Annotated in this window: 109 protein-coding genes, 1 other RNA gene, 1 pseudogene and 3 other annotated features (2 of these 114 cut by a window edge); of the genes and pseudogenes, 20 read left to right on the forward strand and 91 right to left on the reverse strand. The window is 37.5% G+C overall.

Translation table 11 applies throughout. The features are described 5' to 3' along the window. The 8 genes from dnaK to gpr form a co-directional block, all read right to left on the reverse strand. On the reverse strand, positions 1 to 496 hold the beginning of the coding sequence (dnaK, locus tag D1839_RS03650; RefSeq protein ID WP_120378629.1) for a molecular chaperone DnaK. It extends 1,343 nt beyond the left edge of the window; only the first 496 of its 1,839 coding nucleotides appear in the window; the start codon lies at positions 494 to 496; the stop codon falls past the left edge of the window. Between the two features lie 31 nt (positions 497 to 527). Beyond that, the gene (grpE, locus tag D1839_RS03655) at positions 528 to 1,130 is read right to left on the reverse strand and encodes a nucleotide exchange factor GrpE (RefSeq protein WP_120378628.1); all 603 of its coding nucleotides are present in this window, start codon (positions 1,128 to 1,130) and stop codon (positions 528 to 530) included. 112 nt (positions 1,131 to 1,242) lie between these two features. Beyond that, positions 1,243 to 2,274, reverse strand: coding sequence for a heat-inducible transcriptional repressor HrcA (gene hrcA / locus D1839_RS03660; protein ID WP_120378627.1), 1,032 nt, complete (start codon positions 2,272 to 2,274; stop codon positions 1,243 to 1,245). Positions 2,275 to 2,556: 282 nt separating this feature from the next. Beyond that, positions 2,557 to 3,711, reverse strand: a complete 1,155-nt coding sequence (gene hemW / locus D1839_RS03665; protein WP_120378626.1) for a radical SAM family heme chaperone HemW — start codon at positions 3,709 to 3,711, stop codon at positions 2,557 to 2,559. Positions 3,712 to 4,203: 492 nt separating this feature from the next. After that, positions 4,204 to 6,012: a translation elongation factor 4 gene (lepA, locus tag D1839_RS03670; protein WP_120378625.1), complete on the reverse strand. Its 1,809-nt coding sequence runs from the start codon at positions 6,010 to 6,012 to the stop codon at positions 4,204 to 4,206. A 215-nt stretch (positions 6,013 to 6,227) separates the two neighbouring features. Further along, on the reverse strand, positions 6,228 to 6,527 hold the full coding sequence (locus tag D1839_RS03675; RefSeq protein WP_120378624.1) for a hypothetical protein: 300 nt from the start codon (positions 6,525 to 6,527) through the stop codon (positions 6,228 to 6,230). A gap of 11 nt (positions 6,528 to 6,538) precedes the next feature. Further along, on the reverse strand, positions 6,539 to 7,702 hold the full coding sequence (gene spoIIP / locus D1839_RS03680; protein WP_120378686.1) for a stage II sporulation protein P: 1,164 nt from the start codon (positions 7,700 to 7,702) through the stop codon (positions 6,539 to 6,541). Positions 7,703 to 8,184: 482 nt separating this feature from the next. Then, a complete protein-coding gene (gene gpr / locus D1839_RS03685; protein WP_120378623.1) occupies positions 8,185 to 9,291 on the reverse strand; it encodes a GPR endopeptidase in 1,107 nt (368 codons plus the stop codon). 364 nt (positions 9,292 to 9,655) lie between these two features. On the opposite strand from gpr, the gene rpsT reads away from it, so the two are divergent. Then, the gene (rpsT, locus tag D1839_RS03690; protein ID WP_120378622.1) at positions 9,656 to 9,922 is read left to right on the forward strand and encodes a 30S ribosomal protein S20; all 267 of its coding nucleotides are present in this window, start codon (positions 9,656 to 9,658) and stop codon (positions 9,920 to 9,922) included. Between the two features lie 182 nt (positions 9,923 to 10,104). Here rpsT and holA read toward each other — a convergent pair whose 3' ends face one another. Further along, positions 10,105 to 11,139, reverse strand: coding sequence for a DNA polymerase III subunit delta (holA, locus tag D1839_RS03695; RefSeq protein ID WP_120378621.1), 1,035 nt, complete (start codon positions 11,137 to 11,139; stop codon positions 10,105 to 10,107). A gap of 349 nt (positions 11,140 to 11,488) precedes the next feature. On the opposite strand from holA, the gene D1839_RS03700 reads away from it, so the two are divergent. Continuing rightward, on the forward strand, positions 11,489 to 11,623 hold the full coding sequence (locus D1839_RS03700) for a YqzM family protein (RefSeq protein WP_120378620.1): 135 nt from the start codon (positions 11,489 to 11,491) through the stop codon (positions 11,621 to 11,623). Positions 11,624 to 12,381: 758 nt separating this feature from the next. On the opposite strand, the gene D1839_RS03705 is transcribed toward D1839_RS03700, so the two are convergent. From D1839_RS03705 to D1839_RS03755, 11 genes are all read right to left on the reverse strand, one after another. Beyond that, positions 12,382 to 14,655: a DNA internalization-related competence protein ComEC/Rec2 gene (locus tag D1839_RS03705; protein ID WP_120378618.1), complete on the reverse strand. Its 2,274-nt coding sequence runs from the start codon at positions 14,653 to 14,655 to the stop codon at positions 12,382 to 12,384. 5 nt (positions 14,656 to 14,660) lie between these two features. Beyond that, positions 14,661 to 15,233, reverse strand: coding sequence for a ComE operon protein 2 (locus D1839_RS03710; protein ID WP_120378617.1), 573 nt, complete (start codon positions 15,231 to 15,233; stop codon positions 14,661 to 14,663). Positions 15,234 to 15,430: 197 nt separating this feature from the next. After that, a complete protein-coding gene (locus D1839_RS03715) occupies positions 15,431 to 16,036 on the reverse strand; it encodes a helix-hairpin-helix domain-containing protein (protein WP_199689936.1) in 606 nt (201 codons plus the stop codon). 128 nt (positions 16,037 to 16,164) lie between these two features. Continuing rightward, positions 16,165 to 16,914 carry a class I SAM-dependent DNA methyltransferase gene (locus tag D1839_RS03720; RefSeq protein WP_120378616.1) on the reverse strand — a complete coding sequence of 250 codons (750 nt, stop codon included), beginning with the start codon at positions 16,912 to 16,914 and terminating at the stop codon, positions 16,165 to 16,167. Between the two features lie 2 nt (positions 16,915 to 16,916). Beyond that, positions 16,917 to 17,273, reverse strand: coding sequence for a ribosome silencing factor (gene rsfS, locus D1839_RS03725; protein WP_120378615.1), 357 nt, complete (start codon positions 17,271 to 17,273; stop codon positions 16,917 to 16,919). Further along, positions 17,273 to 17,851 carry a bis(5'-nucleosyl)-tetraphosphatase (symmetrical) YqeK gene (gene yqeK, locus D1839_RS03730; protein ID WP_120378614.1) on the reverse strand — a complete coding sequence of 193 codons (579 nt, stop codon included), beginning with the start codon at positions 17,849 to 17,851 and terminating at the stop codon, positions 17,273 to 17,275. Before yqeK ends, rsfS begins: the two co-directional genes overlap by 1 nt. Continuing rightward, the gene (locus D1839_RS03735; RefSeq protein ID WP_120378613.1) at positions 17,841 to 18,407 is read right to left on the reverse strand and encodes a nicotinate-nucleotide adenylyltransferase; all 567 of its coding nucleotides are present in this window, start codon (positions 18,405 to 18,407) and stop codon (positions 17,841 to 17,843) included. The genes yqeK and D1839_RS03735 overlap by 11 nt, the downstream gene beginning before the upstream one ends. Before the next feature lie 11 nt (positions 18,408 to 18,418). Further along, positions 18,419 to 18,709: a ribosome assembly RNA-binding protein YhbY gene (yhbY, locus tag D1839_RS03740; protein ID WP_120378612.1), complete on the reverse strand. Its 291-nt coding sequence runs from the start codon at positions 18,707 to 18,709 to the stop codon at positions 18,419 to 18,421. 1 nt (position 18,710) lies between these two features. Then, on the reverse strand, positions 18,711 to 19,550 hold the full coding sequence (aroE, locus tag D1839_RS03745; RefSeq protein WP_120378611.1) for a shikimate dehydrogenase: 840 nt from the start codon (positions 19,548 to 19,550) through the stop codon (positions 18,711 to 18,713). A 12-nt stretch (positions 19,551 to 19,562) separates the two neighbouring features. Further along, positions 19,563 to 20,669, reverse strand: a complete 1,107-nt coding sequence (gene yqeH / locus D1839_RS03750; protein ID WP_120378610.1) for a ribosome biogenesis GTPase YqeH — start codon at positions 20,667 to 20,669, stop codon at positions 19,563 to 19,565. A 3-nt stretch (positions 20,670 to 20,672) separates the two neighbouring features. Further along, positions 20,673 to 21,191, reverse strand: a complete 519-nt coding sequence (locus D1839_RS03755) for a YqeG family HAD IIIA-type phosphatase (RefSeq protein WP_120378609.1) — start codon at positions 21,189 to 21,191, stop codon at positions 20,673 to 20,675. Between the two features lie 855 nt (positions 21,192 to 22,046). On the opposite strand from D1839_RS03755, the gene D1839_RS03760 reads away from it, so the two are divergent. From D1839_RS03760 to mnhG, 7 genes are all read left to right on the forward strand, one after another. After that, the gene (locus D1839_RS03760; RefSeq protein ID WP_050353135.1) at positions 22,047 to 22,193 is read left to right on the forward strand and encodes a sporulation histidine kinase inhibitor Sda; all 147 of its coding nucleotides are present in this window, start codon (positions 22,047 to 22,049) and stop codon (positions 22,191 to 22,193) included. Between the two features lie 415 nt (positions 22,194 to 22,608). Continuing rightward, on the forward strand, positions 22,609 to 24,924 hold the full coding sequence (locus D1839_RS03765; protein WP_120378608.1) for a Na+/H+ antiporter subunit A: 2,316 nt from the start codon (positions 22,609 to 22,611) through the stop codon (positions 24,922 to 24,924). A gap of 2 nt (positions 24,925 to 24,926) precedes the next feature. Continuing rightward, positions 24,927 to 25,265, forward strand: a complete 339-nt coding sequence (locus D1839_RS03770; RefSeq protein ID WP_120378607.1) for a Na(+)/H(+) antiporter subunit C — start codon at positions 24,927 to 24,929, stop codon at positions 25,263 to 25,265. Next, positions 25,258 to 26,739 (forward strand): Na+/H+ antiporter subunit D, encoded by a 1,482-nt coding sequence (locus D1839_RS03775; protein WP_120378606.1) that lies wholly within the window; start codon positions 25,258 to 25,260, stop codon positions 26,737 to 26,739. Before D1839_RS03770 ends, D1839_RS03775 begins: the two co-directional genes overlap by 8 nt. A gap of 6 nt (positions 26,740 to 26,745) precedes the next feature. Continuing rightward, on the forward strand, positions 26,746 to 27,222 hold the full coding sequence (locus D1839_RS03780) for a Na+/H+ antiporter subunit E (protein ID WP_120378605.1): 477 nt from the start codon (positions 26,746 to 26,748) through the stop codon (positions 27,220 to 27,222). Next, a complete protein-coding gene (locus tag D1839_RS03785; RefSeq protein WP_050353140.1) occupies positions 27,219 to 27,530 on the forward strand; it encodes a Na(+)/H(+) antiporter subunit F1 in 312 nt (103 codons plus the stop codon). The genes D1839_RS03780 and D1839_RS03785 overlap by 4 nt, the downstream gene beginning before the upstream one ends. Continuing rightward, entirely contained in the window at positions 27,511 to 27,888 is a 378-nt protein-coding gene (mnhG, locus tag D1839_RS03790) for a monovalent cation/H(+) antiporter subunit G (protein WP_050353141.1), read from the forward strand. The genes D1839_RS03785 and mnhG overlap by 20 nt, the downstream gene beginning before the upstream one ends. 106 nt (positions 27,889 to 27,994) lie before the next feature. Here mnhG and D1839_RS03795 read toward each other — a convergent pair whose 3' ends face one another. From D1839_RS03795 to murQ, 3 genes are all read right to left on the reverse strand, one after another. Then, positions 27,995 to 29,071 carry a DUF871 domain-containing protein gene (locus tag D1839_RS03795; protein WP_120378604.1) on the reverse strand — a complete coding sequence of 359 codons (1,077 nt, stop codon included), beginning with the start codon at positions 29,069 to 29,071 and terminating at the stop codon, positions 27,995 to 27,997. 88 nt (positions 29,072 to 29,159) lie between these two features. Beyond that, positions 29,160 to 30,539 (reverse strand): PTS transporter subunit EIIC, encoded by a 1,380-nt coding sequence (locus tag D1839_RS03800; RefSeq protein ID WP_120378603.1) that lies wholly within the window; start codon positions 30,537 to 30,539, stop codon positions 29,160 to 29,162. Continuing rightward, a complete protein-coding gene (murQ, locus tag D1839_RS03805; protein ID WP_120378602.1) occupies positions 30,536 to 31,441 on the reverse strand; it encodes an N-acetylmuramic acid 6-phosphate etherase in 906 nt (301 codons plus the stop codon). The genes D1839_RS03800 and murQ overlap by 4 nt, the downstream gene beginning before the upstream one ends. Before the next feature lie 642 nt (positions 31,442 to 32,083). On the opposite strand from murQ, the gene sigK reads away from it, so the two are divergent. Next, positions 32,084 to 32,788: an RNA polymerase sporulation sigma factor SigK gene (sigK, locus tag D1839_RS03810; RefSeq protein ID WP_072740894.1), complete on the forward strand. Its 705-nt coding sequence runs from the start codon at positions 32,084 to 32,086 to the stop codon at positions 32,786 to 32,788. Positions 32,789 to 32,846: 58 nt separating this feature from the next. Here the strand turns inward: sigK and D1839_RS03815 are convergent, their stop codons facing one another. Continuing rightward, entirely contained in the window at positions 32,847 to 33,131 is a 285-nt protein-coding gene (locus D1839_RS03815) for an ATP-binding protein (RefSeq protein WP_442970604.1), read from the reverse strand. 202 nt (positions 33,132 to 33,333) lie between these two features. Then, entirely contained in the window at positions 33,334 to 33,480 is a 147-nt protein-coding gene (locus D1839_RS03820) for a hypothetical protein (RefSeq protein ID WP_166554435.1), read from the reverse strand. Between the two features lie 168 nt (positions 33,481 to 33,648). On the opposite strand from D1839_RS03820, the gene D1839_RS03825 reads away from it, so the two are divergent. Beyond that, positions 33,649 to 33,912 carry a hypothetical protein gene (locus D1839_RS03825; protein WP_120378601.1) on the forward strand — a complete coding sequence of 88 codons (264 nt, stop codon included), beginning with the start codon at positions 33,649 to 33,651 and terminating at the stop codon, positions 33,910 to 33,912. Between the two features lie 340 nt (positions 33,913 to 34,252). On the opposite strand, the gene D1839_RS03830 is transcribed toward D1839_RS03825, so the two are convergent. Beyond that, positions 34,253 to 35,488: a peptidoglycan recognition protein family protein gene (locus D1839_RS03830; protein ID WP_199689933.1), complete on the reverse strand. Its 1,236-nt coding sequence runs from the start codon at positions 35,486 to 35,488 to the stop codon at positions 34,253 to 34,255. A 1-nt stretch (position 35,489) separates the two neighbouring features. Further along, positions 35,490 to 35,717, reverse strand: coding sequence for a phage holin (locus D1839_RS03835; RefSeq protein WP_120378600.1), 228 nt, complete (start codon positions 35,715 to 35,717; stop codon positions 35,490 to 35,492). A gap of 476 nt (positions 35,718 to 36,193) precedes the next feature. Between D1839_RS03835 and D1839_RS03840 the strand changes: the two genes are divergently transcribed. Beyond that, positions 36,194 to 36,598: a hypothetical protein gene (locus D1839_RS03840; RefSeq protein ID WP_120378599.1), complete on the forward strand. Its 405-nt coding sequence runs from the start codon at positions 36,194 to 36,196 to the stop codon at positions 36,596 to 36,598. A 394-nt stretch (positions 36,599 to 36,992) separates the two neighbouring features. Here the strand turns inward: D1839_RS03840 and D1839_RS03845 are convergent, their stop codons facing one another. The 18 genes from D1839_RS03845 to cymR all read right to left on the reverse strand — a co-directional run bounded on the left by D1839_RS03845 (position 36,993) and on the right by cymR (position 54,715). Beyond that, positions 36,993 to 37,223 (reverse strand): YrhC family protein, encoded by a 231-nt coding sequence (locus D1839_RS03845; protein ID WP_120378598.1) that lies wholly within the window; start codon positions 37,221 to 37,223, stop codon positions 36,993 to 36,995. A gap of 468 nt (positions 37,224 to 37,691) precedes the next feature. Further along, the gene (mtnN, locus tag D1839_RS03850) at positions 37,692 to 38,381 is read right to left on the reverse strand and encodes a 5'-methylthioadenosine/S-adenosylhomocysteine nucleosidase (protein ID WP_120378597.1); all 690 of its coding nucleotides are present in this window, start codon (positions 38,379 to 38,381) and stop codon (positions 37,692 to 37,694) included. A 24-nt stretch (positions 38,382 to 38,405) separates the two neighbouring features. After that, the gene (locus D1839_RS03855) at positions 38,406 to 39,098 is read right to left on the reverse strand and encodes a YrrS family protein (protein WP_120378596.1); all 693 of its coding nucleotides are present in this window, start codon (positions 39,096 to 39,098) and stop codon (positions 38,406 to 38,408) included. A 628-nt stretch (positions 39,099 to 39,726) separates the two neighbouring features. Continuing rightward, on the reverse strand, positions 39,727 to 40,203 hold the full coding sequence (gene greA, locus D1839_RS03860) for a transcription elongation factor GreA (protein ID WP_120378595.1): 477 nt from the start codon (positions 40,201 to 40,203) through the stop codon (positions 39,727 to 39,729). A 274-nt stretch (positions 40,204 to 40,477) separates the two neighbouring features. After that, positions 40,478 to 41,110 (reverse strand): uridine kinase, encoded by a 633-nt coding sequence (gene udk, locus D1839_RS03865; RefSeq protein WP_120378594.1) that lies wholly within the window; start codon positions 41,108 to 41,110, stop codon positions 40,478 to 40,480. A 17-nt stretch (positions 41,111 to 41,127) separates the two neighbouring features. Beyond that, positions 41,128 to 41,766, reverse strand: a complete 639-nt coding sequence (locus tag D1839_RS03870) for an O-methyltransferase (RefSeq protein WP_120378593.1) — start codon at positions 41,764 to 41,766, stop codon at positions 41,128 to 41,130. A gap of 74 nt (positions 41,767 to 41,840) precedes the next feature. Next, positions 41,841 to 42,956 carry an endolytic transglycosylase MltG gene (mltG, locus tag D1839_RS03875; RefSeq protein ID WP_120378592.1) on the reverse strand — a complete coding sequence of 372 codons (1,116 nt, stop codon included), beginning with the start codon at positions 42,954 to 42,956 and terminating at the stop codon, positions 41,841 to 41,843. Positions 42,957 to 43,079: 123 nt separating this feature from the next. Beyond that, positions 43,080 to 43,361: a DUF1292 domain-containing protein gene (locus tag D1839_RS03880; RefSeq protein ID WP_120378591.1), complete on the reverse strand. Its 282-nt coding sequence runs from the start codon at positions 43,359 to 43,361 to the stop codon at positions 43,080 to 43,082. A 12-nt stretch (positions 43,362 to 43,373) separates the two neighbouring features. Continuing rightward, the gene (gene ruvX, locus D1839_RS03885) at positions 43,374 to 43,787 is read right to left on the reverse strand and encodes a Holliday junction resolvase RuvX (RefSeq protein WP_120378590.1); all 414 of its coding nucleotides are present in this window, start codon (positions 43,785 to 43,787) and stop codon (positions 43,374 to 43,376) included. Further along, the gene (locus tag D1839_RS03890) at positions 43,784 to 44,053 is read right to left on the reverse strand and encodes an IreB family regulatory phosphoprotein (protein ID WP_120378589.1); all 270 of its coding nucleotides are present in this window, start codon (positions 44,051 to 44,053) and stop codon (positions 43,784 to 43,786) included. Before D1839_RS03890 ends, ruvX begins: the two co-directional genes overlap by 4 nt. 119 nt (positions 44,054 to 44,172) lie before the next feature. Further along, the gene (gene alaS / locus D1839_RS03895; protein WP_120378588.1) at positions 44,173 to 46,815 is read right to left on the reverse strand and encodes an alanine--tRNA ligase; all 2,643 of its coding nucleotides are present in this window, start codon (positions 46,813 to 46,815) and stop codon (positions 44,173 to 44,175) included. 423 nt (positions 46,816 to 47,238) lie between these two features. Then, positions 47,239 to 48,345, reverse strand: coding sequence for an AI-2E family transporter (locus D1839_RS03900; RefSeq protein ID WP_120378587.1), 1,107 nt, complete (start codon positions 48,343 to 48,345; stop codon positions 47,239 to 47,241). 38 nt (positions 48,346 to 48,383) lie between these two features. Continuing rightward, a complete protein-coding gene (locus D1839_RS03905; protein ID WP_183030201.1) occupies positions 48,384 to 48,578 on the reverse strand; it encodes a hypothetical protein in 195 nt (64 codons plus the stop codon). 79 nt (positions 48,579 to 48,657) lie between these two features. Next, the gene (recD2, locus tag D1839_RS03910) at positions 48,658 to 50,985 is read right to left on the reverse strand and encodes an SF1B family DNA helicase RecD2 (protein ID WP_120378586.1); all 2,328 of its coding nucleotides are present in this window, start codon (positions 50,983 to 50,985) and stop codon (positions 48,658 to 48,660) included. A 19-nt stretch (positions 50,986 to 51,004) separates the two neighbouring features. After that, positions 51,005 to 51,679 carry a tetratricopeptide repeat protein gene (locus tag D1839_RS03915; RefSeq protein WP_120378585.1) on the reverse strand — a complete coding sequence of 225 codons (675 nt, stop codon included), beginning with the start codon at positions 51,677 to 51,679 and terminating at the stop codon, positions 51,005 to 51,007. Positions 51,680 to 51,693: 14 nt separating this feature from the next. After that, positions 51,694 to 52,800: a tRNA 2-thiouridine(34) synthase MnmA gene (mnmA, locus tag D1839_RS03920; RefSeq protein WP_330585419.1), complete on the reverse strand. Its 1,107-nt coding sequence runs from the start codon at positions 52,798 to 52,800 to the stop codon at positions 51,694 to 51,696. Positions 52,801 to 53,127: 327 nt separating this feature from the next. Then, on the reverse strand, positions 53,128 to 54,273 hold the full coding sequence (locus D1839_RS03925; RefSeq protein WP_120378584.1) for a cysteine desulfurase family protein: 1,146 nt from the start codon (positions 54,271 to 54,273) through the stop codon (positions 53,128 to 53,130). 22 nt (positions 54,274 to 54,295) lie between these two features. Next, the gene (cymR, locus tag D1839_RS03930; protein WP_050353165.1) at positions 54,296 to 54,715 is read right to left on the reverse strand and encodes a cysteine metabolism transcriptional regulator CymR; all 420 of its coding nucleotides are present in this window, start codon (positions 54,713 to 54,715) and stop codon (positions 54,296 to 54,298) included. 156 nt (positions 54,716 to 54,871) lie between these two features. Between cymR and D1839_RS03935 the strand changes: the two genes are divergently transcribed. Together D1839_RS03935 and D1839_RS03940 are read left to right on the forward strand one after the other, a co-directional pair. Beyond that, positions 54,872 to 56,149 (forward strand): replication-associated recombination protein A, encoded by a 1,278-nt coding sequence (locus D1839_RS03935; RefSeq protein ID WP_120378583.1) that lies wholly within the window; start codon positions 54,872 to 54,874, stop codon positions 56,147 to 56,149. Between the two features lie 324 nt (positions 56,150 to 56,473). Next, on the forward strand, positions 56,474 to 57,142 hold the full coding sequence (locus D1839_RS03940; RefSeq protein WP_120378582.1) for an RsfA family transcriptional regulator: 669 nt from the start codon (positions 56,474 to 56,476) through the stop codon (positions 57,140 to 57,142). A 66-nt stretch (positions 57,143 to 57,208) separates the two neighbouring features. On the opposite strand, the gene ssrS is transcribed toward D1839_RS03940, so the two are convergent. The 4 genes from ssrS to D1839_RS03960 form a co-directional block, all read right to left on the reverse strand. Further along, positions 57,209 to 57,393: non-coding RNA, 6S RNA (gene ssrS, locus D1839_RS03945), on the reverse strand. A 349-nt stretch (positions 57,394 to 57,742) separates the two neighbouring features. Then, the gene (aspS, locus tag D1839_RS03950) at positions 57,743 to 59,536 is read right to left on the reverse strand and encodes an aspartate--tRNA ligase (RefSeq protein WP_120378581.1); all 1,794 of its coding nucleotides are present in this window, start codon (positions 59,534 to 59,536) and stop codon (positions 57,743 to 57,745) included. Next, the gene (hisS, locus tag D1839_RS03955) at positions 59,529 to 60,818 is read right to left on the reverse strand and encodes a histidine--tRNA ligase (RefSeq protein WP_120378580.1); all 1,290 of its coding nucleotides are present in this window, start codon (positions 60,816 to 60,818) and stop codon (positions 59,529 to 59,531) included. Before hisS ends, aspS begins: the two co-directional genes overlap by 8 nt. Before the next feature lie 696 nt (positions 60,819 to 61,514). Next, positions 61,515 to 61,734 (reverse strand) — a binding site (T-box leader). Between the two features lie 228 nt (positions 61,735 to 61,962). After that, the gene (locus D1839_RS03960; RefSeq protein ID WP_166554436.1) at positions 61,963 to 62,139 is read right to left on the reverse strand and encodes a hypothetical protein; all 177 of its coding nucleotides are present in this window, start codon (positions 62,137 to 62,139) and stop codon (positions 61,963 to 61,965) included. Between the two features lie 178 nt (positions 62,140 to 62,317). Here D1839_RS03960 and D1839_RS03965 point away from each other — a divergent pair, with 178 nt between their 5' ends. Next, positions 62,318 to 63,346 carry an N-acetylmuramoyl-L-alanine amidase gene (locus D1839_RS03965; protein WP_120378578.1) on the forward strand — a complete coding sequence of 343 codons (1,029 nt, stop codon included), beginning with the start codon at positions 62,318 to 62,320 and terminating at the stop codon, positions 63,344 to 63,346. Between the two features lie 30 nt (positions 63,347 to 63,376). Here the strand turns inward: D1839_RS03965 and dtd are convergent, their stop codons facing one another. The 7 genes from dtd to D1839_RS04000 form a co-directional block, all read right to left on the reverse strand. Beyond that, the gene (gene dtd / locus D1839_RS03970) at positions 63,377 to 63,823 is read right to left on the reverse strand and encodes a D-aminoacyl-tRNA deacylase (RefSeq protein ID WP_120378577.1); all 447 of its coding nucleotides are present in this window, start codon (positions 63,821 to 63,823) and stop codon (positions 63,377 to 63,379) included. Between the two features lie 48 nt (positions 63,824 to 63,871). After that, a complete protein-coding gene (locus D1839_RS03975) occupies positions 63,872 to 66,073 on the reverse strand; it encodes a RelA/SpoT family protein (RefSeq protein ID WP_120378576.1) in 2,202 nt (733 codons plus the stop codon). Positions 66,074 to 66,764: 691 nt separating this feature from the next. Beyond that, on the reverse strand, positions 66,765 to 67,277 hold the full coding sequence (locus D1839_RS03980) for an adenine phosphoribosyltransferase (RefSeq protein ID WP_120378575.1): 513 nt from the start codon (positions 67,275 to 67,277) through the stop codon (positions 66,765 to 66,767). Continuing rightward, positions 67,267 to 69,588, reverse strand: coding sequence for a single-stranded-DNA-specific exonuclease RecJ (gene recJ / locus D1839_RS03985; protein WP_120378574.1), 2,322 nt, complete (start codon positions 69,586 to 69,588; stop codon positions 67,267 to 67,269). The genes D1839_RS03980 and recJ overlap by 11 nt, the downstream gene beginning before the upstream one ends. Positions 69,589 to 69,703: 115 nt before the next feature. After that, complete coding sequence (locus D1839_RS03990; protein ID WP_120378573.1) at positions 69,704 to 70,030, reverse strand: LapA family protein; 327 nt, start codon at positions 70,028 to 70,030, stop codon at positions 69,704 to 69,706. A 249-nt stretch (positions 70,031 to 70,279) separates the two neighbouring features. Beyond that, positions 70,280 to 72,550 (reverse strand): protein translocase subunit SecDF, encoded by a 2,271-nt coding sequence (secDF, locus tag D1839_RS03995; protein WP_120378572.1) that lies wholly within the window; start codon positions 72,548 to 72,550, stop codon positions 70,280 to 70,282. Positions 72,551 to 72,607: 57 nt separating this feature from the next. Then, entirely contained in the window at positions 72,608 to 72,898 is a 291-nt protein-coding gene (locus D1839_RS04000; RefSeq protein WP_199689932.1) for a post-transcriptional regulator, read from the reverse strand. 118 nt (positions 72,899 to 73,016) lie between these two features. Here D1839_RS04000 and spoVB point away from each other — a divergent pair, with 118 nt between their 5' ends. Next, a complete protein-coding gene (gene spoVB, locus D1839_RS04005; protein ID WP_120378571.1) occupies positions 73,017 to 74,567 on the forward strand; it encodes a stage V sporulation protein B in 1,551 nt (516 codons plus the stop codon). Between the two features lie 573 nt (positions 74,568 to 75,140). On the opposite strand, the gene D1839_RS04010 is transcribed toward spoVB, so the two are convergent. Next, entirely contained in the window at positions 75,141 to 76,433 is a 1,293-nt protein-coding gene (locus tag D1839_RS04010; protein ID WP_120378570.1) for an ArsB/NhaD family transporter, read from the reverse strand. Between the two features lie 144 nt (positions 76,434 to 76,577). Between D1839_RS04010 and D1839_RS04015 the strand changes: the two genes are divergently transcribed. After that, positions 76,578 to 76,964: a TIGR04086 family membrane protein gene (locus D1839_RS04015; protein ID WP_120378569.1), complete on the forward strand. Its 387-nt coding sequence runs from the start codon at positions 76,578 to 76,580 to the stop codon at positions 76,962 to 76,964. Between the two features lie 664 nt (positions 76,965 to 77,628). On the opposite strand, the gene yajC is transcribed toward D1839_RS04015, so the two are convergent. The 28 genes and pseudogenes from yajC to D1839_RS04155 all read right to left on the reverse strand — a co-directional run bounded on the left by yajC (position 77,629) and on the right by D1839_RS04155 (position 103,818). Next, the gene (gene yajC, locus D1839_RS04020; RefSeq protein WP_050353181.1) at positions 77,629 to 77,889 is read right to left on the reverse strand and encodes a preprotein translocase subunit YajC; all 261 of its coding nucleotides are present in this window, start codon (positions 77,887 to 77,889) and stop codon (positions 77,629 to 77,631) included. Between the two features lie 25 nt (positions 77,890 to 77,914). After that, positions 77,915 to 79,054, reverse strand: a complete 1,140-nt coding sequence (gene tgt, locus D1839_RS04025; protein ID WP_120378568.1) for a tRNA guanosine(34) transglycosylase Tgt — start codon at positions 79,052 to 79,054, stop codon at positions 77,915 to 77,917. Positions 79,055 to 79,252: 198 nt separating this feature from the next. Continuing rightward, positions 79,253 to 80,284, reverse strand: a complete 1,032-nt coding sequence (gene queA, locus D1839_RS04030) for a tRNA preQ1(34) S-adenosylmethionine ribosyltransferase-isomerase QueA (protein WP_120378567.1) — start codon at positions 80,282 to 80,284, stop codon at positions 79,253 to 79,255. A 17-nt stretch (positions 80,285 to 80,301) separates the two neighbouring features. Further along, positions 80,302 to 80,502, reverse strand: a complete 201-nt coding sequence (locus D1839_RS04035) for a DUF2905 domain-containing protein (protein WP_166554437.1) — start codon at positions 80,500 to 80,502, stop codon at positions 80,302 to 80,304. After that, positions 80,486 to 81,499, reverse strand: coding sequence for a Holliday junction branch migration DNA helicase RuvB (ruvB, locus tag D1839_RS04040; RefSeq protein WP_120378566.1), 1,014 nt, complete (start codon positions 81,497 to 81,499; stop codon positions 80,486 to 80,488). The genes D1839_RS04035 and ruvB overlap by 17 nt, the downstream gene beginning before the upstream one ends. Positions 81,500 to 81,525: 26 nt before the next feature. Continuing rightward, entirely contained in the window at positions 81,526 to 82,152 is a 627-nt protein-coding gene (gene ruvA / locus D1839_RS04045) for a Holliday junction branch migration protein RuvA (protein WP_286164713.1), read from the reverse strand. Between the two features lie 76 nt (positions 82,153 to 82,228). Next, a complete protein-coding gene (locus D1839_RS04050) occupies positions 82,229 to 82,960 on the reverse strand; it encodes a YebC/PmpR family DNA-binding transcriptional regulator (protein ID WP_120378564.1) in 732 nt (243 codons plus the stop codon). Between the two features lie 538 nt (positions 82,961 to 83,498). After that, positions 83,499 to 84,056, reverse strand: a complete 558-nt coding sequence (locus tag D1839_RS04055) for a YhcN/YlaJ family sporulation lipoprotein (protein ID WP_158589597.1) — start codon at positions 84,054 to 84,056, stop codon at positions 83,499 to 83,501. A gap of 70 nt (positions 84,057 to 84,126) precedes the next feature. Next, a complete protein-coding gene (nadE, locus tag D1839_RS04060) occupies positions 84,127 to 84,873 on the reverse strand; it encodes an NAD(+) synthase (protein WP_207710020.1) in 747 nt (248 codons plus the stop codon). Positions 84,874 to 85,260: 387 nt separating this feature from the next. Continuing rightward, positions 85,261 to 86,214, reverse strand: coding sequence for a SafA/ExsA family spore coat assembly protein (safA, locus tag D1839_RS04065; protein ID WP_120378562.1), 954 nt, complete (start codon positions 86,212 to 86,214; stop codon positions 85,261 to 85,263). A gap of 288 nt (positions 86,215 to 86,502) precedes the next feature. Continuing rightward, positions 86,503 to 87,360 (reverse strand): prephenate dehydratase, encoded by an 858-nt coding sequence (gene pheA, locus D1839_RS04070; protein ID WP_120378561.1) that lies wholly within the window; start codon positions 87,358 to 87,360, stop codon positions 86,503 to 86,505. A gap of 556 nt (positions 87,361 to 87,916) precedes the next feature. Then, entirely contained in the window at positions 87,917 to 89,209 is a 1,293-nt protein-coding gene (obgE, locus tag D1839_RS04075) for a GTPase ObgE (protein WP_120378560.1), read from the reverse strand. Positions 89,210 to 89,223: 14 nt separating this feature from the next. After that, the gene (locus tag D1839_RS04080) at positions 89,224 to 89,754 is read right to left on the reverse strand and encodes a Spo0B domain-containing protein (RefSeq protein WP_120378559.1); all 531 of its coding nucleotides are present in this window, start codon (positions 89,752 to 89,754) and stop codon (positions 89,224 to 89,226) included. A gap of 315 nt (positions 89,755 to 90,069) precedes the next feature. Next, the gene (gene rpmA / locus D1839_RS04085) at positions 90,070 to 90,360 is read right to left on the reverse strand and encodes a 50S ribosomal protein L27 (protein ID WP_050353193.1); all 291 of its coding nucleotides are present in this window, start codon (positions 90,358 to 90,360) and stop codon (positions 90,070 to 90,072) included. Positions 90,361 to 90,373: 13 nt separating this feature from the next. Continuing rightward, complete coding sequence (locus D1839_RS04090; protein WP_120378558.1) at positions 90,374 to 90,703, reverse strand: ribosomal-processing cysteine protease Prp; 330 nt, start codon at positions 90,701 to 90,703, stop codon at positions 90,374 to 90,376. Between the two features lie 11 nt (positions 90,704 to 90,714). After that, positions 90,715 to 91,023, reverse strand: a complete 309-nt coding sequence (gene rplU / locus D1839_RS04095; protein ID WP_050353195.1) for a 50S ribosomal protein L21 — start codon at positions 91,021 to 91,023, stop codon at positions 90,715 to 90,717. Positions 91,024 to 91,037: 14 nt separating this feature from the next. Next, positions 91,038 to 91,111, reverse strand: a sequence feature (ribosomal protein L21 leader region). A 294-nt stretch (positions 91,112 to 91,405) separates the two neighbouring features. Then, positions 91,406 to 92,266: a M50 family metallopeptidase gene (locus tag D1839_RS04100; RefSeq protein ID WP_120378557.1), complete on the reverse strand. Its 861-nt coding sequence runs from the start codon at positions 92,264 to 92,266 to the stop codon at positions 91,406 to 91,408. Then, entirely contained in the window at positions 92,253 to 93,026 is a 774-nt protein-coding gene (locus tag D1839_RS04105) for a M23 family metallopeptidase (RefSeq protein WP_120378556.1), read from the reverse strand. Before D1839_RS04105 ends, D1839_RS04100 begins: the two co-directional genes overlap by 14 nt. Before the next feature lie 596 nt (positions 93,027 to 93,622). Beyond that, entirely contained in the window at positions 93,623 to 93,925 is a 303-nt protein-coding gene (locus D1839_RS04110; RefSeq protein ID WP_120378555.1) for a PH domain-containing protein, read from the reverse strand. A gap of 641 nt (positions 93,926 to 94,566) precedes the next feature. Further along, a pseudogene (tnpA, locus tag D1839_RS04115) lies at positions 94,567 to 94,899 on the reverse strand (IS200/IS605 family transposase); the annotation flags it as partial. Between the two features lie 147 nt (positions 94,900 to 95,046). Further along, a complete protein-coding gene (minD, locus tag D1839_RS04120) occupies positions 95,047 to 95,847 on the reverse strand; it encodes a septum site-determining protein MinD (protein WP_120378554.1) in 801 nt (266 codons plus the stop codon). Further along, on the reverse strand, positions 95,840 to 96,529 hold the full coding sequence (minC, locus tag D1839_RS04125; protein ID WP_199689931.1) for a septum site-determining protein MinC: 690 nt from the start codon (positions 96,527 to 96,529) through the stop codon (positions 95,840 to 95,842). Before minC ends, minD begins: the two co-directional genes overlap by 8 nt. A 187-nt stretch (positions 96,530 to 96,716) precedes the next feature. Then, positions 96,717 to 97,256 carry a rod shape-determining protein MreD gene (gene mreD / locus D1839_RS04130; protein ID WP_120378553.1) on the reverse strand — a complete coding sequence of 180 codons (540 nt, stop codon included), beginning with the start codon at positions 97,254 to 97,256 and terminating at the stop codon, positions 96,717 to 96,719. Beyond that, positions 97,256 to 98,140: a rod shape-determining protein MreC gene (gene mreC / locus D1839_RS04135; RefSeq protein ID WP_120378552.1), complete on the reverse strand. Its 885-nt coding sequence runs from the start codon at positions 98,138 to 98,140 to the stop codon at positions 97,256 to 97,258. The genes mreD and mreC overlap by 1 nt, the downstream gene beginning before the upstream one ends. Before the next feature lie 12 nt (positions 98,141 to 98,152). Further along, on the reverse strand, positions 98,153 to 99,193 hold the full coding sequence (locus D1839_RS04140; protein WP_120378551.1) for a rod shape-determining protein: 1,041 nt from the start codon (positions 99,191 to 99,193) through the stop codon (positions 98,153 to 98,155). A 726-nt stretch (positions 99,194 to 99,919) separates the two neighbouring features. Beyond that, positions 99,920 to 100,591: a RadC family protein gene (gene radC / locus D1839_RS04145; protein ID WP_120378550.1), complete on the reverse strand. Its 672-nt coding sequence runs from the start codon at positions 100,589 to 100,591 to the stop codon at positions 99,920 to 99,922. 556 nt (positions 100,592 to 101,147) lie between these two features. Continuing rightward, positions 101,148 to 102,044 (reverse strand): SPOR domain-containing protein, encoded by an 897-nt coding sequence (locus tag D1839_RS04150; RefSeq protein WP_120378549.1) that lies wholly within the window; start codon positions 102,042 to 102,044, stop codon positions 101,148 to 101,150. A gap of 529 nt (positions 102,045 to 102,573) precedes the next feature. Continuing rightward, positions 102,574 to 103,818 (reverse strand): bifunctional folylpolyglutamate synthase/dihydrofolate synthase, encoded by a 1,245-nt coding sequence (locus D1839_RS04155; protein ID WP_199689930.1) that lies wholly within the window; start codon positions 103,816 to 103,818, stop codon positions 102,574 to 102,576. Between the two features lie 242 nt (positions 103,819 to 104,060). Here D1839_RS04155 and D1839_RS04160 point away from each other — a divergent pair, with 242 nt between their 5' ends. Continuing rightward, positions 104,061 to 104,969: an ATP-grasp domain-containing protein gene (locus D1839_RS04160; RefSeq protein ID WP_120378548.1), complete on the forward strand. Its 909-nt coding sequence runs from the start codon at positions 104,061 to 104,063 to the stop codon at positions 104,967 to 104,969. Next, a complete protein-coding gene (locus D1839_RS04165) occupies positions 104,962 to 105,831 on the forward strand; it encodes an ATP-grasp domain-containing protein (protein ID WP_120378547.1) in 870 nt (289 codons plus the stop codon). The genes D1839_RS04160 and D1839_RS04165 overlap by 8 nt, the downstream gene beginning before the upstream one ends. A 354-nt stretch (positions 105,832 to 106,185) precedes the next feature. On the opposite strand, the gene D1839_RS04170 is transcribed toward D1839_RS04165, so the two are convergent. Continuing rightward, positions 106,186 to 108,831, reverse strand: coding sequence for a valine--tRNA ligase (locus D1839_RS04170; protein ID WP_183030197.1), 2,646 nt, complete (start codon positions 108,829 to 108,831; stop codon positions 106,186 to 106,188). 64 nt (positions 108,832 to 108,895) lie between these two features. After that, positions 108,896 to 109,203 (reverse strand) — a binding site (T-box leader). 221 nt (positions 109,204 to 109,424) lie between these two features. Here D1839_RS04170 and D1839_RS04175 point away from each other — a divergent pair. Beyond that, positions 109,425 to 109,613 carry a hypothetical protein gene (locus D1839_RS04175; protein WP_120378545.1) on the forward strand — a complete coding sequence of 63 codons (189 nt, stop codon included), beginning with the start codon at positions 109,425 to 109,427 and terminating at the stop codon, positions 109,611 to 109,613. Here the strand turns inward: D1839_RS04175 and D1839_RS04180 are convergent. The 5 genes from D1839_RS04180 to D1839_RS04200 all read right to left on the reverse strand — a co-directional run. After that, positions 109,610 to 110,626, reverse strand: a complete 1,017-nt coding sequence (locus D1839_RS04180; protein ID WP_120378544.1) for a hypothetical protein — start codon at positions 110,624 to 110,626, stop codon at positions 109,610 to 109,612. The genes D1839_RS04175 and D1839_RS04180 overlap by 4 nt on opposite strands. 261 nt (positions 110,627 to 110,887) lie before the next feature. Next, a complete protein-coding gene (spoVID, locus tag D1839_RS04185) occupies positions 110,888 to 112,138 on the reverse strand; it encodes a stage VI sporulation protein D (protein ID WP_158589596.1) in 1,251 nt (416 codons plus the stop codon). Positions 112,139 to 112,757: 619 nt separating this feature from the next. Continuing rightward, entirely contained in the window at positions 112,758 to 114,044 is a 1,287-nt protein-coding gene (gene hemL / locus D1839_RS04190) for a glutamate-1-semialdehyde 2,1-aminomutase (RefSeq protein ID WP_120378542.1), read from the reverse strand. A 15-nt stretch (positions 114,045 to 114,059) separates the two neighbouring features. Beyond that, the gene (hemB, locus tag D1839_RS04195) at positions 114,060 to 115,046 is read right to left on the reverse strand and encodes a porphobilinogen synthase (protein ID WP_120378541.1); all 987 of its coding nucleotides are present in this window, start codon (positions 115,044 to 115,046) and stop codon (positions 114,060 to 114,062) included. Continuing rightward, on the reverse strand, positions 115,043 to 115,343 hold the 3' end of the coding sequence (locus tag D1839_RS04200; RefSeq protein WP_120378540.1) for a uroporphyrinogen-III synthase. The gene runs 479 nt beyond the window's last position; the window shows 301 of its 780 coding nt (coding positions 480–780); its start codon lies beyond the right edge, outside the window — the gene reads right to left on this strand; it ends in the stop codon at positions 115,043 to 115,045. Before D1839_RS04200 ends, hemB begins: the two co-directional genes overlap by 4 nt.

The following is a 115,343-nucleotide window of genomic DNA, read 5'->3' on the forward strand; positions in this document are numbered from 1 at the left end:
CTAAAATCGTTTGATCTTCATCTTCTTTATCGATTCCGTAAGCCAATGCAGCAGCTGTTGGTTCGTTAATGATACGCTCTACTTCCAAACCAGCTATCTTACCAGCATCTTTCGTTGCTTGACGCTCAGCATCGTTGAAGTAAGCAGGGACTGTAATAACAGCTTTTTCAACCTTCTCCCCTATATAGTCTTCAGCATAAGATTTAAGATGCTGAAGTACAATAGCTGAAACCTCTTGTGGTGTATATTCTTTATCTTCAATTTTCACTTTATAATCTGTTCCCATATGACGCTTAATAGATTGGATCGTGTTGGGATTTGTAATTGCTTGGCGCTTTGCAACTTCACCCACTTGTCTTTCTCCATTCTTAAACGCTACAACAGAAGGAGTTGTACGGTTACCTTCAGGGTTTGGAATTACGACAGATTCGCCACCTTCCATTACTGCGACACAAGAGTTTGTTGTACCTAAGTCAATACCGATTATTTTACTCATAGTTATTTCCTCCCTTAACTAGCAAAAACGATTATTTTGTTACTTTTACCATTGCTGGACGAATTACACGATCTTTTAATATATAGCCTTTCTGCAACTCTTCTACAACAGTGTTCGATGGCTGATCCTCATCTTCTACTTGCATAACAGCATGATGTATGTTTGGGTCAAATTCTTTCCCAACTGCTGGAATCTCTTCTGCTCCTTGTGAAGCTAGCGCCTCTTTTAATTGGTTATAAACCATAGAGATACCATCAATAATACTTGCAGTGGCTTCTGTTTTTTCGACTTGCAAAGCACGCTCAAAGTTATCTAAAGCAGGTAACAATTCTTGAATTAAATCCTGTGATTGATATTTACGAGCTGCTTCACGCTCTTTAATCGTACGCTTTTTAAAATTGTCATATTCAGCTTGAACTCGAAGTAATTGTTGATACATTTCCTCTTTTTCTGCTTGTAATGCATTCAATTTTGATTGTAATTGTGAAATATCCTCTTCACTGTCATTCGCTTCTTCTGTTTCCTCTTTATCTAAAACTTCTACAGATTCAACTGTTTCATCCTCCACTATCTCTTCGTTAACGTTATTCTCTTCATCAGTAGTCGTGTTTGTCTGTTTTTCCTGTTCCTCCACGCCTGACACCTCCTATTTAAACTAACCATCATACACTATAACACGTTGAGCCTCAGAACGAAACAGTGGGGTTTTATGAGCTGCTCATCCTAGACGCGTCTAGCTTTATGAATTAATTTTCATCTTTGTACCTCATATACAATACGTCTGTCATTTCATGAGAAAGAATACTTAATAATGAAATCACTTTACGATATTCCATTCTTGTTGGACCAAGCAACGCGATCGTTCCCATTTGCCCCTCACCTAAATGGTAAGCAGCAGTAATTAAGCTTAAATCCTTAATGGCATCAACATCATTTTCCCTACCAATGGAAACTTTAATGCCATCATTGGATTGCTTTAATAAATTCACTATTTCTTCTTCATTTTCAATCATCGTGTAAAAAGCTCGAATCTTATTCACATCATTGAATTCAGGTTGCATAAGCATGTTAGATTTTCCGCCGATATATAATTTGACTGGGTGATCTTGTAGAAATGCACCTTTTAGGTGTTGATATGACTTATCTAAATCAGAAACATACTTCTGCATCATCGCATCAATTTCTGCATTAAATTTTTCAGCCAACTGCAATATCGGAACGCCATGTAGCTGATCATTTAAAATGTTGACCATTTTCTCCAAGTCAGAGCTATTTATTTCCTCAGGAATTGAAAATGAACGATGCTCAACATGCCCCGTATTTGTAACAAGTATAGCAACAGCAGTATTGGCTGATAATGGTATGATTTGAATTTGCTTTAATTTTGTCTCAAAGATTTCAGGTCCCAATATAATAGATGTATAATTGGTCAACTCTGATAATACCTCTGCAGACATTTGTACAATTTGCTCAAACTCAAAAAAACCATCTTGAATCATGTGCTTTATCACATTGCCTTCTTTCTGTAAAATACTTGGCGAAATAAGATGGTCCACATAATAGCGGTACCCCTTTTCAGAAGGAATACGACCAGACGATGAATGAGTTTTCTCAAGAAACCCCATATCTTCTAAGTCAGCCATTTCATTGCGGATGGTTGCAGCACTATATGGAATCACTTCCTTCTTTGCAATAGCACGTGAGCCAACTGGATGTGCCGACTCGATGAAATCATCAATTATGACTTGTAAAATTAATAACTGCCTTTCTGTTAACATGATGATCACCTCTGTTAGCACTCATTCCTTTCGAGTGCTAATGCTAATATTAAATTATCAAATCCACTTTTTTTTGTCAATAAAATGGCATGCGTGAATACAATCTTTTTATGGAGATAAAAAACTAATCCAGTATAGAATGGGATGGGAGGGTTAATGATGCTGTTTATAACACGAGAAGCTATACAATTGTTCCGTCTCATTAACTGCAAATAACATATTAGTCATAATAAAATAGCCTGTATGTATAAGGCTACACACAGACTATTTGGTTATTCTTCCCTAGTGGATTACCGTATCTTCGAGTAAAAACCTTTCAAATACCTCATTAGCTAATATTTTTCCTTCTTCTGTTAATGCGACCTTATCTTCTTCTTCCATCAGCCAGCCGCGACGTACCAGTTCTTTTATCGAGGAACGATATAGCTGATCCATGGAGAGACCGAATTTATCTGCAAATTGGTGTTTGCTCACGCCCGCCATTCTGCGTAAACCAAGAAACATCTCTTCTTCGATTTGCTCTTTTTTGCCAATAACATCCACATGTAAAACAGGTTTACCGTCCTTTTTTGCTTGTTTCATATACGCAGGTAATGGTCGGATATTGCCATAGCGCTTCCCAGGTAAGTATCCATAAGCACCAGCTCCAAACCCGTAATAGAAATCATTATTCCAGTAGGCTAAATTATGTTTACTTTCAAAACCTTGTTTAGCAAAATTACTAATTTCATATTGGTGTAACCCATTTTTTTCTGCCGTTGCTTTTAATATGTCATACATTTTCACTTCATCCTCTTGCGGAGGTCGAGGTAGTTGTCCTTTTTTATAACGCTGATAAAAGACCGTCTTCGGTTCAATTTGTAACGCATATGTTGAAAGATGTGGCAGATTTAAATTCATTGCCCTAGCTAATGAATCTTGAAAGTGCTCAACGGTTTGGTTGGGGAGAGAATAGATTAAATCTGTGCTAATATTACGAATGCCGTAATTTTGCAATAATGACACGGTATTGTACACATCTTTAACAGTATGGATCCTACCTAGCGTTTTTAGCATCGCATTATCAAACACTTGTACACCTAAGGATACTCGATTAACCCCATAAGCTTGTAATAGTTCAACCTTCTCTTTACTAAAGTCACCAGGGTTTGCCTCAATCGTAAACTCTTCACATGCGTCAAGATTAAATTTTCGTGTGATATGACTTAGCACAGCTTCCAATTGCTGAACGGTTAAAGCAGTAGGTGTTCCTCCTCCAATAAATATCGTCCTCACGTTCATTTGTTCTTCCTGTACATAAGTAGATATTTCTTGTTTTAACGCTTCAATATAATCGTTTGCTAGCTGTTCATTATAAAAGAATTTCGTAAAGTCACAGTAATGACAAATTTGCTGACAAAACGGAATGTGGATATAGACAGATTGAATAGATGTCATAAAATACTCCTTCATGGAAAACAAACTTTATTTAGAGAGATGACATGTACTTCGAATAAGTTAAGTCAATCCGACTAGTAAAGTCATCATTTTTATATATCGTTTATTAATGGCTTTAATACCTCAAATACAAGATATACTAGCCACCAATACCGATGTGATACAAATACATATAAAATGTAAACTTCATGGAGTAGGAGTTTTCCTTCCCCTACTCATAAAAATAGTACAACGACTAACCTCTATCGTTCACTGGAAAAAGCAGCACACCTTTTCTGTGTGTCCCACCTTGTTTGATCGACATTTTGTCAAATCGAGCGAATCGGAAATTTAGCTGCGGTTATTTCTCGCTTTTACTTCTTCATATCGCTACGACTCTTAATTCGGGGTTCTCGTATTCGAGAAATAATAAATTTTAAAAACGTTCTACCGCCAAAGCCGATTATGACGGCATTACGGCAGCAGAACGCTCTATATAGTTTTAATCAAACTTTAATTATCATCCATTTCCAAAACAGCCATAAACGCTTCTTGAGGAACTTCAACGGAACCAACCATCTTCATCCGTTTTTTTCCTTCTTTTTGTTTCTCTAGTAGTTTCCTTTTTCTGGAAATGTCACCACCATAGCATTTGGATAGAACATTTTTTCGCATCGCTTTAATGGTGGATCTAGCAATAATTTTGTTGCCAATTGCCGCTTGTACTGGAACTTCAAATTGCTGTCTCGGAATAAGTTCTTTTAATTTATCAACAATATGCTTACCACGTTCGTAAGCAAAATCTCGGTGAACAATAAACGATAATGCATCAATCGTGTCACCATTTAACAAAATATCCATTTTCACTAACTTAGAAGCTCTGTAGCCAATTAAATCATAGTCAAACGAAGCATATCCCTTTGTTTGTGATTTTAACTGATCAAAGAAATCATACACAATCTCTGACAACGGAATATGGTAAATTACATTAACACGAATATCGTCTAAATATTCCATGTCTATAAACTGACCACGCTTCTTTTGCGCAATTTCCATCACTGCACCAACATATTCATTCGGAACCATAATGGTAGCTTTTACGTATGGTTCTCTCACTTCTTTAATCTGCTGTGAATCAGGCATGAACGATGGATTATCAATTGTTATCGTTGTTCCATCTGTTTGTTCTACTTCATAAATAACACTTGGGGCTGTGGTGATTAGGTTGATATTAAACTCTCTTTCAATTCGCTCTTGAATGATTTCCATATGCAATAAGCCTAAAAATCCGCAACGAAAACCAAAACCTAAAGCTTGCGATGTTTCAGCCTCATATTGTAAAGAAGAATCGTTTAATTCTAAACGCTCTAATGCTTCACGTAAATCATTATAGTTTTTTGAATCGACCGGATACAACCCGCAAAAGACCATTGGATTTAAACGCTTATAACCAGGTAACGGCTCTACGGCTGGACGTTCGACTAATGTAATCGTATCTCCAACTCGGGAATCACCTACATTTTTAATCGATGCTGTTAAATAACCAACATCCCCAACAATCAATTCATCCTTCGTTACTGGTTTTGGTCGAAACACTCCTAATTCATTTACTTCGAATTCTTTACCGGTAGCCATCATCTTTATTTTATCGCCAACCTTTAAAGAACCTTCTTTAATACAAACATAAGCTACAACACCACGATACGGATCATACATGGAATCAAATATTAAAGCTTTTAATGGTTCTTCAGGATCTCCAGCAGGGGCAGGTATCGCTTCAATGACTCGCTCCAGAATTTCATTAATCCCGATATTCGCCTTCGCAGAAGCTAAAATAACATCATCTTTATCAATACCGATAACATCTTCAAGCTCCTGTTTCACGCGTTCTGGATCTGCGCTAGGTAAATCAATTTTATTAATTACCGGTATAATTTCCAGATCATTATCTAATGCCAAATAAACATTGGCTAGCGTTTGTGCTTCAATTCCCTGTGCTGCATCCACTACTAAAATGGCGCCTTCACAGGCGGCAAGACTCCTTGATACTTCATATGTAAAATCAACATGCCCAGGTGTGTCGATTAAATGAAATAGATAATCTTCGCCAGCGTTACTTCGGTAATTTAGCTGCACTGCATTTAATTTGATGGTTATACCTCGTTCTCTTTCCAAATCCATTGCATCAAGCAGCTGATCTTTCCTTTCTCTTTCCGTAATGGCTTTCGTATGCTCTAAAATACGGTCAGCCAATGTAGACTTCCCGTGATCAATGTGAGCGATAATCGAAAAATTACGCACATTTCTTTGAATTTCTGTCATTAATGATGTTCACTCCTACTTTTTCTACCAATATCTTTTAGTAGAAAACCTAAATTATCGACGACAATGACTAGGTTAGATTATAGCAATAGAATCAATGATATTCAAGAACAATGATACAGCTAATTCATCGTGGCGCCACTGGTGCACGAGCTAGACGAAGATCGTTTTAAAAATCCTGTATTAAACAACAAATTTGTTTTTTACCATGCTGGCTAAAAAAACAGCTCGGCGATTTGATGTAAAATCGTCACTACAGCTTCAAAAAAACTAGTAATACCAGCTTCTAATACGGAAGCTGTTTTTTCAGTTGCCGGTGCAGGCATCTCAGGTTGTGTGGACAATGCCTCATGCTGCCCATCGGGAGCCGGTTGTACCTCTTTTTCAATCGCATGCTCATCTGTTTCCGTTAAAGTTGTCGGGACAATGCCCTCCTCTCCACCATTATTACCGTAAACAACCCCAGCTAAAAAACAAACCGCTAATAATAGTAATACAATAACAGCACGAGTCATTTCTACACCTCCTAAGATGACGCATCCACTTTCTCTGCGTCCCAATACATTTCGCTAAATACATCCGCAAGTGCATCAGCAGAACGATATAGTTCGTCTAAATGATTTTCAACTCCACCAAATTCAAATAACAATGCATTTTCGGATAAATCCTGATTGAAAATACCATTCGTACCTGCGCCTTTTTTGGTATATACTCCTCTACTCAAGCCTGGATATTTTTCTTCTAGTAAATAATGTAAGTTTGTTGCCAACTTTTGGTTTTCTTCATAATCCGCGTGTTCTGCACCAACAACAATCATAAGCCTAGCATAAGATTTACCATTAACTTTTGTGGTCGTCTTATCTCTACTAATGGAATCACGGTGTAAATCAAACGCATATCGCATATGTTTATTAGCTGCAAACGCTTCTTCCACAACCTGCCTAGAGGCTTGATAGGATTTGCCATAGTCCCAATCCTTTTTATTCAATTCATGCATGATATCGGTATCTTCTACTATCGTTCCAATACCATTATCTTGCAGCGATTCTGCTAAACGGTCACTTACCTTTGTTATATTCACTTCTTTATGATGTGCCTGATTAGGGTCTGTTACCTCTGGTAAATGAGGTAGAAAAGATTCCCGATTATGGGAATTGTATATATAAACAACTTGTTTATCACCAGTTGTCGGTGTAGCTTGTTGCTGTTTTTTAGCTTTTTTATCTTTTTCTGTTCGTTCTTCTTCACTTTCCTCTAGAACAGCTTTTCTTTCTTTTAAAACGTCTTCCAATGGAGGGGATGACTCTACTGGAAAATTCGTAAAATCAGTACCTTGCCCTGCTACAATCATTTGATTATCGAAATTAGAAAATCCAGGTATTTCATTTCTTAACAAGCTACGCGGATCATTTGGCTTTAAATTAGTTGTTATTTGAAATAAAGTCTTCGTTACGTCAGGCTTTGCTTTATCCGCTAGAAACCCTTCATGAAACGCACGATTTTCTAAACGAAGCAGATAGTAAAAAAAGGAACTATCTATATCGCTTGTCCACTCACTAATCATCTCTGATGACAGCCGGTATGCTGGTTTTATAGCTGTCATAGTTGCTATGAACAAAAAAAGTAATATAAAGCCAATGATATACATACTGCTTCTTGGTAAGAGAAACCATAGCGTTTTTGTTTTCATTCTTTCACCCCTTCTTAAATCACCACTATCGTTCGAAACGTATTCGTATAAAAGCATGAATGAAGCATCCTTTTTTATATTTTTTATTCATGGTGATAAGCTGTTTTACAAAAGTCTACTTGCTTGGAAAAGCGTGAAGACTGTATCCAATTGCTACGCCTATACACTTTCTTTTGGCAGAACGCCCACAATAGTAAGCATATGAAACTAAGGTAGGCTTTCATTAATTTAAGGTATGTTATATTAAAATGTAGACCTTTATCCTCCGTTTAATGTACTACGATCGTTACTAAGCTTTTTGAGTATTCTCTGTAAACTATTAACGCTTCTAGTTTACTCTATGTTTTAGATTCAAAAGCTAGAACCAATGATGTTATATATTAGGATTTTTATTCCTGAAATGATAGAGTGAAAGTTCTCATGGCACGCTATAAAAAAAGCACCCTCCATGAAGAGAATGCCTTTTCCACATTATTTGTCGCTTATCTGCTATAAGCGCTAAAGTTATCCACGTCGACTTTTTCATGAAGTGCCGCATTTACTCCGTTAGCTAGAACCGTAGCCATATCCTTCATAAATGCATCCACTTCTTTTGGTGTTACCATTAAATTATGCCCAAGAGGTGTTAGGACTTCTGTAATGAGCTTCCTTTTTTCTTCATCGTCCAACCCGCCTACGATCCCAAGAAAAGTTTCACGCTTTTCTTTATCTGGCATATCTTCTTTACTTAAACTTCGATCACCAAATGAAAGACCAGCAGGAGTTAAAGCTTTTGATGGTGCATCTTTTTCCCGCCACTCTCTGCCAAAATGTTTTAAGATAAAATCGATTGTATCGCTGGCAATCGTTACTGCATCAACAACGGTAGGGACACCGATTGCAATAACTGGTATTCCTAATGTTTCTTGGCTAATTTCTTTACGCTTATTCCCAACTCCAGATCCAGGGTGTATACCTGTATCAGACAATTGAATCGTTTCGTTCACTCTTTCAATCGAGCGTGAAGCAAGTGCATCAATACAAATAACAAAATCAGGCTCGAACTTCTCTACAATCCCAAAAATAATATTACTTGTTTCAATTCCCGTTACCCCCATAACGCCTGGCGTTACTGCTGCTGTTGAACGATATCCATTTGCAACTGTTTCATGCTCTAATCGAAATAGATGGCTTGTTACTAACACCTTCTCTACCGTCATTGGTCCGAGCGCATCAGGGGTTACATTCCAATTGCCAAGGCCAACAATTAACCCTTTTGCATCCTTAGGGATTTGATTAGAAGCTAATAATTCCTCTAACTCTTTTGCTAATACTTGGGCTGCCGAATACTGTCTATCTGTATCTTGGCGTTTTACGCCATCTGCATAAATCGTAATATATGTTCCTGCTTTTTTTTGCAGTAGTTTAGCACCTGTTTGATCGATATCTACGTAGGAAATTTTAATGCCATCCTTCTCTTTTTCTTTAATAGTTACACCTTTTATTGATTGTTCCGATTGATCTTGCTTCTCTACATACATATCTTTAGCTTCAACTGCAAGATCTGTCCTCACCTGGTAAGGAACAAATTGTTCATTTTGTTGCTCCATTGGTTATCACCCTTTATCCATTTTATTTTTAGTTTGAACAATGATACTTAACTCATACATGTAAGTAAATCATCCTTAAGGTAAAGCAATCGATAATAAGCAATTTTGGATATCTTTTTTGTATAGGCTTTCTTCCCTCCTGCCCTTGAATAATAAGGTATAGATTAGTGTCTACATTATCTCTTTCACTCAATTAAACAATAAAAGTTCACTTAAGTATGTTGTAGCTACTTGAAAACACATGCTTCCTTTGGTAAAATGACCTTTGTCGATAGACAAAAAAATTGGAGTCTCATAACGATTTGTTTTGGATCATAAACCGAGATACAATCGATGATGGTGTTAGTTTTAGGAGGTGAAGTCAATGGCAAATATTAAATCTGCAATTAAACGTGTTGATACAAATAGAAAGAAACGTTCTAATAATATTACACAAAAATCAACCATGCGTTCACACATCAAACATGTCGAAAAGCTAATTGAAGCAAAGGACAAAGAAAATGCGAGCATCGCTTATAATGCTGCTAAAAAAGCAATCGATAAAGCTGTTCAAAAAGGCGTTGTCCATCAGAATTTTGGAAATCGTCAAAAATCCCGTCTAGCTAACAAAATCAACCAGCTTGGCGCATAAAAAAACGATCCATTAAGGATCGTTTTTTTACTTCCAGACATTAACATATTACCTAGATATGCTATTTATGTTATTAGAGCATTACTACTTTCAAGCAGCGCCAGCGCGTACACTTCTTTGTATATATTGTAGTAAACCCTCGAGCGTTTTTTAGAACCATTTTAATGATACTTCTGTTACCTTTATGGTCGTACAACATTATTTCCTTGCACTAATTGATAAAGTAGCATTTCAAACGCCAAATCCTTTTCCATGCCTCCTTGCTTCATCACACTATCTGCTTCGGTAAGCTGATTCATGAAATATTGCAAAGCCTCTACTGAAAATTGTCCTTCTCGTTTTAAAGCTAATTTAATAACATATGGGTGGGCACCAAGCTGTTTTACCATTTGCCCCTGCGTATAGCCTTTTTGTTTCAATAGCTTCACTCTTAACAACATACGAAATTGAAATGCAAGTAAACCAACTAAAGCAATCGGTTCTTCTTTCTGCTTTTCTAAATCCCTATAGATTTCGATAGCTTGATGCAAATTGCGATTCATAACAGCATCTGCTAATCGAAGGGAAGAGCTTGTGGCAGTACGGGACATTAAGTTGTCTGCAATTTCTTTTGTCACCTGTCCATTTTCACCAACGTATAGGGAAAATTTATGTAATTCACTTTCTAAAAGGTGAAGATTCGTCGAAATTTCAGATTCAAGCATATCGTAAACTTCATCCGTTACGTGAATTTTCAATTGATCAGTGAGTTGCTCCATCCATTTCCTTAGTTCATATTCTTTAACTTCCCTGCAATTTGCTACAATCGCATGTTTTTTTAATTGTTTCGTTATTTTCTTTCGCTCATCTAATTTTTCATAAGGTGCAACCACTAATAAAATGGAATAATCTACCGGATTAGTTAAATAATTTTCCAATACTTCTAACTGATGGTCAACAGCATTTTTTTCCGGCTTTGCTTTTAGAAATGAAGCATTATTAGCAATAATTAATTTGCGATCTCCAAAAAAAGGAAACGTTTCAACATCTGCAATCACATCTTCAATAGGCGTTTCCTCTAAATCGTATACATTCAAGTTATCTTTATTGCCATCAATAGTTACTTGCTCTATTTTATTCTTTAGCTGTTGTATAAAAAAGGATTCATTTCCGTAAACTAAATATATAGGTGCTACTTGCTTTTTATTTAGCTGTTTGATTACCTCGATATAATCCATCATATCACTCCATATTTAAAACCTGTCTTATTTATGGTAAAGCGTATTGGAGAGAATGGCAAGGTAAAAAAATATGAGCTTCGACCGCAAAATAAAAAATCAGAGAGAGGGAAAATCCGGGTAAGAAAAGAACAATCCCTCTCTAATCTATATAAACGCTTAGTGAAAGGCCCTAGGAACCATGCACTAAACGATATTTGTTTTATTTCTATCATTTCCTTTCCGTTTGAAATTATCGATGTTAAGTCTTTCTAGTTTTGGTATGAAAACGTTTATATGTTACAATAAAGGTATACTGGATTTTTTTAATAAGTTAGCTTATACTATTGGTGATATGGGAGGGGTTAACATGAACGAATTTGAAAAGGATATTCAATCAAAAACAAATGACGTCGTCGATAACATTAAAGGCTTTACATTTTCGTTTGTTTTCTTTTTGTTAATTTTTGCAATTGGGGTAACGGTTAGTGTGCTGGGATCTTAATAAAACAGACATGAATAAGTAGCGTACATAAAGAGAGACTGATTTCAGTCTCTTTTTTTATTGTATAGGAAACTCTAAAATTAGATAATTGCGGATAATGAAATAACGGACTAGTCACGTCCGGCGCATGAGCCCAGCAACGATGCAACTTTAGAAATGCGCCCTCCGCTAAGACCTCATTGGTTTGTCGCTAAGAGAAAGGTCAACTAAAACAGGCTTTCCTCCAGATGTCGGCCTACCTTTATTTTCGTGGCATATTTCCTTTATCCCGTAAAAAGGCGTTGTAAATTCCTACGGTCTAAGGATGGAAGATGTGAGCGGAACAAGTCGAAGCGGGAGGTAACAGCACCTAAATCCCCTATTTCGTAAGGGCCTTTAGGTCATACCCTTGGGCTACTAACCAACAGGGGGGATAAAGAAAACCACGCTGTACCATTCACTACGTTGCTAAACGGGTGCTCTGCGCCTTTGTTCTTGGTGTATCATTGCTCATCATATAAATGTTATTTATACCAGAGATATCTTTATCTTTTGCAACCATCCAAAACCAAAAATGGTACAGTTTTACACATCTAATAAAGTATATGTTTTTAAGCGCTGTTACGTTCATGACAGTTTTACTAATTGTTTGGATAGTTATGGATTTCGAAGCCGAACAACGCACTGCTTCAAGCATTAAAACATCAGCTGAAATGATACGTAAGCTTTTAGTAGAAACTCCCATAGCACATATATTACATGATTATTTAAATATGTCTTTACCATTTTATAGGTGTAAATATCCCTGCCTTGTCTTGAAAATGATATTGAACAGCTCCATGTTGATCCGTTCGTAAGATAGTCACCCCTTTGTCTGCTAGCCTTTGTATCACATCATCAGCAGGATGCCCGTACCGATTATCTCTTCCCACAGGTATTAATGCGATTTCCGGTGAAAACTCTTGCAGGAGAGCTTCATCCGTTGACGTGTCACTTCCGTGGTGGGCCACTTTCAACACGTCTATCCTCAAGTTTGGATATTTGCTAATCACACCTTTTTCTTCCTCTTTTGTTATGTCGCCTGTAAACAGCCAATTTCTTCCTCCTAAATTTGTAAACAGCACCATGGAGTTTTGATTAGAGTCGTGGTTATCTTGCATCGGAGCAAGAATTTGCAACAAATGACCACCAACGTTTATTTCTGAATACCCCCTTGCTGTGATCAAGTTAACATCCTCTGGAAAACGGTTAAATTTAAGCTTTGCGGTATCAAAAAACGGGCTAACAATAATCGTATTTACTGCAAGCTCTTGAAATAAATACGGAACACTTCCAATGTGGTCCATATCTTCATGGGTTAAAATGACCGCATCTAATTGCTGAATCCCGCGCGAAAATAAATACGGCTTTATAACTTGCTCATATATACGCCTTGATGGAGCATGATCTGTAAATGAAAACGTTGCTCCAGCGTCAATAAGGATAACTCCTTTACGATAAGGTAATTCAATAACAAAAGCATCCCCTTGCCCAATATCTAACATGGTAACAGTACCACTTGGGGAAAAATAAGGACGTAAAGTATTTCCAATTAACAAGAGCACAATGAGGCATCCATAATAAAAAGCATACCGTAGCTTTTCTTTTTCCCAACATTGCATAAAAAGGATAAACAGGATGTAATAGAATAGGACAACAAACCAAGGTAACGGGCCGCTAACTAATGGAAAATGCAAATGTTCATCAAACCAATGAACAACTTGCATTGCTATATGGTGAATATTTATAAACCAATTATCCAGTAGAGAAACCCATGGCAGTGGGGTAAAGAGAAGTAATAAAAACATTGCTGGAATAACAAAAGTGGAGTAATAAGGCACCATTAATAAATTAACTACAATGGATGCAGGTTGAAATAACGAAAAGTAGTAAAATTGAATTGGCAAAATCGCTATCTGGGCAATAAAGCTAATATATAAAACTTGAAACAAGCGATTTTTCGTCTGAGAAAGAATTCTTTTTGATAAAAGTAAAGCAAACGTTACTGCAAACGAAAGCTGAAAACTAACTTGATACATAATAAATTTATCAGTAGCAAGCAAGAATAAAAATACAAGACTTAAAACATCTGTAACATTCCATTTCCAGCCTGTTTTATGAAGAGTGATCAAGATACATACCATTAAGCTAGCTCGCCACACAGAAGGTTCTCCGCCAGCTAAAACAGCATATATAGGGAGAAAGATAAGAATTGCCCATTCTGCCCATTCCTTGGTGAGTAAATTTAACTTAATAAGTACAAAGTATAATAAGCCTGTAATAATACCGACATGCAAACCTGAAATAGCGAGTAAATGACTCATTCCCCACCGTTGAAACAATTCAACTGTTTCTTCGTTTACGGATGAATCATCTCCGAAAACTAGCGCGCGCACCCAAGAAGAGGTTTCTTTACTTAATCGTTTATCCGTATAGTCCAATACAGAATGTCTAATTTGATCGAGGCTTTGCAATATTCCTCCATTCTTTACACATTGCAATAATTGCAAATTGGATAGAACAGCTTCATACCGGATTTCTTTCGTTAAAAGATATCTGCGATAATCAAATTGTCCGGGGTTGGTTGCAGTGTCAGGGATGCTAATTTCCGCCGTGAATGAACAAGTAGAACCATAGCGTATAGACTCATCGTATTTGTCCTCCTGTTTCGGAAAATACGTAACTGCAATTTTTTCATTTATCTGTTCGTCTTGGATAACAAAAGAAACCCGAGAAGTAGATTTTTCAACTGGACTGACAATTGATCCTGAAATAGTTATTGGATGCTTAAACGGATCCAACTGGTTGTTGCTAGATAGATGTGGAAGATAAAAGTAGAAAAAGAGAAGGGATAAAAAGGATAGCACCAATGGAAGGGTAGCTATCCGCTTGATGTAAAATAAATAACTAATCCATATAAGAAACATTCCAAAAAGCAATGTGCTGAATGAGATTAATATTGCCAGCATACTTATAAAAGCAGCACATGCGACAAAATGCCAATTACCATTCACACTATTCACCTTTCATCTAATTGAAATAGACGTACCGCTTCTTCTTTTAAATGCATTAATTCATCAGGATCGAGAGGTTTCTGATCCATTATTCGAACAAGCTCCTTCATAAATCGATGTTTCTCTGCATAGTTGGTATCAACCATAACATAATCAAGTACGACCTTCTTCGTTTCTACGCCAACCTCAGCAAATAAAGAAATCGCGTAAGGATGATTATGATAATCCTCAGCATAATAGACGGTCTGAATACCTGCTTGAATTAATTGCTTACAGCATTGCAAGCAAGGAAAATGAGTGACATAAATATCTGCCCCTTCTGTAGGGACACCGAATTTAGCACACTGTAATAGTGCGTTTGCTTCAGCGTGAATCGTACGAACACAGTGACCATCAATTACATAACAACCATCATCAATACAATGCACACTTCCAGAAACACTCCCATTATATCCACCAGCAATAATACGTTTATCTCGTACAATCGTAGCACCGACCATTAATCTAGTACATGTACTACGTAAAGCTAACAAGTGACTTTGTGCCATAAAATATTGATCCCATGAAATACGTTCCATTCGTACTCCCCTTTCAAACTCAACTATCCTATAGTTTCTTCCTTTTTCTGCTACTTTTAGATGGAGTATTCATTAAAAATAAAATACTATTCTCTGGGGAAACGCTATTTACAATAATGTCGAATTAAAAGCGTATCCAAAAGCTAAACAATGTTAACATCCCTATTAGAGACATAACTAGCCGCATTCAGAGCCACTCAAGGAACTTGAATTTCATCCTCTAGAGCTTCCAATGTTTTTTCGCCAATACCCGAAACATTCAACAAATCTTCCGGTTTTTGAAAAAGACCATGTTCCTCTCGATATTGAACAATTGCTGCTGCTTTTGCAGGTCCAATACCATTTAACGCTTCAATCTCTTCCGCAGTAGCTTGATTGATTTTGACTTTTACTGTTCCATTGCTTTGTTCATTAACTACCGATGATCCATTCTCTCCAACTGCTATTACATCAATAACCATCTCATCCTGAACTTTTAGCGCCAAATTCACCTGAGATTGATCCGCATTAGTCGTGAACCCGCCTGCTGTTTCAATAGCATCAACGACCCGTGCTTCTGATTCCATCTCATACACCCCCGGATGTTTCACTTCTCCCTTAATATCCACATATATCGATTGAGTTGCAGAAGTTTCTTCTTCCTGATCAGAAGAAGGATCAGTAGGATCTAGCGGCTCATCTTTCACCATCACTTTCGCATCTGTTCCGTGATCATCCTTCTCACTTGCCAATAATAAAACAACAATGATAGCGAGAGGGATTGCAACTATGAACAATATACGTTTCATTTTACTTGTGTACAAGGGATTCAACTCCTTTTCCTGAACCCATATTTTTCTTATAACCGGAGCAGCTTTTAGAGTCGGTTAACTGCTCCCTATAGGTTACTTCCACAAGAAGTATGAAAACTCCTTTTCGATTTAAAAAAGCATTATCTATCGCCTTTTTCAGCAGAAAAGAAAATCCTGGCTGTGTTTTCAGTTACACTATTTGCTTCTATCGAAAAATCCCCGTACATATTTATATTTCGAAAGCCTGTTTGCTGTAATAATTTTTTATAAAAATCAACAGAAAAAGTGCGTTGATGATGAACTTCGTCAAATCGAACGTAATCGCCCACTTCATTTTTTGAAAAAAATGTAAGCTCATGGAACATCTCACCTGTATGATCACCAGGCAGACAAAACCATATGTAACTCGCTTCTTCTGTAACATCAGCAAAGGTTTCATGTATATAATGATCCGTTACAAACGGCAATGCATGCACATCAAATAAAAAAACGCCTTTTGAGTTAAGTGCGTCATAAATGTTCTGAAATGTACGAAGCAACTCCTCCTCTGTAGTTATATAATTGATCACATCACAAAAACTAACAGCTGCGTCAAGGCCCATAATACCTTTTAACGCTCTTAAGTCTTGACAAATCCACTGAATAGATCCACTTGTAGCTCTACTTTTTTGCTCGGCGTTAGCTAACATATCCGTTGCATAATCAACGCCAATTACATGGGGATATAATTGAGCCAAGCGTAATGTAATCTCACCTGTTCCACAACCTAAGTCTGCAATATATTGTATATTTCTTGTTTGCAAAATTTGTTCCGTATAGTGCAACCACTTATCATATGGCGTGTTTCTCATTAGGCTGTCATAAATATCCGCCAATCGTTCATAGGCCATATTTACTGATCCTGCCCTATTTCAATCGGATAAGTTGCAGCATCTCCCCAAAGACGTTCTAAATTGTAGTAGCTCCTCTCCTCTTTGTGAAAAACATGGCAAACTACATCACCAACATCCACAAGAATCCATCTTGCTTGTTCAAATCCTTCTAATCGATGGACAGGAATATCGTTTTCTTCCATTTTTTCCTTGATACCTCTAGCAATCGCTTGCACTTGTCGTTCATTACTGCCATGACAAATTAAAAAATAATCTGCAACTAAAGAAACGCCATTCATTTCTAGGGCAATAATATTTTCTGCACGTTTATCGTCACATGCATCTGCTGCTAATTGTACTATTTGTTCATTTTTCATTACACACTACCTCCATAACCCAATCTCGTTAAATCATTATACGCATAAAGTGTATCTGGATAGACAGTAGCTTGTTTACCAATTAAAAAACAAATCGTGTTCGCCAAGGCTATCCAACAAGCTTTATGTAAATCATTCTGTGCTATTTTCCTCACTTCATCCACTCCGGGGAATTTCCTCCCAGGTTCAATATAATCTGCTAGGAAGATAATCATCTCTAACTTGCTCATATTTGCCTTTCCGGTAGTGTGGTAGCGAATTGCCCCATGAATTGCTTTATCCTTAAGTCCAAGTTCGCTTTCGATTAGGAGTGCACCTACTGGACCATGCCAAAGCTCATGATGGTAATGGAGCAGATCTTTTGGTAATACGGATGAGGTTTTAATCCAACGTGACAACTCTTCTTTAGGACGATATTTCGCATAATCATGCAGTACACCTGCTAACTCAGCCTTAGATACATCTTCTCCAAACCGATGAGCTAACGTTTTTGCCGTTTCAGCAACTCGTATTGAGTGAGCGTAACGTTCTTTTGTCAGTTGTGGTTTTACTTTTTCCATAGCAAATTCAATGTTCATATAACTGATGCTCCTTTATATATTGATAAACAGGAGCGGGTAACCAATATTGGACAGAAACGCCATTCATACACCGTTCTCGTAACACTGTTGACGAAATTTCAATCAAAGGAATGTCGACGATTAAAATCGAATATCGACTTTCCAATTGATAATTCGCACGTTTCACGCCAACGAATGTCACAAATTCTGTCAGCTCGTCAATGCGATACCAATGTGGTAAGTATTCCACCATATCTGCGCCAATAATAAAATAAAATTCATTATCAGGATGGCGTCTCTTTAGCTCCACGATGGTATCAATCGTATAAGACTTCCCGCTTCGTTCTATCTCAATCGTATCAACCTTAAAATAAGGATTACTTTTCGTAGCTAGACGAACCATCTTTAACCGCTGTTCTGGCCCCGTCTTTGCGTTGTCCTTATGAGGTGGAGTATAAGAAGGGATAAACCAAACTTCAGCTAAATCTAAAGCAAGCCGTACCTCTTCAGCAATGATTAAATGACCAATATGAGGTGGATCAAATGTTCCACCCAATATTCCTATTCGTTTCATAATCTCATCCTTTATGGTAGAACGATGTGCTTATTATCTTTGGATTCCTTATAAAGGACAATATTATTCCCTATTATTTGGACAACTTCCGCACCTGTTCCTTCTGCTAACTGCTCAGCAACTACTGTTTTATCCTCTAAACAATTTTGTAAAATGTTCACCTTTAATAGTTCTCGCTTTTCTAGAGCATCTGCGATTTGTTGAATCATATTTTCGTTAACACCCATTTTCCCTACTTGAAAAATAGGCTTCAATTGGTTTGCTTTTGCTCTTAAAAATCGTTTTTGTTTTCCTGTTAACATGTTATCTTCCTTTCAACATCTGTTCTAATTCTTCCTCCATTTGTCCAATATTGGGTTTACACCCTGTCCATATCTCAAAAGCATATTGAGCTTGATAAAGTAACATGGTATGCCCATAATGAACTTGTGCACCACTTTGTTTTGCTAGCTGTAAAAACTTTGTTTTGATGGGCTGATAAATGATATCACTATAAATAGGGATAGGTGAAAAATCAGCCTTTGTAAAAATAGATCGGTTTACATTTGGCTTCATTCCTACAGAAGTTGTCTGAATGACAATATCATAATCACCCAAGCAATCCTCAGCTGTTCCAAAAGAAAGTACTTGTGAGTCATGTTCACGATGCTGACAAATCGCAATAGCATGCTCTTTCGTACGATTAGCCAAATCAATTTGCTTAAATCCAGCCTCTTCAAGGGCTGTAAAGATTCCTCTAGCTGCTCCACCTGCACCAAGGATTAGTGCGCTACGGTCCGCTTCATGGAATAATTCCGGGAACTTCGACTGTAATGCACGAACATACCCAATGCCATCTGTATTGTAACCTATCCATTTATTATTACTATTTACAACGGTATTAACAGCTCCAATCTTAACAGCCCTCTCATCCATTTCATCCAAATAAGGGATAATTTTCTCTTTATAAGGAACCGTTACATTAAAACCATGCAATTCTAGTGATCGGAGTTGTTCTATAATTGTAGCAAAAGAACGTTCCGGATTCATTTCATAAATGCGATAACTCCCATTCGTACCCGTCGTTTCCATAAATCTTTCATGGATCCATGGCGATAGGGAGTTAGCGATAGGGTAGCCGATTAAACCAAGACGAAATAGCACCAAATATTCCTCCTAATTGAATGATTGACGAATAGAAACAGCTACACCTTTTGGACGATGTGCAGCTACTGTTGCCCCTTCACCTAAAATACTAACCCATCCTAAACCTGGAAAAACGATGTCATACTTACCTTCTTTGATGCGAAACGTATCTGAAATCATAGGCGGGATCTGATCTATCGACGCTTCAGTCGGTGGTATCAGCAATTCCCCGCTGTGATTTGCAAATAAATCGTCCGCTTTTTCCAGTTTTGTACGATGTATCGGTAATTGATTGGAAAAATAGCAAACAAACGACTGTTTATCCCCGTTTATAAAATCCAGCCGCGCTAACCCACCAAAAAACAGGGTTTGTCCAGCATTCAGCTGATAAATCCTTGGCTTTATCTCTTTATTTGGTGTGATGAGTTTCAAGTCTTTACCACTAATATAATGTGCCATCTGCTGTTTATTAACAACTCCTGGTGAATCAATCAGGGATGACGTATCATCTAAGGGGATCTCGATAAAACCAAGTGTCGTACCAGGAAAGTAAGAAGTTGTAATTACCTCACTAAATCCTGTAGATTGTTTGATTAATCGATTGATGAACGTTGACTTTCCGACATTGGTTGTTCCTACAATATAAACATTATCTCCCTGTCTATATTGTTCTATTTTCTCCGAAAGTTCAGCAATGCCATGTCCTTTTGCTGAAGAAATCAAGCAAGCATCTGCTACTTTTAAGCCCGCTTGTTTTGCTTGCGACCGCAACCATTGTAATAACTTCCTTGTATTAACAGACTTAGGAAGCAAGTCCATTTTATTTCCAACTAATAAAATAGATTTTTCTCCAACTAATCGTGGCAACCCATGAATTAAACTGCCGCCTACATCAAAAATATCCACGATATGGACAACCAAGCCAGACGTATCTCTAATGGAACTTACCATCTTCAAGAAGTCGTCATCGGTTATTGATACATCCTGAATTTCGTTATAATGTTTTAAACGAAAGCATCTTTGACATAGAACCACTTCCTTTTTCAGAGAAGAAACAGGTGTGTACCCTGGCTGATCTTTGTCTGTTGTTTGAATACGTACTCCACAGCCCTGACAATCTATCGTTTCTGTTTCCATCGGTTATTTTTCCTCCCAGTTTATTTTTCCTTTTTTTCGCATATAAGCAAGTATGCGCCGTTCAATTTTACGGTTAATCTTGGTTATTTTTCCATCCGTCTCTACGATTGGAACGACCAAAATAGTATAAAATCCTGCCGTATTACCACCAAGCACATCGGTTAAAATTTGGTCACCAATCACAACAATTTCTTCTTTCTTTAAATTCATTTGTTTTGCAGTTGTTTTAAATGCTTTGATCAGCGGTTTACGTGCACTGAATACAAACGGTGTATCCAATGGCTCTGAGAACACACTTACTCGCTCTCTATTATTGTTTGATATTATGGTAACTTTGATGCCATGCTCTTTCATGGATTTAAACCATTGCACCACTTCCGAAGTAGCTTCCTTTACATCCCAGGCGACCAAAGTATTATCCAAATCGGTGATAATACCTTTTATGCCTTTTTCCTTCAATGCCTCAGGGTGTATTTCAAATATACTTTTTACTTGCTCGTCTGGCAAAAATCTCTTTAACACACTTCCACCTCATTATTCTTTTGTTCAATTGTATCAAGTGAATCTTCCACCGCGGGTTTTTCATTCATCCCCACCGATCGTTCGTAGCCCAAGGGTATGACCTAAAGGTCGCTTACGAAGTAGGGCATTTAGGTACTGTTATCTCCACTTAGACTTGTTGCATATAGATTATTATCCAACTCCTGAAGTGGGAGTCTTACAGCACCTTATATTGGGATAAAAAGATAACTTAAATGCGTATCGTATCATATCTCACAATAAATTAATTTGTAATTCTACATCACCTTTTCCGCTTATACAGTACAGTATGGAAAAACGTCTCTTTTGCATTATTCTCGTTTAACCTGTCAATACAAGAATACAATTATAACCTAATCCTATAACAACTTGCTATATTAATAAAGGAAATTTTATTCATCCCTACGAATCCCTACCAACTAACGGAAAGCAATTTTGTTAACTAGTTTAGATTTGTCATATTCATCCACTTTTTGTTATTTTACCAATAAGTCTATTAGTTTAAAGCGGTCAATAGGTTACTGCTGATTCGACACATTTTAAGTCGTCTATCAGCAATTTTCTGCATCCATGATTTAAGTCTAGGAGAACTATGTAGATTTACCTAGTATTATTATATAAATCGTTCGACAAATAGTTTCATTTTTTTCATTGTGGATAACTTTATTAACAATTTTCGAGTTGATTTAACCGAGTTTATAGCACTTTTATATCATTTGTACACAAGTTATCTACAATGCACTGTAGATAACTTGCGCCTTGTCCTACTCCTAGGTTCATGGTAAATTATTAGTAACTTTATTACAGAAGATTTCCACTTTTAGGGGGGCTGTATTTATGGAACATTTGTCCGACGAATTATTACTCGAATCATACATTACAGCAAATGAATTAAATTTAAGCCCTGATTTTCTCTCCTTAATTGAAGAAGAAATTCATAGAAGACAATTGTCACATAAAATAAAAGATACAAAATCAGGTTGATGAATCACCCATTATATTAAATATGAAGAAACTCAAAAACCCTTTACGAATTTATGATATCTAAGGGTTTTTTATTTTTATTGGTCATGTATTGTGTTAGAATATTCTTGGGTAAAGCTTCACATACTTTTGTGTGAAAGCTGGTTGCAGATATGATTTTTCTTTTTTGCTAATACCATTTGTTGACCCTAAGAAGAAGTTATTTCCCCCGAAGGATATTGTACCACAATGAACCGTTCTCTTAATTCATTGCTATGAAATCATAAATCACGCATAAAAATAACAACAAATGATTATTTATCCTAGCTATGACGGGACGTCTACATCAACAGTCGTAGTACCTGTCTAGATTCACGCAATAAAAAACATTATAATAGTAAACCGTTTCAGTTGGTGAAGGAGGAATTCCAATCAAATGATATTCGCAGTACTCATTCCACTGCTTATTGCATGTTTTATTCCTGCATTAAGTAAATTGAAAGAAAAACTACATACAGGGATCTTTGTTTTTTTTATACCTTTTTTGATTTTCTTATACTTCGTTTCTTTTATTGGCAACGATTTTACACCAATCAAGGAAAAATACAGTTGGATCCCATCCTTAGGAATTAACTTTGATTTGTACCTGGATGGTTTAAGTTTGTTATTTGTGTTGTTAATTAGCGGAATTGGTTCATTGGTAGTACTCTACTCCATCTATTATCTTGACAAATCAGAGCGTCTTGGACATTTTTATGTTTATCTGCTCATGTTTATGAGTGCGATGCTTGGTGTAGTATTATCGGATAATATTTTTGTGCTATACACTTTTTGGGAATTAACATCGATATCTTCGTTTTTATTAATAGGTTATTGGCATTTCAAAGAGCGCTCACGCTACGGCGCTTTAAAATCAATGCTCATTACTGTATTTGGCGGACTTAGCATGTTAGGTGGCTTTATCTTATTGTATGTAGTCACAGGTACAACGAGCATACAACAAATGATTGGCCAAGTAGATCTTATCTTAAACAGCACTTATTTGCCTCTCATATTAGGCTTTATTTTACTAGGTGCGTTCACAAAATCTGCTCAATTTCCATTTCATATTTGGTTACCGGACGCAATGGAAGCTCCAACACCTGTCAGTGCCTATCTGCATTCTGCTACGATGGTAAAGGCTGGGCTCTTCCTTGTAGCACGCTTTTCGCCAATTTTTTCAGGATATGAAGGTTTCTTTATCGTCGTAAGCGTGTTTGGTATTGTAACATTATGTTGGGGAGCTTATATGTCAGTAAGGCAAACAGACTTAAAGGCTATTTTAGCTTTTTCTACCATTAGTCAGCTTGGGATGATTATGGCAATGCTAGGATTCGGCACAAAAGCCGCTGTCTTTGCAGCTGTCTTTCACATTTTAAACCATGCTACTTTCAAGGGTAGCCTGTTCATGGTAGCTGGTATCGTCGATCATGAAACAGGTACACGAGACATTCGTAAGCTTGGTGGACTTGCTACATTAATGCCAATTACAGCTACATTAGCCATTTTCGGAACCTTTTCTATGGCTGGAGTTCCATTTCCATTTCTTAATGGCTACTACAGTAAAGAATTGTTTTTCGATTCAACACTAGGGTTAGGCTCTGACTTTTGGAGTCAAGCAATCCCATATCTAGCTGTACTCGGAAGTATTTTTACGTTTGTTTATTCCATGTATCTATTTTTCGGTACTTTTACTGGCAAGAAACAGTTGGATCAACTGCCAAAAAAACCACATGAAGCTCCAATTGGAATGCTCATATCTCCCATGATTTTAGTGGTTGGAGTCGTCATTTTTGGGCTGTTCCCAAATATCGTCAATGCCTCCTTTTTACAACATGCAGCTACTGCGATTAACAGTACTGTAGTGTATAAAGAAATTACTTTCTGGCATGGGTTTATTACACCATTCAAAATGTCTTTAGCGGTCGTTGGATTTGGAACAGTATTGTTTTTAACGCGAAAAAAATGGCAGTCCGTTTATCAAGTCTTGCCTGGTAAAGTAAGCTTTAATCATGTTTACGATGCGATCGTAAACAAAATTGGCACTGTCGCAAATCGAATTACGAACTACTACATGACCGGTTCGTTAAAAACATATATGTCGTTAATTCTTGGAACAACGCTTATTGTTTCATTGCTATTTATGTACCTAACAAATGGATTTGCGTTTAATACAGACCAACTTGCTGAGGTGACATTTATAGAGGTTGCAGTTGTTCTCATTATGATTGTTGCGGCAATTGCTACTATTTACATGAACCATAATGTAGCAGCTATTTTAGTAGTTGGGGTCGTTGGTTTCGGTGTAGCTATTCTATTTGTCATTTACCGTGCTCCAGATATTGCTTTAACTCAATTGGTTATTGAAACAATCACTGTCGCACTTTTCTTACTCTGTTTTTACCATTTACCTAAATTGCGTAAATCGACGGATTCAGCTAAAACCAAAGTTATGAATGCAACCATCTCGATTGGATTCGGTGCTTTAGTTACTTTAGTAGCAATCTCGGCACATAGCAGTAGGTGGTTTGAATCGATAGCGGATTATTTTGTAGAAAATTCAAAAGAAATGGGCGGCGGTTATAATATCGTAAACGTTATTTTAGTTGATTTCCGTGGCTTAGATACATTGTTTGAAATCTCTGTTTTAGGTATTGCAGCTTTAGCCATTGTTGGCCTCATTAAATACAGAAAGAATAAGGAGGCAGAGTAAACATGGAAATAATCACAGCTATATTAGCGGGTATATTGTTTGCTACTGCAATTTACAATATGTTGCAAAAACAATTACTACGAATTGTTATAGGTACTGCTTTACTTTCACATGGTGCACACATTTTCATTTTTACAATGGGAAGATTAAAAACTGGTCAGCCACCTATCTTGATTGACGGAATCGAAAGCTATACGGATCCATTGCCTCAGGCTTTAATTCTGACGTCTATTGTGATTAGTTTTGGTGTAACCAGTTTACTCTTAGTATTAGCTTACAGATCCACGCAAGAAAATGGAACGGACAATATGGAACAATTGAGGGGTAACGAAAATGAGTAATTTAGCAATACTGCCAATCATCATCCCATTAATAGCAGCTATCGTGCTTATTTTTTTCAATAAGCGTGTTCACATTTCCAGAGTGTTGGCGAAGCTGTTTTCCATTATTAGCTTAGGAACAGCGGGCTACATCACCTGGTATGTACTTGAACACGGTTCCGTGATCTTGGAAACAGGAGACTGGATTGCTCCTTACGGGATCGTTTTAGTCATGGATGGCTTAGCTGCAATATTAGTATTAACAACAAATGTTATTACAACTGCATGTGCCTTTTACGCACCACACGCCGGCTTAGAAAGAAGAGAACGTTTTTACTTCTATCCATTTTTCTTTTTCCTTATCACTGGAGTTTCCGGTGCATTTATAACAGGTGATTTGTTTAACCTGTTTGTATTCTTTGAGGTACTATTAATGGCTTCCTACGGTCTAATTGTATTAGGCGGCGAAAAGGTTCAGTTAAGAGAATCACTTAAATACTTGTTAATTAACCTATTTTCATCCATGCTATTTGTTACGACCGTCGCCTTTTTATATGCGGTTGTTGGTACCGTCAATATGGCGCAAATTGCTGAGCGGGTTCAAGAAGTGGAACAGCAAGGTATTATTACAACAATTGGGATTTTACTGTTTTTTGTTTTTGCGACAAAGGCAGCACTATTTCCGCTCTACTACTGGTTACCGAAGTCATATATCGTCCCTAACCCTGTTATTTCTGCTTTGTTCGGTGCTCTATTGACAAAAGTAGGGATTTACTCTATTTTACGAGTGTTTTCACTCATATTTGTCCATCGAACAGATTTAACCCATGAAATGTTTATCTGGATAGCAGGCTTGTCCATGATATTCGGAGTAATTGGAGCGTTGTCTACGTCAAATATTAAACTAATCATCGCTTATAACATCATTCCAGCCATTGGATTTATCCTATTAGGAATTGGTGTTTTGAATGACTCTGGAATTAGCGGCTCTATTTATTATCTTGTTAACGATATGATTATTAAAACAGCGCTATTTTTATTAGTTGGCATTATCTCCTATGTGGCCGGAACCTCTGATTTACGCAAAATGGGCGGACTTATTCATTACTATCCATCATTAGGGTGGCTGTTGTTTTTATCAGCTGCCGTGTTAGCTGGACTTCCTCCCTTCAGTGGATTTATAGGCAAATTGTTATTGCTTAAGGGAGCTTTTGAGCAAGGGGAAATAGCCATCGTTATTATTGGCTTATTAACCAGTCTGCTCATCCTTTATTCGATTGTTAAAATATTTATAAACGGCTTCTGGGGCGATAAAGAAACCATGGGGAATATAGAAAAGAAGCCGATCAAAGGCTTGTTGACACCGGTTTTTGCTCTATTAGCTCTAGCTGTTTTGCTAGGAGTTGGGGCAGAATTATTTTATCCAAGTATCGAGTCTATAGCAGCTTATTTACTTGACCCGGAAATCTATATCGATTCTGTGCTAAAGGAGTAATGAATAATGGCTTTTCAGATCGTAATTAATTTAATTATCGCCTTTATGTGGATGTTCTTAGGAGAGTCCTATTCTGTTTCCAGCTTCATTGCTGGATATATATTGGGTATATTACTTTTGTTTCTATTACGCAGGTTTGTACCTGACACGTTTTATTTACAGCGGGTTATAAAAATTATCAGCTTGATTTTACTATTTATTAAAGAGCTGATTTCTTCTAATATTGAAATTGTCAAGCTCGTTTACACACCAAAACCCGATTTTGAACCAGGTATATTTACGTTTCCAACCGAACTTAAGAGTAATTGGGAAATTACGCTGCTGGCAAATTTAATTACCTTGACTCCAGGAACATTATCCGTTGCAGTCTCTCGTGATAACACAAAATTGTTCATTCATGCAATGGATATTAATGACAGTGGTGAGTCCATTCAGTCTATTAAAAATACGTTTGAAAAAGCGATCATGGAGGTGACAAGATGACGAATATATTAACAGCAACTGACAATATATTACAGATAACCCTCATGATCTCATTTATCGGCATAGCACTATCCCTAGCCCTCTTGCTATACCGTGTCATTACCGGGCCTACACAACCGGAGCGAGCTGTTGCACTTGATGCAATTGGCATTAATTTAATGGGGCTTGCTGGCCTTATGTCTATCTATTTGGTAACTACAAAACTAAATGACGTCATTTTGCTCATTGGAATTCTTGCATTTCTCTCAACGCTTGCAATTGCAAAATACCTAGAAAAGGGTGTTATCATTGATAGAGACGTGGATTAACATTGTTTTAAATCTTTTAGTTGCGTTATTTGTTTTAGCTGGTACATTCTTTATATTGTCTGCGTCTATTGGCGTTGTTCGTTTTCCAGATGTATATACAAAATTACACGCTGCGACAAAAGCGTCTACGTTAGGGATTGCTTTTATCCTAATCGGGGCTTTTACGTATTTGTATTTAGAGCATTCTATTGTTAGTGGTAAGTTACTATTAGCGATTGTATTTATCATGTTAACTGCTCCTGTTGGTGCTCACATGATGGGTAGAGCTGCACATACATCTGGGGTAAAACCGTATTTAAAAAACCGTAATGATGAATATGAACATGCTGTAAAAGTATATAAAAAGAAAAATCAATAATGTAACTTTTATTCAAAGTTTAGAAAAAGCAATGGCTACCTCTAGAAGGACTGCATTGCTTTTTTCTTATTTGAATATATTTGCTGGAGCTTTATCAATTACTAAACTAAACCCACCGAATCGTAAATTTTTGTCCGCCCTCTACCCACCTTAATAGCATTAAGTCCTCTGGAACTATTCTTCCAATTACATTTACGCGCTTATCTTTCGGTAAATCTCTAGTGGTTATTTGTATTTCTCCTTGATATCGCTTATAGCGACGATTATCAATCGTAATCGATCCTACTGGACGTTCAGAGCAATTTACAGCAGGAATTTGTAATGCTCCCACGGAAGCGTAATGTCTGGATTCAACCGAACGGATACAATCACGCGCACGATCAACCCGGTTAGTATGCGTCCCTTTAACTAGGTTTAACTCTGTTTGCGATACTCCTGTACTCCGTACAGCATGGAGAAGAATTTCGTCTCTTTGATAAGCTGAAAACTGCTCTAATACTTTCATACTAGCCCCGCTATCCCCGATTAGAATTTTATCCACGTTTCCTTTATTGACAAGATCCAAGTATGCTGCAAAGGGAGAAACAAATCGGTGTGCTTCTAATGTCGGCAGTGTTTCGTAAAGTGGTCCTCTTAGTGCCTCATCGCCAGGAATAAATGCCATGATCGTCAATCCTGCTTCTTTTAACCACTTATTTTGATTGAGAAAATCTTCCCATCCTAAACCAGTTTCTGGCCGTGGATAAAAATTATGCCACGCTTCAACCGAAGAAGTATCTAATCCTTTTAATATTAAATTATCTAAAAAAGCAGGAGTTAGTGTACTAGCATTTAATGCAATTTTCATTTGTTTTGATAAACGTACAATGGTATCTTCATCCACGCCGTAATCAACCCGTAATCCCGTTAACCCCCAAGTTAATAATTCGTAAGCTGTTTCCCAATCAAATCCTAATCCTGATAGAGAAGATGGTGAAATGTCTGCCATGAGCTCCATGTTCAACTCTTTTGCGAGATTCGCTAAAGCTTGTAGTTGATTTTTATATTTAGATGGATCATCTTCAGGAATATGTAATGATGTGAAAATGGAATGAAAACCGTTTGCTTTCATCTTTTTTATATAAGGATAAGCTGATTGCTCTACTAAATTTTGCGTTCCAATATAGACTGAAATACCTAACATATATATCATCCTTTATTGTATCGTTTTATTAATTACCAAGGGAAATTGGTAATATTGTTTCCCTTGGTAAAAATGAATAGACTACTATTTAAATATCTTTTGCCATCTCTTCTTTAAAGCCAAATAGATAAGTAAAGAGAAAGCCCCCAACATAGGAAATTACCAGGCCTAAAAAGTAAATTATATACTTTCCATCATCAATCAATGGAATAAGCGATAATCCTGATACCCCTATACCTTTAGCTGCAGTATGCATAATTGCCTGAAAACCACCACCTAGTGATGCGCCTAAGCAAGCTGTAATAAATGGTCGTCCTAAAGGTAACGTTACTCCATAAAGTAATGGCTCCCCAATACCTAAAAATCCTACAGGCAGACCGCCTTTAATAATATTTTGCAATCGTTTATTTTTTGTTTTTACATAAATGGCAATTGCTGCTCCTACTTGACCAGCTCCCGCCATTGCTAGGATGGTTAGTAATGCTGTATTATCAAAAGTATTCATAAGTTCTAAATGAATAGGCGTTAATCCATGATGTAAACCGACCATTACTAACGGAAGGAAGAATCCAGCTAATACTGCTCCAGCGATAAATCCACCCGCTTCAATTAATGAAGTTAATCCTTTTGTAATTCCATCTGATAATACTCCAGCTACTGGCATAATGGCATATAGTGAAGCAAGTCCTACGATTAATACGGTAATCAATGGAGTGAAAATAATATCCACTGCTGCTGGAATAATTTTTCGTACCCGTTTTTCAAGAAAGGTCATTAACCAAGCAGCAAAAATCACACCAAATAACCCTCCACGTCCAGGTATTAACGCTTCTCCATAGATCGTAATTTCAGCTAACATTGGGTTAAATAAAAACATCCCAGCGATTGCCCCCAACACGGGAGTACCACCAAACTCTTTTGCGGTGTTCCAGCCGACAAGGACTGCTAAATAGGTAAAAATAGCGCCTCCGAAGAGAAGTAAAATTTGCATTAAGGTTGTTTCAGGATCAGCACCTGCGTTTTTTGCGAAGTTGGCTCCTCCATTGATAATACCTGAAGCAACTAATCCTGGAATTAACGGAATAAAAATATTTCCTAAGCGCCGTAAAAAGTTTTTAAAAGGCGTTTTATTTTTTTGTTTTATTTGTTGTTTTTGAAGCGCTGCTTTTTCTTCAAACGTTAAATGATCTTCATCTGGTCCCTGTTCTTCTCCAATTCGTAATCCTGTTAATTGACTTAATTGGTCAGCCACGCGATTAACTGTTCCCGGACCCACCACTATTTGTAACGTATCATCGACAACAACACCCATGACACCGGTTACATTTTTCAAAGCATCTAAATCGGATTTACTATCATCTTTGAGCTTCAGCCGTAGACGTGTCATGCAATGGCTAATCTGTTGAATGTTTTCTTTTCCGCCTACTAATTCTAAAATGTCCTGCGCCATTTTGGCTTCCTTTTTCATTTCCCATCTTCCTCCTTATTTAGCGCTTTTCGAACAAATCCATTCGCCTGGAGAATCCTTTTTTGGGCTTCGTCATAGGAACATTGTAATAAAATCATGATAATGGCAATTTTCACATTATTATTCGAGCACTGTAAATATTCTTCAGCCACATCTGCAGATACCCCTGTCGCATCCATAATAATTCGTTTTGATCTGTCGACCAATTTTTTATTCGTTGCTTTTAAATCGACCATTAAATTTTGGTAGACTTTACCAATTCCAATCATTGCAGCTGTAGAAATCATATTTAGTACCATCTTTTGCGCAGATCCAGCTTTTAGCCTTGTCGAGCCCGTAATCACCTCTGGACCGGTTTCTAATTCAATTGCAACATCTGCGTATTTGCTCATTATCGCCTCCTTGTTACAAGCAATACTTACTGTATTTGCTTTTATTTTAGTAGCATATTTCAAAGCCCCTATAACATAAGGCGTTCTCCCACTAGCCGCAATTCCAATCACTGTATCCGCTTCTGTGATCTCCCTTTTCTGTAAATCTTTTTCACCTTTCTCAGCATCATCTTCTGCCCTTTCAACCGCCTGTAAAAAGGCTGTTTCACCACCCGCTATAATTCCTTGAACCATTTCCGGTGACACACCAAAAGTGGGTACACACTCTACAGCATCTAAGACACCTAGTCTTCCGCTAGTACCAGCACCAATATATATTAATCTTCCACCATTTTGAAAAGAGTTAATGACAAGATAAATCGCTTTTTCAATTTCTGAGATTTGCGTTTCTATAACGTTCGTAATTTTACTATCTTCCTGATTCATGATGGTTACAATATCCTTAATAGACATTGCATCGATATTGTAAGTGTTTTCATTCCTGGATTCAGTAGTCAATTTATCTAACATATATTTCTCCCTTCCTTCTATTCTTATTGTATCATCAAATGAAATAAAATAACAACAAAAAACGGTTTGATTGAAACCAAATTTCGAATTCTGCCATTTTCACATAATTTTATTACTAATTTTATTACTACTTGTATGCTCAACAGCTACAGAGCTCTACAGACCAATTAAAACTATCTGAAATGTAATGCTAACATGCAATCTCTTTCCGAATCGACATTGCAAGGCGGAGATCGCGAGTTTGTTTATTCCTCAGCGTCTGGCGTTTTACTAACTTTTTGGTGGTTATCAATTTCAACTGGAAATGAATACATTTCTTTGTTGTATTCTTCTAGCAACTTTTCTGTCATAGCAATATTCTTCTTCATTTTATGCAATATAGTTCTGTTTTATCATCGTCTTACTAAGGAAGTGAATGATTTTTAAGCTTAGAAGAGGTTAGGTTTAAATTTTTTTGGTATTTATTACATTATTTAACTTTAAATATCATTAGCCATAGCAGTTTTAATTAAACAACTTTTATCGAAAAGCAACTATATGAATTTAACAGAATTAGCGTCGGACAGACACTTTATTTCTTTGAGACACATAGAATTAACGTATGGGCTATTAACCATTGTGTACATCAAGGAGGAGATAAATTTGTCCGGCATTTTAAGCGCACTCGCTTTACTTATTAAAGAAGCGATGTTCTTTGTATCTTATGTAAAAAATCATGCTTTTCCCCAGCCTTTACCACCTGATGAAGAAAAAAAATATATCCAACAAATGCAGGACGGAAGCGAGACAGCACGCAATAAATTAATTGAACATAATCTCCGGCTCGTGGCACATATCGTTAAGAAATTTGAAAATACTGGTGAAGATGCCGAAGACCTTATTTCCATTGGAACAATCGGCTTAATTAAAGGCGTTGAAAGCTATTCCTCTGGAAAAGGAACAAAACTTGCTACTTATGCAGCTCGATGTATAGAGAATGAGATATTAATGCATTTACGTGCATTAAAGAAAGTTAAAAAGGATGTTTCGCTTCACGATCCAATTGGTCAAGATAAAGAAGGAAATGAGATTAGCCTGATTGATATTTTAGAAGCAGAAAACCAGAATATAATTGAATTTATTCAGTTAAATATGGAGATCGAAAAGATGGAAGATTACTTTGCAATTTTAGATAAGCGTGAGCGTGAAGTAATTGTTTATCGATATGGTTTAAACGATGAAAAAGAATTAACACAACGAGAAATTGCCAAAAAATTAAACATATCTAGAAGCTACGTTTCCCGAATTGAAAAACGAGCTTTAATGAAAGTATTTCATGAATATTACAGAAAAGAACATAGAAAGTAAAAAGAAAAAGGAGCTTAGGTTTTTGTTTAGCTCCTTTTTTCATTTGGGATATGCCCAATCAAAACCACCAGTGTGGTTTGCTCTGCGGCTGAAAACCGTTTTCTTTTCGCTCAATAAAACGTAAATTAGTAAAATTTAAAATTTGTTCTTTATTGATCGAGAGCTGAAAAGAAAAATCAAAATCTTTTACCTCTTTTAGAAATGCTGCAACCTTTACCATTGATTTAACCATATTAATTTCTTTCATATCGATTTCATAATCTGTTAACTTAATTAGCGTTTCCACAAATGCCATTTGATTATTATTCATAAAATCAATTGTTTCATCTAAGTGAATTATCATTCAACTTAATATATTATAAATTTTCTACAATATTTGTATAACTACTATTCATTTTTATATACCTCATTAATTGCTGATAAATTCTTCATTGCCAACTCTTCAATATTATCTTTATTACTAATCAGTAACATTAAAGACTACCCGCTTCTCTAAAATTGTCTACTATATAGGTACATACCGCTTCACTTATTTGTTCTATTGATTATCTTTCATTATTGTTCTCTTGTTGTTGTTCTGATGGTTCTTCGGTTGGATCTGGTTCATCTTCATCAACACCATTACATCCAAATAAGAATCCAAAAGATAAAACAGCAGCCAGAAGCCCTAAGTGATATCTTTTGGATTTCATTTTCATTCTCCTTTCTATGTTTTACCATTAGCATTACCAATTTTTCAATTTTTACTAATACAAATAGCCAATGGAAAATTGTTTCAGCATAAAATTATCGAAACAAACAATCCTAATACTGTTTAACTTCCTAAAAAATAATGGAAAATAAAAAGGATGGTGATTCTAATGAACAACAATAGAAATATGATGACTTCATTATTGACAATTGGTGCAGCCGGAGCGGTTATTTATGGCGTTACTAGAGGAATACGAAATGGAACATTTCAACAGTGGCAACAAAATATTTCTAATGCAATGAATAATTCACAGGTCCAACAATTAATGCAGCCTTTAAGTAACATGACAAATAACCAAGGTACGCAACCATTAACGTCTAACTCACAAAGCCAAACAAACAGCGGACAGCAATCAGATAATTACGCACTTTAGTTAAAAGTAAAGGATGGATAATATTTTTTAACCATCCTTTACATAAAGCAATATTTTTGTTAAAGAATATGTCTTCATGAAAAATAGTAGATCAAAGACTAGGATCTCTGAGGACCTTGAAAAAGAAAAACACTTTTCTGGGCGCGCGATTTGCCGATGGTAGTTTTTCTTATCCTCAGTCAAGCTGTAAAGCCTGCTGTGTTCAACATTAACAACCTGCAGTCACAAACGATGTGCTACTTCTACGTAAACTTCTTTGGAGTGTTACGGTCTCTACATTGAGATAAGTTTTTACAGACTACTTCTTGTTGTTTTGAGTTGTTTGGCAATACTTTTTTACTTATTTTACATCACTCTTATACACCCATGAATAAAGTTGTTTAAGCAACAAACGATCGTCATCTACCTGTTGAATAGTATAAGGCTTATTTTTATACCTCGACGGTATGCGCTCGCCAGTCACGTAATTAGTTGCGGATGATTTTATTTTGACACGTTGTCCGATATTAAATGATTTTGTCATACCGGAACTAGGTCTGTTGGATTTACCAGATACATGCGTTTTGTGTACCCATGAGTATATCTCTTTAAGCAGTACTTTGTTAGACTTTACCTGTTGCACCGTATAAATTTTATCTTTTTTGCTTTGAGGTATTTTTTCTCCAGTCACATAATGGTCAGCTGACTTACTCAAATACACTTTCTCGCCAACACGAATGGTGGTATTGTCGGATGGCTTAGCAGTTGTGCTATCACTTTTAACGCTAACAAAACTAGGATGGGCCGTAATATAATATATATTGCCATTGCTATTTTTCACTCGGTACATTGGAGATCCGTTTACCAAAAGCTTATTATCTATAACCCAACCATAGCCAGGTTTAAAAGTACCACTTGGATTGTCCCACCTTGGGCTATCATAATAGTTTATATTAGCATGGTAATTGTTTTCCACACGCCTTCCTTTTAGATCAGTGCCTACAATTCTTACACCTTGTGGTTTGGGAGGCTTAGAGGGTCTAGGTGCTTGTCCGCTGTCAGGGCTCCATTTTAGATAGTATTCATAAACGTCTGCAATAAATTCAGCCCATGAAATGCCGTTAGGCTCTAACCAACTTTGTGGATCACTCCTACGACTTGGATCTAACGTTTGATGAGCTACAATATCTTTTTTAGGATTCAATCCAAACTTTTTACATAAATAAGCATGGTACCAAACATAACGATCATAGGCTTTGTTAAAATCACCAGTACGGCAAAGCTCTATCCCTATTGCAATATCATTTGCATCGTCACCATACAACTGATTATCTTTTGGCGTTTTATATTGAACGTGCCAAGCCTTTTCATAGGGTGGAATGATCTCTAAAATCTTCGTATCATCAATAAACGTATGGGCAGATGCTTCAAAGGTTATGCTTTGAAAGTAATTATAGTGCGCATCAGCATCTGCATTATTGTTAGCTGTTTCGTGAGCAACTAGAAACTGTACCCCTAGATTTTTTAGTCTAGGTCTTGCACTTTTATTACTAACATACCGACGTTCAATGGAATATTGATCTTTCATTTTAGACATATTATTTCATTCCTCTATCTTTCAAAAATTGTTCATTTTGCTGGGCTTTTTTAGTAACAGGATTGTCTTTCCACCAAGCCCATACAGCTATAACTACAGTTATTATTGCAGACACACCTTGATAAATTTCTTCTTCAGAAAACGGTAGTGGGTTCCACCCCATTGTTATCAATGCTTGGTTTACAAGTAATATCCCCAATACTACTAACCTTACGATAGCTTGCTTCATATAATCCCTCCTTCATATAAGATATTAAAAAAACGACTTGCCCGTTTGGACTAGTCGTTTAACTAAGTTTTACTAAAAAGAAACTGCTTAATGAAAAATATCTTAAAGAAACGAGAATAAAGGAAAATTTAAAACTATATAGCAACATTTGTAAACTCAACCATATCATATCAAGTTAACCTAGTATTATTAAGTACTTGCAGGTACAACTAAATTAGATATAATTAATAGCGTAAAGTAAACATGGCATCGTACTTCTTGTTTTATATCAACTTTTGCGTGTATTTAGTAGAATCAGGTATTGGCTTCCCACGCATTATATGGTTATAAGAAATAGCGTATGTAGTTCGGTATTACCACACTTCTTCCTTGTTAGTTGCTATGAATAGGGTAGCCGATATACTCTTTTTTCCGTTTATTTTATTTCCTCATGTAAATTAGCTTTTGTTATAAACACTGGAAATAGGTGACTTTTTATGAATGACACAATTAAAAAGAAGATTATTGCCATTAATTTAACAAGCTTTTTCTTCATATGGCTACTAATTTTTCTGGCAGGTGCTGATAAACCGCCACCAATTGGATTTTTGTGGGTGGTTGGATTACTTATTGGTTTAGACATTATACTGTGCTTTTATTTAAAATCCTTTCTATCTCGATTAAAGTCGCGAAAAAAAGGGATATTTTTTATTCATATGGTTTACTTTTTTGTCGGTGGTATGGTGCTAAGTCTAGTTACCATTCTACTGAAACCAAGTTATTTGGACATGGGGCTTTTAAATATTTCATTTTGGATGATAAGTATAATTTGTGTAGCAATGATTAACGGAATATGCTGTTATCTATTGAATCTGATTCTTTTACGCCTATTTCAACAATAATAACACTAATAGAACTCTATTCTAAATATTTGCATAAGGTACAAATTGTGACTTTTTCACAGGTCTGTTTAGCCGTTTCTACTTTTTAAAAGAAACGGCTTTTTTCATTCATAAAACAAATAAACTATTCATCAATAGGCTTTTTCTCCTATCTTCCACTTAAAGAGATAAAATATCAAATTCGCTTGAAAGCGAAAAGTTTTCCTATATGTCACGGTTACTGTTTCGACATGTTGTCCATCCCTCGGATTAGGCAACTAGGTGCCGTTTTCCCATACTTAAATCAGTTTTTATATTAACTCAAGCGTTTGGGAAGTGCTTCTTACGCCACTTTGCATAGCAAATGCATTTCATTATTTATTGAAAACAGTTAAAAACGCTAAGCAAATCTGCATTAGCGTTCATCTAAAAGTTTTTTTATCCTACGTTGTTGATAATGAAGCCAAAAACCAACACTTAAAGCAACGAGTGTTAAACCAATTAGAGCGACTCCATCTTCTGATGGGCGCAAATACGTATTAATAATAGCACCCAGAAATAAATACATGGACAAAATAAGCAATACACCAATAAAGCGCTGGTAATCTGTATATTTATATTGTAATTGTTTTTGTTTATCATCCATGATCGTATTACCTCCTAATTTCCTATCCCTATCCTAACATAAATAACTAGGTTCATAAGTAGGTAATTCATGGATACAAATCCAAAGCATGTGCGATCTATAAAGTGAATCTTCAATCAGTGGAGATTATCTCTCTTCACCCACTGATTGTTACCACAAGGGGGCGACCTGAATCGGGGCTTTAGGTGTCAACTTAATTTTGTCCAGATCAAATTTCAAATTCTTGAACTAGGGTCTACAACGCCTTTTTACGGGTTAAAGGAATCATGCCACTTAAACGGGTGTATGCCGTCTGGGCAGCGAGCTTGTTTCGGCCTTCCTCTTAGTAACGAACCGATGAGGCCTTATCGGTTCGTTACTAAAGTCTCATCGTTGCTGGGCGATGAAGCCGGACGGGGCTATTCGCTTATTTGGTTATTCCCAAGCACCTCATTCTTATCTTTTAGAAAATCTATTATATTAGACCTTTTAGTTTACTTGGATAAACTTCATAATCATAGTTGCAGCGTTCGTTGCAGCGGTTTTTAAAAATGAGTCAAATGAAACAGAAGCCTCTTTCCCCGCAATATCCGATAGCGCTCGGATGATAACAAAAGGGGTACCATATTGATAGCATACTTGCGCAACCGCTGCTGCTTCCATTTCTGCAGCAATCATCGTTGGAAATTTGTTACGAACAAATTGTACACGTTCAGGGTCAGCCATAAACGAATCGCCTGTTGCAATAATCCCCTTTTTATATTGTATACCAAGCTCGTTCATAATGCTTGCTACTTTTGCAACCAAATTCACATCAGCATCATACATCGCGGGCATTTGAGGTACTTGGCCATAAGCATAGTCAAACGCAGTTGCATCTACATCATGATGAACAACTTGCGTAGAAATAACAACATTCCCCACTTCTAAGTCCTTGGCAAAGCCTCCAGCAGAGCCAGTATTAATAATGTATTCCGGAGCAAAACGTTCATGTAGAATGGTAGTTGCCATGGCAGCATTTACTTTCCCAATGCCTGATTTCAGTAAGACAACTTCCTTATCCCCCAGCAATCCTTGTATAAATAAACAATTCGCTACTTCTAGCTCTTTTTTTTCATGCATTGAATCCTTTAATAGAGCAACTTCTTCATCCATTGCTCCAATTATTCCTATAGTCATACAGCTGCCTCCAAATCTATCTGGTTAGTTAATAATAACTTGCTTTAGTTGTTCTACTTTTGTTGGCTTCCATCCTTGTTCATCTACCCACGTTAAATAAACACGATAAATTTGTGAATTATCTTTATTAGAAATAGTCGCTTCTACTTTTTGCTGGTCTCCGCCGTTTCCTACCCAATGTGTAACCATGCTGCTCTCATCCAAGCCGGTAACCTCTGCAGCCGCTGTTGCTATTTCTTTTCTATCTTGTGAACCTTCATCATAATTGGTGGTATGCGGTCCTTCTTGTTCTGTTCCAATTGGCTTCCAATCGGCCGTATAAGCTTTTACGACATTATCATTCGAAGGCTCTACTTGTTCCGTTTCAACCGCTGCATTTCCTTCAGAGCCTGATTGCTCTTCATCTGAAGATTGTTTTTCATCTGCTTCTAATTCATTTTCCGCTGCTTTGTCTTTGTCATCATTTTCTTCGATTCTGGTGAATTGATCCTCATTTTCTCCATCTTCAGCTTCTGATGATTTTTCATCTGCTTCCGTTTGTGCATTAGGTTCCTGGCTGTCATCTTTTGCTGCATCCTCATCGTCCCCAAACAACCAAACTCCTAGCAGGATAATAAGTAAAACTGCACCTACAACAAGTAAAATTGATATAGATTTTGTATTTTTTCTTCGTTTTTCAAATTTATCTACTCGGGAAACTCTATCAAAATCACTCATTACTTCTGCCCTCCTATAATTACCCTACTATCATATCATATTTACTATAAGAATTTATATGCTAAGTGTATAACAATTATTTTGCAAAATACAACTATCCATGTAATGACAGCATCTTGTTATTTTGAGAAACCTGTCTGCAAAAATGAAGAATCAATTCGTATAGATTTCCCACGAATTTGCCCCCACCTTAATTTCCTTATCCCTATCAATGGTATGTAGTTTTCCTTGGTCCCCATTAAAAGACTTCATTCTTTAACTTAAAAAGAACAATCCTATCCACGTAGACATTATCTTAGGCGGACACTTTATCCATATTCTTGTAATATTCTTCTTTTCAGACGCACGGAGTATTTTTACATGCTTTTAACCATTACAGTTACAAAGGCTTTTCATTCGGAACAAAGGCGCAGAGCGCCCGGTTAGCAACGTAGCGACTGGAACGAAGCAACGAAAGTTTTAGGATTCATGCTCCTGCAACAGGAGTATGTCGACGCCTGAGCGGCAAGCCCGTTTTTAGTCGGCCTTCCTCTTAGCAACGAACGGATGAGGCCTTATCGGAGGGCGCGTTTCTAAAGTCCTTTCAAAAAAAGATAGCGAACTTAAGTTCACTATCTTTTTAACCAGCTTATTTTACGTCGATTATTTTAACATAAATTTCGCCACCAGGTGTCACTACAGAAACTTCAGAGCCAACTTCTTGCCCAATTAAGCTTTGGGCCATTGGTGAATCATTTGAAATTTTACCCTCAAATGGATCTGCTTCTGCACTTCCAACAATGGTGTATGTTTCTTTATCCCCATCTGGAAGCTCCTGAAAAGTTACAGATTTACCCAGAGAAACCATATTGGGGTTTTGGTCATCATTTTCTATAATTACTGCATTACGAATCATTTTTTCCACTTGCGCAATGCGAGACTCAACAAAAGCCTGCTCGTCTTTTGCAGCATCATACTCAGAGTTTTCGGAAAGGTCCCCGAAATCTCGAGCTACTTTTATTCGTTCAACAACTTCTTGACGTCGTTCTGTTTTTAAATAATGCAATTCTTGTTCTAATTTTTCTTTCCCCTCTTGCGTCATATAATAACTTTTTTCTACAGCCATTTTAAACACTCCTTCTTCTTACTTCAATATATCGCTGCCATGCCAATTTTACTTGGCATGTATCATCTTTAGAATATGTTCAAAATCATGGTTCTGCTTTTGTACCTCACTGCGAAACATTCGCTACATGATAGATTATTATTTATTTTTCATTAACCTTTTATTTTTGAACACATACTAACAGGAGCTCGAATGTAAGCGCTCCATTTTCTTAAAATATACTAACCATTACTATGGCAGAATTCAAATGATTTTTCAATACTTTTATTGAAATTTATTCTTTATGTTTAAGAAGTATATTTTCAATTTTGGTTGCCATGATGTCAATAGCAACATGGTTTTGACCACCTTCAGGGATAATTATATCGGCATACCGCTTACTCGGTTCGATAAATTGCAAATGGGATGGTCTTACTTTATGAACATATTGTTCAATAACAGCATCCAGTGTTCTTCCACGTTCTTTAATATCTCTTATCAGTCTACGGATAATCCGTAAATCAGCATCTGTATCCACAAAAACTTTAATATCCATTAAATTACGCAGCCGCGGATCTTCAAGGATTAATATTCCTTCAAGAATGATCACATCTTTAGGCTCTACATGGATCACCTCTTGTGAGCGTGTGTGAAGTTTATAGTCATAAACAGGTTTGTTTATTTGCTGACCTTCTAATAAATCATTTAAATGCTGAACGAGCAATTCATTATCAAAAGCTAAGGGATGGTCATAATTCGTATTTAGACGTTCTTCAAAAGGGAGATGACTTTGATCTTTATAATAATAATCTTGTTCAATAACTAAAATGGTTTGGTCTGAAAAGCGCTGGCAAATAGATCGTGTTACAGAGGTTTTTCCGCTTCCACTTCCTCCTGCTACGCCAATCACTACTGGTTGGTTATGCATCGATTGGTTACTCCCTTCTAACTATGTTTCATGCTAATCGCTATTCCGTCCCCTATAGGCACTATAGACGTTGTAAATAATGGATGTTGCATGAGCCAATGATTATAATCATTTATCTTTTCCACCATTTTCTTATATCTGGATGGAGCTATATGTGGCTGGGCGACATATCCACGAAATAAAACATTATCTGTAATGATGATGCCTTCATTTGCTAATAAAGGGGTAACAAGTTCGAAAAAACGACGATACTGGCTTTTGGCAGCGTCGATGAATATTACATCAAAAAATGCTTCGTTTTGCAAGTTTTTTAGCATTTCCAAAGCATCTCCCAATAGGATTTTTATCTGTTTTTCAGCACCAAGGGTACGTATATTCAGTATTGCTTCTTGATATCTTTGTTCGTCTCTTTCCATGGTAACAATCTCTGCATCAGGTGCAGCTTCAAGCATTCTTAGAGCAGAGTATCCGATAGCTGTACCAATCTCTAATATCCGTTTAGGTTGTTTTAATCGAATTATCTGTTGGACAAAGTGCATGCTCACTGGCTCCATAATGGGCACGCGGTCTTTTTTCGCCCCCTGCTCAATTAGGTCTATAAAAGAAGTTCGTTTTGGAATCATATTTACTAAGTAATCCATACTATTGTCTTTCATCATGATCTCCTTCATATTCTGTAAACTGGAGTAATCCCCCTTTCAAATAGATCGGGGGATAAAAAAGGTTGGATTTAATTGATATGTTTTTGCTTATTCTTATTATGCTGTTCCAATGTTTCTGCATAATATATGTTCCCATTTTTATCATGCAAGAAATATAGATAGTCTGACTCTTCAGGTTCAAGCGCAGCTACTAGGGAGTTCTCTGAGAAATTCCCAATTGGACCGACAGGGAGCCCTTCTACATAATACGTATTGTAAGGAGATTCAATTTCTAAATCTTCATAAAGGACACGTTTTTTATGCTTTCCTTGTGCATATAATACAGTAGGGTCAGTTTGAAGCTTCATCCCCTCTTCAAGACGATTGGCAAATACCCCAGCAATTTTCTTGCGTTGATCTTTTGCACCAGATTCTTTTTCAATAACAGAAGCAAATGTTACAGCTTCATGGACAGTATAATCTTTTTGTTTGATTTCATCCAAATATTTGGATAGTACGCTTTCGGTCTTTTTCATCATTTCATCGACAACTGTCTCAACACTCGGTTTTTCTTCAAAAAATTCATACGTAGCAGCAAACAGATAACCTTCTAGTGGTGTGCGTATCTCTGGATTTAATATATCCTCTGACAATATGGAAGGATAACGCTCCATCAATGTATGAATATAGTCCGGATCGTTTACTTTTTTAAGAAACTCTTCTTTTGTAAAAGGCAATTGCTTTGCATATATTTCTGCTAATTCATCGATTGTTTTTCCTTCAGGTATGGTAACGGTATGTACAGGCTCTGCCATTAACTTACCACTTTTTAATGAATCGACAACCTCACTTAATTCCATCGCAGGGCTAAACGTATAGTCTCCGGCCTGGAAATTCGAATCATTGTTAAATTTAATGTAAAAGCGAAATACAAGCGCATTCTTAACCACACCATTCTCTTCCAATATATTTGCAATATTAGAAGAGGAGGAACCGATTGGTATCGTTACTTTAATTTCTTCATTACTATTAGGATTAACTGGCTCTAAAGCAGATTTAACATATAAGTAACCTGAAATAACTCCAATTACTAATATAATCAGTAGCGTAATAATAATAATTGCTACAAATTTGCGAACAGTTTTGGCTTCTTCACTGCGAGCCATGAGGTTGTCCCTAAATTTACTATTTTTCTGCTTGGACATCTATCTTCCCTCCTCATCCGCTATATTATACTAAAACTTGCTAATGGATGCCATCATTTTTATAAAAAAGAAAAAAGCTAACGTCAAAATATGACATTAGCTTATAAATTTTTTACATTCTTATTACGCTTCATTTTCCTGTTCTGCTAACGTGTTTAACATTTCTTCAACGATTTCCCACTCTTCGTCTGATTCAATTGGGAACAGGGATAAATCATCCTCATCCTTTTCCTCATATCGAAATGCATAAACTTCCACTTCTTCTTCCTCAGATTGTTCAACAGGGGTTACAGCAATGTACGATTGGTTCATGTCATCCACATCAAATGTAAATAAAACCTCAAAAAGATGCTCTTCCCCGTTCTCATCAGGAATAATAATTCGTTCTTTTTCTTCTAGTGCCATTGTTCCACTCCTTTATTTTTGGTCGAGGTAACCTTGTAAAATCATGACAGCTGCCATTTTATCAACGACTTGCTTGCGCTTTTTTCTGCTAACATCTGCTTCTAACAATACTCTTTCAGCAGCCATTGTTGTTAAACGCTCATCCCAAAGTTCTGCGGGGATTTTTAGTTTTTTTTCAATATGTTTTGCAAAGGTGATCGATGCTTCCCCGCGCTCACCAATCGTTCCATTCATATTTTTCGGTAACCCGACAATAGCTTTCCCCACTTCATGCTCGGTTATGATTTTTGTTAAAGCTTCATCAGCAGAAGTTAAATCATTTTCATTCCACTTAATAGTAGTAATCCCCTGCGCGGTCCAACCTAAAGCGTCACTAACAGCAACACCAATTGTTTTGGACCCTACATCCAGTCCCATTATTTTCATTTGTCCTCCTGCTGCTGCTCTAAATAAAATTTAACCAGCTCTTCAATAACCTCATCGCGCTCCATTTTTCGAATTAAATTACGCGCGTTGTTATACCTTGGGATATAGGCAGGGTCTCCGGACAGCAAATAACCAACAATTTGGTTTATTGGGTTATAACCCTTTTCTTGTAGAGCTCCATGTACTTTAAAAAGTATTTCTTTAATATCCTTATCAAAAGGTTCTTCCGAAAAATTAAATTTCATAGTTTTGTCAATTGAACTCATTATGACACCTCGATTTTGGAATCATTATCTAGGAATACGAAATTATCCGATATGCTTCTTCTATTATAGTAACATGTTTAAACGATGAATTATATCTTTTTTAGATCTGTAACCACAATTTAATGGTTTCGTTTCTCTTCGATGTAAAGCTTTGCTACATGTAATGCTTCCGCTATTCTAGATGGGTCTTTTCCGCCAGCCTGTGCCATATCAGGTCGGCCTCCTCCCCCTCCACCACAAGCCTGTGCAGCTTTCTTAATCAGACGTCCAGCGTGGTATCCTTTCTCAATTAAGTCTTTGGAAACACCTGCTGCTAATTGTACTTTATTATTATTTTCCATCGCTAATAGAATCATACCTGAATCAAGTTTTTGCTTTAATTCATCTACCATATTCCGTAATTGATTCATATCTTGCACTTCTACTTTTTTAGCTAATACTTGGACTCCGTCTATCGTTTCAACTTCTTCAAGCATAGTAGCTGTTTCCTTATTTGCTAATTTTGCTTGCAGGGATTCCCTTTCTTTTTGTAGCTGTTTTATCTCGTGATACAGTGTCTCAATTTTTTCAGGCACTGATTCGTCTTTTGCTTTGACTAATTGTGCCGCTTGTTGTAGTAACCCTAATTTACCTGTTATAAATTCATATGCCTGTTTACTCGTCACCGCTTCAATTCTTCTTGTGCCAGCCCCTATTCCGCTCTCTGTAACAATTTTAAACAAGCCAATTTCAGATGTGTTTACAACATGGCAACCGCCACATAATTCAATACTATAATCGCTGATTTGCACAACACGAACGATATCGTCATATTTTTCACCAAAAAGGGCAGTTGCTCCCATTTTTTTCGCTTTTTCCAGGTTCTCGGTTTTAATCTGTAATGGAATAGCTTGCCATATTTTCTCATTTACCAGTAATTCAATTTGCGCTAATTCTTGTTTGGATACAGCTTGGTAATGGGAAAAATCAAAGCGTAACCGTTCTGGAGCTACTAACGAACCAGCTTGGTTAACATGCTCTCCAATAACATCCTTTAATGCTTGATGTAATAGATGCGTCGCCGTATGGTTCTTGACAATAAACGATCTTTTGGCTTTATCAACTCTTGCCGTAACCATTTCTCCAACTGAAATACTGCCCTTTTCAATTAGAACGCGATGCACATGCTGCCCTTTCGGTGATTTTTGTACATCTTTTACTTGTCCAGCCGCATACTCCGTGTGGATGGTTCCTTGGTCGGCAATTTGTCCACCACTTTCTGCATAGAACGGGGTTTGATGTAGAAACAGATACACTTCTTCTCCAGCGTTTGCTTGTTTCACTTGCTGCTCATCTTTTATGATTGCTGCAACAGTCGCATCTTGTTCCGTATTTGTATAACCTACAAATTCACTTGCTACATCAATTTCTGCTATCGCACCTCCTTGTACCTGCATGGAATCTACTTTTTGTCGTGCTTTTCGTGCTCGTTCACGTTGCTTATCCATTTCTGCCTGAAAGCCAGCTTCATCAATAGAAAATCCTTGTGCTTGGACGTATTCTTCGGTCAGCTCCTTAGGAAATCCATACGTATCATATAAGCGAAACACTTCATAACCAGGAAAAATCGAGCTTCCTCGTTGTTTTTCACGGTTCATGATAGTTGTTAAAATATCCAATCCATCATGCAACGTTTCATGAAATTTTTCCTCTTCTGCCTTAACCATATTTCTAATAAAATCTTTCTTTTCCACCACTTGAACGTAAAAATCCTGCATAATGTCAGCTACCACATCCACAAGTACATACATAAATGGCTTTTCAATACCAATCTCTTTAGCAAAGCGAACCGCTCTACGAATTAAACGACGGAGAACATAGCCCCTCCCCTCATTAGACGGAACCGCACCATCACCAATGGCAAAGCTAACGGTACGTATATGATCTGCAATTACTTTAAACGCGGTATCCGTTGATGAACTGCCCCCATACTTAACAGATGCTAACGTTTCCGTCTTCTTTATAATCGGCATAAATAGATCCGTTTCAAAGTTGGTCGGAACATCTTGAATGACAGATACCATTCTTTCGAGACCTAAACCAGTATCAATATTTTTTTTAGGTAGAGGTGTATATGTATCATCGGGATTATGGTTAAATTGTGAGAATACAAGGTTCCATATTTCAAGGTAGCGATCGTTTTCTCCTCCAGGATAAAGCTCTGGATCGTTTGGATTATTGCCATATTTTTCACCACGGTCGTAAAATATTTCGGTGTTTGGTCCACTTGGTCCTTCGCCGATATCCCAAAAATTTTCTTCTAAACGGATAATCCGCTCTTTTGGCAAGCCAATAGTATGAAGCCAAATATCATAAGCCTCATCGTCTTCAGGATGCACAGTAACGGATAAACGGTCTTCTCCAAATCCAATCCAATGCTCGCTCGTTAGAAACTCCCATGCCCACTCGATTGCTTCTTGCTTAAAATAATCGCCAATGGAAAAATTTCCAAGCATTTCAAAGAACGTATGATGACGTGCTGTAAAACCTACATTCTCAATATCATTTGTTCGAATTGATTTTTGCGCATTTACAATTCTTGGATTTTCTGGAATTACCCTTCCATCAAAATATTTTTTTAATGTAGCGACACCGCTATTAATCCATAATAGTGTCGGATCATCTTTTGGTACAAGTGATGCGCTTGGTTCGACTCGATGGCCCTTTTCCTTAAAAAAATCTAGAAACATTTGCCTTACTTCTGCTGACGTCAGTTGTTTCATTAGCTTTTCCTCCTATACATTTATGAAAAAATTCTGTTTACTTGTCAGTTCTGGAAAACAGTACTATGTAGACACAACAGTTTTAAAGAAGGTTATCAGAATGGTACTTCTGTTGCGCTTTTAAAATTCAGTTATAGAATAAAAAAATCCCCTCTCTGCAATTGCAGGGACGAGATTGATCGCGGTACCACCCTTATTATGAATACAGTTGTATTCATCACCTTGTAGTTGATAACGGTATCCAAACCGGCGGGAATGAACCGCACTCCAGAACAGCTTTCCATGATGTGAACTTTAGGGTTTCTTACAGCCAAAGGAATCCCTTCTCTACAAAAGCACGTATCATGTACTCAGAACCTTCAACGCTTTTTAATTATAACCTTGTTATGCGCTATTATAGAATAATGCGTATATGAATGTCAATTAAGATGGAGCAGAATCTTTTGGATGCTTGGATTTAGCGTAATATTCCCTCCATATTAAGAGATGCTGCACGATAACTTTTAGAATAGTCATTAACGGAACCGCAATAACCATCCCAATAACTCCAAAGAGTTGTCCACCTAACAGTAATGCAAAAATAATCGCTGCCGGGTGAATATTTATGCTTTTACCCACAATATAAGGGGACAGCAGATTACTTTCAATCAATTGAATCGCAAATACAGATAGAATGACAAAAAAGACGAGTTTACCGGAGACAGTAAAGCCAATTGCCACTGCTGGTACCGCTCCAATAATCGGCCCAAAATAAGGGATTAGGTTTGTGATTGCCATTAGAATTGCTAATATTAATGCAAACTCAAGTTGCAATAAGAATTTAAAAACGATAAATGAAGTAAGACCTACAAACGCACAAACGATAAATTGACCGCGTATATAATTCCCTAAATTCTCATCAATTGCATGCCAAATTTGACTGGCAGTTATTCGATACTTTACTGGAATCAAACGTTTACTAACTGCTTTTAATTTGTCATAGTCTTTCAAAAAGTAAAAAACGAGTACAGGAATAACCGTTAAGAATATGATGAAATCAAATACTTTAGTAAATCCATTCATCAATCGTTCTAATAATCGATCTAATGCATTTTCGGTTCGTATCAGCAATTGATCAAACTTATCATGTACATTTTCTGGTAAAAAGGATGTATATTCATACATCTGATAAATTGTTTTTTCATACATATTCATTAATTGCGGAAACTGTTCATTTAAATCTCTCACCTGAACGACGACCATTGGATATATACGATAAATAAAATACGCCGTTAAACCAAAAAAGAGCAGATAAATGATTAAAATTGCTACCCCTTTAGGGATACGATATTGGTGAATCATCTGTACAATGGGGTATAGTAAATAGGCAATTAAACAGGAGATAAGAAAGGGCGCAGATACATGCCATAATAAGGAAAATACCGCTTTATAAACAGGAAATAGTTTAACCATTAAATAGAAAAACAGAAATAGTAGTATGCCAATTAATAGGAAATAGAGGAAGTTTAAGCTTTGTCCATTTTTAAACATAGCTTACCACCCTCCAAAGGGAAACTGCAAACACTATGTTATCCATTTCCATACAAGCTTCTTTCTTCCTCATTGAATAAATCATTGAGCGAGCTTAATGACCCATCTGCCTCCACTTGATGTAAAAGTAATGTATTATTATCTACCGTCATTTCCACAAAACATGTCCAACAATAATATTGTCGGTTGCCAATTTTACCAATATCTTTCCCCTGACAGTTCGGGCATCGCATGATGTCAATACTCCTTCTTATTTTCACTTGAATTTTAGTTATCATCATGCTAACCCATTTTCACTAAAAATATACGCTCTTACATAAAATCATACGGGGAAAGATTAGCGTCCTCGGTTTCAAAAACAGTTGAATTTTGTCCGTCCCGTTCTCGCTCCTCACCCAGCTTTTCAACCAAGTGCTGCGTCAGTGTTGTATACCGCTGATTTGTATGCTTTGTAGCAACTCCATCCAAAAATGAATTTTGATCCCCGCAGATAATCAACGATTGCTTACTTCTTGTTATAGCTGTATATAATAAGTTTTTCCTTAGCATTCGTTGATATGCTCGAACAACTGGCAAAATGACAATCGGGAATTCACTTCCTTGCGATTTATGAATGGAAATACAGTATGCAAGCATAATATTACGGTAATCTTTCCGTTCATAAACTACTTCACGGTCTTCGAAAGCAATAACAAGTTGTTCTTCTTGTTCGGTATTCTCTTCCTCACGGAAAATAGCTACAACTTCGCCAATATCTCCATTATAAACGCCGTCTTCAGGCTGATTGACAAGCTGAATTACCTTGTCGCCGGTTCGAAAGATAGCTTCAGCAGTTCTAACTTCTCTTTTTTGTTCTGTTTTTGGGTTAATCACTTTTTGGAGCTCTTGATTGAGTTTTGTAATTCCCGCTTCCGAACGATACATTGGTGCAAGAACTTGAATATCCTTTGACTCAATTCCCTTCTCGATTGCTTTTTTAAATATTTTAGTAATCACATCGACCATTTGTATCTCGTTACAATGAATGAAATTAAAATCATGATCCTTTTGTAAGTTCACTGGTTCATCCTTTTTTATTTCATGTGCAAGTTGAATAATTTTCGAGCCTTCTTTTTGCCGATATACTTCTGTCAGTCGAACGTAAGGAATCCGATCCGTACTTAATAAATCAGATAAGACCTGACCAGGACCGACAGACGGCAATTGATCCTCATCGCCAACAATCAGCACTTGCATGTCATCAGGTATAGCTTTAAAAAGATGGTTAGCTAACCAAATATCTACCATTGAAAATTCATCAATAATAATAAACTTCCCACTAAGTGGCTCATGTTCATTCTTTTCAAAGCTTTGATTTCCATCCCATCCCAATAATCGGTGGACCGTCATTGCTGGAAGCCCCGTCGATTCATTTAACCGCTTCGCAGCTCTACCAGTTGGAGCTGTTAGAATAAATGGAAAGTCACCTTTATGATCGTAATCCTCTGGACGTAGCGCTAAATCATGGATCGTGGCGTATGCCTTTAGAATGCCTTTAATAACCGTTGTTTTTCCTGTTCCTGGTCCACCTGTAAGAATCATGACTTTTGCATGGAGGGCCTGGTTAATTGCAGTGAATTGCTCTTTACCATAGGATAATATTTCTTCCTCTTCAATATCACCTATAATCTTCATAAGTTCAGCCATGGGAGTTTGGTGCTCAATCGGCTTTTGTAAAATCCGCTTTAACTGCGAACTAAACCCATCCTCGGCATAGTAAAGCGAAGGTAAATAAACATTTCCATCTTGGACAATTACTTTTTTATCTTTATTTAAGACCTTCAATTTATCGATAATCATTGACTCTGTTAATTCTTCTGTATTTAACAGCGAAAAAATAGATGTAATGCAAAAATCCATAGGTAAATAAACATGCCCATCTTGAACAGAACTTTGCAGTACATAGATACAACCTGCTCCCACCCGAGTAGGATGCGTAGCTGGCAGTCCCATTTGTCTAGCAATTTCATCAGCAGTCCGAAACCCAAATCCTTCGATATCAAACACGAATTGGTATGGATCTGCTTCCAATAACGGAACAGCTTCATCTTTATACTGTTGATAAATCTTTTGGGACATTTTCAAACCAATATTATATTGGGATAAATGGACGGCTACATGCTCAAACCCTTGATTTTCTTGGATAGTAGCGCGTAATTGATCCGCCGTTTTCGCTTTTATTCCTGGAACAGCATATAATGCCTCTGGATCATCCATAATTTTTGTAATTGCATTTTCACCTAGTTGCTGGACAATCTTGGTAGCTGTTTTTTTACCAATACCATAAAATAGATCGCTGGATAAATAAGCAATCAATCCATCCTTCGTATCAGGAATAAATGTTTTGTAAGAAGTTACTTTATATTGAGTGCCAAATCGTGGATGCTTGTCAAATATGCCATAAAAATAATAGCTGGTTTCCGGCTGCAGATTAAAGAAATAACCCTTAATTACAATTGTTTTATCTTCAAAGGCTTCGTTTGTATCCAATACTTTAATTTTGGCAATTGAAAAATGCTCCGCCTCATTTTGAAAAATCAAATGAAGGAGTTCGCCTCGAATATAACTTTCATGCTCAGCCGTTTGTTTTATTTGTTCCATCCAAAAACACTCCATCTTTTTACTTACTATCTATCATATGGAGGAAAGCAGTTACTCTTTTTCGTCCGTTGGCTGCCAAAACATGGTCTGGCTGAATACGTAATGCTTCCCCAAAAAGCTCTAATGCCTTTTCTAGTTGTTCATTATATAGGGCTATGACACCTAAGTTATAGTATGCATCACTATGATTATCATTCTTCTGAAGCACTTTATAAAAAATTCCTTCCGCCTCTTTTAAATGTTCACATTGTGCTAGACTCAACCCGTATTGAAAGAGAAATTCCTCATCATCCGGATTAAGTTCTACTGCTCGTAATAAATAAGGTAAAGCCAATTTATAATACTCCTGATGTTGCAGAGTCATCCCTAGTAAATAATAGGTATCTGCTTCCATTAACCCGTATTTTATCGCTGTTTGTAAATGTTTCTGAGCTTTAGCATACAACGACTGCTCATAATAGAGATTACCCAAGCCATAATGAGCGGTTGCTGCCTGCGGATCCAATTCAATTGCCCTTTCAAAAAAGCGTTGTGCGCGTTCTGCATCTTGTATATGCAACAGGAAGTTACCAAAGTTTGTATACCCCACTGGATCATTGGGATGTTCTTCAATAATTTCCGCAAATAAAGCAGCAGCTTTGTCCAACTTATTATTTTGCATTGCGGTTATAGCTTGTTGTAGCTTATCCTTCATTGTAAAACTCCTCGTTATCCTACATAATCAAGTTGACGTTCATTTTTAAAAATTTGGTCGATCGTCCCACCGCCAAGACATACTTCTCCATCATAAAAAACAACAGCTTGCCCCGGAGTGATTGCTCGCTGGCTTTCTTTAAATTCAACGTGGATACGATTATCATCCATTTCAGTTACTATTACAGGACTATCTTCTTGACGATAGCGAAATTTTGCTGTACACGTGAAGCTCTTATTTATTTTATCTGGATGGATCCAATTAACATCCGTTGCCGTAAGCGCGTCGGAGTATAGCTTTTCATTACTATATCCTTGTTCTACGTATAAAATATTTTTCGGGATATTTTTGCCGACTACAAACCAAGGATCTCCTGCTCCGCCAATACCAAGCCCTTGTCGTTGGCCAATCGTATAGTACATCAGCCCATCATGTTTGCCCTTCACCACACCATCCAACGTTTGCATTTCTCCTGGTTGTGCTGGAATATATTCACTCAAAAATGCTTTGAAATTCCGTTCTCCAATAAAGCATATACCTGTACTGTCTTTTTTGGTCGCTGTTGCAAGATCATATTCTTTGGCTATTTTTCTTACTTCTGATTTTGGTAAATGACCAAGTGGAAACATCACTTTTGCCAAAACATCTTCCGTTAATTGATTCAGAAAATACGTTTGGTCCTTATTATCATCGACACCTCGTAACATTTCATAACGGCCATCTTTTTCACGTACCCGTGCATAATGACCTGTCGCAACATAATCAGCACCCAATGACAATGCATGTTCTAAAAATGCTTTGAATTTTATTTCTTTATTACACATGACGTCTGGATTAGGGGTTCTTCCAGCTTTATATTCATCTAAAAAATACGTAAATACTTTGTCCCAATATTGTTTTTCAAAATTAACTGCATAATATGGGATATCCAGTTGGTTACAAACTCTTACTACATCTTCAAAATCCTCTGTTGCTGTACAAACACCAAATTCATCTGTATCATCCCAGTTTTTCATAAAAATACCAACAACATCATAACCTTGCTGTTTTAAAAGCAGAGCGGCTACAGAAGAATCTACACCTCCACTCATACCAATAACTACTCTTGTATCTTGATTCATATTAATCATCCTTTAATTTTTATAAAGTGGCGTTTTTTGTATAGAAGGCTTTCTGACGCTAAGAGCTAACATCTTAGGAGTAAGGGTACTTAAAGCTATTCACCGACATACCCTTTTTCCCAATTGCCACACCTTTATACCAAACATCATGTCCCGCATTCCTTTATTCTAAATTGGGCGATGATAGCAACTTACAGGTGGAATAAAGGCGAAACCTCTCAGTCAACAGGTGTCTTCTTTTCCGGATGGCTGGTAGTCGAACTAATGGGCATTTAGTTGTCGTTCTTCTTTTTAGTTTTGGCGCATTCCTTAAAAGACTACGGCAGCTTACAGACGAGTCAAACGCTTCACGCTTTTAGCTACACGTTGAGCAGCAGTGTTTATGTTTTCGGTAGTATTAGCCAGTCCAAAGCTAAATCGGATTGAGTTTGTCGTACATTCATGTCCTTTTCCAAACATAGCAGTAAGTACATGAGAAGGTTCTACAGATCCTGCAGTACAGGCACTCCCACTAGAAGCTGCGATTCCATCTAAATCTAAATTTGTTAATAATGCCTCCACATTTGTTTTAGGAAAACTCATATTCACGATGGAAGCAATCGTAGACTGCTGGTCTCCATTAATTTGAAAAACAATTTCTTGCTCACGCAAACGGGCTATAAATTGTTGCTTGAAACCTTCATATGTCTTGAGCCGTTGCTCTCTTTCATCTATCGCTAGTTGCACTGCCCTTTCAAATCCTACAATTCGCGCCACATCTTCTGTACCTGCGCGGCGTTTTCTTTCTTGTTCTCCACCATATTGCAACGATTGAAGCTTCACATCTTCATTAGCAAAAAGAAAGCCGACACCCTTTGGACCGTTTATTTTATGAGCAGATACAGTCAACATATCAACCCCTAATTCACGAACATCGATATCTATTAAACCAAAAGCTTGAACGGCATCGGTATGGAAATAAGCTTGATGATTCTCGAGTTCTGCAGCAATCTCTTTAATCGGTTGTACCACACCAGTTTCATTATTGACATACATAACAGAAACTAGAATGGTTTCGTTGGTTAGCGCGTTGCTCACGTCCTCGACAGCTATCTTTCCATCTTCTTTTATTTGCAGGTATGTCACATCAAAGCCTTCTTTTTCCAATTGTTCAGCTGTGTGTAATACCGCATGATGCTCTTGGGAAGATACAATAATATGCTTTCCTTTATCCTTATTGGCTCTTGCTACCCCAATCAAAGCTAAGTTATCCGCTTCTGTCCCGCCACTTGTAAAGATTATTTCCTTTTCCCCTGCTCCAATACTTTTGGCCATATTTAACCTAGCATTATCCACCAACTTTCTCGCTTTTCTACCAAAGGCATGCACACTGGATGGATTACCAAACACTTCGCCTTCAACTTCATACATGTGCTTTAATACCTCTGGGTGAATAGGGGTCGTCGCTGCATGATCTAAATAGATATGTTCCACAAATATCTTTCCTTCCTACCTTTTAAATATAAAACATATAAGCATCCTGTGGTTCATCGTCATTATGCTCCGCTAAATCTTTTAACGTAGTTGTATCCAACACGTCTTTTACAGCATCACGAATTCTTAACCATAAAGCTTGCTTTGCCGGTTCTTCATCTTCTATTCCTTCTACAGGTGTAATCGGACCTTCCAAGACACGAATAATATCGCCTGCTTTTATATCCATTGGCTCCTTTGCCAATACATAGCCACCATATGCACCGCGAATACTCCGAATTAAGCCCGCATTTCTCAAAGGGGAAGCTAACTGCTCTAAATAATGCTCAGATAATTGATTTTCTTTGGCAATTTGTTTAAGGGAAGTTGGTCCTTTGCCATGACATTTCGCTAGATGTATCATAAGAGTAAGACCATATCTTCCTTTCGTTGAAATTTTCATATCAAACACCTCAATTTAATTAACGTTCCATACACTCATACATGATATTATAGCATGGAACACAAATGACTTGCATACGATTCACTTCTATATGCTTGTCGATCAACATGTAACGTAAATAAGCAATTTATCATTATAATATAAAGGACGGTATAAATGAAACAAAAACCACTTGCAGTTCAAATGAGACCAGAGCATATTGACGATATTATTGGACAAGAACATTTAGTTGGCGAAGGAAAGATCATTCGTCGCATGGTAGCTGCTGAAAGGCTTGCATCCATGATATTATTCGGACCTCCAGGAACTGGTAAAACATCTATGGCTTCGGCCTTAGCCAAAAGTTTAGGCAAGCAAGTAAAAACATTAAATGCAGTCACCGATAAGAAAAAAGATATGGAGATTGTTGTAGAAGAGGCCAAAATGACAGGGCAAATAGTTCTCATTTTGGATGAGGTACATCGTTTGGATAAAGCAAAGCAAGACTTTTTACTTCCACATTTGGAAAATAACCTAATTATCTTGATCGGCTGTACAACTAGTAACCCTTATCATTCCATTAATCCAGCAATTCGCAGCAGATGTCATTTATTTGAATTGCATAAACTAACCACTGATCATGTTAAGGAAGCCATTAAACGGGCAATGATAGATCAAGCAAAAGGATATGGAAAGAAGCCCATTCAACTTTCTGATGAGGCATTGGATCATTTTGCAGTCAGCGCTAACGGAGATCTAAGAGCTGCATTAAATGGCTTTGAATTAGCTGTTTCATCCACACCTGAAAATGAGGAAAACCAAATTTCTATCACTTTGTCTATAGCAGAAGAATGTATGCAAAAAAAGAGCTTTTCCCATGATAAAAATGGTGACGCACATTATGATGTGCTTTCCGCATTTCAAAAATCTATTCGGGGCAGTGATGTTGATGCTTCGCTCCACTATTTAGCCAGATTAGTGGAAGCTGGAGATCTCGACAGTATTGCACGGAGAATGATTGTAACTGCTTATGAGGATATTGGTCTAGCCAACCCTCAAGCCGGGCCTCGAGCATTAGCAGCAGTACAGGCTGCAGAGCGTCTAGGCTTTCCTGAAGCAAGAATCCCGTTGGCTGTCGCGATTATAGAGTTATGCCTATCTCCTAAATCAAATACAGCCTATAAAGCATTAGACAAAGCTTTGCACGATGTAAGAAGTGGAAAAAGTGGAGAAGTTCCAACCCATATTAAAGACGCGCATTATGCTGGTGCAAAATCGCTAGGCAGAGGCACTCAGTATCAATATCCACATGATTACGATCACGGCTGGGTAAAGCAGCAATATTTGCCCGATGCAATTAAACATAAACAATACTATGAACCTAAGGCTACTGGCAAATTTGAACAAGCTATGAAACAAGTTTATGAGAAAATCAGGAAAGATAAACAGAATTAACGTATAAGTTGCCACTTCTTTGGTAACAATAAGGTTTAACGAGATAACGTGATACTTCTTTCAGTAGGGATTGTTTCAACTTCTACTGAATGTTAGTTGAACGAATCAGGTATTTAGGTACGGTTATCTCCCTCTTAGACCTCTTTAAATCCTTCATTGGATTAATGAAACGGGGGGCTTATAAGTACCTTAATGCCAGATAAATCAAATCTATTAATGTTGTTCAAAAGTAGGAAAATGTACAGCTTCCCTTTGAAGCAAATATGTCTTTTACACTACCTATCTTGAACAATAGGTTGTTACGTAAAAAGGAGTGGAACAAAAATGGCAAAGGTTAGACAAGATGCATGGTCGCATGAAGATGATTTATTATTAGCAGAAACCGTATTACGCCACATAAGAGAAGGAAGCACGCAATTAAATGCTTTCGAAGAAGTTGGAGATAAATTAAATCGTACTTCTGCCGCTTGTGGCTTTCGATGGAATGCAGAAATACGTAATAAGTACGTGAATGCTATTGATCTTGCAAAACGTCAACGAAAAGAAAAGAAACGGGCTATGGCAAAGGCAGGAAAGGTTGAGCATAAGCCAACCATTGTAGCTTCTACAAGTCAAAAACAAGAACCAGAGCACAATCAAATGTTTAGTGACATTCCAATGACTTCTGCAGCCGATTTAACAATGAATAAGGTAATCCAATTTTTAAGAGGGTTAGAAAAAAAATCATTGGATTCAAATCAATCAAAAGCCTCGCTTGAACAGGTACAAAAAGAAAAAGAAGCATTACAAAAACAAGTAGATACATTGAACCGAGAGTTACAGCAAACAAAAACTCAGTTAACAACCATGCAGGAAGATTATCAAGCCTTTATCCAAATTATGGATAGAGCAAGAAAAATGACTGTATTAGAAGATCAAGGTACGTTGACTGCCCCAGCCTTTCGAATGGATAAAAACGGTAATTTGCAGCAGTTGGCGCAAGGATCAAACTAAGATATCCTTACTTAAAAAAACCTACATTGCTAAAGGAATCGTCCTTTTAAGCAATGTAGGTTTTTTAGCAGTCCCGATCGTGCCGTCCAGTATAAAGCTTTGATCCCGCTCATGGCAGGTGGGTGCTCTGTTCTATATTTATTGTGCTTCCTCATGGTTAAGGCACGCACGCAACATAGAAACAAACGAGCTCCCAATTATAAAGGTGTTCGGTCAAAACACTTTGGTACGGACGAACACATCAGGATTTTACTGTTTGTAAATATATTTTAACATGTCATTTCTAAAAAAATCAATCCTTAACCTTTTCCTAAATTAACGGAAGCTACTTTCACCTGGTGGTTTTCTTGTTTTAATGGCGATTCGATGAAAAATTGAATACTCTTTTGGTTTTTGACTATAGGATCGTTTGAAAAAATTGTTAGCACTCATTGCATTGCTTACTATCCGAATACTACATTTGTCATTTTTCATAGAATATACAAGCTTAACTTCATACACACACCTTATATCATTCTCTTTATAAACATGTAGGTCCTTACAGCAAAAAGCATCTGCATCCTTTACCTACTATGCCATGTACTAACGAGGTTCGAAAATCTATTTATCTGAAGCTTTGTCTTCCTTATGTGAAATGAGCTGGATGGATAATTCATCTAATTGTATCTTGTCTACTTCACTTGGTGCATTCGTTAATAGATCAGAAGCAGAAGCTGTTTTCGGGAATAAAATCGTATCTCTTAGATTCGTTCTTCCGGCTAAAAGCATAACGATTCGATCCAATCCTAAGGCTACACCTCCATGTGGCGGTGCCCCATATTCTAAAGCTTCTAACAAGAAACCAAATTGTTCTCTTGCGTCAGCTTCAGATAATCCTAACACCTTAAACATTTCCTGTTGTAGCTCCGTTTGATGAATACGAATCGACCCTCCACCTAATTCATATCCATTTAACACTAAATCATATGCATTTGCTTTCACATTTTCTGGCTCTGTATCAAGCTTTTCTCTATCCGCTTCTACAGGCGAAGTAAATGGGTGGTGTGCTGCAAAGTACCTACCTTGCTCCTCGTCATATTCCAGTAATGGCCAGTCTGTCACCCAGAGAAAGTGAAATGCAGATTGATCAATTAAGCCTAGCTCTTTCCCAAGTTTTAAGCGTAACGCACCTAAACTATCATAAACAATATTCGTTTTGTCAGCTACAAATAATAACAAGTCTCCATCTTCAGCTTGTGCTGCTTCCAATAATGCTGTTTTTTCTTCTTCGGAAATAAATTTGGCAATTGGCCCTTTTAATTCAGTACCTTCTACTTTGAGCCATGCTAGACCTTTGGCTCCATATACTTTTACAAATTCTGTTAATTTGTCAATGTCTTTTCGAGAAAGCGCCGTTCCCTGTTGCTTCACATTTAGTAATGCCACTAATCCTCCAGATTCAATAGCGCTTTGAAACACTTTAAAATTGGAATTTTTCACGATGTCAGCTACATGAATAAGTTCCATGCCAAAACGAGTATCAGGTTTATCAGAACCATAACGTGCCATTGCTTCTTCATAAGGCATTCTCTTTAGCGGCAGTGAGATGTCAATCCCTTTCACTTCTTTCATAACATACTGCATCATTTGTTCCGTTAGTTCCATAATTTCATCGCTCGTTAAGAACGATGTCTCAATATCAATTTGGGTAAATTCAGGCTGACGATCCGCTCGTAAATCTTCATCGCGAAAACAACGGGCAATCTGATAATACTTTTCGAACCCCCCCATCATAATCAGCTGTTTGAATAGTTGAGGTGACTGTGGCAAAGCATAAAACTCCCCTTTGTGCACACGGCTTGGAACGAGATAGTCCCTTGCTCCTTCCGGGGTACTTTTCGTTAATATAGGGGTTTCCATCTCTAAAAAATGCTGCTCATTTAAAAAGTGTCGAACCGCCTGTGTGATTTGATGACGTAACTTAAACGTATCCTGCAATGGCTGACGTCGCAAATCAAGGTAACGATACGTTAATCGTAAATCTTCGGAAGTTTCTGCTTTATCTTGAATAGCAAACGGTGGTGTTTTTGCTTTATTTAAAACAGTAATTGCTGAAACAATTACTTCAATTTCACCTGTTTTCATATTAGGGTTAATCGTAGATGCATCACGTTTTACAACGGTTCCTTCTACTTCAACCACATACTCACTACGAACCGTTTCTGCTATTTCTAATGCTGTCTGCGAATGATCCGGATTAAAAACAATTTGTACCGTACCAGAAGCATCACGTAAATCGATAAATATTAACCCTCCTAAATCGCGTCGCTTTTGTATCCAACCTTTCAAAAGTACAGACTCGTTTACATTCGTTTCGCTTAATGTGCCTGCCATGATGCGTTGATGCTTACTCATGTCCCTTTCCTCCTAAACACTTTTCCTTCATAAAGTCAATCAATTTATCTCTGTCTATCGTTTTTTGGTTTCCAGTGCTCATTTCCTTTACTGTAACGGTTTGATCTTTAAGCTCATCTTCCCCAATAATTAACACGAATTTTGTCTGATAACGGTCAGCTGCTTTAAATTGCCCTTTCATTTTTTTCCCTAAATAATCTTTATCTGCTTGGATACCATTTTTTCGTAAAGTGGAAACGAGTCGTATCGCCTCTTTTTGCGCTTGGTTATCAACTGCTACTACATAAGCCTCAAGAGAACGATCTACAGGAATCTTTTGATTCTCCGCATCTAACGCCATCAGTAGCCTCTCAAGCCCCATCCCAAACCCGATTCCTGGAGTGCTTGGGCCTCCTAATTCCTCAGCTAAGCCATTGTACCTTCCTCCACCTGCTAAAGTTGTAATTGCGCCAAAACCTTCTGCTTCACTCATAATTTCAAAAGCAGTGTGATTATAATAATCGAGACCGCGGACTAAATTTTTATCTACTTCATAAGCAATGCCTATCGCATCTAAATATTCTTTTACTTGTTCAAAATAATCTCTGGAGGAAACATTTAAATAATCCAGAATAGATGGAGCTGTTCGCATTGCTGGATGTTCACGATCCTGCTTACAATCCAGAACGCGTAGCGGGTTGTTTTCCAAACGCATTTGACAATCAGAGCAAAGTTCATGCTTATGTGGAGAAAAGTGCTCAATAAGTGCTTGCCTGTGATTTTCTCTACTTTCTTTGTCTCCAAGCGAATTAATGACTAATTTTAACGATGTTAATCCCATTTCCCGATAACAGCTCATTGCTAAATCGATGACTTCGGCATCAATAGCTGGATCAGCACTGCCTAGCACTTCAACCCCAAATTGATTTAACTGTCGCATTCTCCCTTTTTGTGGACGTTCATATCGAAACATTTCGGCAAAGTAATACAGTTTCGCAGGCTGGTTCGCTTGCCCGTACATTTTATGTTCTACATAGGCTCGAACTACTGGTGCTGTTCCCTCGGGTCGCAACGTAATACTTCTTCCCCCACGATCTTCAAACGTGTACATTTCTTTTTGAACAATATCTGTCGTATCTCCTACTCCTCGTTGAAATACTTCTGTATGTTCAAATAAAGGCGTCCTTATTTCTTCATAATGAAATCTGCGGCATACCTGCTTAATTGTTTCCTCTACCCACTGCCACTTCCTAGAATCCCCAGGTAATACGTCTGCTGTCCCTCGTGGCGCTTTATAACTCATCCTAATAACCTCCTAATAGTAAAAATACATCATTTTGCAAAACTCACTTGATTACTTGGAATTTGTTTTCATACCGTCTTTTACAAAAAAATACATTTTATGTAAGTTGCGAAACACATGGGCATCTAGTGTTATTTGAAGGGAACGAAGCCGATATTTTAAAGCGAATCTTCATCCAATCGGGAGCTCCCCCCCATCTACTGCTAAATAAAAGCAGAAAGCTAACATCGTATGTTCTCTTGTAAAAGAAAAAACACTATTTCTACGTGCGATGCATTGCTGACATAACTTCCCTTGCTCTTGAAAAAGTGGGGCAGGCACGCCTCCAGCTTTAACATCTTGCAGGTCATTCGAATCTGGCATTTAGGTGCTGTTATCTTTCGCTTCGCCTTTGTAGCTCACATCCTCCATTCTTAGACCGTGGGAGTCTACAGAGACTTGTTACGGGATAAAAGAATCATGCCACTAAAACAGGGGGACGCCGACGTCTGGACCTCAAGCTCGTTTTTAAGTCGTCCTTCCTTTTACAGGCGAACCGATGAGGTCTTATCGTTGGGTACATTTCTAAATTCGCATCGTTGCTGAGCGATGGAGCTGACGTGGCTAGTCAGTTATTTCGTTATCCCCAAGCACCTCATTTTACGCTTTCTTAGCTTAATAAATAAAAACCCTCGTCCCCCTATTATTTTTCAATAAATAAGGGACGAGAGTTTTACCCGCGTTGCCACCCTAGTTGATGTTATGTACATCCGCTTCATGCAGTTAACGCCTGCGATACGTTTATACCTACTAGAAATTCGATATAAAACCTCGGGAACGTCTTTCATTGGGCCGACCACGCAAAATGCTTCCAGCCAACGGCATTTTTTCTCTGGACAGTTCGGTTGCCAATTACTTTTTCCTTCATAGGTCTCTCGACTATATCCAATTACAGTAAGGAAGAGGATTTTCTTCCCTAGATTCAAAAATAAAGACCGCTTACGAAATAAAGGCATTTTTAGATATGTCATCTCCCACTTAGACTTTTGTAGTATGGACTTCATCAATCTTGGAGTGGGGGTCTTACAGCGCCTTATATGCGGATAAACTCGATATTAACAATACTCATGAATGTATATTATATTAATCGTTCCTAGTCATTCTGTCAAGCACGATTAATCTTCTTCTTTAATACATTTACTTCTCTTAGCGATAGTCCTAGCTGCTCTGCCATTTCCATATGATTTGCTTCTGCTTCTACTAATTCCATGAATTGATGTAAATTCACTCCAAACACTTCTTTATATTGATGAGTATTCCATTGCTTTTCAGATGTATGCATATGAGTATAACCTCCTCTTTCGATTTAGTTTTGCCTACCCATTTAATTTTTATTATACTTAAAAGAAAGCTTGAACAATCATCTTAGATATCACAGTTTATTTTTGCACTCGAATCGAATCGTTAACAGAATAATTGTTCAACATAATGGTAACGCTATCATATTCGGAGGTGTCTTTTTGAATAAACGAATAGCATCCGTTTTAATCTCAGTAATGATCATTAGCTTTCACTGGGACAAGCCTGTCGCTGCTGAACAGCAAGGAACCGTAATTGAAAATAACGTAACGGTACGCCGAGGACCAGGAACGGATTTTCAGAAGATTGCTCAAACCAACGAAGGGGAGACGTACACCGTGACCCACCAACAATCGGAATGGGTGGAAGTCCAATTAGATAACGGTAAAGGTTGGATTCACACCAACTATATAAATTTGGATGACGTAGCGATTACACCAACAAAGATCACTATTCCAAATCGAAACACTCACATTCGCAGTGGACCTTCTACAGATGACCCTATTTCTCATTTTGTTGATAAGGGAAGTACATTTAACGTTATTTCTTCAGGGGGGGATTGGTATGAAATTAAAAACGAAGCAATCCATGGATATATTTACAAGTCACTTACTAAAGCCATTCCTCATTCAAGTAAAACTAACTTTACCGACAAATCGATTGTAATCGACGCTGGACATGGTGGAAGGGATGTTGGAGCAATAGGCGCAGCTGGAACTTTGGAAAAAGACGTGACCTTTCTAACCGCTCAAGCATTAAAAAAAGAACTGACCATGCTTGGTGCAGATGTTCGATTAACAAGACCAAGAGATGATTTCATACCTCTAAATAGCAGGATTAGTTATAGTAACAATTTCAAGACAGACGCATTTATTAGTTTACACTATAACAGCGTACCGGGCTTACCAAATGTTACAGGGATTGAGTCTTATTATTTTCAAGATACGAACCAGGATTTAGCCTCCTTGATTCAAAAGGGATTAATTAATGCGACGCAATCGGACGACCGTGGAACATCATTTGGTGATTATTTAGTTCTTCGGCAAAATATGAAATCAGCGATTTTAATAGAATTAGGGTTTATTTCAAATCAAGCTGAAGAATCAAGGCTACAAACGACGATGTACCAAAAACAGCTCGTGTCTGGAATCGTACAAGGATTAGGGGCTTATTTGGCGAATCATAAATAAACAGGAACACCCCTTTGAGGTTTGTTCCTGTCATCCCTCTTTACTATTTATAATCAATGTCACCGGGCCAGAATTCGTTAATTGTACATCCATCATCGCACCAAACGATCCTGTTTCTATATGAACACCTTCTTGAGCAATGAAACGATTAAACTGAAGATACAATTCATTTGCTTGTTCAGGTTTTGCTGCCTTCATAAAATTCGGTCTACGCCCTTTTTTCGTATCCCCATATAGAGTGAATTGCGAAATGGATAGGATACTTCCGTTCACATCTTTTAACGACAAATTCAGCTTTTGTTGCTCATCTTCAAAAACACGTAAATGTACAATTTTTTTCGCTAAATAAGCAGCGTCTTCCCACGTATCTTCATGGGTTACTCCTAATAGAACAACGAAGCCATGTCCAATTTGTCCAACTATCGAGTCATCAACGGAAACACTTGCTGCTTTTGCGCGTTGAACGACTGCTCTCATGCTACTCCCTCTTTTCTAAATTCACTTGCTTTTTTAGCATTATCATCATTACTGCACGGTACGTTTTACCGCATAAACATCAGGAATTTGCTTTATTCTTCCGACAATTTTACGAAGATGTCCTGTGTTATGGATTAGTATGGTAATTTGAATGATCGCCATTTTATTTCGATCCGACCGTCCATTAACATAGGTGATATTCGTCTTTGTTTCATTAATTGCCTGTAGCACTTCGTTCACTAATCCTCTGCGATCGAAACCAGAGATTTCTAAATCAACATGGTATTGCTTCTTTTCTGTACGGCTGTTTTCCCATTCGACATGTAAAAAGCGCTGTTTCGCTTCCTCCGTCTGCACATTGGGACAGTCAGCTCGATGAACAGATACACCTCTGCCTTTTGTAATATAGCCAACAATTTGGTCACCAGGTACCGGGTTACAGCATTTCGACAAACGAACCAGCAGATTATCGATTCCCTCTACTTTGACACCCGAATCACGTTTGTTAATCCTCTTTTGTTTTACATCTGTTTTTACTTCTTCAATAGTTTGTTCAAGAGCTTGTTGTTTTTCTCGAGATTGTCTTAATTTTTCTGTTAATTTTGTGGCAATAGCAGCAGCCGTAATTCCTTGATAACCAACAGCTGCATACATATCATCTGCACTGGAAAAATTATACTTCTCATACACCCGCTGCAAATTTTCTTGTGTTAAGACATCTTTTGGCTCTATATTAAGGCTCCGAATTTCACGATCAACTGCCTCTTTCCCCTTTAATACATTTTCTTCACGACGTTGTTTTTTAAAGAATTGCTTTATTTTACTTTTAGCCTGTGAAGTCTGCGTTATTTTAAGCCAATCTTGCGAAGGTCCATAAGAATGTTTTGATGTCATTACTTCAACGATATCGCCGTTTTTCAACTTATAATCAAGTGGTTCCATCTTACCGTTTACTTTAGCTCCAATCGTTTTATTCCCGATTTCCGTATGGATTTTATAAGCAAAATCTAACGGCACAGAACCAGCAGGAAGTTCAATGACGTCCCCTTTAGGAGTAAATACATAGACCATGTCTGAGAATAAATCAACTTTTAGTGATTCCATGAATTCTTCTGCATCATGTGTATCGTTTTGCCATTCCAAAATTTCTCGGAACCATGTCAATTTTTCCTCAAAAGATTGCTTATCCATATTTACTTGCTTACCTTCTTTGTAAGCCCAATGTGCAGCAATTCCATACTCAGCGATTTCATGCATTTCTCTTGTACGAATTTGCACTTCTAAAGGATCCCCTTTAGGACCAATCACTGTCGTATGCAAGGATTGATAAAGATTTGGCTTTGGCATCGCAATATAATCTTTAAACCTTCCCGGCATTGGTTTCCAACATGTATGAATAATTCCCAAAACAGCATAACAATCCTTAATACTATTGACTAAAATCCGGACAGCCAGCAGATCATAGATTTCATTGAATTGCTTATTTTGTTTAACCATTTTGCGATAAATGCTGTATAAATGCTTTGGTCTACCAGATAATTCTGCTTCAATATTCATTTCTCTTAATTGTTTGGAAACTTGTTCCATTACTTCTTTAATATAAGATTCGCGCTGCTCTCTCTTTTGCTTCATCAATTGAACGATTCGATAATATTGCTGAGGATTCAAATAACGTAATGCCGTATCCTCTAATTCCCATTTAATTGTCGAAATCCCTAGTCGATGAGCAAGTGGGGAAAATATTTCTAACGTTTCATTCGCTATTCGACGTTGTTTTTCCGGAGGCAAATGCTTCAATGTACGCATATTATGCAAGCGATCGGCTAATTTAATTAAAATCACCCGAATATCCTTTGCCATCGCAACAAACATTTTTCGATGATTTTCTGCTTGTTGAGCCTCTTTCGATTTATACTTTATTTTCCCTAATTTAGTAACCCCATCAACTAACATAGCAACTTCATGATTAAACGCTTCTTCCACATCTTCTACAGACACATTCGTATCTTCAACCACATCGTGAAGAAATCCTCCTGCAATCGTTTCAGCATCCATCCCTAGTTCTGTTAGTATTCCAGCCACCTGTACGGGGTGAATAATATACGGCTCGCCAGATTTTCTAAACTGGTCGGCATGAGCTTTTTCGGCAAATTCGTATGCTTGGCGAATAAAAGCAGTATCCTCTTCCGGCAGATACTGACCTGCCTTATTTAAAATGTCATCTATTGTCATAATATCGGTTTTTGCCATTAAAAATCACCTTTATTCGCTATATCGAGTCTAATTATTACTTTAAATAGTTACATTATATGCTTTTAAACTCTATGTGTCCATTGTTAGAATCAGCCAAATTAGGATAACTTAGAGAAAATTTAAGTTTAAACAAACTTATAAGTCTAATCATTCCAAAGAATTAATGCCTTTTTTATCATTAAGAAGTACCAAGAGCGTAACGTAAGCACTTGTTTAGCAATGACAACCGAGCTCCAGTTGGATATTTCCACTGTAACAAGTCTCAGTGTCGGAGATAACAGCACCTAAATGCCCTATTTTGTAAGCGGATCTTTAGGTCATACCATTACGGTACTAGCAAACCGTAGATGAATGAACTCCTATTGATTGAATTCATTTTGTTGTGGGAGAGCGCTATTCCAGACATAGAACTTAGAATCACTCGGGCAACATGAACATAAGAGAAAAGCTTGGCTGGGTGTAATATATGTACGAAAGATATTTTCATTCTGTTATATGCTATAGTAAGTTGCATCCTTAAAAACAGCTTTGTATTTGTAATTTGATACCCCAGTATTTACTTTTGTGTTCGTTTTTTAATATATCTAAGAATGATTGATTGTCAACTTCTTTGTACGCGCTGTAGACGACTTTTAACTTATAACAATAGGCCTAACGATTGCTGATCGTCAGACCCCGTGTTAGCCGTCTAATACCGCATTAAGGTTAATACATCATAGCCTTTTAGTTTTTCCATTCCATTAAGATAGCTTAATTCAATAAAAAATGCACAGCCAACAACAATTCCTCCAAGTTCTTCTACCAATTGAATCGTTGCTTGAATCGTTCCCCCTGTTGCCAGTAAATCATCGGTGATTAACACGCGTTGGCCCGGCTTAATGGCATCCTTATGAATAGTTAATACGTTTTTTCCATATTCCAAACCATAATCTACTTTAATCACTTCACGAGGAAGTTTCCCTTCCTTTCTTACCGGAGCAAAACCTACACCAAGCGAATAAGAAACAGGGCATCCTATGATAAACCCCCTTGCTTCCGGGCCTACAACAACATCAATTTTCTTTTCTTTCGCATAAGCTACAATTTCATCTACAGCTGAGTGAAAGGCCTCTCCATTAGCCATTAACGGTGTAATATCTTTAAATTTAACTCCTTCTTTTGGCCAATCTTCAACAATTTTAATGTGCTTTTTAAAATCCATAACTAAGTTCCTCCTTGGGTCTTCCCAAATGTTCCATACAGTTTGTAAAATAGTTTTTTAATTGTTCATAATTAGAGTAATACAGCTTCCTTTCAATCTCAGCTTGTTGCATGCGTTTTTGATATGTCTTCGAATCCTGTAAATCTCTCTTTAATGGGTTATTCACTAGTTGGATCATTCTACCTTCTATGTGTATAAAATGAAGTTCATAAAATACATGGATAATAAATAATAATTTTTCTTTACTCCACCCTTTTGTTTGCGAAAATGCAGGTAACTCTTTATCAAGAGATACTACTTTTTGCTGTTGTAATAAACCATACATCCATTTAAAGTCCTCTCTGGTAGGAAAAGCGCGTAAATAAGTGCTATCTTCTACATAATAACATACATGAATATTTTTTGGTTTTGTTTGCTTCAGTACTTGTTCTAAGTCATTTAAACGTGAAGGCATCGTAAATATAAATAATGTATCCAGCTCTCCAATGGAAGACCAGTCATCTTCATATGCCTGATGGGGAACCCCTAACGACTGTGCTCGCTGCTCATCTCCGACACCGTAAATCAATGCGCTAGCATGAACGAATAATTTTAAATTTGTTTGACGCTTTCCACGATGATCAAACAATTGCCACTCATCAATTGACATATCATGAATCATCAATTGCGGCTTTCGATTGCCGTTCCATTCATTAATAGTCAGCTCCCCTACTATGTTAATAGGAGTACGCGGAGTTAAATAATGGTATAGTTCACCTATTCCAAAACCGATCGCATCAAGCTGCGTATCGTCTGCTTTAAATTGTAGCTTAAGATGATTTTTCATACTGCCGATTTGCCGCAGTTGTTCAGGAACCCCTTTGATATGAAATAATGGTTTTGGATTATGCATTCCAAATGGAGCTAATTGTTGAATAGCTTCAATTAACGATAACGTTACTTGCGAAACAGGCAATGTTGAGTTTATGCTAAGTTCTTGCTTATAATCTTCTTCTGATAATAGCTGCATGATTTGTTCGTTTAAGGCTTGATGTAATAACTTAACTTGCGCTATCTCCAATGTCATCCCTGCAGCTTGTGAATGCCCTCCAAATTGCTGAAACAAATGGCTTACTTTCATGCAATTCTGGAACAAGTCAAAAGCTGGGATGCTTCTTGCGGATCCCTTAGCAATCCCTTGATCAGCTTTTATGGAAAGTACGATAGCTGGTTTGTCCCACTTGCGAACTAGTTTTGATGCGACAATTCCTAATACGCCTTCATTCCATCCTTCTTTTGCAACCACAATAACCCCTTGTTCTGTTTCGTTTTCCAACATCCGTTCTGCTTCTTCGACAATTTGTTGAACCAATTGTTGCCGTTCACGATTGAGCACTTCCATTTCTTCTGCAATGGTTTTTGCCTCTTCTGGATCTTCTGTCAGCATTAATTCCACCGCCATGTCGGCAGACTGCAGTCTGCCGACAGCATTTAATCTAGGTCCGATAACAAAACCTACATCTTCTTCGGTCACGTTTCCATCTATATTGGCAGCTTGTTTCAGTGCTTTCAATCCATGATGGGTTGTATTTGCTAACTCCTTTAAGCCGTAGTAAACCAAAATCCGGTTTTCATCTAATAAAGGTACCAGATCAGCAACCGTCCCTATCGCAACAAAGCTTAATAGATGTTTTGGAACATACCCAAGTAAAGCTTCTGCAAATTTAAACGCCACTCCTACACCAGCTAATTCTTGAAATAAATAATCTGGCGAGCATTTTGGATGAATAATCGCATAACAATCAGGCAATTCTTCCTGAACTTCATGATGGTCTGTGATGATTAAATCTACGTCCAATTGTTTTGCCACTTTCGCTTCTTCAACTGCAGCAACGCCTGTATCTACAGTAATAATTAGCGTATATCCTTCTCGATGTGCTTGACGAAAAGCAGCTTCATTCGGTCCATAACCTTCAGTGAATCGATTTGGAATATAATAATCACACTGAGCGCCAAGCTCTTGTAATGCCTTTATCATCACTGTTGTAGCAGTGACTCCATCCGCATCATAATCACCAAAGACAAGTACCTTTTCGCCTTGTTGAACCGCTTTTTGTACTCGCTTTACCGCTTTATCTATCGAAAGAAGATTATCTGGACTGTGTAAATCATTCAAATCGGGTTTTAGAAATTTGGATGCAGCTTGCTTGGTCGTTATCCCTCTTTGTAATAATAACTCTTCTATAATAGGGGAAACTTGCGAGGAATCTTCCCATTTAAAGTTCGCTTTTTCTTTACCTATAAACTTCCAATTAGCCTTACTTAACAACATAATTTGCCCCCCTGACCAATTCATTATACATAATCAAATACAGGGGGGGCAACTAGATTTCCTTTATTGGACTATTTTTTATCATGTGATAACTAGCTTATGCTTTAACATATAGCTACTGCTTTTCCTCCTCTATCATGGAAACAGTTTCGTTTTCTACTTGATGATATGGAATACCTGCTTCTTCTAATTTGTTCATCAAATTGAAATTTTCTGCTTCGAGACGTTTCATCTCTCTTTGCATGCAGTACATTTTTATTAATCCAACTGTTGCAGTAATTAAACCGCCCATAAGAACGGAAAATAAAATAACAAGAATTAATGGTGATTCTAAAGACCAGAAAAGATAGTTTACTTCAACCGTCTCCACGTTTGTAACAGCAAATACAGCTACAATAATAACAAAAATAATAGCAAAAATAACATAGGTTTGACCTTTCATTGTTCGACCTCCTCTGCATGATGCACGCGCTAAATTTTTCCCGAATTTACTCATTTGTAAACATAGTTTTTAAATCCATATCTTTTTTACAAACATCATAGGATTGGAAAGTTTTCACGTTACTATCAAAGATGTATAACACGAGCTAAATTCTTCGCAAAACGCATCCTATTTATTTCCTTATTTTGCTTAAAAGAAAAGAGGCTAATTCAAAAGCAGTCAGCTTTAGACATCAGCCTCGTTATCATATTATACTTGTGGACCTTCTACACGTTTTTTCTTTCTAAAATCAACTGGTTTTTTCTTAATCATTTTACCTCGCCATACGAGCCACAGCTGTGAGGCTAAGAAAAGCGACGAATACGTACCAGCTACTAGACCAAACGTTAAAGCAACCGCAAATCCACCAATGGATTCAGCGCCTAAAAATAGAAATGCTAGTACGGCGATTAATGTTGTGATGGATGTATTTATACTACGTACAAAAGTTTGTACCAAACTGCGGTTAACAATAATCGCAAGCTCTTTGAACGATTTGATTTTTTTCTTTTTCCTTAAGTTCTCTCTTATACGGTCAAAGGTAACAATTGTATCATTTATGGAATATCCGACAATCGTTAGGATAGCGGCTACAATCGTTATATCAAATTCAATTTGTGTCACGCTAAAAATAGCAATCATAAAGAATGCATCATGTAATAAAGCAATAATCGCAGTAATAGCGAAGAAAAACTCAAAGCGAATGGTGACATAAATAATCATAAAAACGGAAGCAATGGCAACTGCATAAGCCGCATTTTTCACAAGTTCCTCACCAACAATCGGTGAAACGACACTAACGTTTGGTTCATGGCCATATGCCTCATTAAAGTGTGCTTTCACCTCTGCAATCGTGTCTTTTTCTAGTACCTTGTCAAAACGGGCAATCGCCGTTTCCCCGTTTTCCCCTGACGACACAATGGACTTGACTTCTAGTCCAAGTTCATTAAACTCATTCTCTATTTCCGCTGTCGTAACGCTTGTATCTGCTAAAATTTCAATTCTAGAACCACTGGTAAAATCAATACCTGGATTTAATTTAAATAGGGCAAGTGATACGATACCTAACACAACCATAATGGTCGATAACCAAAAAAACTTTTTCCGGTGATTGACCACATGGATCTCCCGATTAAACAGTTTCGGTTCGTCTTCTTGCTTATCCTTAATATCTTTAATGTCTGCTTTCTTCACTGCAAACCAGCTAGGGCGACGTTTTAAAAATGGACTCTTCATCCACAAGCTTAACAACAGTCGTGTACCAAAGACCGCAGTTATAAAGCTTACTAGGATACTGACGATGAGCATCGTTGCAAAACCTTTAACGGAACTTGTACCAAAAATAAATAAAACAGACGCTGCTATTAACGTCGTAATATTCGCATCTAATATGGTCGATAGTGAATTTTTCGTCCCAGCTTTAAATGCCGATATGATTGATTTTCCACTACGTAATTCTTCTTTAATACGCTCAAAAGTGATGACATTGGCATCTACCGCCATCCCAACTCCTAAGATAAGCGCCGCAATACCTGGCAATGTTAGTACGCCATTCATTAATTCAAACACAAAGAGAATAAGGTAAATATAAATCGTTAAATTAATAGCCGCAATTAACCCTGGAAAACGATAGACAGCTATCATAAAGAGAAAAATTAGCCCCACACCGATGAAGCCTGCAAAAACGGTTTTATTTAACGCTTGTTCCCCAAACTGCGCACCTACCGACGTGGAATACTTTTCTTCCATATGTACTGGTAAAGAACCAGAATTAATGACATTAGCTAACTGTTTTGCGGATTCTACGGTAAAATTCCCACTAATCATCACTTGGCTCGTGTTTAACGTTTCGTTAACACTAGGAGCGGAAACAAACTTAGGCTCATCCTTTTGATATTCCTCTGCGTAGGAATCTCCTTTTTTGTAATCCATCCAAATAACTAACAAATTATCCGGATAAGGTGTATCTGGATTATTCATATCCTTAATTTTACTTGTTACCTCACCAAACTTTTCAGCATCTTTTAACTCTAATGTAACAATTGGTTGATTACTGTTCGGATCAAAATCTTGTTTTGCACTATTTTCTTTGACGTCATTACCGCTTAATAGCTCATTATCATTGACATCTCGAAAGGAAAGCTGTGCCGTTGTCGAAAGTAATTCTCTTGCTTCGGACTGGTTTTCCACTCCGGCAAGCTGCACTCTAATTCTGTCTTCCCCTTCAATATCAATACTTGCTTCACTAATTCCAAGACGGTTAACGCGATCATTCAATGTTTCAACCGTCGATTCCAATGTTGTTCGGTCTACTTCTTTAGCTTCATCAACAGGTTCCACTTCATATAAAACTTCAAATCCACCTTGTAAATCCAATCCTAAATTAATATCTTTCGTAATTCCTGTAACCGTCGTTCCAATTGTACCAGCAAAGACAAGTACGATTAGAAAAAAGGCAACAATTCTGCCTCTGTTTTTCATTCTAAAATGGCCTCCCTTTTATCCATAGGGTAAATCAATATGTAAGTACATTTTCCGCTATTGCTCTGCATTTGTTACAGCTGCAATAGATGCAAACAAATCATCATGTTGATACGCACTTACGGTTAAGTAACTCATATAAGTCACGGTTGTTAATTGGAAAATATCCTCTACCACTTCATAGATCCGTTTTTCAGGATCACCTTTCCATACTTTTTGTATGAGACATTTCCAAACATCTTCTGCTGTTGCTTCTGCATATCCCATTAAATGGAATTCCTCGGCCTTACTTTGTAAAGCAGGAATAACCATGCCTTTCCACTCAGATACTGGTTGTACAATTTCCAACAAAGCTCCCTCCTTTTATGGAGTATGAAAATTTCTATTCTTGTCATGCTTGGCCTATCCATTCGCATATATATCATTGTATATGATATTCCATTATTTGAGAAGGCAGGTCGTCTAGATGACGAAACAAACATTTTTACAAGGTACACTTATTCTTATTCTAGCAGGGATGATCACTCGATTTCTTGGATTTATTAATCGGATTGTTGTTGCACGATTAATTGGGGAAGAAGGCGTCGGTCTGTATATGATGGCTTTACCAACCTTTTTCCTCGTTATTACGCTAACTCAACTTGGCTTACCTGTAGCTATCTCGAAACGAATTGCTGAAGCAGAAGCTCGCGGTGATAAAGCGAAAACCAAACAAATCGTCATCGTATCATTAGTTATTACTGGTATTTCCAGTATCATTTTTTCCACTTTAATGATACTAGCAACTCCTTTTGTCGCAACTCACCTACTTACAGATCAAAGAACATTGTATCCATTACTTGCAATCAGCCCAATTATCCCCATTATCGCTATTTCATCCGTCTTACGGGGCTATTTTCAAGGCAAACAAAATATGAAACCACAAAGCTATGCGCAAGTACTGGAACAAGTAGTACGGATTAGTTGTGTAGCATTATTTGTGAAATTACTATTGCCTTTTGGGCTTGAATATGCTGCAGCAGGAGCGATGTTTAGTATTATTTTAGGGGAACTTGTCTCCCTTATCTACATGTTGCGCCAATTCAATCGAAAAAAGCACATGAAAGTAAGAAAAAACTTTTTCTCCTATTTATCATCAAGTAGAACGACATTAAAAGAGCTTTTCTCTATTGCTTTACCTAGTACAGGCAGCCGCTTCATTGCTTCTATTTCGCATTTTCTAGAGCCGATTTTAGTTGCGCAAAGCCTCGCAATTGCCGGCGTTTCCAGTACTTTGGCAACGAAACAATATGGAGAGTTAACAGGCTATGTACTCCCTTTACTATTTTTACCGACATTTATTACCCAATCACTGTCCGTTGCTTTAGTCCCTTCTATTTCGGAAGCAGAAGCAACGAAAAGTATAAATTTGATTCACTATCGAATCCATCAAGCGATCCGCATTTCGTTTGCATCTGGTGCAATAGCTACGATTGTGCTAACCTTATTTTCTATACCTATTTTAACATATATGTATGGATCTGCTAATGCAAGTAAATTTATTATTTTAATGGCTCCATTTTTTATTTTACTTTATATCCAAGCTCCATTACAAGCAGCATTACAAGCTCTTGACCTTGCTAAAGCTGCCATGTGGAACAGCCTGATTGGAGCATTCTGCAAGCTCACTGTTCTATTTTTACTCGCTTCTAATCCGAATTTTGGAATTATGGGAGTCGCATTAGCTATTTCCTTAAGTGTTGTATTAATTACACTTTTACATTTAGGTGCTTTGTATAAAGCCATTAAATTTAGTATCCCGGTTTTAGATATTTTAAAAATGATTTCACTCTTACTAATGACATGGGGAGTAGGTGAACTCCTAAAAAAAATATATATAAATATGCATGGCGGGATTTTGTTATTAATTGGTATATTGGCTGTATTCAGTTGCATTTATGTACTATTTCTCTTTTTACTCCGTTTTATCACGAAAGAAGAGCTAAAACAGATTCCTTTCTTACAAAAATGGTTTTAAATGGTATTTACGAGCAAAAGGTTTGTCATTTATGAATTCAACCAAATAGCCTATTTCAATCAGCGGGAAGGTTCATCATCCTCACGGCTTGTTAGTAACATAATAATATGACCGAAAAGACTCTGAACCTCATTGGGCATTTAGGTGCTGTTATCTCCTACTTAGTCTTGATGCAGTCAAATTATCTAAAACCTTGAAGTGGGAACCTTACAGCACTTTATATACGGGGTAAAAGCCCCTTCCATCAATAGCGGACTTACTTACATTCGAGACAAATAAATATAAAAAATAAAGAGGCTGAGGCATAAGAAATTCACTATATAGAAAAAAGCCGAACACTTTATAATTGTTCGGCTTGTTTGTATTTTAAAAATTCCTATCACCACGACCGGAAAGTCAAAATACTTCGTTTTCCACAGATCTCCTCAGCTTCCTCGAAAAGCAAAATTCGCTTCCCTTCAAGTCCTTCAGCTCACATTGTTCCCGCTGGAGTTGACTACGCTAAAATCTTGCATGTATATTTGATGATTTACTGTTTATTTTTCTAATCAGCTGTTTTAGTGTGTCTTGTTTTCATCCCATATATGGTAGTAAATAGCGAATATAGAGATAAATGGTGGCAACGATCAATGATATAATTACGAGTGGAATTCCGTAGAGTAAAAAGCGAACAAACGATATACTTTCCTTCGCTCCTTCAGCTAAACCTGCCACCACTACATTAGCAGAAGCGCCGATCAACGTTGCGTTTCCCCCTAGACATGCGCCTAAAGCCAATGCCCACCAAATTGGATCTAAATACATCATTCCATAGCTTTCAAACTCTTGAACAACTGGAATCATCGCAGCGACAAAAGGGATATTATCCACAATACCAGAAAATAAACCAGAGACCCATAAAACCAACAATGCTGTTTGTACATAGTCGCCATCGGTAATTACTACGATTGCCCTCGCGATTTCATCAATGACGCCTACTTCTTCTAAACCGCCTACTAGAGTAAATAAGCCAATAAAAAAGAACAATGTAACCCACTCTATTTTTGCAAATATTTGTTCTGCTGCCACTTCTTTTTCCGTCAATAGCAGCAGCAATATAGCGCCAGATAACGCTACAGTAGTCAATTCAACATACAAAAATGCATGTAGTAAAAAACCGATTATCGTTAATAAGAGGACTGTGATCGATTGATATAACATTGGTGTTCGATGCAAATAAGCTTGTGCGTCCATTGCTAGCAACTGTTTAACATCCAAGCTCGTCCGTCGTAAGGACTTTCGAAACAACACCCAAACAAAGACAAGCATAATCCCGAATAGGATAACGGCGATGGGAGCCATATGGATCAAAAATGACGTAAAGGTTAAATGCTCTACCGCTTGTCCGATCATAATATTAGGTGGATCCCCAATCAATGTTGCTGCACCGCCAATATTGGAACTGAAAATAATTATGAGTAAATACGGAAACGCGGGCAAATTTAACAGTTTCGTTATTTTGAGCATGATTGGAACGAAAATTAATACCGTTGTTACATTATCCAGCAATGCTGAGCCAATTCCGGTTAATACCCCCGCGCCAATCAGAAGAGGGATTGGTGCGCCTTTCACTTGTTGTGCAAAACCAATTGCCATATAAGCAAACAAACCTGTCTTTTCTGTAATGGCAATTAATACCATCATGGAAAATAAGAGGGCGATCGTATTCCAATCAATATATTCTGTTAACATACGCTCGGCAGAGTAGATTCCAGTCAATAAAAGCAATACACCACCAGTTAAAGTAACCAATGCACGATTAATTTGCTCTGTCATAATAAATACATAACAACAAATAAAAATGAATGACGCTATAATAATTTCCAACCAAACCCCTACTTTCTTTTCTTACCTATATCATTTCTTTACTCCAACTATATGTAACAAAAAAAGAAAATATTTTTCGTCTATTATTTTTTCAAGATGAATAGGATGAAAGTAGGTGGACAATCTGGAAAGGAGGGAATGATCATGCGCAGTAAGCAATGGGTGGCATTATTATATGGATGGATCATTGTATTGGGCTTAATGATGGTCGCTAGCTTTGTATTAGCATTATTACTTCGATTTACTACATTTAACGAACCTGCTCTGTCATGGGTCACTTTTGTCATCGGTCTGATCAGTTTATTTCTGGGAGGCCTCGCAGCAGGAATCAAGGGCAAAGCAAAAGGCTGGATGATCGGGATATTTACAGGTGCAGGATTTACGCTATTTGTTTTATCCGTACAATATCTGGGCTACCAGCAAGGATTTTCACTAGAACAATCAATTCATCACACTGGATACATGGCAGCTGCATTATTTGGCGGCGCAGTAGGTGTTAATATCGCAGGAGAAGAAGCAAGCGATAAATAGATCGTCAATTGGTGGAACATTATTTCCTTTATACAAATATGATAATAACAACACCTTAGGGGAGAAAAAATGAAATAGAGGACAGGTTATTTGAAAGGAATAAAACAGCGGCAATTTGGGTTTAAAGATTTATACTTGAGAAAAAAATTAGATAGTAAACGATATCATCTATAGATAAAGTGCATAATTTAATCAGTAGGGGTTTTCATGCATACCTCCACGGCTACTACTAAAAGTAGGCGTCTTACTGCACCTTATAACGGAGAAATGGAGAAAAAACCCCGCAAATATTACATGGATACATTGTAATAGCTCTTTCATTGCAAATGAACAAAGCCGCAAGCGCCCGGTTAGCAACGTACTGACTGGAGCGAATCAACTAAAGTTTTAGGAATCATGCAGAGGCACGAACCAATGATAACTTATCGTAAGGCGATTCGTGAAGTCGCCTAGTGGCTGGGCTCATGCGCAGGACGGGGCTATTCCGTTATATCGTTATCCCAAAGCAACAATTATTATACTTTCTTATCTCTCAAAAAAGGAACACAAAAGCAATTTTCTTTTGTGTTCCTTCGCACTTACTACCTATGTATAAAATCACGTCCGTTGGTATAAGCAACAGACGCTTGCCCATTGCCTATCTCCCTCCGCGTGCACATGGTAATTACTGCTGTTTTACTTCACGGATTGCTGAGCGATCATACGTCAGCTTAGACCCATCGCCAGCTTGAATAACTATAGTATCTTCATCCATCGCATGGATTTCCCCATGAAAACCACCGATTGTAACTACGGAGTCACCTTTTTTCAATTCCGCCTGCATTTCTCTGACTTGCTTTTGGCGCTTTTGCTGTGGGCGAATAAGTATAAAATACAGAAGCACAAACATCAAGATAATTGGTAATAAAGATGCTAACATTTCCATTGTTCCATTCCTCCCTTCTATACAATTAGAAATTCTTGGCATTCGGTTTATTAAAACCGTATTGCTCAAAGAATTCTTCTCTAAATGAGCCAAGACGATCTTCGCTAATAGCTTTTCGTACTTGCTCCATTAATTTTAACAGAAAATATAAGTTATGATAAGTAGTAAGCCTAAAACCAAACGTTTCATTACATTTAATAAGGTGACGAATATAGGCACGGGTATAATTTTTGCAAGCATGGCAATCACAGTTTTCATCAATTGGTGAAAAATCACGTGCATATTTAGCATTTCTGACTACTAAACGACCATTTGAAGTCATACATGTACCATTTCTTGCTATTCTAGTAGGGAGGACACAATCAAACATATCCACTCCTCGAACAGCACCGTCAATTAGAGAATCAGGCGAACCAACTCCCATGAGGTATCTAGGTTTATCGTCCGGCATTAAAGGAGTAGTAAACTCAAGTACACGATTCATAACGTCTTTTGGTTCACCAACAGACAATCCACCAATAGCATAACCTGGAAAATCCAAAGAGATTAAATCGTTGGCACTTTGCTTTCGCAAGTCTTCATATTCCCCACCTTGGATAATGCCGAATAAACCTTGCTCACCTTTGCGTTGATGTGCATCTAAGCATCTTTCTGCCCAACGAGATGTTCGCTCTACAGAGCTTTTCATATAAGCATGATCTGCAGGATACGGTGGACATTCATCCAATGCCATCATAATATCTGATCCTAAGTCGTTTTGAATATTGATAGCTTTCTCAGGAGATAAAAATAATTTTTCCCCGTTTAAATGACTGCGAAAATATACTCCTTGTTCAGTAATATTTCGCATTTCACTCAAGCTGAATACTTGAAAGCCTCCAGAATCCGTTAAAATAGTACCATCCCAATTCATAAACCGATGAAGCCCACCTGCTTCTTTAATGATATCCTGACCCGGTCTTAACCAAAGATGGTACGTATTAGATAAGATGATGTTAGCGTTCATCTCTGTTAGTTCTTCCGGACTCATTGTTTTTACAGTAGCCAGTGTACCTACTGGCATAAATGCAGGTGTGTCAAACGATCCATGTGGCGTATGGACACGCCCTAATCTAGCACCTGTTTGTTTACATGTTTTCTTTAATTCATAAGTGATTGGTGTCATCAGCTACTCTTCCTTTATCGATTAAACTAAATTACTTTTATCAAAATTACGCAAAGCTCATGTGCTTTTGTAAGAGGTGACACTACTAATAATAATACATATAGTAAAATGCCCTCGGCATATCTAATCTTAGACAATGCTTGTCATTCTGAAAAAATAAACTACAAAGTTTTTAGCGTTACATGAATCGTCTTCATTTTAAGCATAAATAAACATTGCATCTCCAAAACTAAAAAATCGGTATCGTTCTTGCACTGCTTTACCATATGTCTCCATCACTATATCTTTTCCAGCAAATGCGCTAATTAACATAATTAATGTTGACTTAGGTAAGTGGAAATTGGTGATCAAACCGTCAATAGCTTGGAATTGATAAGGCGGATAAATAAATATATCCGTCCAACCGCTTGCTTCTCTAAATTCCCCATTATTATCCCTGGCAATCGTTTCTAAAGTGCGGGTGGAGGTGGTTCCTACTGAAATAATTCGCCCAGCTGATTGCTTTACGTGATTAAGCGTATCTGCTGTATGCTGATCCATATGATAAAATTCTGCATGCATCTTATGGTCTTCCACTGTTTCTGCACTTACAGGACGAAATGTACCTAGTCCAACATGCAAAGTAATAAATGCAATATTCACACCCATTTGTTTTAATTCATTTAATAATTCCGTGGTGAAATGAAGTCCAGCTGTTGGTGCCGCTGCTGACCCTTCTTCTTTTGCATATACCGTTTGGTACCGTTCCTTTTCTGAAAGCTGTTCCTTTATATACGGGGGTAATGGCATTTCCCCTAGTTGATCAAGTACTTCATAGAAAATACCTTCGTATGCAAATTGAACGACTCGCCCACCATGTTCTTTTATTTCTGTGCAAGTTGCAGTTAAGAGACCATCTCCAAAACGAATCACACTTCCAAGCTTCACTTTCTTAGCAGGCTTGGCAAGTATTTCCCACGAATCTCCTTCCACCTGATGTAAAAGCAATACCTCAATACTTGCACCTGTTTCCTCTTTCACTCCATGGAGCCTTGCCGGCAATACACGTGTATTATTTAACACCAGACAATCTCCAGGCTGTAAATATTCCTTTATATCAGGGAAATGGCGGTGAGCAATTTCTTTTGTTTGTTTATTTAGAACAAGAAGTCTGGAAGCCGTTCGTTCTTTTAACGGGGTCTGGGCGATTAATTCTTCTGGTAAATCAAAATCAAATTCTTCAATATTCATGAGAAACTCCTTACGTATTATCTAAACTTGCCAAAAATATAAAATAACAAGGTTAAAATTAAACTAACAACAATAGAAGTGACAATTGGAAAATGAAAAACAACGTTCCCTTTTTTCCACGTTATATCTCCTGGTAACTTACCAATAAAACTCCAGATAACACCGATAATCAGAAAGATAATCCCTAGTAAAATAAATAGTTTACCTAGGTTCATCATTCACTCTGTCCTTCCATCCGAAATGTTTGTAAGCTTCTGGCGTTACAACTCTTCCCCTTGGTGTTCGTTGAATAAACCCGATTTGTAATAAAAATGGTTCGTACACATCTTCAATCGTTTGTGGCTCTTCTCCAATTGTCGCAGCAATTGTATCTAAACCAACAGGTCCACCTTGAAAATTGTTCATAATTCCTTTTAACAATTTATGATCGATATGATCTAAGCCTTGTTTATCCACTTGCAGCATTTCCAATGCTTCACCTGTAGTAGATAAACTGATTTTTGCTTCTCCTTTTACTTGTGAAATATCACGAATCCTTTTTAATAAACGATTAGCTATTCTTGGTGTTCCTCTAGATCGTTCAGCAATTTCCAGTGCAGCTTCTTTGGTAATGGCTGTATTAAAAATATCGGCAGTACGCTCAATAATCATACATAAATCTTTAGCATCATAAAAATCAAGCCTACTTAATACACCAAAGCGATCACGCAAAGGAGCTGATAATAAACCTGCTCTCGTTGTTGCTCCAACTAATGTAAATGGAGGTAAATCAATTCGGACAGATCTGGCACTTGGTCCTGAACCAATCACAATATCAAGGAAAAAATCTTCCATCGCTGGATAGAGTACTTCTTCTACTGTTCTTGGAAGGCGGTGAATTTCATCAATAAATAATACATCGCCAGGCTCTAAAGATGAAAGAATTGCTGCTAAATCTCCAGCTCGTTCAATCGCCGGACCTGAAGTAGAACGGAATTGGACACCCATTTCATTGGCGATGATCGCCGCTAAGGTCGTTTTCCCCAGCCCCGGCGGTCCGTATAAGAGTACATGATCTAAAGGCTCCTCACGCATTTTGGCTGCTTGGATAAAAATGCTTAGATTCTCTTTCACCTTATGTTGACCGATATATTGCGCCAAGGTAGTCGGTCGTAAACTTAATTCCACGGAAACGTCTTCTTCCTGCAGTTCGCCTGTGACCATACGATCTTCCATTTGTCTCCCCCTTTCTTTATTCACACCTAGTTTTTCATTAGTAACGCTAGTGCTTTGCGTACTAATGCATCAGTCGTTTCTGTCTCAAGCTGTTGTATTTTAGGTAAAGTGGCTTGTATTTCTTTTTCCGAATACCCTAAAGCTTTCAAAGCTTCTTTCGCGTCTTGTACAGAAGCATCATCTATGCGAGGTTCTGTTATTGTCTGTTCTTCATTTGCAGTTGTTGCAATTATCAGTTTCCCTTTCAAATCAAGGATAATTTGCCTTGCTGTCTTCTTTCCAACACCTGGAAAACTTGTTAAAAATCGTTCATCTTCTCGTTCAATAGCTGCAGCAAACTCACCAACATGAACAGAAGCCATAATGGCAATGGCTCCTTTTGGACCTATTCCAGATACAGAAATAAGCTTGGTAAATAAATATTTCTCCTCTTGGTTTTTAAATCCATATAGCAACTGCGCATCTTCCCGAACATGTTGATAAGTATATATCTTGACATCCTTATTTTCTAACGATTGAAATGCATATGGATTAGCACAAATAATTTCATAACCAATGCCCTGTACATCCACAATAATAGCATCATCTTGTATATATGTAAGCTTTCCTCGTACATAAGCAATCATTTTCTCTGCTCCTTTTACCTTATCCATTCATTCTATCATAAATCGAAGTAAATGAATAAACTTCTATTTCTTCTCTAGAAATAGAAGTTTGGAGTTTAAACGATTATTCCGTTACTTCAAGATTATGATGAATATCTTGCACATCTTCATTTTCTTCCAATGTTTCAATTAAATTCATCATAGGAGAGGCATCTTCTTCCGATAAAGAAGTAGTTGTCTGTGGAATTAGCGTTACTTCTGAATCGGCAATGGAGTATCCTGCTTTATTTAATTGATCTACAACGGATTTTAAGTCCTCTGGAGCACTAAATATTTCAAACATGCCATCCTCTACTTCTATATCCTCTGCTCCAGCTTCCAATGCTTCTAAAGTCAATTCATCTTCATCTATTTCTTCTTGCTCGTCCGTAATAACAATATACCCTTTTCGATCAAACATAAATGACACACTGCCGTTCTCACCTAAATTTCCATTATTTTTTTTAAAAGCATGTCGTATGTCTGCAGCGGTTCTATTTTTATTATCTGTTAACACGTGAACAATTACCGCTACGCCACCAGGTCCATATCCTTCATATGTTAGTTCTTCAAAACTTGCACCGTCTAATGTTCCAGTGGCCTTTTTAATAGCACGATCTATATTATCATTTGGCATGTTATCTGCTTTTGCTTTGTCAACAGCTAAGCGAAGACTTGGATTTGTTGTTATATCACCGCCTCCCTGCTTAGCAGCAGTATAAATATCTTTTGCATGGCGCATAAAGATTTTCCCTTTTTTTGCATCTTGTGCATTTTTTCTTCTTTGAATATTTTTCCATTTAGAATGACCAGCCATAGGACATTCTCCTCTCTAGAAATTTCCTTTATTACTATACCAAATATAAGTCAATTCTTAAAGAGATAGCGTATGATAGCACAAACTTATCTCCATAAACGGACACCATTATGTACACACTTTATTTCGTTATAAGGTGCTGTAAGATTCTCGCTTCAGAAGTCGGGTAATCTGTACTACAACAAGTCTAAATGGGTGAAAACAGCTCCTAATGCTCAATTTCGTAAGGGAACTTTCGGTATACCATTTACAGTACTAACAAGCTGTTGGGGATGAATGAAAATTTCGCTGTTTGAAAATTCACTGTTATAGAAAGTAACATTCCATTGTTTTTTTAACTATTTTACTGCATGCACGAAGCAATCATTTTACTAAAGATAAAGCGGGAGTGGGGCTTCAACGAGTGGATTTTTTCCAACCTACTGACTTTCGTACTAAAAACTATCCCAACGAAATTGGAAATGTACTTACAGTGGAATCCGACTCTAAGGATGGAGGACTCACATGTAGTATTAGCCCTCCATTTCAAGCATCCATTTTATTTTAAGAATTGGTTTATCCATTCTTCCATGTTCTCTCCGTTATCCTTTGCTTCGAGTCTGGCATCCAAATTTCGCATCTTTTCCCAATGCGTGTTGTCTGTGTAAACAATAATTTCTTTATTTGAGTCAGGTAGAAGCTTTTTTACTTCCTTTTTAATTTCGTTACCAATATCTCCGCTAACATGCGTACTCAATATAACTCCAACCAAGATGCGATCATTTGTTGATGCAACCTGTGCCTGCACAATTTGTCTCTTTTTTTGTAATGCCTCTGATATCATTATTGCTTCTTCATTGGTAAATGGATCAGAATATCCACTGTTAAAATTCGATTCATTGATTTTTTCTTGTTTACTTTGAGGATAACCACCTTTTTCACCAATCGATTGTTCACGAATATTTAAACGTTCTTTTCTCTCTTTTTCTGTCTCATAATGGATAGGTGGCGTTTGATTATCTGTATTTCGAATAGCGTTATTTTCAGCTTGCTGCTCATTCGCACACCCAATCAAATGAATCAGGGCGATTAACATTAGCCCTAACCATACACGCATGTAAAAACACCTCCTTACCATTAGTTTGGATCATGGAGGTGTTTTTACACAGTTAATATAAGGGAAGCCGCTATTTTTTCCGTGAAAAGAAAGGCAAAGCTTCGCGTTTGTGCGCTGTGCGTCGATGCAACATTTCAATTTTCTCACGCTCAGCTTTTGGAATGTCCTCTCCCTTAAGATAAGCATCTATCGTTGCATAACGAATCCCCATTTCCTGCTCGTCACTTTGTCCTTCCCACAGATCTGCGCTAGGTTGCTTATTTAAAACAGAAGAAGGAATGTTTAAACAAGCGGCTAATTCCTTGACTTCTCCTTTTGAAAATTCAACAATAGGAAGAATATCTACACCGCCATCTCCATACTTAGTGAAATATCCTGTATACCACTCCGCAGCATTATCTGTACCAACAACGAGGTAATTATGATTTGTAGCAATCGTGTATAAGGTACTCATTCGTAGTCTTGCACTTAAATTAGCTTTGGCCATTTGCTCATTCTTCTCTTGATACATATGATTGGTTTCTAATTTGGATTGAATCAAGTTATACATATTGTCTCTCGTCTCAGTCAGGTCAATCATTATATGATCAATGCCACAGGCTTGAACAACTGCTTCTGCATCCTTCAAGGAACCTTCACTTGTATGAATAGGCATGATTACCCCTAAAGAATTTTCTGGACAGGCTTTTTTGATTAATGCAGCTACAACGGCTGAATCAATGCCTCCACTTATACCTACTACTAATCCTTCAACCCCTGTTTTCTCGACTTGCATTTGTAACCAACTGACAATGCTCTCTACTTCTTTTTGCAACAAACTGATCACTCCTTTTATTCCTTAGCTATTGGGTCTCTGCTAATCTGTTTCCTTTTTTAAATTTGTTAAAACAGCATTTCGGATGGTTATAGGCACGTTCTGTTTTTCACATACATACTTACTTTGTTAATTATCATACCATTAATATCTCCTGTTTGAAAATTATCCTTACCCTTGCCGAACAAAAAATATTATTGAAGAAGCTTATTGAATGGAGTAACTATGGTTTGGCTCTTATGTATGGTTTTTAAAAACCCGCTAAAAATGTAACAAATTTGAAAAATACTTTTAATCGATGAGAAGTATCAGAGGAGGCAATATCTTTAGCTATCCACCAGTTTTTTACGAACAAAAAAGAGACGATGGAAATTTCGTCCCTTTTAACAATTATTCACTTGGCTCATCATTATTTTTTTGCTGCATCCCAGGAACTGTTGAATAGCCAGGTGGCATCGGAAATGGCATTTGGTTCACGTTATGCTGAAATGGAGGGTACAATGGGGCAGCTGATGTATGCTGTTCTGTTCTTTCGTCTGCCTCTTCGCCACGGTTCATGCCTTGCATGCTCCATGATGGCATCTGTCCATTCCAAGCAGCCATATTCGGATCATTCATCATGCTGCCTTGCATGTGCGGCATGTTTTCATATCCCATATATGGCATTGCACCATCATATCCCATCATATTGCCATAGTTTCCATGATAGTATGGCATTGGCTGCATCGCCATACCATGACAAGCCCAAGGATTAGGTCCCATCGTTTGAAATGGTATTTGCGGGTAGCATGGATCCATTACGTAACAACATAGTGGCACCATAGGTACTTGTGGCTGCAGCATGGGCATTGGTTGAGGCATTGACTGCTTTTTAGGTTTAACTTGCTTTTGCTCCTCTTTTGGCTTTTCTTTCTTTACAGGTTTTGGCTCTTCTTTTGGTTGAACCGGCATTGGCGGAAAGTTGATGGTTGTATAATTTTGAAATTCTTGTTCCATCATCGGCATTTGCATCATTGGCTGAACCGGCATTGGCGGCATAGATGGCATTGGTGGCGTAGATGGTTTCACCATTTTTGGCTTTTCTTTATCATCTTCCTTGATAACCGGCATTGGTTTTGACGTCATGTGCTTATATGGCTGTTCTTTTGGTTTCTGTGTTTCTTTCTTATGCGCTTGCTGCTTTACAGATTTAGAATCACCTGGGATTTTTACTTTCATCCCAGGCATAATCATGTCTGGACTTGAAATTTGATTATTAAGTTGCTTTAATTCTTCAAAATCCACGCCATACTGTTGCGCTATTTCCCACATCGTATCGCCTTTTTGTACAATGTGTATCTTCAAATTAATCAAACTCCTCTCTTGTCATATCTGGGCTAATACTCTATATCAACATATGCAAGGATAGTTTAAATGTTGATTAATTTTAAGAACAGAAAAGCAACTAAAGAATGGCATTGACAATTTTAAAGCTTCATAATGGGAAGTTTTCATCTGTGGAGCTTACTATTCCACGCTGATGGTACACTGTTTCTCAAAGCTGGTTCTCCAAGCCCCTCTTCCGGTCCCCTTCCTAAGATGAAAAGATAGGTCTTCCGTTACAGGCTGATATTATAGAGCGAATTCTACAACTCACAGTTTATCTAATTGATACACTGGATACGTCCCTAGAACTGTAACTTGACAGCCTAAAGCTTCTAATTCTCCTTTCACACTTGGAAAAAGCACATCATCATAAGGTTGATTGACATCAATGATAAAGAAATAATTCCCTAATCCCGTTTTCATCGGGCGTGATTCAATTTTAGATAAATTCATTTTCCTCCAAGCAAAAGCAGATAATACTTGATGTAAAGCGCCAGCAAAATCACTTGGAAGCGTAATTAATAGTGTTGTTTTTTCCGATCGAATAGGATGTTTAATCTTGACCATTTCTTTTTGCTTACTTAGCACGATGAACCTAGTGTGATTATTCGGAAAATCATGAATGTTTTTCTGCAATGTATTCAAATGATAGATGTTAGCTGCTAATTGATTGCCGATAGCCGCCACTGGTTCATCCCGTTTACTGATCAGTTCCGCAGCTTTACCAGTTGAAGACGTAAAGTGAATGGTTGCATTCGGCAAGTACTGATGAATATATTGGTGACATTGCGCAATGGCATGACTATGGGAATGAATTTCCTTGATGTCGGATAATTCCCCTTTGAAATTAGGATGTACTAACAAATGTTGTTGTATGGGCACAACAATTTCTGCCATAATTGGAAGGCGTACTTGGTGTACTAAATAATCCACTGTCAATTGAACTGTTCCTTCAATGGCATTTTCCAAAGGAACGACACCAATATCAATTTCATCTTGGTTCACTGCATCAATACATGCCGGTATGGTTGAAAAACTATACTTTGCTTCACCATTAAACGTCTTATCTACTGCTAATTTTGTAAAAGTTCCTTTTGGCCCTAAATAGCCAATGGTCGCTGTCACTACTATATCCCCCTTATTTTCTTTTGCCTAATTGCCACTACCAAAGCTTGCAATAAAGCTCAGGCTAACACGTAAAAAGTGTTAACCACCATTTTAAACAACAACTAAATCATTAAATACCTTGAAAAAGGCACAGCGCCCGGTTAGCAACGTAGCGAATGGAACGAATCAACTAAAGTTTTAGGCATGGTGAGGCACGAACCAATGATGACTTATCGTAGGGCGATTCGTGAAGTCGCCTAGTTGTTGGGCGCTTGCGCCGGACGTGCTAGTCGGTTATTTCGTTATACATAAGCACCTCATTTTTAAGTTTCCTATACAATAAAAAAGAAAAAACACATACGATAAGTCTCTGACTAAGTTATACTTGCTCTTGAAAAAGAAAAATTGCTTTTTTAGCAAATTGCCTCCTGTGGGCCACACCTTGAAGACTCGATCGAACCGACATTAGACTGTCCCTCATCTCCCACTTCTTTGTATCGCCTAAGACTCTCGAAGTGGGAGCTTATGTTACCTTACATTCTGGATTAAAAGCACCCTGTCCATTCATAAGCAGTCAGTCCATAAATTCAAACTCAAATTCTAATAAGCGAACGGTATCTCCATCCTCAGCGCCGCGTTTTCTTAATGCATCATCTACGCCCATTTTTCTGAGCTGTCTAGCAAATCGCTGCACCGCTTGGTCATGATTAAAATCAGTCATTTTAAATAATTTCTCTATTTTTTGCCCTGATAAAACATAGGCTCCATCATCATCCCTTGTAATTACAAACGGGTCTTCCTCTCTATGATAACGGTATATGACCTTTTCTTCTTTAGGAGCAGCTCCATCATCTTCGTCCATAGACTCTTTAGGAATCTCCTCTAATTTATCTGCAATTGCAAATAAAATATCTCGCACGCCGTCTTTTGTAAGTGCCGATATTCCATAAACAGGGAACTTATCTTCCAGCTTTTGCTTAAATCGCTCAAGATTTTCCTCAGCACCTGGCATATCCATTTTGTTAGCTGCAATTAACTGCGGGCGTTTTGTTAACTTAGGATCATACTGTTCTAATTCTTGGTTAATTTTAACGAAATCTTCGTAAGGATCTCGACCTTCTGTTGCAGCCATGTCAATGACATGAACAAGCACTCTCGTTCTTTCTACATGACGTAAGAATTGGTATCCTAAGCCAACCCCTTCATGTGCACCTTCAATTAAACCTGGAAGGTCAGCCATCACAAAGCTTCTTTGATCATTTGTATCTACTACACCTAAATTTGGAGCTAGTGTTGTAAAATGGTAATCGGCAATTTTGGGTCTTGCCGCACTGACAACAGATAGAAAGGTAGATTTCCCAACACTTGGAAAACCGATTAAGCCAACATCAGCAATTAATTTCAGCTCTACCTTAATTTGTCGTTCCTGTCCAGGCTCTCCATTCTCGGCTATATCTGGTGCAGGGTTTCTAGGCGTTGCAAAGCGAGTGTTCCCTCGGCCACCTCGGCCACCTTTTGCTATGACGGCTTCTTGATTATGGGTAGTCAAATCGGCAATTAATTCTCCAGTGCTTTCATCAGTGACAGTTGTTCCTGGTGGGACGGGGACAACTAATGGCGTTGCGTTTTTGCCATGTTGATTTTTACTCATTCCGTTCTCGCCCCGTTTTCCTTTAAAATGGCGATTATAGCGAAAGTCCATTAATGTGTTAAGTCCTTCATTCACTTTAAAAATAACATCTGCTCCATTACCACCATCGCCTCCAGCTGGGCCTCCTTTAGGCACATACTTTTCCCGACGATATGCGACAAGACCATTTCCTCCATCTCCAGCTTTCACATAGACACTTACCTGATCTACAAACATATCCTCACCTCTTTTCAATTACACGGTACAAAAAAGGAGCATTCGACAGCACAGCTTTCTCTACTTACAGTCAAAGGAAAGTGAGCTTCCATTGTATGCAGCATCCGTTGCAACTGTTGCTGATTGTTTAATCCATTTATTGTAAACTGGATTTCCATCAAATGATGCTCTTCTTGCTTTATTACTAAATTAATCGTTACGAATTCATCTGTTTTTTTAATTTCTCTTACAAATGTAACTATTTGCTTGCATTGTTCAGTTAATTCCTGATCTATACTTTTTATTTGCTTTCCTTCTATATGTATATCATAATCTAATTTTATATCCACATACATATATGCATTCTCCATCACCCATAAACAGAATTCCGTCGCTTGTAATTGCATTAATTTTCGTTCTAGGTGATAATTCTGTATCACATCAGCTGTTTTTTCTTCTACTTTTTTTACGTTGCCCATGGAAGCATAACCGTGAATAATTTGTAAATGATTCATTAAATCATGCCGGTAGTACTGCATTAAACGAACAACATCTTCAGCTCTCATATAATATCCTCCCACATGTCCAAAAGTATAGCAGAAAATGAGTAAAAGATCATTATTTCTTATTAACAAGATTTTTAACGGACAGACAAAATATTTTGTGGGCAGATAATCTAAACAGTTGATGTAAACAGAGGCCCAAGAAGCAAAGCAGGTCCTTAGTCAAATGTGGTGGTGGATACTACTCTCCACCATCTCTTTTTAACTGATTTCAAATTAATTTTTAAGCTCTTGTTGCCATAGGACTTCGCTGCCATAGATCTATATAAACTTTGGAAATTTAAAAACTCCAACCAAACATTTGGCTGGAGTTTCGTATTATGCTTCTTTAGCAACAGGATATACACTTACTTTTTTACGATTGCGGCCATAGCGTTCAAATTTCACAACACCGTCAATTTTAGAAAAAAGTGTATCATCTCCACCGCGACCAACATTTTCACCAGGATAAACCTTTGTTCCACGTTGACGATAAAGAATAGATCCACCTGTTACAAATTGGCCGTCAGCACGTTTGGATCCAAGTCGTTTAGCTTCAGAGTCACGACCGTTTTTTGTACTACCAGCACCTTTTTTCTGTGCGAAAAACTGTAAATCTAGACGTAGCATAAGATACACCTCCTTACATATCTTGGATAGTAATAAATTGTTGATACTCCTGTTCTATAGAAGAAAGCGATATTAGCATCCCTTCAAATAATAACTGCACCCGCTCCATCTTTTTACTGGCAATAGAGCCTGGAATCGTTACATAAAGGTAACCGCCAGCACCGCCCTGCTCAATATCAAGGTCTACTTCACATAAAGTGAGAACTGCATTTATAGATCCAATGGATACCGCAGATACCCCTGCGCATACTAAATCATAACCATATGGACCACTTTCAGCATGTCCCGAAAGCTCAAATGCTCTAATTCGATCATTTTCACGAAATACAGTTACTTTAATCATACGTTTACCCTTTAAGCATTGATTTTATCAATCACTAATTTAGTATAAGGTTGACGATGACCTTGCTTACGATGATAATTCTTTTTTGGTTTATATTTGAAAACAGTAATTTTCTTTTGACGACCGTGTTTAGCAACTTTTGCAGTTACAGATGCACCTTCAACATATGGAGCACCAACTTTCACATCATCTCCACCAACGAAAAGAACTTTATCAAAAGTAACCGTTTCATCTTGGTCAGCAGCAACCTTTTCAACAAAGACTTCTTGGCCTTCTTCTACTTTGATTTGCTTACCACCAGTTTCAATAATAGCGTACATGCTTTTTGCACCTCCCATAAACTAAGACTCGCCATACAGGTACTCCATATGGAGTTTTAAAACCTGTTCTGCGCGGTTGTAGCACTGGTGCTACGATGAATAACGTATTAATGTTACCATTACAGTATATACCTTGTCAATATGTTTATCAGAACTAAAGTCAAATAAACAACAACTGCTACTACTCTTTACCGTTTTGTATTCTTGATAAACGTAAAGTGAAGTGATTCGGATACGAATTGTATCACGTGCCTAAATTCAGAAAATCCTGTCAAGTCTTTGATTTTTTGACAAACTATTTTGAAATTTAGTTACATTACCCATTTTAACATGGCTTGATCTAAAATCATTATCAGGACTACAAAATATTGTAACATTAAAGTTACCTGTTTCCTACTCCACCAATGGTGGCTTTATATTGTTTTTCATTAAAATAACAATGTAAGCATACGGATTCATCGATAATCTTCACTGTATGATTCGGATATAAAATATGAATATCGTGGTCCCGCCCTTGATAAAATCGTGAAAATACGTCTAGTAGCGCGGTTTCAGATTTCACCGTAATAGAACTTCTTCGCTTATTTGGCTTATTTCTCTTCTCATATCGTTGAAGCAGAAATCTCATAAACGCATAATACCGTTTCTGCCATTCATTTTTATTCTCAAACAATAAAAAGAGGAACAAGACAAAGGTGCTTAATGTAAAAGGGATAATGATCAATTGTGCAAAGAGCAGAAGTACACAAGTAATGAGTGAAAAATAAATAGTACGATAATACGCAAGCTTATATGGCCATTTTGTTGATAAAATGAGTTGAAGTAATTTCCCCCCGTCTAGGGGTAAGATCGGTAGTAAATTAAATAAAAATATGGCGGTATTATAGTACATAAATGTATCGATAATCGATGGAGATAACAATCCAGTATCGGCAACTATAAGCATAGCACCATATAAAACAATATGTTGAAAAGGTCCAGCGCAAATGACTAGAACTTCTTCCTTTACAGGTCTAGTTCCATGTTCTTCTGTATCCATGACCCCGCCAAAAACCCAGAGCATGATTCTCTTTATTCGCCACTTGAATTTTAATGCCATAGTATAATGACCTAATTCATGAAAAAACACGATAAACAATAAAATAATCAATTGCACAAACGTACCTGTAAAAAAAGAGATAATAAGAAAAAGCAGTAAAATAGGATGCATATGCACTTTAGGAAATAGATTATTCCACATCATCAACTTTTATCACCTGTACCGGATCAATATATTGATTATCCTTTTCAATGGAAAAATATACAGCTTGGTTTTTATCCGTTGGGGCAAACTGGCCAATTGCCTGATTTGCTGCCACATGCTCATATAAATGAACATCTATATTACTTAATTCCCCATATGTTGTTAAACTATTATCTGGATGTTGAATAACAATGGTTTTATTTGTCCGGCGATCATTCCCTGCAAATATAACAATACCTTGTCCTAATGCTGTTACATCGGACTTTCCATCAGTAGAGATTTTTATCCCTGTACCATTTGTTTGAAAGGATTCGGAAACACTGCCATTGACGGGCAGCGCCTGCGAGTTATCGCTCATTTCCTGATGATTGGATTGACTGTCAGGTATGAAAGCAAGAGGACTACCAAACGTATCTTGATACCAAAGATTTACCTTAGCAAATGGAAATTCCTCTACTAAAGCAGTACTTAGGATTGATTTAGCTGACTGTAATCGGGGTGAATCGGTTTGCCAAATAATCGCAACGCTCAGGAATAAGATCGCGGAAAGAATCCCTTTCCATATAAGCCCACTAACTATTCTTCCATGTTGGCTATTGCTTGATCCTGTAGCAGTATAGAGGGGGTCAAACCCATGCTTTTCTTCTTCTTGAACAAATGGATCGGCAATTTGCTTTGCTATATTTGTCCGTGATGCAAAATGACGTGATTTTTTCCTTTGTTCAATGGATTGACGAACCTTCTTTACACCTTTACTCATATACCTCACATTCCTTCTGGTCTCGTTTGTACAAGTATATGAGGAATATTGCAATTATATGTTAGAAACAAAAGACAAGCCGTATAACTGTGTAAATGTAAAAAGATAAGTGGTTCTATTTGATATAAAAAGCAAAACTCCTGACCAAATTCTAGTCATTGAACTACAGAAAACACATATTTGATATGCTCGTAACCTCTCCATCTATGTTTGAGTCGATACCTTTTGACCATTGAATTTGATATTAAATCGAGGCAATAATGAAGATTATTAATTTGATCCACAGAACAAAAGTCCAAGCGCCCGTTTAGCAATGTAGCGACTAGAGCGAAGCAACTAAAGTTTTAGGAATCATGGTGAGGCACGAACCGATGATGACTTAGCGTAAGGCGCATTTCTAAAGATGCATCGTTGCTGGGCTCATGCGTCGGACGTGGTTAGTCGGTTATTTCGTTATCCGCAAGCATCTCATTTTATAGTTGCTCACTAGCGTTACATAAAAATTTCAAGCAAAAAGCCAGAGGACTTTTTTTCATACTTAAAGGAACTTCCTTTTCTGTTCTCCCATGCATAGCAGGGGGATTAATCTGGAGTTATTATTGGCTACTATGTCCCAGCCCTATATTGATTTCAGGGTTCACATTTTTTAACTGTTCAACAAATAATTTTTCATTTTTAGGAGAGATTTGTACAGTTTTATACTTATCATAACTTATCTCAATTCTACGCACAGATAAAGCTAGAGATACAAAAGGGTTGGTCGTCTCTCTGATGGTTGTAATATCTTGTATATTAACAGACAATTTAATGATTCCATATCTAATAACTAATACGTTATTATTTATTCTATAACGAGTAAAAAACCAAATGAGTACTATAAAAACTGTTAAAAAAATCAAATAACAATACCTATAATACTAGATATAATACTAGATATAATAATTGAATTATACAAAAAATTTAAAAACAATATTATCATCGCCCAAATTATTATTCCCATCCAAATATTTTTTGATTTGAACACCAAGTTATCATCTCCTATTTATTGTAATTATTATACCATCCCTTCACTGAGCGCTCCAATGCATTCCTCGCTTTTCTGTGAAAGATAATATACCGCTGAATGTATTTTTGCCCCTAGTCCTCTAGCATTTTCCGGTAATTTTTCTAGTTTATCGCACCAATAAAAAATCCATTCCAAAGGTTGTGGATTTATATATGAAACGTCTTTACTATTTCTATCTGTTTCTCCTCTTCTCTGCGTTCTCTATTGCACGGTTTAAAAGTTTTCGCTAAATGTGATATGAGTCAATTTGGTTGCCAATGGGATAACGGGACTGAGGAAAGTCTTCTTTTTGAAAATCTTTCTGCTGTATACCCTGGATCACCGGCGCTATTCGTAACTGCTTGTGTAACTTCTAACGAATAACATTGCGCAGAGAATGCTTGCATTTCTTCTTAAAATTCACTGGTTGGCTTTTGTCGTACAATAACATGTTAATTTTCTTGGGATACCGGTTTTCCATTTTTTCTCCAACCTATAACCTTCCCCCCAAAAGTGCCTATTATCAAACTTATATCTCCAGTTTGCATACTTATCAAAAATCATAAGGGCGCTTCTTCCATTTAAGTATCCCATAAAGTTTAGATACCGCTACTTTTGGTGGAATGCTCACTAACATGTGCACATGATCAAGCATAAGATGATCTTCTATGATTTCCACTCCTTTGTATTTACACAGTGTTCATAATTTTTTTCCGATACTTATCCTATATTGATTATAATTTATTTTTCGTCTATACTTTGGAGTAAACACAATATGGCACTTACTTAGCATTTTGTATGTGCCAAACTATTCGCTTTTTTAGCCAATGAATCACTGATTCCCACTCGCGCATAGCAGGTGGTTTTCTGTTTCGCACGCTGATGCGAGCTCAACGGACTAAAAAAGTCATAATAAAAAAGCAGGAAACCCCTGCTTTTCATACGTGATAATATAATGTAATAATGCAAATCGGTCTAAGAGCGCATTCCAAAAAACTGCTTAATCTTTTGCATCATTCCTTTTTCTGTATCTAACGATTGTAAAGGAACCGTTTCACCGAGAATTCTTCTTGCAATATTGCGATAAGCTATCGAAGCTTTGGAACTCGGTTTATATGCAACTGGTTCCCCTTTATTGGAAGCTTTAATAACTTCATCATCATCAATCACAATACCAATTAGATCAATAGACAAAATTTGCAATACTTCATCGATATCCAGCATATCCCCATTTTTCATCATATGGTTGCGAATCCGGTTAATAACTAAGCGAGGAGGCTCTTCCATCTCTTCTTTTTCCAGTAACCCAATTATTCGATCAGCATCTCTTACACTTGACTTTTCCGGTGTAGTAACAACAATTGCCTTATCAGCGCCTGCAATCGCATTTTGAAATCCTTGTTCAATTCCGGCTGGGCAGTCGATAATAATATAATCGTATTCCTGTTTAAGTTCAGCAACTATCCGCTGCATTCCATCAGCTGTGACTGACGTTTTATCACTCGTTTGCGCCGCAGGTAATAAGGATAAGTAATCAAAGCGTTTGTCTTTTATTAGTGCTTGTTTCAGCTTACACCTTTCTTCAATAACATCCACAATATCATAGATAATCCGGTTTTCCAGCCCCATGACTACATCAAGGTTCCTTAATCCAATATCTGTATCTATTAAACAAACTTTTTTATCCATTAAAGCCAACGCAGTACCAATATTGGCAGTAGTCGTTGTTTTACCAACCCCACCTTTTCCAGATGTAATAACGATCGCTTCACCCATTTAGCATTCTCCTTTCGAACCTGTTTATCTCTCTTCGTCTTTGAGAAAGAACCTGGAGCCGATCAATAATTATCTTATCCTTCTCTTCATCGACTAATCCACATTCCATGTACACACCATCAGATTCATAGTCTGGAGCACGACTTATATAATGTGCAATTCTTAATTGCATCGGGTTCATATAAGATGCAACTATAAATGCTTGTTTGTCTCCATCAATTCCTGCATGAGCAATACCTCGTAGATTTCCCATGATAAAAATATTGCCTGTCGCAGTTACCTTTCCCCCAGGATTTACATCACCAATCAGTAATAAATCACCTGTTATATGTAGAACTTGTCCAGAGCGCACAATTCGATTCATTGCTTTAATTTCACTATTTTCCTGCCACTTGCGGACTTCTTCCCGAGGAACGACATCAGATTCAATCGTTTGAATGGTGAAGCGATTTTCAGCGGTAATTATTTTTTTTAATAGGCTCATTTGGTCATCTTTTAAAAATCGATAGCCTAATTTTACTCTTACAGCTACAACTGGCTCCGTATTTGCAGGCCTGCTTTCATTCATTTTGTATTCCAGTTCCTGTATAGCTTTATCAAACGAACATGTATCGTCAATAAATAACGTGAGCCCATCTTTTGTACCTTTCATTGTGATTAATTGCTTTTTATCTTGTGTCACACGTCCACCTCATTCTATACATTCGAAAGATTGGAAAATTTCTTCAATAAAATGTAACAAACAACTTTACGCTTATAAAGCTGTTTTTTCAAAAAGGGAGAGGAATAGGATGAATTTCTAAATAACGTCATTACATATGACTCTAAAACACCATCTATCCACTTCCTCCAATTTTTCGAAACCGATCTTAAAATGTATTTCCTTTAGTTATTTGATCTTTTCCCCAGTCTGTCAGCTTTTTAGCAAAAAATGGGTATAAAAGGAGCAAGAATACCAAATTTGACCCTACTGTTGGCAATAAACGGCTGGTGAAGTAATCACTCCAAGCGGTATCGGTTATACCAACTACCGTGTAAATGAGATAAATCAGCATATCACTAACTACCAACCCAACAACACCTAATAAAGCCACTACTAAAATATTTCCATGCAGTAACTTTTTTAATCCATAGATCAGATAAATCGTACATGCATACGAAAACATATAAACGCCTAGTAAATCCGTATAAACCATATCTATCAGCAAACCAAATATCAAGGCATACAATACAGAGAAATGTGTCCTGTCATTGTCATAGAATACAGCTATAAAAATAAGAAAAACGAATACCCAATGCGAAGCAATTAACAAATCTGTTTTTAATAAGCTTTCAGGAAGTAATTCCAGTGCAACACCTTCCAAAACCAAGATAAGTAGAAGGATAAGAGGCAAGTAGAAGCGTTTCATTACTCGCCCTCCTCTTCTTCACTTTCTGGATTTGCATCTGTTTGCACAGCACGATCAACCACAATTACTTGGTTAATTTCGTACATGTCAGCAGATGGCTTTACCAAAGCCGTTTTTGTTAAGCCATACTTATCTGGAACTACTTCTTGTACTTTTCCAATATGAAGTTCTGCTGGGAATACGCCTCCCATCCCAGAGGAAACAATTAGTTCATCTTTCTTTATATCTTTTTTAGATTCTTCGATTATACGAAATATAAGATGTTTACTCTCTTTATCATATCCTTCAATCATACCGACAATATTATCGCCTTTTCGATTGATTTTTCCGGAGATTCGATTAAATTGGTCAAAGCCAGTAAGCAACTGTACAGTAGCAGAGTTCTCCGATGGGGTCATCACTTTCCCCACCATTCCTTCAGCTGTAATAACTGCCATATTCTTTTTAATTCCATCATTTTTCCCTTTATTTATTGTAATCTGTTCCAACCATCGTTCTGGCGACCTTGAAATCACCGTTGCTTGAATCGACTTATAGTTACGCATGGAATCTTTCTCTGTAAGTTCAAGATTGTTTCTCAATTCATCATTCTCTTCTTTTAATTCTTGAGCTTCATAAATTAGACCTTTATATTCGGCAAGTTTCTCTTTTAATAACCGATTTTCCTTGTACGTATCTTTAAAATCTCCAATGTTTCCCGTAATATCTGTCACTACATTTATCGGGGCATGAATGATACCTTGCGCCAAACCGACCGTATCATTGACTATTTCTTCAATAATTGTTAGTTCTTCTCGATCCCTTAAAGAAAAACCAATTAAAACTACCAGTAATATAAAGCCAATTAACAGTATAAACAATCGCTTTTTACGTAAAAAAGACATATTAACACCCGCTTACTCTACTGTAGGACGTGATGACACATACGGGTGGGATCGGAAATGCTGCATGTATTCCAGCGATTTACCAGTGCCAATGGCTACACTTTCCAATGGATTTTCCGTAATGAAAACGGGCATCTTCGTTTCATCACTAATTACCTGATCAATATTTTTTAATAAAGCCCCTCCACCAGATAAAACAATACCACGATCCATAATATCAGCCGCTAATTCTGGTGGTGTTTTCTCTAAAGTGTTTTTTACTGCTTCAATAATGGAATCTACGGTATCCTTTAACGCATTAGCAATTTCTTCTGCCGTAATGGTAATCGTTTTTGGCAGCCCTGTTAGGAGATCTCTTCCTCGTATGTCAATTTCCTCATTTACATCCACTTTGCCAGCCGTTCCAACTTCCAATTTAATCGATTCTGCCGTTCGTTCACCGATCATTAAACTGTAATGTTTACGAATATATTGCGCAATCGCTTCATCCATATTATCGCCAGCCGTTCGAACAGAACGGCTGGTTACTACACCACCTAAAGAAATGACTGCAACTTCTGTTGTACCGCCACCAATATCTACGATCATGCTTCCAGTCGGTTCCCAAACCGGCAGTCCAGCTCCGATAGCAGCTGCGAATGGCTCAGAAATTGGAAAAGCCTCTTTCGCCCCTGCCTGCTTCGTAGCATCAATGACAGCTCTCTCCTCAACCATCGTAATTCCAGAAGGTACACATACCATTACACTCGGTTTTTTCGCAAAATAAGAACGATTTTTCATTGCTTTATTAATATAGTATTTCATCATTGCAGCTGTTGTATCATAATCAGCGATGACCCCATCTTTCATTGGACGAATAACGGTAATATTTCCTGGAGTTCGTCCAATCATATTACGTGCTGAACTTCCGACTGCTTCAATATCCCCTGTCCTTGTGTTTGTAGCTACTACAGTAGGTTCACTCACAACGACACCTTTACCTTTTAAAAATACAAGTGTGTTTGCTGTACCTAAATCTATACCTAAATCCTGAGAAAAATTAAACAATCCCAAAAAAATCTCCCTTTCCGGTTTGCATACATATCCATGTTATGTAGCTATTTCTTATGATATTTTTAATTATCTCTTTTTCCTGTCAAAAAGTAAAACAATTGTCTTTTATAGCATGCGCTTCATGCATGCAAATATAAGCGTAACAAGCGCCACTTTCCTCAGCTTTACTGAAAAATGGCGCTACCTTAATTTCTCGTCTATATAATTATACGAAAAAAAATGGAAAATAGATAGTGTTTATATGAGTTTTTTGTATGATAAAAGGAAAGCAGGGAGATGGAATATGTTAAACCAGTCTAACTATCATTATGGCCTTTGCAATTTATATGCTACGTACTGATAACTTTGAGTTTATTTCCTACCAGACATTTTTATTAAATGTCTTTATATTGATGAGAGAAGCCGGCGAATTTAAAGAAAGAAGGAAGGAAGGGTATGGTACTAAGTGATAGCTGTTGCTTTAGTTTGTTCTTTGTTGCTTTATAAGGAGTCAAACCTAAAGGATTAAGACTCGCCTCAAAAAATACTTTCATCCTAAATGAAAGGTACCCGTCAGCTCCGCACTTCGGTGAGACCGAATAGTTACCAAGAAATTTAAGCGAGGAAACGAGAGCTAAATCCCGATTCTGTCAGAGCATTTAGATCATACCCCTCCTTGCAGTAACTTTCCATGTTGATTTTTATGGAACAGACTTCCCTTCTACCATTTGACACATTGATTCTATTTTACAAATAGCCTTTTTCTTTTAACGATACATAGTTTCGGTTACCTATGATTAAATGGTCGATCAACTCAATGCCAATCATTTTGCCTGATTCCACTAATCTTCTGGTTACATAAATATCTTCTTGAGAAGGTGCAGGATCGCCAGAAGGATGATTATGAGCGACAATAACGGAGGCGGCCGAGCGTTTAATGGCTTCACGATATACTTCCCGAGGGTGTACAATCGATGCATTCAAACTGCCTATAAAAATCGTTTGCCGATGAATGATCTGATTTTTCGTATTTAAATACAAAGCCACAAAATGTTCTTGATTTAATGACCGTAACTCTTCCATTACATAGTATGCGCCATCTTCAGGAGAGCGAATGACATAACGTTCTTCAGGTTGAAAACCATTCATTCGCTTTCCTAGTTCCATTGCCGCTAATAGTAATACACCTTTTGCCGTACCAATTCCTTTGATAGCTGTTAATTCTTCAATCGTCGCGTCATTTAGAAGTTTTAACCCCTCAAAATGCATTAATAATCGATTGGCTAAAGAAATAACCGATTCCTCTCTTGTGCCACTTCCAAGAAGGATTGCTAACAATTCTGCGTTCGACACATATGCAGGACCATTCTTTAGCAGCCTTTCTCTTGGTCGATCATCTTTAGGTACATCTTTTATCATAATTGGCGGAGTAGTTATACAGATCCCCCCTTTTTGTAAGATACACTTATCTTACATAGGAGTCTATTTTGGTACAAATCGTTAATTGTGAAAAAACACCTAAATATAGACTAACAAAACTTGCTTTTCACTATAGAAAAATAGGGATTTATAACAGTATTGTTGATTAATAACGCTTTTATCGTTCACTAGAGGATGTTAAAAATTTTTGTAACCTGAAAGATCTATGTTTTACAAACGTAATAGTATTAAAATTAACCTTCATTTTTTTCCATCCCTACAGATAGAATTAGAACAAAGGCTAAAATTCCAATTTCCCATATAGTGAATCTTCGATCAGTAGGGGCTCTTCCACTAATTGCTTCGTACTGTAATGGTACGACGTAAAGACCTCTTACAAATAGGGCATTTAGGTGCTGTTATCACCTACTTAGACTTGTCGCTGTACAGATTATCCAACTCCTGAAGCAGGAGTTGGACGGCACTTCCCATCTCCCATTGTGAAAACGGAAAAAGGAAACAAACCTTCTGTTAGCGTTACCTGCTGTTTTATTCATCATTCTGCCAGTGCAACAGTTAACTCTTGCCATAAAGATAGTAAATTCGAACCTACAGCTAGAGTATTTTCATTTTCCGCTTCGATCATAAGTTTATTTATAGACTGCGTCAATTCTTTAAACCGATCCGGAGCAGTTTCTATGATAGTTTTCCATTGTTGTTGCTCTGCTACTTCTTGACGCTCCACCGCTTTGTGCCATGTATCGACAAATTTCTGAAGCCACGTTGCTTCATTTTTCGATAACGCATCTTTGTTTAAGTTTACCTTCCATTCTTTCACATAAATCTCTAAACCTGAAGCAGCAACCTCAGCTTTTAATTGTTCTGCATCATTTTCAGAAGCCGCAGCAGAAATCAACAAAAAATATTGGTTATCTTTTTTCCAAAGCAACGAAGGCAGACCTGCATCTTTAAATTTTGCCTGCCATGTTTGAGCATTTGCCTTTTCTGAAAAAACGCCTCCTTGTAACACAAAAGCATGAAGCATCTCTGAATTTGCTTCAGCATCCTCCACAGCACCTTTTTTATCCTCATTGCTCACATCAGCTATAGCTGTATTGTTATCATCTCCATTCGCTTGGCGATCTTCATCAATGGTAACAAACATCTTTAGCAGTGTAATCCCTAGTAGTGAACCTATGATGAAAGCTGAAGCAATTGCAATAATTAGTGGTTTGATGCGCTTTATTTTCTTGGTAAAAACATGAAGTATGGAATCTTCTGATTTGGTGAACCTGTTGTCGTACGGTGGAACCTTCTCCTCTTCCGTGTCCATGAGCGTTGCGGCTTTTTCTTTCTTTGCAGTCAATTCTTCTTTGTTCAATGATTGGTGCAAGGACAGCTTTACTTGCTGGCCGTTTTTCCAAACTGTTATTTTACGCTTGTCCTTTTTCACAGTCTAGCCTCCCTGTTAAAGAGTACTATTTTACTCTAGCAAAAGACATGTAAAAAGTAAGACGAAGCGTGTCAGCTTTGTAAGAAATTGTTCAACATAATCTTATATTTTTCGTATTAACAAAATCTTGATCGTACTTAGAGACCGTAACAGAACTTTAGCAAAACTTGGCTTGTCACCAACTCTTATGGTGAAAGCCTTCGTTTTTCTTATACTATAAACCAAAAATCCTTATACTTTCCTATAATGCAAACTAAACAGCTGTCTGGATAAAGTGAATCTTCCATCAGTTAGGTGTTTTCATTCATCCCCACGGGCTTGTTAGTGCCGTAATGGTATGGTCTAAAGGCATCGAATTAAGGCTGTTAAATGCTGTTTTTTTCACTTGAATTTGTTGCAGTACGAAAAGATTATCCAGCTTAAGGACAGCATAAACGGGATAAAACGAGAAGTGCAGCATCCTATTATAAAAGCATTGCAAAAACAGAAAGCAATTGTTGTCATACATACGTGATTTATAACAGTGCCCTTAACGCTTCATTTTCAGCAAGTAAGATCGGGCGATAGAAATAAAATAAAGTGAACCTGTAACACAATAAATTATTTTCGGATTATTCATCTCACCTATTGCTTGTTCCCAGGAATTAACGAATTCAATCGAAGCGTTTTGGTGCTGTTTCAACTCAGATATACCTGCTGCCCTAGGATGGTGAAAAGTTGTTAACTGTATTTTTTGAAACCCGCTCTTCAATTCAGCCAACATATCATCTATTGCCTTATCTTTAAAAGCCGCAAATAATAGCTGGCGCTCTTGATGTGGAAAGTTATTTTCCAATGTTTCCATAAATGCATGTATTCCCGCTGGGTTATGAGCTCCATCAACGATAATGAAGGGCTGTTGTGACACTACCTCAAATCTCCCTTCTAACTGAACACTAAAAAAAGCGTCTTGCAACTTATCAAACCGGATGGTAAATCCTTGCTGTGTTAATATTTGTAAGGCTGTCAATGCCAAAGAAGCATTTACTAATTGATGTTCGCCATACATGGAAAGTTCGAATGAAACCGGCTTTGTATTCCGTGCGTTCCATTCCATATGATTCCGTAAATTAGCCGATGTGATACGACGATACCAAAAATCAACTCCTAGTTGGAAAACAGGAGCTCGTTGCTTGATTGCTTCTTGAAGCACGACTGTTTTCGCAGCTTGCTGTAAATCCCCAATAACTACAGGAGTCCCTTGTTTAATAATACCAGCTTTATGTGAAGCGATCTCAGCTATAGTCTGTCCAAGAAACGCTGTATGATCTTTAGCAACAGTTGTAATAATAGATAGTATCGGATACATACAGTTTGTTGTATCTTCTCTACCACCCATGCCAGCTTCTACAACCGCAATGTCGACATGACTGGCAAAATAAAAAAAGGCAATGGCAGTCAGAATTTCGAACTCAGTTGGATCTTGCTGCTGTTGATCTAACGTCTGTACAGCAGGATAGACAGCTTTCCACACTTTCAAAAACTCTTGCTCAGAAATTGGTTCATCATTCACATAAATATAACCCCGTATTCCGTATAAGCTTGGCGAAGTGAACACACCTACTCGATAACCACTCGCTTGCAACCCTCGTTTCAAAAATGCAGAAGTAGAACCTTTCCCATTTGTGCCGGCAACATGGATCGCTGATAGTCGGCTTTCAGGATGATCAAGTAACGCGAGTAGCTGCGTCATTCGGTCTAATCCTGGTCTGATTCCAAGCTGGCTTCGATTCATGAAAAAAGCTTCTATTTGCTTCATTGTTTGCAATTATGTACAATCCTTTCATGAATAGTTTTTTATTTTCACATTAAGCCCTCGTTAAAAAAACGCAACTAATGAGTAACGTATTGAAAAATTATGTCGTAAAAATGGAGTAGCTATTCCCAACACATTAAGTTACTTTACTATTTTTGGACACGGAGCTATTTTTAATAACTGTATTAATGATTATTAGTATAGCAGAAAGGAAAGAAACGATGCACGCAAACGGCTGGATTATTTATAATGATAGTTTACCAGGTAATAAATTTATTGATTTTGCACAATGGTTGGCAAATGCTGCTATCCGCAAAGGAAATCAAGTAAAAATCCTATCAAACAGCGAACTTTTATCGTTTTTGTCGTACGAAGAACTAACTCTTTTTACCAAAGAGCAACCACTTTCTTTGCCAAACTATGTTGTATTTACAGATAAGGATATTTATTTAGCTAGACAGCTAGAACTACTCGGAATTAGGGTGTTTAACTCTTCGGAAGCAATCCGTATTAGTGACGATAAAATAGCAACGTATCAGAAATTAGCAATGGCAAAAATTCCTATTCCAGACACCATCATTTACCCTAAAACTTTCGCCCCTCAACAAGTGAAACATCGGATATTAAACGAAGCAATCGACAAATTGGGGTTTCCGATGATCGTAAAAGAAGCATTTGGCTCTTTTGGGGAGCAAGTATACCTTGTCCACAATGAGCATGACTTAATCAAGAACATTAATAAAGTAGGAACGAAGGCTTTTGTTTTGCAAGCATTTATTGCATCCAGCTACGGTGTAGATTTACGCCTGCATGTAGTTGGAAACAAGGTCGTTGCAGCAATGAAAAGACATTCAGCGAATGATTTTAGAGCAAATATTACCGCTGGAGGTACTATGGAAGCATATCAACCATCAGCAGTCGAACAGCATTTGGCTACCGCTGCAACTCGGTCTATTGGTGCTGACTTTGCTGGTGTGGACTTATTAATAGGTGCTAACCAGTCGCCCATTGTATGTGAAATAAATTCCAATGCCCATATTCGTAACATGTATGATGCTACCGGAATTAATGTTGCTGATTTTATCATAGACTATATTTTAAGAGAGATGGAAGGGATAACAAATGTATAATGGCTGGCTTATTTATAGCAATGAAGATATACAAGCAAACAAAGCTTATATTGATTGGTTCATTGAAGAAGCAGCGCTGCAGTCCATCCAATTAGAGCTTGTACGTCGAGAGGATTTAATGATCGGTATTCACAATAAACAACAAGCTATATTTAGAAACGGAAAGGCGCAAGCTATGCCCGATTTTGCAGTTGTTCGTACAATAGACCCTATGCTTAGCCTTCATTTAGAAAGCTGTGAAATTCTCGTTTTCAACAATTCCCGTATCGCAACTATTTGTAATAACAAAGCGTTGACTCACCATGCAGTACATCAATTGCACATACCGATGGTTGATACGTACTATAGTAAAGCTTCCATTTTGGGAACTATACCTCCTCTACCTTTTCCTTTTGTCATAAAGGACGTCGCGGGAAGAGGCGGTAAACAAGTGTACCTCATAACTAGCGAAAAAGAATATAAAACATGTATACAAACATTACAAAGGCAAGAAGTTATTATCCAAACATGCCCTGTAAAGGCAGGAAAAGACTTGCGTGTCTTTGTTGTCGGAAAAAAGATCGTCGCTTCAGTACTTAGAGAAAGCGACACTGATTTCCGAGCAAACTATAAGCTCGGTGGGAACGCGCGTTTATACAGGTTAAACGAGCAAGAAAAAAATAGCATCCAAACCATCATCAACGCTTTCGATTTCGGTATGGTTGGTATTGATTTTCTTATTAGTGAACAAGGAGAGTTATTATTTAATGAAATGGAAGATGTCGTCGGTTCTCGCACACTAAGTGCTGTTAGTAATGAAAATATCCTCCGTTTATACGTGGAGCATATAAACAAACAAATACAACTTAAACCGCATCGATAAACGCAGATAAAGTGACTGGGTCATAAGCAAATTATATTGCAAAAGCCGGACAACCCATATTATCCGGCATATAAGTACTGTAAAGCTCACGGCTCAAAAAGTCACATCTAAATGCCTTATTTATACGATTTATCCGGCATATAAGTACTGAAGGCTCCCGTCTCAAGAATTAGAGGAATCATACTACACAGATACTTAAATGCCCCTATTTCGCAAGAGACTTTTCGGTCAACACCATTACGGTAATAAACAATTAGTGGGGGATGAAAGAACCCCCACTAATGAAAAATTCACTTTATTGTTCATTCTTTAATCAGCTGCTTTAGTTATATCTTATCCTCTTTCATTATTTTACTAGTTTAATTCATTCAGTCTCGCTTGTACTTTAGCTTGTTTATCCAAATAATCTTTTTCCTTTTGTTTTTCTTCATCAACCACAGCCTGTGGGGCCTTATTAATAAACCCTTGATTGGCAAGCTTCTTCTGAACACGTTCTACTTCTTTTGTCCATTTGGTTAGTTCTTTTTCCAACCGGGCAATTTCCTTATCAAAATCAATTAATCCTTCCAGGGGCAAAAACAGTTCTGCTCCAGTCACCACTGCAGACATCGCTTTTTCAGGGACTTTAACTTGCCGAGCGATGATCAATTCACTCGTATTACAAAAACGTTCCAGATAATGCCGCTCTTCCTCTAATTCTTTAACAATTGCTTCATTCTCTGCTTGAATCATAAGTTTCACTTGCTTGGACATCGGCGTATCTACTTCTGCACGGATATTACGAACAGCTTTGATAATTGCTACAAGTCGTTTCATTTCACTTGCTGCCTGTTCATCATGAAATTCAGGTCTTTGTTCCGGCCATTTTGCCACCGAAATGGACTCTCCTTTGTGGGGTAACTGCTGCCATATTTCTTCAGTAATAAACGGCATAAATGGATGAAGCATACGCATTGTTTGATCTAGGACATAAACGAGCACAGAACGAGTGGTTTGTTTTTCCGTCTCATCGTCTCCATATAACGGCAACTTAGCCATTTCAATATACCAGTCGCATAATTCATCCCAAATAAAGTTATACAAATGACGCCCTGCTTCGCCAAATTCATATTTATCATTATTTTTTGTTACATGCTCAATCGTCTCATTTAAGCGAGTTAAGATCCATTTATCAGCAAGCGACTTTTTCCCTGTCAAGTCGATATCTTCGTAGGAAAATCCTTCTAAGTTCATTAACGAGAAGCGAGATGCATTCCACACTTTATTGGCAAAATTCCAAGTCGCTTCCACCTTTTCCCAATAAAAGCGTAGATCTTGCCCTGGGGTTGAGCCGGTGAGTAGGAAGTAGCGTAACGAATCCGCCCCATATTTATCAATCACATCCATTGGATCGACGCCATTACCTAACGATTTGCTCATTTTTCTTCCTTCTGCATCGCGAATCAATCCATGTATTAATACATCGTCAAACGGTTTTTGGTTGGTAAAATGTTTGGATTGGAAAATCATTCGTGACACCCAAAAGAAAATGATATCATAGCCCGTTACGAGCACCCCAGTTGGAAAATAGCGCTGATAATCTTCCGCCTCCGGATCTGGCCATCCCATCGTTGAAAATGGCCATAAAGCTGACGAGAACCATGTATCTAACACATCTTCATCTTGCTCCCAATTTTCGATGTCCTCTGGCGCTTCTTTGCCAACATAAATTTCATTTGTTTGCTTATGATACCAAGCTGGAATTCGATGTCCCCACCATAATTGACGAGAAATACACCAATCACGAATATTTTCCATCCAATTTAAATACGTTCTTTCAAAACGTTGAGGAACAAAGTTGACCTTGTCTTCAGATGCTTGCAAATCAATTGCAGCGTCTGCAAGTGGCTTCATTTTCACAAACCATTGGGTAGATAGATAAGGCTCGACCACAGCGCCGCTTCTTTCCGAGTGTCCCACTTGGTGAACATGATCTTCTATCTTAAAGAGTACACCTTGCGCTTTTAAATCGTGAACAATTTGTTTTCGGCATATAAACCGATCTAGACCTTCATAAACCCTCGCATTTTCGTTCATTGTTCCGTCTTCGTTCATAACCAAAACCCGTTCTAAGTTGTGCCTATTACCAACCTCAAAATCATTCGGGTCATGTGCAGGAGTAATCTTTACAGCCCCAGAACCAAATTCCATATCTACATATTCATCTGCAACGATTGGTATTTCACGACCAACAATTGGTAGAATTGCTTTTTTTCCGATTAAATGCAAATATCGTTCATCATCTGGATGAACAGCAATTGCTGTATCTCCTAACATCGTTTCCGGACGAGTCGTTGCAATTTCAATTGTCTCGTCACTGTCTTTAAGCGGATAGCGCATATGGTAAAATTTCCCTTGCACTTCCTCATAAATTACTTCTATATCTGATAGAGCTGTTTTTGTTTCTGGATCCCAATTGATAATATATTCCCCACGATAAATTAAACCTTGTTCATATAATTTAACAAATACTTCTTTTACCGCGTCAGATAGCCCTTCATCAAGTGTGAATCGTTCCCGTGAATAATCTAAGCTAAGCCCCAATTTTTCCCACTGAGAACGAATAAAGCTTGCATACTCTTCTTTCCATTCCCAAGCTTTTTCAAGAAACTTTTCTCTTCCTAGCTCATAACGGTTGGTACCTTGCTCTTTTAATTTTGCTTCGACTTTTGCTTGCGTTGCAATACCGGCATGATCCATACCAGGAAGCCATAACACATCATATCCCTGCATGCGTTTCATTCTCGAGATCGTATCCTGCATTGTCGTATCCCAAGCATGACCTAAATGTAAGCGCCCTGTTACATTTGGGGGTGGAATCACAATGGAATAGGGTTCTCTTTCCGGGTCATCCTTAGCTTTAAAATAATCCCCTTGTAACCAAAATTGATAGCGACCTTTTTCTACTTCCTGTGGATTATACTTAGCAGAAAGCGAAGGCTTCGATTCTTGTTCATGCATCACAAATTCCTCCTTATTCTCATTCGTTCAAGCATTTCCTTTAACAAAAAACCCTCTCCGCCCTAAAAAGGACGAAAAGGGTATGCTTTCCGTGGTACCACCTTTATTTGTATACATATTTGACACTACTATAAAATCCGTCTTCAAAAGCGGATATGCTTCTAGAAGCAAATAAGTATACACACTTCATTTAGTCTGATAACGGTACATCAACCGGCTTCCCCCTACTAACAGCAATCTTCTTACTGCCTTTTGTTCAAAGGAGCTGTTCATGGGCGACTTTCCAGCATAATCAATCAAGGAAACTTTCAGCCAATGATTTCCATCTCTGCATGACCATTACCCTGTACTCTTCCCACTCTTTACATTTTCTATGTTTAATTAAATATCAATTGGAATAGCTTTATTTTATATATAATCCGTGGTCCCGTCAACTTTTTCCTTTTATTATGTGCAAAATTCACTAATTCGAAAGCCATTTCTATTTTTATCGCTCATTTGTACTTTATAACATAAGGTTTGCACCAAAAGCATCCATTTATACATATAGTATAGTAAAAACGAACATTCTTGTGAAAGGGAGAGGTTGTAAAATGGCAAGATATTACCGCTACCGGCTGCCGCCATGGGCAAGAAATTGTATTATCGTCATTGAAAGATGCACATTACCAGTATTGATTTTTCAGTTAATTCGCACCTTGTTTTTCCCAACCACCTTTGATGTTTTTCTGCTTGGAATTCTTGTTGGTATTTTTATAGCGTTTTATTTGGAGTGGATTTAGTCCGCCTCATCCAGATCATCCAAATCAATCGTATCATAAGTTTGATCCACATAGGCAGAAAAATGCAGTCCAAATAATATACGGCGAAATATATGCTGTAGATGAATAATTTGCTCGATCATTGTTGCTTTTGTCTTCTTATGTGCTGTAACACAAGCTAGGTAGGCTTGAGTATCCAATAATTGAATGACGAGCAAATACAATTCTTTCTTGGTCAGTTCGTTCTCATCCATATATTTATCAAATCCGTGCATGAACAAATCCAACGGAGCATCATATTCACTTGTCTCTTGATGAAAAAAAGTTACCAAATCAAAAATGGGATAGTCAAAACCTGCCTTCTCCCAGTTAATCAAATAGAGCTGTGCTTGATGAGTTAACGTATGAGATGTAGTTATATTTTTGTGGCAAAGACTATAATACCAAGTACTGTTTTCTTCTTGCTCATATAGTAACTGATCAATCCTTCGCACTGTTTCTTGTAAACTATAATCTAATTCCTTAAACTGGGTACAAACAAGTAATTCAAATGGAGACATAAAGCGATTTTTTTCAAACTGCTCTACCGCAGCCAGTAATTCCAGCTGCAATTGCTTGCAATGCTGTTTATAATGCTGAAAAGTACGTTTTAATTGGTCGCTTTCAACCATTTGTTGCTGTTTTGTTTTTGCATGCATCCTCCCAATACTTTGAAATAACTTTTCTATCGTTGGCTGATCTAACTCAGTTAGCGAATTTCCTTTCCATGGTGTCACATAATAAATGGAATCCCCTTGTATTTCATACAGTTTTCCCTGTTTGGTTAAATAAACTGGTAGAACCAAAGAAAGAAAATCAGTATAAGCTATGTTATAGACCTGTTCCCACATCCCGACTGTTTCTTGCGTTAACCTACTTTGTTTTAATGCATATTGTTGGTAGTGGTCTTGCACCTTATAAAGATGCTCCGTCTGTTTTTCTATGTAAAACGGCTGAATAGAATAAGCCTGCAATACTGCTTTTAAGGTATCCATTTCCCTCACCACCTAGTTTGAAAACAAACAAATAGTTTTTAAAAACTTCTCCATGTCCTAGAAATAATCCATTTATTATCCTTCCGTATTTAGGGATATACAATAAAACACTTGCTACTAAGATGAAAATACGATATATGATCACTAGTTTTTTTGAACGATCATCCTCATGAGATTGCTAAAGGAAGCAATTAGGGGCCACAACCGAATATTTACCTAGGTTGAAAGGCACCCTGTATGAATATTTCATTATCATTAAAATCATTGTTTGTTTTTCATTTGCGGAATGTATAGTAATTGCCCTTCTGTAACATCATAATCTTCATCCAAACGATTCTGTTTAATTAATTGTAGTGCCGAAACTTGATACCTTTCCGCAATCGAGTCAATCGTATCCTGTTCCTGTACGATACATAAGCGCATACTTGTATAGCTATTTTCTTCTTTATCACTAAACATATCAGCTAAATAGCCAACATCCTTAACACCTTCATGATTATGTCGGTCATCACTATTTTGATTTACTTCAGGGGAAGCCTCAACGTCCTCCTGCTCATATTCCTCCTCTGTCCATTCATATTCTTCATCCTCTACCATTTCCTCCTGATCCAAATCATCGTTTTCCTTTGCCTCTGTGCCAAAAAATTCCTTTAATGTTTTTGTTTCTTTATACTTCCACCTCCCAGTTTCATCTATTTCCTCATTGGTATTCTCTGTGGATGCAGGTACCTCTATCAACTCCTCCTGACCTTCCGCCTTATTTATTTCTTCTACTGTTGGTGTTTTTTCTGTTTCTTCGCTTACTTCCAATCGTTCCTCATCCAGTATTTTTTCTATTTCCTCGCTTACTTCCAATCGCTCCTCACCCATTACTTTCTGATTCGGATCATCAAGATATGGCAAAGACTGGTTACCTTCTATCTCTTCACTTTTATGATCTAATTCTGACTGTTGAAGTTCAAACTGAAAATGATCCACGTTTTCTTCACGGAAATCACTGTCCGTTTCTGCTGTTGCATCATCGAATTCACCCTCCGATTGTTCCTCATCCACTTCCTCAGTTGGAACCATACGCTCTTCCTGTTGGATACCATGGATTTCTATTGTAGAATATAAGCGGAATAATGTTGGGTCGGGGATTTCATAATCAAAGGTTTGAATATAAACGCTTATATCGTTTAAATCTGCTACGCGGTTTGCAGGTACAGAGATTTCTACTGGAAAGCGGTGGGAGAATATAGATAAGCCGTCTTCGTTTTCTTCAACTACTTCTACATATCGTTTTGAAGCCATCTCATTTAATTCTACATCACTGTAAAAATCGTTGTGGCTGCTCTTTTCATACTCTCCTTTTAGCTCAATAACTCCTCGAATCGAAATATAATCGTGAAATGAATGAATAGAGATATCTGGTTCCAAAGAAACCCCTCTCATTTCATTCACTTCCTGTCCTTTTTCAAAGTAGAGCGTCTCATTCAGTTCAAACTGAAATACGGACTCCTTATTTGTCATGGTTCTCCTCCTCTCCATCATATAGTTCATATATGATGATATGCCTTATTCAACTATATGAACGACTTCTTTCAGATATTACAATCGGAAAGACTTGACCTCCACAAAGGCTAAAGAAACGCTATGTTATTTTACAAAACCTTTTAACACAAGAACAAAGGTGCGGGGCGCCCGGTTAGCAACGTAGCGAGTGGAACGAATCGACTAAAGTTTTAGGAATCATGGTGAGGCACGAACCAATGATGACTTATCATCGGGCGATTCGTGAAGTCGCTACGTTGCTTGGGGCTTGCGCCGGACGTAGCTGATTATTTCGTTTTCCACAAACACCTCATTTTACAGTTTCCTATACAACAAAAAACCCCTGGCTAAACTTAACCATTCGTGTTTCGAGAGATTTTTTTCATGTTTAATCTCAATCAAAACAAAAACATTTAAGCTAGCAGAGGTTTTGTTTCTCATTTTATCTAGTTTTGAGGTGCCAAAAATCCTCCCATTTCAAAAATTAAAGACGTTAGCCATCAATTACACGCAGAAATAGTGTTTTCCCCTTTGTCTGAGGTCTTGGTCTTATCCTTTTATCCGCTGATTATGAGGGGAGCCCCCACTGAATAAACCTTTACTTGATGGACGAAAAAGCAGTATGAATAGCTTTAATGGTGTGTTCAATATCTTCATCTGTATGAGCAGTAGATAGAAACAGGCCTTCAAATTGAGAAGGTGGAAGGAATACTCCTTGTTCGATCATCGCTCGGTAGTACTGGGCAAAATAGTCAAGGTTTGCAGATTGCGCCGTCTTAAAATTCACTACTTCTTCATTTGTAAAGAACACACCTACCATGGAACCAGCCCGATTGATTTGTAACGGTATATTATATTTGCTTGCAGCTTCAGTAAATCCTTCTACTAATCGATCTACTTGCTTATTAATGGCTTCATAAGACGATTCAGTTAGTGCTTTTAACGTTTCTAGCCCTGCCGTCATCGCTAATGGATTTCCAGATAGTGTTCCCGCTTGGTAAATAGATCCAGTTGGAGCAATCTTCTCCATAATTTCTCGTTTCCCACCATAAGCTCCAACCGGTAATCCTCCACCGATTACTTTTCCTAAACATGTCATATCTGGTGTTACTCCAAAGTGACCTTGTGCGCAATGATAACCTACACGAAAACCTGTCATTACTTCATCAAAAATAAGTACCGTTCCGTTCTGCTCCGTAATCTCCCTTAAACCTTGCAGGAAACCTGCTTTTGGTGGGACAACCCCCATATTACCGCTAACTGGTTCTACAATAACGGCTGCAATGTCATCTCCATACGTCTCAAATGCATAACGAACACTTTCTAAATCATTGTAAGGGACAGTTATTGTATTTTGAGCAATCGTTTTAGGAACACCTGGACTATCCGGAAGTCCGAGCGTAGCAACACCTGAGCCTGCCTTAATTAACAATGAATCGCCATGGCCGTGGTAATTCCCTTCAAACTTTACTATTTTATCCCTTCCTGTGTACCCTCTAGCTACCCGCAGTGAACTCATCGTAGCTTCAGTACCTGAATTTACCATTCGAATCATTTCAATGGATGGGACACGGTCGATAACGAGTTGAGCAAGTTCATTTTCTAATAATGTTGGTGCACCAAAGCTAGTCCCTTTTTCCGTGACTTCCTTAAGCTTTGTTACTACACGTTCATCTGTATGCCCTAAAATCAATGGACCCCAGCTTAAAACATAATCAATATATTCGTTGCCATCCACATCTGTAATCTTAGATCCTTTGCCAAATTCCATAAATATTGGCGACATCCCAACCGATTTAAATGCCCGTACGGGGGAATTAACCCCACCCGGCATCAAGTCAACCGCTTCTTTATAAGCATCTTTGGATTTCATAAAATTATTCATCAAGGATCCCCCTATCTATTTTTTAGTAGCTAACCATTTGGCGGCATCTTTTGCAAAATAAGTAATAATTAAATCAGCTCCAGCACGTTTCATGGAAAGTAGTTTTTCCAACACTAGCATCTTCTCATCAATCCAGCCATTTTGTGCTGCTGCTTTTACCATCGCATACTCTCCACTTACATTGTAAGCAACGATAGGTAGATCAAAGTTATTCCTTATATCACGTACAATATCTAAATAGCTAAGCGCCGGCTTCACAATTAAAAAATCTGCACCTTCATCAACATCTGTCTTCGCTTCTCGATACGCTTCTAATCGATTGGCAGGATCCATTTGATATGTTTTTCGGTCTCCAAATTGTGGCGTACTATCTGCAGCATCGCGAAATGGTCCATAAAATGAAGAGGCGTATTTGACGGCATAAGACATAATTGGTATATGCGTAAAGCCTGCTTCATCTAAAGCGTGACGAATAGTGGCAACAAAACCATCCATCATATTGGATGGCGCAATAATATCCGCTCCTGCTTTTGCTTGGGAAACAGCAGTTTTAGCAAGTAATTCCAATGATGCATCGTTGTCTACATCATGTTCATGAATAATCCCACAATGTCCATGTGATGTATACTCGCACAAACAAGTATCGGCGATTACGAGCATCGATGGCTTTTGTGCCTTAATTACCCTCGTTGCCTGTTGTACGATTCCGTTATCAATAAACGCCCCAGTGCCTTCTTCATCCTTTTCATTTGGCACACCAAACAAAATAACTGCTTGAATACCAAGCTGATTAAGCTCATCTATCTCTTCCGTTAATAAATCAATCGATAGCTGATATACACCTGGCATAGAAGGAACTTCCTGTTTGATCTTTTCTCCTTCCACAACAAACATTGGGTACACCAAATCAGCTGTATGCAAGTGAGTTTCTCTTACTAAATCCCTGATCGCTGATGTCCGTCTTAATCTACGGTGCCGATCAAAAGTTGGTAAGTTTGTCATTCTGTCTCTTCCTTTCTTTGTTTCGTAACGTCTTGCTTTATACATTCAATCATACCATCCACTGTAAATTCTTTGGCTGTTAAAATAGGGCTAAATCCTAATTCTTTGGCTCGCTTCTCCGTTGTCGTACCAATACAAATGCATGGCGCTACCTTTCTAGCAGCAGTCATATGAGCAAATGCTTCCACCGTAGAAGGACTTGTAAACGTAATATAATCGATGACCGTTTTTGCTAAGGTGGTTTGTAACAGTAATTGCATTTGTTCATCTTCATGCGTTTCATAGACTTCAAGGTTT

It is taken from the genome of Roseburia sp. 1XD42-34, from assembly GCF_009917385.1.
GTDB lineage: Bacteria > Bacillota > Bacilli > Bacillales > Amphibacillaceae > Virgibacillus.

What these genes read in the sequence shown, in the direction of transcription:
- hrcA (WP_120378627.1), bottom strand. Translation starts at nt 2,274, where the DNA reads ATGTTAACAGAAAGGCAGTTATTAATTTTACAAGTCATAATTGATGAT.
- hemW (WP_120378626.1), bottom strand. Translation starts at nt 3,711, where the DNA reads ATGACATCTATTCAATCTGTCTATATCCACATTCCGTTTTGTCAGCAA.
- lepA (WP_120378625.1), bottom strand. Translation starts at nt 6,012, where the DNA reads ATGACAGAAATTCAAAGAAATGTGCGTAATTTTTCGATTATCGCTCAC.
- D1839_RS03675 (WP_120378624.1), bottom strand. Translation starts at nt 6,527, where the DNA reads ATGACTCGTGCTGTTATTGTATTACTATTATTAGCGGTTTGTTTTTTA.
- spoIIP (WP_120378686.1), bottom strand. Translation starts at nt 7,702, where the DNA reads ATGAAAACAAAAACGCTATGGTTTCTCTTACCAAGAAGCAGTATGTAT.
- gpr (WP_120378623.1), bottom strand. Translation starts at nt 9,291, where the DNA reads ATGGAGCAACAAAATGAACAATTTGTTCCTTACCAGGTGAGGACAGAT.
- rpsT (WP_120378622.1), top strand. Translation starts at nt 9,656, where the DNA reads ATGGCAAATATTAAATCTGCAATTAAACGTGTTGATACAAATAGAAAG.
- holA (WP_120378621.1), bottom strand. Translation starts at nt 11,139, where the DNA reads ATGGATTATATCGAGGTAATCAAACAGCTAAATAAAAAGCAAGTAGCA.
- D1839_RS03700 (WP_120378620.1), top strand. Translation starts at nt 11,489, where the DNA reads ATGAACGAATTTGAAAAGGATATTCAATCAAAAACAAATGACGTCGTC.
- D1839_RS03710 (WP_120378617.1), bottom strand. Translation starts at nt 15,233, where the DNA reads ATGGAACGTATTTCATGGGATCAATATTTTATGGCACAAAGTCACTTG.
- D1839_RS03720 (WP_120378616.1), bottom strand. Translation starts at nt 16,914, where the DNA reads ATGGCCTATGAACGATTGGCGGATATTTATGACAGCCTAATGAGAAAC.
- rsfS (WP_120378615.1), bottom strand. Translation starts at nt 17,273, where the DNA reads ATGAAAAATGAACAAATAGTACAATTAGCAGCAGATGCATGTGACGAT.
- yqeK (WP_120378614.1), bottom strand. Translation starts at nt 17,851, where the DNA reads ATGAACATTGAATTTGCTATGGAAAAAGTAAAACCACAACTGACAAAA.
- D1839_RS03735 (WP_120378613.1), bottom strand. Translation starts at nt 18,407, where the DNA reads ATGAAACGAATAGGAATATTGGGTGGAACATTTGATCCACCTCATATT.
- yhbY (WP_120378612.1), bottom strand. Translation starts at nt 18,709, where the DNA reads ATGTTAACAGGAAAACAAAAACGATTTTTAAGAGCAAAAGCAAACCAA.
- yqeH (WP_120378610.1), bottom strand. Translation starts at nt 20,669, where the DNA reads ATGGAAACAGAAACGATAGATTGTCAGGGCTGTGGAGTACGTATTCAA.
- D1839_RS03760 (WP_050353135.1), top strand. Translation starts at nt 22,047, where the DNA reads ATGGAACATTTGTCCGACGAATTATTACTCGAATCATACATTACAGCA.
- D1839_RS03765 (WP_120378608.1), top strand. Translation starts at nt 22,609, where the DNA reads ATGATATTCGCAGTACTCATTCCACTGCTTATTGCATGTTTTATTCCT.
- D1839_RS03770 (WP_120378607.1), top strand. Translation starts at nt 24,927, where the DNA reads ATGGAAATAATCACAGCTATATTAGCGGGTATATTGTTTGCTACTGCA.
- D1839_RS03775 (WP_120378606.1), top strand. Translation starts at nt 25,258, where the DNA reads ATGAGTAATTTAGCAATACTGCCAATCATCATCCCATTAATAGCAGCT.
- D1839_RS03780 (WP_120378605.1), top strand. Translation starts at nt 26,746, where the DNA reads ATGGCTTTTCAGATCGTAATTAATTTAATTATCGCCTTTATGTGGATG.
- D1839_RS03785 (WP_050353140.1), top strand. Translation starts at nt 27,219, where the DNA reads ATGACGAATATATTAACAGCAACTGACAATATATTACAGATAACCCTC.
- D1839_RS03795 (WP_120378604.1), bottom strand. Translation starts at nt 29,071, where the DNA reads ATGTTAGGTATTTCAGTCTATATTGGAACGCAAAATTTAGTAGAGCAA.
- D1839_RS03800 (WP_120378603.1), bottom strand. Translation starts at nt 30,539, where the DNA reads ATGAAAAAGGAAGCCAAAATGGCGCAGGACATTTTAGAATTAGTAGGC.
- murQ (WP_120378602.1), bottom strand. Translation starts at nt 31,441, where the DNA reads ATGTTAGATAAATTGACTACTGAATCCAGGAATGAAAACACTTACAAT.
- D1839_RS03815 (WP_442970604.1), bottom strand. Translation starts at nt 33,131, where the DNA reads ATGATAATTCACTTAGATGAAACAATTGATTTTATGAATAATAATCAA.
- D1839_RS03820 (WP_166554435.1), bottom strand. Translation starts at nt 33,480, where the DNA reads ATGAAATCCAAAAGATATCACTTAGGGCTTCTGGCTGCTGTTTTATCT.
- D1839_RS03825 (WP_120378601.1), top strand. Translation starts at nt 33,649, where the DNA reads ATGAACAACAATAGAAATATGATGACTTCATTATTGACAATTGGTGCA.
- D1839_RS03830 (WP_199689933.1), bottom strand. Translation starts at nt 35,488, where the DNA reads ATGTCTAAAATGAAAGATCAATATTCCATTGAACGTCGGTATGTTAGT.
- D1839_RS03835 (WP_120378600.1), bottom strand. Translation starts at nt 35,717, where the DNA reads ATGAAGCAAGCTATCGTAAGGTTAGTAGTATTGGGGATATTACTTGTA.
- D1839_RS03840 (WP_120378599.1), top strand. Translation starts at nt 36,194, where the DNA reads ATGAATGACACAATTAAAAAGAAGATTATTGCCATTAATTTAACAAGC.
- D1839_RS03845 (WP_120378598.1), bottom strand. Translation starts at nt 37,223, where the DNA reads ATGGATGATAAACAAAAACAATTACAATATAAATATACAGATTACCAG.
- mtnN (WP_120378597.1), bottom strand. Translation starts at nt 38,381, where the DNA reads ATGACTATAGGAATAATTGGAGCAATGGATGAAGAAGTTGCTCTATTA.
- D1839_RS03855 (WP_120378596.1), bottom strand. Translation starts at nt 39,098, where the DNA reads ATGAGTGATTTTGATAGAGTTTCCCGAGTAGATAAATTTGAAAAACGA.
- greA (WP_120378595.1), bottom strand. Translation starts at nt 40,203, where the DNA reads ATGGCTGTAGAAAAAAGTTATTATATGACGCAAGAGGGGAAAGAAAAA.
- udk (WP_120378594.1), bottom strand. Translation starts at nt 41,110, where the DNA reads ATGCATAACCAACCAGTAGTGATTGGCGTAGCAGGAGGAAGTGGAAGC.
- D1839_RS03870 (WP_120378593.1), bottom strand. Translation starts at nt 41,766, where the DNA reads ATGAAAGACAATAGTATGGATTACTTAGTAAATATGATTCCAAAACGA.
- mltG (WP_120378592.1), bottom strand. Translation starts at nt 42,956, where the DNA reads ATGTCCAAGCAGAAAAATAGTAAATTTAGGGACAACCTCATGGCTCGC.
- D1839_RS03880 (WP_120378591.1), bottom strand. Translation starts at nt 43,361, where the DNA reads ATGGCACTAGAAGAAAAAGAACGAATTATTATTCCTGATGAGAACGGG.
- ruvX (WP_120378590.1), bottom strand. Translation starts at nt 43,787, where the DNA reads ATGAAAATAATGGGACTGGATGTAGGGTCCAAAACAATTGGTGTTGCT.
- D1839_RS03890 (WP_120378589.1), bottom strand. Translation starts at nt 44,053, where the DNA reads ATGAGTTCAATTGACAAAACTATGAAATTTAATTTTTCGGAAGAACCT.
- alaS (WP_120378588.1), bottom strand. Translation starts at nt 46,815, where the DNA reads ATGAAACAACTGACGTCAGCAGAAGTAAGGCAAATGTTTCTAGATTTT.
- D1839_RS03900 (WP_120378587.1), bottom strand. Translation starts at nt 48,345, where the DNA reads ATGTTTAAAAATGGACAAAGCTTAAACTTCCTCTATTTCCTATTAATT.
- D1839_RS03905 (WP_183030201.1), bottom strand. Translation starts at nt 48,578, where the DNA reads ATGCGATGCCCGAACTGTCAGGGGAAAGATATTGGTAAAATTGGCAAC.
- recD2 (WP_120378586.1), bottom strand. Translation starts at nt 50,985, where the DNA reads ATGGAACAAATAAAACAAACGGCTGAGCATGAAAGTTATATTCGAGGC.
- D1839_RS03915 (WP_120378585.1), bottom strand. Translation starts at nt 51,679, where the DNA reads ATGAAGGATAAGCTACAACAAGCTATAACCGCAATGCAAAATAATAAG.
- mnmA (WP_330585419.1), bottom strand. Translation starts at nt 52,800, where the DNA reads ATGAATCAAGATACAAGAGTAGTTATTGGTATGAGTGGAGGTGTAGAT.
- cymR (WP_050353165.1), bottom strand. Translation starts at nt 54,715, where the DNA reads ATGAAAATTTCAACGAAAGGAAGATATGGTCTTACTCTTATGATACAT.
- D1839_RS03935 (WP_120378583.1), top strand. Translation starts at nt 54,872, where the DNA reads ATGAAACAAAAACCACTTGCAGTTCAAATGAGACCAGAGCATATTGAC.
- D1839_RS03940 (WP_120378582.1), top strand. Translation starts at nt 56,474, where the DNA reads ATGGCAAAGGTTAGACAAGATGCATGGTCGCATGAAGATGATTTATTA.
- aspS (WP_120378581.1), bottom strand. Translation starts at nt 59,536, where the DNA reads ATGAGTAAGCATCAACGCATCATGGCAGGCACATTAAGCGAAACGAAT.
- hisS (WP_120378580.1), bottom strand. Translation starts at nt 60,818, where the DNA reads ATGAGTTATAAAGCGCCACGAGGGACAGCAGACGTATTACCTGGGGAT.
- D1839_RS03960 (WP_166554436.1), bottom strand. Translation starts at nt 62,139, where the DNA reads ATGCATACATCTGAAAAGCAATGGAATACTCATCAATATAAAGAAGTG.
- dtd (WP_120378577.1), bottom strand. Translation starts at nt 63,823, where the DNA reads ATGAGAGCAGTCGTTCAACGCGCAAAAGCAGCAAGTGTTTCCGTTGAT.
- D1839_RS03975 (WP_120378576.1), bottom strand. Translation starts at nt 66,073, where the DNA reads ATGGCAAAAACCGATATTATGACAATAGATGACATTTTAAATAAGGCA.
- D1839_RS03980 (WP_120378575.1), bottom strand. Translation starts at nt 67,277, where the DNA reads ATGGATTTTAAAAAGCACATTAAAATTGTTGAAGATTGGCCAAAAGAA.
- recJ (WP_120378574.1), bottom strand. Translation starts at nt 69,588, where the DNA reads ATGTTGTTAAGTAAGGCTAATTGGAAGTTTATAGGTAAAGAAAAAGCG.
- D1839_RS03990 (WP_120378573.1), bottom strand. Translation starts at nt 70,030, where the DNA reads ATGAAAGGTCAAACCTATGTTATTTTTGCTATTATTTTTGTTATTATT.
- secDF (WP_120378572.1), bottom strand. Translation starts at nt 72,550, where the DNA reads ATGAAAAACAGAGGCAGAATTGTTGCCTTTTTTCTAATCGTACTTGTC.
- spoVB (WP_120378571.1), top strand. Translation starts at nt 73,017, where the DNA reads ATGACGAAACAAACATTTTTACAAGGTACACTTATTCTTATTCTAGCA.
- D1839_RS04015 (WP_120378569.1), top strand. Translation starts at nt 76,578, where the DNA reads ATGCGCAGTAAGCAATGGGTGGCATTATTATATGGATGGATCATTGTA.
- yajC (WP_050353181.1), bottom strand. Translation starts at nt 77,889, where the DNA reads ATGGAAATGTTAGCATCTTTATTACCAATTATCTTGATGTTTGTGCTT.
- tgt (WP_120378568.1), bottom strand. Translation starts at nt 79,054, where the DNA reads ATGACACCAATCACTTATGAATTAAAGAAAACATGTAAACAAACAGGT.
- queA (WP_120378567.1), bottom strand. Translation starts at nt 80,284, where the DNA reads ATGAATATTGAAGAATTTGATTTTGATTTACCAGAAGAATTAATCGCC.
- D1839_RS04035 (WP_166554437.1), bottom strand. Translation starts at nt 80,502, where the DNA reads ATGATGAACCTAGGTAAACTATTTATTTTACTAGGGATTATCTTTCTG.
- ruvB (WP_120378566.1), bottom strand. Translation starts at nt 81,499, where the DNA reads ATGGAAGATCGTATGGTCACAGGCGAACTGCAGGAAGAAGACGTTTCC.
- ruvA (WP_286164713.1), bottom strand. Translation starts at nt 82,152, where the DNA reads ATGGATAAGGTAAAAGGAGCAGAGAAAATGATTGCTTATGTACGAGGA.
- D1839_RS04050 (WP_120378564.1), bottom strand. Translation starts at nt 82,960, where the DNA reads ATGGCTGGTCATTCTAAATGGAAAAATATTCAAAGAAGAAAAAATGCA.
- D1839_RS04055 (WP_158589597.1), bottom strand. Translation starts at nt 84,056, where the DNA reads ATGCGTGTATGGTTAGGGCTAATGTTAATCGCCCTGATTCATTTGATT.
- obgE (WP_120378560.1), bottom strand. Translation starts at nt 89,209, where the DNA reads ATGTTTGTAGATCAGGTAAGTGTCTATGTGAAAGCTGGAGATGGAGGA.
- D1839_RS04080 (WP_120378559.1), bottom strand. Translation starts at nt 89,754, where the DNA reads ATGAGAGCTGAAGATGTTGTTCGTTTAATGCAGTACTACCGGCATGAT.
- rpmA (WP_050353193.1), bottom strand. Translation starts at nt 90,360, where the DNA reads ATGCTACGTCTAGATTTACAGTTTTTCGCACAGAAAAAAGGTGCTGGT.
- D1839_RS04090 (WP_120378558.1), bottom strand. Translation starts at nt 90,703, where the DNA reads ATGATTAAAGTAACTGTATTTCGTGAAAATGATCGAATTAGAGCATTT.
- rplU (WP_050353195.1), bottom strand. Translation starts at nt 91,023, where the DNA reads ATGTACGCTATTATTGAAACTGGTGGTAAGCAAATCAAAGTAGAAGAA.
- D1839_RS04100 (WP_120378557.1), bottom strand. Translation starts at nt 92,266, where the DNA reads ATGATGTGGAATAATCTATTTCCTAAAGTGCATATGCATCCTATTTTA.
- D1839_RS04105 (WP_120378556.1), bottom strand. Translation starts at nt 93,026, where the DNA reads ATGAGTAAAGGTGTAAAGAAGGTTCGTCAATCCATTGAACAAAGGAAA.
- minD (WP_120378554.1), bottom strand. Translation starts at nt 95,847, where the DNA reads ATGGGTGAAGCGATCGTTATTACATCTGGAAAAGGTGGGGTTGGTAAA.
- mreD (WP_120378553.1), bottom strand. Translation starts at nt 97,256, where the DNA reads ATGAAACGCTTCTACTTGCCTCTTATCCTTCTACTTATCTTGGTTTTG.
- mreC (WP_120378552.1), bottom strand. Translation starts at nt 98,140, where the DNA reads ATGTCTTTTTTACGTAAAAAGCGATTGTTTATACTGTTAATTGGCTTT.
- radC (WP_120378550.1), bottom strand. Translation starts at nt 100,591, where the DNA reads ATGATAAAAGATGTACCTAAAGATGATCGACCAAGAGAAAGGCTGCTA.
- D1839_RS04155 (WP_199689930.1), bottom strand. Translation starts at nt 103,818, where the DNA reads ATGAATCGAAGCCAGCTTGGAATCAGACCAGGATTAGACCGAATGACG.
- D1839_RS04160 (WP_120378548.1), top strand. Translation starts at nt 104,061, where the DNA reads ATGCACGCAAACGGCTGGATTATTTATAATGATAGTTTACCAGGTAAT.
- D1839_RS04165 (WP_120378547.1), top strand. Translation starts at nt 104,962, where the DNA reads ATGTATAATGGCTGGCTTATTTATAGCAATGAAGATATACAAGCAAAC.
- D1839_RS04170 (WP_183030197.1), bottom strand. Translation starts at nt 108,831, where the DNA reads ATGCATGAACAAGAATCGAAGCCTTCGCTTTCTGCTAAGTATAATCCA.
- D1839_RS04175 (WP_120378545.1), top strand. Translation starts at nt 109,425, where the DNA reads ATGGCAAGATATTACCGCTACCGGCTGCCGCCATGGGCAAGAAATTGT.
- D1839_RS04180 (WP_120378544.1), bottom strand. Translation starts at nt 110,626, where the DNA reads ATGGATACCTTAAAAGCAGTATTGCAGGCTTATTCTATTCAGCCGTTT.
- spoVID (WP_158589596.1), bottom strand. Translation starts at nt 112,138, where the DNA reads ATGACAAATAAGGAGTCCGTATTTCAGTTTGAACTGAATGAGACGCTC.
- hemL (WP_120378542.1), bottom strand. Translation starts at nt 114,044, where the DNA reads ATGAATAATTTTATGAAATCCAAAGATGCTTATAAAGAAGCGGTTGAC.
- hemB (WP_120378541.1), bottom strand. Translation starts at nt 115,046, where the DNA reads ATGACAAACTTACCAACTTTTGATCGGCACCGTAGATTAAGACGGACA.